The sequence below is a fragment of the Nocardioides sp. T2.26MG-1 genome, from assembly GCF_950101795.1.
GTDB lineage: Bacteria > Actinomycetota > Actinomycetes > Propionibacteriales > Nocardioidaceae > Nocardioides.
In genome coordinates this window covers 1-111376 of the sequence record NZ_CATNLZ010000037.1, presented here as the reverse complement: position 1 = coordinate 111376, position 111376 = coordinate 1, and the positions used below count along the sequence as shown (strand labels likewise).

106 protein-coding genes (1 of these 106 cut by a window edge) are annotated in these 111376 nt (G+C 71.7%); 44 read left to right on the top strand and 62 right to left on the bottom strand.

All coding sequences use genetic code 11. The annotated features are described in order from the left end of the window. A protein-coding gene (locus QQZ14_RS24520) for a GNAT family N-acetyltransferase (protein WP_284537061.1) crosses the window boundary here: on the top strand, positions 1-276 show its final stretch. 618 nt of this gene lie to the left of the window's left edge; 276 of the gene's 894 nt are visible here — the last part of the coding sequence; its start codon lies beyond the left edge, outside the window; its stop codon occupies positions 274-276. 35 nt (positions 277-311) lie between these two features. Next, on the top strand, positions 312-1496 hold the full coding sequence (nadA, locus tag QQZ14_RS24515; RefSeq protein WP_284537060.1) for a quinolinate synthase NadA: 1185 nt from the start codon (positions 312-314) through the stop codon (positions 1494-1496). Between the two features lie 9 nt (positions 1497-1505). On the opposite strand, the gene QQZ14_RS24510 is transcribed toward nadA, so the two are convergent. The 6 genes from QQZ14_RS24510 to QQZ14_RS24485 form a co-directional block, all read right to left on the bottom strand. Further along, positions 1506-2669: a sensor histidine kinase gene (locus QQZ14_RS24510; protein WP_284537059.1), complete on the bottom strand. Its 1164-nt coding sequence runs from the start codon at positions 2667-2669 to the stop codon at positions 1506-1508. A gap of 86 nt (positions 2670-2755) precedes the next feature. Continuing rightward, positions 2756-4522, bottom strand: coding sequence for an efflux RND transporter periplasmic adaptor subunit (locus tag QQZ14_RS24505; RefSeq protein WP_284537058.1), 1767 nt, complete (start codon positions 4520-4522; stop codon positions 2756-2758). After that, on the bottom strand, positions 4519-5385 hold the full coding sequence (locus QQZ14_RS24500) for a DUF5666 domain-containing protein (RefSeq protein ID WP_284537057.1): 867 nt from the start codon (positions 5383-5385) through the stop codon (positions 4519-4521). Before QQZ14_RS24500 ends, QQZ14_RS24505 begins: the two co-directional genes overlap by 4 nt. A gap of 20 nt (positions 5386-5405) precedes the next feature. Then, the gene (locus QQZ14_RS24495; protein ID WP_284537056.1) at positions 5406-6632 is read right to left on the bottom strand and encodes an ABC transporter permease; all 1227 of its coding nucleotides are present in this window, start codon (positions 6630-6632) and stop codon (positions 5406-5408) included. Next, a complete protein-coding gene (locus QQZ14_RS24490) occupies positions 6629-7321 on the bottom strand; it encodes an ABC transporter ATP-binding protein (RefSeq protein WP_284537055.1) in 693 nt (230 codons plus the stop codon). The genes QQZ14_RS24495 and QQZ14_RS24490 overlap by 4 nt, the downstream gene beginning before the upstream one ends. Next, positions 7318-8487 (bottom strand): efflux RND transporter periplasmic adaptor subunit, encoded by a 1170-nt coding sequence (locus QQZ14_RS24485; RefSeq protein WP_284537054.1) that lies wholly within the window; start codon positions 8485-8487, stop codon positions 7318-7320. The genes QQZ14_RS24490 and QQZ14_RS24485 overlap by 4 nt, the downstream gene beginning before the upstream one ends. Positions 8488-8785: 298 nt before the next feature. Here QQZ14_RS24485 and QQZ14_RS24480 point away from each other — a divergent pair, with 298 nt between their 5' ends. Continuing rightward, positions 8786-9358, top strand: a complete 573-nt coding sequence (locus tag QQZ14_RS24480; RefSeq protein ID WP_284537053.1) for a DUF6461 domain-containing protein — start codon at positions 8786-8788, stop codon at positions 9356-9358. Positions 9359-9530: 172 nt separating this feature from the next. Here the strand turns inward: QQZ14_RS24480 and QQZ14_RS24475 are convergent, their stop codons facing one another. Beyond that, the gene (locus QQZ14_RS24475) at positions 9531-9887 is read right to left on the bottom strand and encodes a hypothetical protein (RefSeq protein ID WP_284537052.1); all 357 of its coding nucleotides are present in this window, start codon (positions 9885-9887) and stop codon (positions 9531-9533) included. On the opposite strand from QQZ14_RS24475, the gene QQZ14_RS24470 reads away from it, so the two are divergent. Further along, the gene (locus QQZ14_RS24470) at positions 9868-10812 is read left to right on the top strand and encodes a hypothetical protein (protein WP_284537051.1); all 945 of its coding nucleotides are present in this window, start codon (positions 9868-9870) and stop codon (positions 10810-10812) included. The two genes, QQZ14_RS24475 and QQZ14_RS24470, sit on opposite strands and share 20 nt — an antisense overlap. Next, positions 10784-11404 (top strand): hypothetical protein, encoded by a 621-nt coding sequence (locus QQZ14_RS24465; RefSeq protein ID WP_284537050.1) that lies wholly within the window; start codon positions 10784-10786, stop codon positions 11402-11404. The genes QQZ14_RS24470 and QQZ14_RS24465 overlap by 29 nt, the downstream gene beginning before the upstream one ends. Positions 11405-11538: 134 nt before the next feature. On the opposite strand, the gene QQZ14_RS24460 is transcribed toward QQZ14_RS24465, so the two are convergent. After that, complete coding sequence (locus QQZ14_RS24460; protein ID WP_284537049.1) at positions 11539-12108, bottom strand: AAA family ATPase; 570 nt, start codon at positions 12106-12108, stop codon at positions 11539-11541. 115 nt (positions 12109-12223) lie between these two features. On the opposite strand from QQZ14_RS24460, the gene QQZ14_RS24455 reads away from it, so the two are divergent. Beyond that, entirely contained in the window at positions 12224-12505 is a 282-nt protein-coding gene (locus QQZ14_RS24455) for a hypothetical protein (protein ID WP_284537048.1), read from the top strand. Between the two features lie 170 nt (positions 12506-12675). Here QQZ14_RS24455 and QQZ14_RS24450 read toward each other — a convergent pair whose 3' ends face one another. The 4 genes from QQZ14_RS24450 to QQZ14_RS24435 form a co-directional block, all read right to left on the bottom strand. Then, on the bottom strand, positions 12676-14043 hold the full coding sequence (locus tag QQZ14_RS24450) for a DUF222 domain-containing protein (protein WP_284537047.1): 1368 nt from the start codon (positions 14041-14043) through the stop codon (positions 12676-12678). A gap of 191 nt (positions 14044-14234) precedes the next feature. Then, a complete protein-coding gene (pspAB, locus tag QQZ14_RS24445) occupies positions 14235-14813 on the bottom strand; it encodes a PspA-associated protein PspAB (protein WP_284537046.1) in 579 nt (192 codons plus the stop codon). A gap of 5 nt (positions 14814-14818) precedes the next feature. Next, positions 14819-15742 carry a zinc metalloprotease HtpX gene (gene htpX / locus QQZ14_RS24440; RefSeq protein ID WP_284537045.1) on the bottom strand — a complete coding sequence of 308 codons (924 nt, stop codon included), beginning with the start codon at positions 15740-15742 and terminating at the stop codon, positions 14819-14821. 78 nt (positions 15743-15820) lie between these two features. Then, positions 15821-16606, bottom strand: a complete 786-nt coding sequence (locus QQZ14_RS24435; protein ID WP_284537044.1) for a PspA/IM30 family protein — start codon at positions 16604-16606, stop codon at positions 15821-15823. A gap of 138 nt (positions 16607-16744) precedes the next feature. Here QQZ14_RS24435 and QQZ14_RS24430 point away from each other — a divergent pair, with 138 nt between their 5' ends. Then, on the top strand, positions 16745-17356 hold the full coding sequence (locus tag QQZ14_RS24430; RefSeq protein ID WP_284537043.1) for a DUF3043 domain-containing protein: 612 nt from the start codon (positions 16745-16747) through the stop codon (positions 17354-17356). A gap of 15 nt (positions 17357-17371) precedes the next feature. On the opposite strand, the gene QQZ14_RS24425 is transcribed toward QQZ14_RS24430, so the two are convergent. Genes QQZ14_RS24425 through paaA form a run of 6 tightly spaced genes read right to left on the bottom strand, consistent with a single transcriptional unit; the run spans position 17372 to position 21908 of the window. Continuing rightward, a complete protein-coding gene (locus QQZ14_RS24425; RefSeq protein WP_284537042.1) occupies positions 17372-18379 on the bottom strand; it encodes an aldo/keto reductase family protein in 1008 nt (335 codons plus the stop codon). A 13-nt stretch (positions 18380-18392) separates the two neighbouring features. Beyond that, on the bottom strand, positions 18393-19466 hold the full coding sequence (gene paaE, locus QQZ14_RS24420; RefSeq protein ID WP_284537041.1) for a 1,2-phenylacetyl-CoA epoxidase subunit PaaE: 1074 nt from the start codon (positions 19464-19466) through the stop codon (positions 18393-18395). A 15-nt stretch (positions 19467-19481) separates the two neighbouring features. Then, complete coding sequence (gene paaD / locus QQZ14_RS24415; protein WP_284537040.1) at positions 19482-19952, bottom strand: 1,2-phenylacetyl-CoA epoxidase subunit PaaD; 471 nt, start codon at positions 19950-19952, stop codon at positions 19482-19484. Continuing rightward, positions 19949-20692, bottom strand: coding sequence for a 1,2-phenylacetyl-CoA epoxidase subunit PaaC (gene paaC / locus QQZ14_RS24410; protein ID WP_284537039.1), 744 nt, complete (start codon positions 20690-20692; stop codon positions 19949-19951). The genes paaD and paaC overlap by 4 nt, the downstream gene beginning before the upstream one ends. Further along, a complete protein-coding gene (paaB, locus tag QQZ14_RS24405; RefSeq protein ID WP_284537038.1) occupies positions 20689-20982 on the bottom strand; it encodes a 1,2-phenylacetyl-CoA epoxidase subunit PaaB in 294 nt (97 codons plus the stop codon). The genes paaC and paaB overlap by 4 nt, the downstream gene beginning before the upstream one ends. Continuing rightward, positions 20979-21908 (bottom strand): 1,2-phenylacetyl-CoA epoxidase subunit PaaA, encoded by a 930-nt coding sequence (gene paaA / locus QQZ14_RS24400; RefSeq protein WP_284537227.1) that lies wholly within the window; start codon positions 21906-21908, stop codon positions 20979-20981. Before paaA ends, paaB begins: the two co-directional genes overlap by 4 nt. Positions 21909-22003: 95 nt before the next feature. Between paaA and QQZ14_RS24395 the strand changes: the two genes are divergently transcribed. The 4 genes from QQZ14_RS24395 to QQZ14_RS24380 all read left to right on the top strand — a co-directional run bounded on the left by QQZ14_RS24395 (position 22004) and on the right by QQZ14_RS24380 (position 23897). Further along, a complete protein-coding gene (locus QQZ14_RS24395) occupies positions 22004-22564 on the top strand; it encodes a GNAT family N-acetyltransferase (RefSeq protein ID WP_284537037.1) in 561 nt (186 codons plus the stop codon). A gap of 97 nt (positions 22565-22661) precedes the next feature. Next, complete coding sequence (locus QQZ14_RS24390) at positions 22662-22850, top strand: hypothetical protein (protein ID WP_284537036.1); 189 nt, start codon at positions 22662-22664, stop codon at positions 22848-22850. Between the two features lie 43 nt (positions 22851-22893). After that, the gene (locus QQZ14_RS24385) at positions 22894-23595 is read left to right on the top strand and encodes an AzlC family ABC transporter permease (protein WP_284537035.1); all 702 of its coding nucleotides are present in this window, start codon (positions 22894-22896) and stop codon (positions 23593-23595) included. After that, a complete protein-coding gene (locus QQZ14_RS24380; protein WP_284537034.1) occupies positions 23592-23897 on the top strand; it encodes an AzlD domain-containing protein in 306 nt (101 codons plus the stop codon). The genes QQZ14_RS24385 and QQZ14_RS24380 overlap by 4 nt, the downstream gene beginning before the upstream one ends. A 29-nt stretch (positions 23898-23926) precedes the next feature. On the opposite strand, the gene QQZ14_RS24375 is transcribed toward QQZ14_RS24380, so the two are convergent. Further along, positions 23927-25936 (bottom strand): PTS mannitol transporter subunit IICBA, encoded by a 2010-nt coding sequence (locus QQZ14_RS24375; protein WP_284537033.1) that lies wholly within the window; start codon positions 25934-25936, stop codon positions 23927-23929. 218 nt (positions 25937-26154) lie between these two features. Between QQZ14_RS24375 and QQZ14_RS24370 the strand changes: the two genes are divergently transcribed. Continuing rightward, positions 26155-27213, top strand: coding sequence for a zinc-dependent dehydrogenase (locus tag QQZ14_RS24370; RefSeq protein WP_284537032.1), 1059 nt, complete (start codon positions 26155-26157; stop codon positions 27211-27213). Between the two features lie 72 nt (positions 27214-27285). Here the strand turns inward: QQZ14_RS24370 and QQZ14_RS24365 are convergent, their stop codons facing one another. Next, positions 27286-27678 carry a VOC family protein gene (locus tag QQZ14_RS24365; RefSeq protein ID WP_284537031.1) on the bottom strand — a complete coding sequence of 131 codons (393 nt, stop codon included), beginning with the start codon at positions 27676-27678 and terminating at the stop codon, positions 27286-27288. 79 nt (positions 27679-27757) lie between these two features. Between QQZ14_RS24365 and QQZ14_RS24360 the strand changes: the two genes are divergently transcribed. Continuing rightward, positions 27758-28474 carry a TetR/AcrR family transcriptional regulator gene (locus QQZ14_RS24360; RefSeq protein ID WP_284537030.1) on the top strand — a complete coding sequence of 239 codons (717 nt, stop codon included), beginning with the start codon at positions 27758-27760 and terminating at the stop codon, positions 28472-28474. Between the two features lie 60 nt (positions 28475-28534). Here the strand turns inward: QQZ14_RS24360 and QQZ14_RS24355 are convergent, their stop codons facing one another. Further along, positions 28535-30118 (bottom strand): M4 family metallopeptidase, encoded by a 1584-nt coding sequence (locus QQZ14_RS24355; protein ID WP_284537029.1) that lies wholly within the window; start codon positions 30116-30118, stop codon positions 28535-28537. Positions 30119-30251: 133 nt separating this feature from the next. After that, positions 30252-30998: a 4-hydroxy-tetrahydrodipicolinate reductase gene (dapB, locus tag QQZ14_RS24350; RefSeq protein ID WP_284537028.1), complete on the bottom strand. Its 747-nt coding sequence runs from the start codon at positions 30996-30998 to the stop codon at positions 30252-30254. A 67-nt stretch (positions 30999-31065) separates the two neighbouring features. Here dapB and QQZ14_RS24345 point away from each other — a divergent pair, with 67 nt between their 5' ends. The 5 genes from QQZ14_RS24345 to QQZ14_RS24325 all read left to right on the top strand — a co-directional run bounded on the left by QQZ14_RS24345 (position 31066) and on the right by QQZ14_RS24325 (position 34754). After that, entirely contained in the window at positions 31066-31581 is a 516-nt protein-coding gene (locus QQZ14_RS24345) for a class I SAM-dependent methyltransferase (RefSeq protein WP_284537027.1), read from the top strand. 70 nt (positions 31582-31651) lie between these two features. Then, positions 31652-32248 carry a transposase gene (locus QQZ14_RS24340; RefSeq protein ID WP_284537026.1) on the top strand — a complete coding sequence of 199 codons (597 nt, stop codon included), beginning with the start codon at positions 31652-31654 and terminating at the stop codon, positions 32246-32248. Beyond that, positions 32245-32796, top strand: coding sequence for a hypothetical protein (locus tag QQZ14_RS24335; RefSeq protein ID WP_284537025.1), 552 nt, complete (start codon positions 32245-32247; stop codon positions 32794-32796). The genes QQZ14_RS24340 and QQZ14_RS24335 overlap by 4 nt, the downstream gene beginning before the upstream one ends. 115 nt (positions 32797-32911) lie before the next feature. Continuing rightward, positions 32912-34297 carry an NAD-dependent malic enzyme gene (locus QQZ14_RS24330; RefSeq protein WP_284537024.1) on the top strand — a complete coding sequence of 462 codons (1386 nt, stop codon included), beginning with the start codon at positions 32912-32914 and terminating at the stop codon, positions 34295-34297. A 64-nt stretch (positions 34298-34361) separates the two neighbouring features. Next, positions 34362-34754: a VOC family protein gene (locus QQZ14_RS24325; RefSeq protein WP_284537023.1), complete on the top strand. Its 393-nt coding sequence runs from the start codon at positions 34362-34364 to the stop codon at positions 34752-34754. Between the two features lie 22 nt (positions 34755-34776). Here QQZ14_RS24325 and QQZ14_RS24320 read toward each other — a convergent pair whose 3' ends face one another. The 4 genes from QQZ14_RS24320 to rpsO all read right to left on the bottom strand — a co-directional run bounded on the left by QQZ14_RS24320 (position 34777) and on the right by rpsO (position 39393). Further along, positions 34777-35028 (bottom strand): hypothetical protein, encoded by a 252-nt coding sequence (locus QQZ14_RS24320; RefSeq protein WP_284537022.1) that lies wholly within the window; start codon positions 35026-35028, stop codon positions 34777-34779. Between the two features lie 52 nt (positions 35029-35080). Continuing rightward, on the bottom strand, positions 35081-36325 hold the full coding sequence (locus QQZ14_RS24315; protein ID WP_284537021.1) for a M16 family metallopeptidase: 1245 nt from the start codon (positions 36323-36325) through the stop codon (positions 35081-35083). A gap of 104 nt (positions 36326-36429) precedes the next feature. After that, positions 36430-38673, bottom strand: a complete 2244-nt coding sequence (locus QQZ14_RS24310) for a polyribonucleotide nucleotidyltransferase (protein ID WP_284537020.1) — start codon at positions 38671-38673, stop codon at positions 36430-36432. 444 nt (positions 38674-39117) lie between these two features. Next, entirely contained in the window at positions 39118-39393 is a 276-nt protein-coding gene (gene rpsO, locus QQZ14_RS24305; RefSeq protein ID WP_090852529.1) for a 30S ribosomal protein S15, read from the bottom strand. A 237-nt stretch (positions 39394-39630) separates the two neighbouring features. Between rpsO and QQZ14_RS24300 the strand changes: the two genes are divergently transcribed. Then, the gene (locus QQZ14_RS24300) at positions 39631-40260 is read left to right on the top strand and encodes a L,D-transpeptidase family protein (protein ID WP_284537019.1); all 630 of its coding nucleotides are present in this window, start codon (positions 39631-39633) and stop codon (positions 40258-40260) included. Between the two features lie 37 nt (positions 40261-40297). Here QQZ14_RS24300 and QQZ14_RS24295 read toward each other — a convergent pair whose 3' ends face one another. After that, a complete protein-coding gene (locus QQZ14_RS24295) occupies positions 40298-40543 on the bottom strand; it encodes a DUF6458 family protein (protein ID WP_284537018.1) in 246 nt (81 codons plus the stop codon). A gap of 117 nt (positions 40544-40660) precedes the next feature. Here QQZ14_RS24295 and QQZ14_RS24290 point away from each other — a divergent pair, with 117 nt between their 5' ends. Then, positions 40661-42832, top strand: a complete 2172-nt coding sequence (locus tag QQZ14_RS24290; RefSeq protein ID WP_284537017.1) for a molybdopterin-dependent oxidoreductase — start codon at positions 40661-40663, stop codon at positions 42830-42832. Here QQZ14_RS24290 and QQZ14_RS24285 read toward each other — a convergent pair. Next, positions 42792-44966, bottom strand: coding sequence for an MMPL family transporter (locus QQZ14_RS24285; RefSeq protein WP_284537016.1), 2175 nt, complete (start codon positions 44964-44966; stop codon positions 42792-42794). The two genes, QQZ14_RS24290 and QQZ14_RS24285, sit on opposite strands and share 41 nt — an antisense overlap. Positions 44967-45102: 136 nt before the next feature. Here QQZ14_RS24285 and QQZ14_RS24280 point away from each other — a divergent pair, with 136 nt between their 5' ends. Then, positions 45103-46263 carry a sensor histidine kinase gene (locus QQZ14_RS24280; protein WP_284537015.1) on the top strand — a complete coding sequence of 387 codons (1161 nt, stop codon included), beginning with the start codon at positions 45103-45105 and terminating at the stop codon, positions 46261-46263. After that, positions 46191-46856, top strand: a complete 666-nt coding sequence (locus QQZ14_RS24275; protein ID WP_284537014.1) for a LuxR C-terminal-related transcriptional regulator — start codon at positions 46191-46193, stop codon at positions 46854-46856. The genes QQZ14_RS24280 and QQZ14_RS24275 overlap by 73 nt, the downstream gene beginning before the upstream one ends. Here QQZ14_RS24275 and ptsP read toward each other — a convergent pair. After that, on the bottom strand, positions 46853-48538 hold the full coding sequence (ptsP, locus tag QQZ14_RS24270; RefSeq protein ID WP_284537013.1) for a phosphoenolpyruvate--protein phosphotransferase: 1686 nt from the start codon (positions 48536-48538) through the stop codon (positions 46853-46855). The genes QQZ14_RS24275 and ptsP overlap by 4 nt on opposite strands. A gap of 88 nt (positions 48539-48626) precedes the next feature. On the opposite strand from ptsP, the gene QQZ14_RS24265 reads away from it, so the two are divergent. Genes QQZ14_RS24265 through QQZ14_RS24250 form a run of 4 tightly spaced genes read left to right on the top strand, consistent with a single transcriptional unit; the run spans position 48627 to position 52744 of the window. Then, on the top strand, positions 48627-49394 hold the full coding sequence (locus QQZ14_RS24265) for a DeoR/GlpR family DNA-binding transcription regulator (RefSeq protein ID WP_284537012.1): 768 nt from the start codon (positions 48627-48629) through the stop codon (positions 49392-49394). Continuing rightward, positions 49391-50347 (top strand): 1-phosphofructokinase, encoded by a 957-nt coding sequence (pfkB, locus tag QQZ14_RS24260; protein WP_284537011.1) that lies wholly within the window; start codon positions 49391-49393, stop codon positions 50345-50347. Before QQZ14_RS24265 ends, pfkB begins: the two co-directional genes overlap by 4 nt. A 4-nt stretch (positions 50348-50351) precedes the next feature. Continuing rightward, positions 50352-52442, top strand: a complete 2091-nt coding sequence (locus tag QQZ14_RS24255; RefSeq protein WP_284537010.1) for a PTS fructose transporter subunit IIABC — start codon at positions 50352-50354, stop codon at positions 52440-52442. Positions 52443-52483: 41 nt separating this feature from the next. Next, positions 52484-52744, top strand: a complete 261-nt coding sequence (locus QQZ14_RS24250) for an HPr family phosphocarrier protein (RefSeq protein WP_284537009.1) — start codon at positions 52484-52486, stop codon at positions 52742-52744. A gap of 7 nt (positions 52745-52751) precedes the next feature. Here the strand turns inward: QQZ14_RS24250 and QQZ14_RS24245 are convergent, their stop codons facing one another. The 8 genes from QQZ14_RS24245 to rimP form a co-directional block, all read right to left on the bottom strand. Further along, positions 52752-53726, bottom strand: coding sequence for a hypothetical protein (locus QQZ14_RS24245; RefSeq protein ID WP_284537008.1), 975 nt, complete (start codon positions 53724-53726; stop codon positions 52752-52754). After that, on the bottom strand, positions 53723-54655 hold the full coding sequence (locus QQZ14_RS24240) for a bifunctional riboflavin kinase/FAD synthetase (protein WP_284537007.1): 933 nt from the start codon (positions 54653-54655) through the stop codon (positions 53723-53725). The genes QQZ14_RS24245 and QQZ14_RS24240 overlap by 4 nt, the downstream gene beginning before the upstream one ends. Before the next feature lie 20 nt (positions 54656-54675). Then, on the bottom strand, positions 54676-55545 hold the full coding sequence (truB, locus tag QQZ14_RS24235; protein ID WP_284537006.1) for a tRNA pseudouridine(55) synthase TruB: 870 nt from the start codon (positions 55543-55545) through the stop codon (positions 54676-54678). Further along, on the bottom strand, positions 55532-56023 hold the full coding sequence (rbfA, locus tag QQZ14_RS24230; protein ID WP_284537005.1) for a 30S ribosome-binding factor RbfA: 492 nt from the start codon (positions 56021-56023) through the stop codon (positions 55532-55534). The genes truB and rbfA overlap by 14 nt, the downstream gene beginning before the upstream one ends. 69 nt (positions 56024-56092) lie before the next feature. Next, the gene (infB, locus tag QQZ14_RS24225) at positions 56093-58948 is read right to left on the bottom strand and encodes a translation initiation factor IF-2 (RefSeq protein WP_284537004.1); all 2856 of its coding nucleotides are present in this window, start codon (positions 58946-58948) and stop codon (positions 56093-56095) included. A 135-nt stretch (positions 58949-59083) separates the two neighbouring features. Further along, a complete protein-coding gene (locus QQZ14_RS24220; protein ID WP_284537003.1) occupies positions 59084-59533 on the bottom strand; it encodes a YlxR family protein in 450 nt (149 codons plus the stop codon). Beyond that, positions 59508-60488, bottom strand: a complete 981-nt coding sequence (gene nusA, locus QQZ14_RS24215; RefSeq protein WP_284537002.1) for a transcription termination factor NusA — start codon at positions 60486-60488, stop codon at positions 59508-59510. The genes QQZ14_RS24220 and nusA overlap by 26 nt, the downstream gene beginning before the upstream one ends. Then, complete coding sequence (rimP, locus tag QQZ14_RS24210; protein WP_284537001.1) at positions 60488-61003, bottom strand: ribosome maturation factor RimP; 516 nt, start codon at positions 61001-61003, stop codon at positions 60488-60490. The genes nusA and rimP overlap by 1 nt, the downstream gene beginning before the upstream one ends. 73 nt (positions 61004-61076) lie before the next feature. Here rimP and QQZ14_RS24205 point away from each other — a divergent pair, with 73 nt between their 5' ends. Then, complete coding sequence (locus tag QQZ14_RS24205) at positions 61077-61505, top strand: hypothetical protein (protein WP_284537000.1); 429 nt, start codon at positions 61077-61079, stop codon at positions 61503-61505. Next, positions 61502-61933 carry a ferritin-like domain-containing protein gene (locus QQZ14_RS24200; protein ID WP_284536999.1) on the top strand — a complete coding sequence of 144 codons (432 nt, stop codon included), beginning with the start codon at positions 61502-61504 and terminating at the stop codon, positions 61931-61933. Before QQZ14_RS24205 ends, QQZ14_RS24200 begins: the two co-directional genes overlap by 4 nt. Positions 61934-62096: 163 nt before the next feature. Here QQZ14_RS24200 and QQZ14_RS24195 read toward each other — a convergent pair whose 3' ends face one another. Both QQZ14_RS24195 and QQZ14_RS24190 read right to left on the bottom strand, forming a co-directional pair. Then, positions 62097-62801 (bottom strand): HAD family hydrolase, encoded by a 705-nt coding sequence (locus QQZ14_RS24195; RefSeq protein ID WP_284536998.1) that lies wholly within the window; start codon positions 62799-62801, stop codon positions 62097-62099. Positions 62802-62810: 9 nt separating this feature from the next. Further along, complete coding sequence (locus tag QQZ14_RS24190) at positions 62811-63665, bottom strand: alpha/beta fold hydrolase (protein WP_284536997.1); 855 nt, start codon at positions 63663-63665, stop codon at positions 62811-62813. A 55-nt stretch (positions 63666-63720) separates the two neighbouring features. Between QQZ14_RS24190 and QQZ14_RS24185 the strand changes: the two genes are divergently transcribed. Beyond that, the gene (locus QQZ14_RS24185; RefSeq protein ID WP_284536996.1) at positions 63721-64323 is read left to right on the top strand and encodes a TetR/AcrR family transcriptional regulator; all 603 of its coding nucleotides are present in this window, start codon (positions 63721-63723) and stop codon (positions 64321-64323) included. A gap of 7 nt (positions 64324-64330) precedes the next feature. On the opposite strand, the gene QQZ14_RS24180 is transcribed toward QQZ14_RS24185, so the two are convergent. Next, positions 64331-66097 (bottom strand): proline--tRNA ligase, encoded by a 1767-nt coding sequence (locus tag QQZ14_RS24180; RefSeq protein WP_284536995.1) that lies wholly within the window; start codon positions 66095-66097, stop codon positions 64331-64333. A 116-nt stretch (positions 66098-66213) separates the two neighbouring features. Between QQZ14_RS24180 and QQZ14_RS24175 the strand changes: the two genes are divergently transcribed. After that, positions 66214-67173 (top strand): hypothetical protein, encoded by a 960-nt coding sequence (locus QQZ14_RS24175; RefSeq protein ID WP_284536994.1) that lies wholly within the window; start codon positions 66214-66216, stop codon positions 67171-67173. 45 nt (positions 67174-67218) lie between these two features. On the opposite strand, the gene QQZ14_RS24170 is transcribed toward QQZ14_RS24175, so the two are convergent. The 4 genes from QQZ14_RS24170 to dxr all read right to left on the bottom strand — a co-directional run bounded on the left by QQZ14_RS24170 (position 67219) and on the right by dxr (position 71869). Then, positions 67219-68064, bottom strand: a complete 846-nt coding sequence (locus tag QQZ14_RS24170) for a GNAT family N-acetyltransferase (protein WP_284536993.1) — start codon at positions 68062-68064, stop codon at positions 67219-67221. A 161-nt stretch (positions 68065-68225) separates the two neighbouring features. Further along, positions 68226-69377: a flavodoxin-dependent (E)-4-hydroxy-3-methylbut-2-enyl-diphosphate synthase gene (gene ispG, locus QQZ14_RS24165; RefSeq protein ID WP_284536992.1), complete on the bottom strand. Its 1152-nt coding sequence runs from the start codon at positions 69375-69377 to the stop codon at positions 68226-68228. A 24-nt stretch (positions 69378-69401) separates the two neighbouring features. Further along, entirely contained in the window at positions 69402-70763 is a 1362-nt protein-coding gene (locus QQZ14_RS24160; protein WP_284536991.1) for a M50 family metallopeptidase, read from the bottom strand. After that, positions 70760-71869: a 1-deoxy-D-xylulose-5-phosphate reductoisomerase gene (gene dxr, locus QQZ14_RS24155; RefSeq protein WP_284536990.1), complete on the bottom strand. Its 1110-nt coding sequence runs from the start codon at positions 71867-71869 to the stop codon at positions 70760-70762. Before dxr ends, QQZ14_RS24160 begins: the two co-directional genes overlap by 4 nt. A 113-nt stretch (positions 71870-71982) precedes the next feature. Between dxr and gabT the strand changes: the two genes are divergently transcribed. After that, on the top strand, positions 71983-73335 hold the full coding sequence (gene gabT, locus QQZ14_RS24150) for a 4-aminobutyrate--2-oxoglutarate transaminase (protein ID WP_284536989.1): 1353 nt from the start codon (positions 71983-71985) through the stop codon (positions 73333-73335). 16 nt (positions 73336-73351) lie between these two features. Here the strand turns inward: gabT and QQZ14_RS24145 are convergent, their stop codons facing one another. Beyond that, positions 73352-73915, bottom strand: coding sequence for a TetR/AcrR family transcriptional regulator (locus QQZ14_RS24145; protein ID WP_284536988.1), 564 nt, complete (start codon positions 73913-73915; stop codon positions 73352-73354). A gap of 88 nt (positions 73916-74003) precedes the next feature. Between QQZ14_RS24145 and QQZ14_RS24140 the strand changes: the two genes are divergently transcribed. Continuing rightward, complete coding sequence (locus QQZ14_RS24140; protein ID WP_284536987.1) at positions 74004-74900, top strand: SDR family oxidoreductase; 897 nt, start codon at positions 74004-74006, stop codon at positions 74898-74900. 39 nt (positions 74901-74939) lie between these two features. Beyond that, positions 74940-76745 (top strand): N-acyl-D-amino-acid deacylase family protein, encoded by a 1806-nt coding sequence (locus QQZ14_RS24135; protein ID WP_284536986.1) that lies wholly within the window; start codon positions 74940-74942, stop codon positions 76743-76745. Positions 76746-76838: 93 nt separating this feature from the next. Here QQZ14_RS24135 and QQZ14_RS24130 read toward each other — a convergent pair whose 3' ends face one another. After that, positions 76839-77120, bottom strand: a complete 282-nt coding sequence (locus QQZ14_RS24130) for a rhodanese-like domain-containing protein (RefSeq protein ID WP_284536985.1) — start codon at positions 77118-77120, stop codon at positions 76839-76841. Positions 77121-77630: 510 nt separating this feature from the next. Here QQZ14_RS24130 and QQZ14_RS24125 point away from each other — a divergent pair. Further along, positions 77631-79364, top strand: a complete 1734-nt coding sequence (locus tag QQZ14_RS24125; protein WP_284536984.1) for a helicase — start codon at positions 77631-77633, stop codon at positions 79362-79364. A gap of 61 nt (positions 79365-79425) precedes the next feature. Continuing rightward, positions 79426-79818, top strand: a complete 393-nt coding sequence (locus QQZ14_RS24120; protein WP_284536983.1) for a DUF2510 domain-containing protein — start codon at positions 79426-79428, stop codon at positions 79816-79818. Positions 79819-79975: 157 nt separating this feature from the next. Here QQZ14_RS24120 and QQZ14_RS24115 read toward each other — a convergent pair whose 3' ends face one another. From QQZ14_RS24115 to QQZ14_RS24100, 4 genes are read right to left on the bottom strand one after another with little or no spacing between them, the layout of a single operon-like run. Continuing rightward, positions 79976-80800: an ABC transporter permease gene (locus QQZ14_RS24115; RefSeq protein WP_284536982.1), complete on the bottom strand. Its 825-nt coding sequence runs from the start codon at positions 80798-80800 to the stop codon at positions 79976-79978. Beyond that, positions 80800-81648: an ABC transporter permease gene (locus QQZ14_RS24110; protein ID WP_284536981.1), complete on the bottom strand. Its 849-nt coding sequence runs from the start codon at positions 81646-81648 to the stop codon at positions 80800-80802. Before QQZ14_RS24110 ends, QQZ14_RS24115 begins: the two co-directional genes overlap by 1 nt. A 4-nt stretch (positions 81649-81652) precedes the next feature. Continuing rightward, positions 81653-82870: an ABC transporter substrate-binding protein gene (locus QQZ14_RS24105; RefSeq protein WP_284536980.1), complete on the bottom strand. Its 1218-nt coding sequence runs from the start codon at positions 82868-82870 to the stop codon at positions 81653-81655. Continuing rightward, the gene (locus QQZ14_RS24100; protein WP_284536979.1) at positions 82867-83925 is read right to left on the bottom strand and encodes an ABC transporter ATP-binding protein; all 1059 of its coding nucleotides are present in this window, start codon (positions 83923-83925) and stop codon (positions 82867-82869) included. The genes QQZ14_RS24105 and QQZ14_RS24100 overlap by 4 nt, the downstream gene beginning before the upstream one ends. Positions 83926-84080: 155 nt before the next feature. Between QQZ14_RS24100 and QQZ14_RS24095 the strand changes: the two genes are divergently transcribed. From QQZ14_RS24095 to QQZ14_RS24085, 3 genes are all read left to right on the top strand, one after another. Continuing rightward, on the top strand, positions 84081-85451 hold the full coding sequence (locus QQZ14_RS24095) for a polysaccharide deacetylase family protein (protein ID WP_284536978.1): 1371 nt from the start codon (positions 84081-84083) through the stop codon (positions 85449-85451). A 41-nt stretch (positions 85452-85492) separates the two neighbouring features. Continuing rightward, positions 85493-85744: a GlsB/YeaQ/YmgE family stress response membrane protein gene (locus tag QQZ14_RS24090; protein ID WP_284536977.1), complete on the top strand. Its 252-nt coding sequence runs from the start codon at positions 85493-85495 to the stop codon at positions 85742-85744. 203 nt (positions 85745-85947) lie between these two features. Then, positions 85948-89136, top strand: coding sequence for a S8 family serine peptidase (locus QQZ14_RS24085; protein WP_284536976.1), 3189 nt, complete (start codon positions 85948-85950; stop codon positions 89134-89136). 69 nt (positions 89137-89205) lie between these two features. Here QQZ14_RS24085 and QQZ14_RS24080 read toward each other — a convergent pair whose 3' ends face one another. The 4 genes from QQZ14_RS24080 to QQZ14_RS24065 all read right to left on the bottom strand — a co-directional run bounded on the left by QQZ14_RS24080 (position 89206) and on the right by QQZ14_RS24065 (position 95091). Then, the gene (locus tag QQZ14_RS24080; protein ID WP_284536975.1) at positions 89206-90504 is read right to left on the bottom strand and encodes a multidrug effflux MFS transporter; all 1299 of its coding nucleotides are present in this window, start codon (positions 90502-90504) and stop codon (positions 89206-89208) included. 107 nt (positions 90505-90611) lie between these two features. Beyond that, positions 90612-91832 carry a saccharopine dehydrogenase family protein gene (locus tag QQZ14_RS24075; protein ID WP_284536974.1) on the bottom strand — a complete coding sequence of 407 codons (1221 nt, stop codon included), beginning with the start codon at positions 91830-91832 and terminating at the stop codon, positions 90612-90614. 123 nt (positions 91833-91955) lie between these two features. Beyond that, positions 91956-93389, bottom strand: coding sequence for a gamma-aminobutyraldehyde dehydrogenase (locus QQZ14_RS24070; RefSeq protein WP_284536973.1), 1434 nt, complete (start codon positions 93387-93389; stop codon positions 91956-91958). Positions 93390-93468: 79 nt separating this feature from the next. Further along, a complete protein-coding gene (locus QQZ14_RS24065) occupies positions 93469-95091 on the bottom strand; it encodes an amidohydrolase (protein WP_284536972.1) in 1623 nt (540 codons plus the stop codon). A gap of 104 nt (positions 95092-95195) precedes the next feature. Here QQZ14_RS24065 and QQZ14_RS24060 point away from each other — a divergent pair, with 104 nt between their 5' ends. After that, positions 95196-96584 (top strand): aspartate aminotransferase family protein, encoded by a 1389-nt coding sequence (locus tag QQZ14_RS24060; protein WP_284536971.1) that lies wholly within the window; start codon positions 95196-95198, stop codon positions 96582-96584. Positions 96585-96631: 47 nt separating this feature from the next. Here the strand turns inward: QQZ14_RS24060 and QQZ14_RS24055 are convergent, their stop codons facing one another. Genes QQZ14_RS24055 through QQZ14_RS24040 form a run of 4 tightly spaced genes read right to left on the bottom strand, consistent with a single transcriptional unit; the run spans position 96632 to position 100764 of the window. Then, on the bottom strand, positions 96632-97504 hold the full coding sequence (locus QQZ14_RS24055) for an ABC transporter permease (RefSeq protein WP_284536970.1): 873 nt from the start codon (positions 97502-97504) through the stop codon (positions 96632-96634). After that, entirely contained in the window at positions 97504-98403 is a 900-nt protein-coding gene (locus tag QQZ14_RS24050) for an ABC transporter permease (RefSeq protein ID WP_284536969.1), read from the bottom strand. Before QQZ14_RS24050 ends, QQZ14_RS24055 begins: the two co-directional genes overlap by 1 nt. Next, positions 98400-99545, bottom strand: coding sequence for an ABC transporter ATP-binding protein (locus QQZ14_RS24045; protein WP_284536968.1), 1146 nt, complete (start codon positions 99543-99545; stop codon positions 98400-98402). Before QQZ14_RS24045 ends, QQZ14_RS24050 begins: the two co-directional genes overlap by 4 nt. Beyond that, positions 99538-100764, bottom strand: coding sequence for an ABC transporter substrate-binding protein (locus QQZ14_RS24040; protein WP_284536967.1), 1227 nt, complete (start codon positions 100762-100764; stop codon positions 99538-99540). The genes QQZ14_RS24045 and QQZ14_RS24040 overlap by 8 nt, the downstream gene beginning before the upstream one ends. 160 nt (positions 100765-100924) lie before the next feature. On the opposite strand from QQZ14_RS24040, the gene QQZ14_RS24035 reads away from it, so the two are divergent. Together QQZ14_RS24035 and QQZ14_RS24030 are read left to right on the top strand one after the other, a co-directional pair. Then, positions 100925-101404, top strand: a complete 480-nt coding sequence (locus QQZ14_RS24035; protein ID WP_284536966.1) for an Lrp/AsnC family transcriptional regulator — start codon at positions 100925-100927, stop codon at positions 101402-101404. Between the two features lie 92 nt (positions 101405-101496). Continuing rightward, entirely contained in the window at positions 101497-102789 is a 1293-nt protein-coding gene (locus QQZ14_RS24030; RefSeq protein WP_284536965.1) for an NAD(P)/FAD-dependent oxidoreductase, read from the top strand. 10 nt (positions 102790-102799) lie between these two features. Here the strand turns inward: QQZ14_RS24030 and QQZ14_RS24025 are convergent, their stop codons facing one another. Beyond that, complete coding sequence (locus tag QQZ14_RS24025; protein WP_284536964.1) at positions 102800-104254, bottom strand: M1 family metallopeptidase; 1455 nt, start codon at positions 104252-104254, stop codon at positions 102800-102802. A 217-nt stretch (positions 104255-104471) separates the two neighbouring features. Here QQZ14_RS24025 and QQZ14_RS24020 point away from each other — a divergent pair, with 217 nt between their 5' ends. The 3 genes from QQZ14_RS24020 to QQZ14_RS24010 are packed head-to-tail and all read left to right on the top strand — an operon-like array spanning position 104472 to position 108140. Beyond that, positions 104472-105368, top strand: coding sequence for a serine protein kinase RIO (locus tag QQZ14_RS24020; RefSeq protein ID WP_284536963.1), 897 nt, complete (start codon positions 104472-104474; stop codon positions 105366-105368). Between the two features lie 54 nt (positions 105369-105422). After that, positions 105423-106517, top strand: coding sequence for an LOG family protein (locus QQZ14_RS24015; protein ID WP_284536962.1), 1095 nt, complete (start codon positions 105423-105425; stop codon positions 106515-106517). Positions 106518-106544: 27 nt separating this feature from the next. Continuing rightward, a complete protein-coding gene (locus tag QQZ14_RS24010) occupies positions 106545-108140 on the top strand; it encodes a metallophosphoesterase (RefSeq protein WP_284536961.1) in 1596 nt (531 codons plus the stop codon). Positions 108141-108143: 3 nt separating this feature from the next. Here the strand turns inward: QQZ14_RS24010 and QQZ14_RS24005 are convergent, their stop codons facing one another. From QQZ14_RS24005 to rlmN, 3 genes are all read right to left on the bottom strand, one after another. Further along, a complete protein-coding gene (locus QQZ14_RS24005) occupies positions 108144-109325 on the bottom strand; it encodes a glycosyltransferase family 4 protein (protein ID WP_284536960.1) in 1182 nt (393 codons plus the stop codon). A gap of 104 nt (positions 109326-109429) precedes the next feature. Next, on the bottom strand, positions 109430-110218 hold the full coding sequence (locus QQZ14_RS24000; RefSeq protein WP_284536959.1) for a GNAT family N-acetyltransferase: 789 nt from the start codon (positions 110216-110218) through the stop codon (positions 109430-109432). Then, positions 110215-111345, bottom strand: coding sequence for a 23S rRNA (adenine(2503)-C(2))-methyltransferase RlmN (gene rlmN / locus QQZ14_RS23995; RefSeq protein WP_284536958.1), 1131 nt, complete (start codon positions 111343-111345; stop codon positions 110215-110217). The genes QQZ14_RS24000 and rlmN overlap by 4 nt, the downstream gene beginning before the upstream one ends. Between the last annotated feature and the right edge of the window lie 31 nt (positions 111346-111376).

Here is a 111376-nt window from a genome sequence, read left to right as displayed (position 1 = left end):
TCGGACACGACGACCGGGTCGGGCTACGCCTACCTCAACGAGCGCGGGATGCCCGCGCTGCTGGCCGCCTCCAACCGGCGTACGGCGACCCGGCTGCTGTGGGCCGCCCTGGCGGAGGGCCCGGAGCGGACCACGCTGGGCCACCTCACGCCCGCGAACCGGTGGGCGCTCGACGTCGGGTTCGCGAGCCGGCTCGAGCTCCAGCAGGAGGGATATCTCGGCCTCCGCGGGATGAAGCCGCCCGCGCCGTACGTTCACAGTGGTGCCCTGCTCTGACGGGCCGGCACCCTCGCGAGAATAGGATCGAGCCCATGACGACCGTCGACCTCCCGCTGCTCCCCCTCGGCCGCGGCACCGATCTCACCAGCGAGCGTGGCGTGGAGTGCCCGGGCGACCTGCCTCCGGCGTCCGACCCGAGCCTCGTGGCGCGGGCCCGCGCGGCCAAGGACGCGCTGGGCGACAAGGTCTTCATCCTCGGCCACCACTACCAGCGCGACGAGGTCATCCAGTTCGCCGACGTCACCGGTGACTCCTTCAAACTGGCCCGGGACGCCGCCGGCCGGCCCGACGCCGAGTACATCGTGTTCTGCGGCGTGCACTTCATGGCCGAGTCGGCCGACATCCTGACCGGCCCCGGCCAGCAGGTGATCCTGCCCGACCTGGCCGCGGGCTGCTCGATGGCCGACATGGCCCGGCTCACCCAGGTCGAGATGGCGTGGGAGGCGATGACCGAGGCCGGGATCGCCGACTCCGTCGTGCCGGTCACCTACATGAACTCCTCGGCCGACATCAAGGCGTTCTGCGGCCGCAACGGCGGCGTCGTGTGCACGTCGAGCAACGCCGAGGTCGCGCTCGAGTGGGCGTTCGCACAGAAGGCCGACGCCCCGGGCGGCGCGAAGGTGCTCTTCCTGCCCGACGAGCACCTGGGCCGCAACACCGCGGTGCAGAAGATGGGCCTCACCGTCGACGACTGCGTGGTCTGGGACCCGCACCTGCCCGGCGGCGGCCTGACCGCCGAGCAGCTGCGCGACGCGACGATGATCCTCTGGAAGGGCCACTGCTCCGTGCACGGCCGCTTCTCCCCCGAGGTCGTCGACGAGCTGCGCGCGACGATCCCCGACGTGCAGATCCTGGTGCACCCCGAGTGCCGCCACGAGGTCGTCCTCAAGGCCGACCTGGTCGGGTCCACGGAGTTCATCATCCAGACGATCGAGGCCGCCCCGGCCGGGTCGAGCTGGGCGATCGGCACGGAGCTCAACCTCGTCAAGCGGCTCGCCACCGCCCACCCGGACAAGAACATCTCGTTCCTCGACAAGACCGTCTGCTACTGCTCCACGATGAACCGCATCGACCTCCCTCACCTGGTGTGGGCGCTCGAGTCGCTCGTCGCCGGCACGGTCGTCAACCGGATCGAGGTCGACCCGGACACCGAGAAGTGGGCGCTGGTGGCGCTGGAGCGGATGCTGGCGCTGCCCGGCAAGACCCACAAGGACTGACCGGGCGCGCTACGCCGGCAGCTCGAACCACGCGCAGGTGCCGCCGTACGCCGCGTCCGTGAGCCCGATGCGGCCGCCGTGCGCCTCGACGATGCGCCGGCAGGTCGACAGCCCGATCCCGGAACCCTCCACGCTCTCGTCGATGCGCGCCAGCGGCGCGAACACCCGGTCCCGCTGGTCCTCCGCGATCCCCGGGCCGCGGTCGCACACCTCGACCCGCCACCGGTCCCGGATCAGCACGGAGTCGACCTCGACGTGCGCCGGCTCTCCCGGCCGGGTGAACTTCAGCGCGTTGGCCACCAGGTTCTGCAGCACGGCCCGGAGCTGCACGGGGTCGCCCACCACCGTGGGCAGCTCTCCCACGACGAGCGTGGTCCCCACGAGCGCGGTGGCCAGGTCGGCGTGGACGTCCGCGAGCACGGCCGCGAGATCGACCGGCACCCGCTGCAGCTCGGCCCCGACGCGGGCGTAGGCCAGCAGGCCGTCGATCAGGCCCTGCATCCGCTCGGCGCCGCCGAGCGCCCGCTGCAGCAGGTACGCCATCGCGCCGTCCTCGCTCGGACGCTTGTCGAGCTCCTCACCGATCAGCCGCAGCGACAGCGACACCGCGGCGAGTGGGTTGCGCAGGTCGTGGGCCACCTGGCCGGCGAAGGCGGCCAGCTGCTCGTTGGAGCGCTTCAGCTCACGGGTCCGCAGCTCGAGCTCGAGCAGGTCGACGACGCGGTCGGCGAGGCCGGCCAGTGCGCGCTCCTGCTCGTCGCTCAGCTCGCGCGGGACGGTGTCGAACACGCAGAGGGACCCGATCACCACGTCCTCGGGCGTCACCAGCTGGTGGGTCGCGTAGAACCGCACGTCACCGAGCACGCCCGTCACGAACGGGTTGTCGCGGAACCGGTCGTCCCGGCTGGCGTCCGGCACCACCACCGGCGCACCCTCGTGCAGCACCAGGTTGCACATCGAGTCCTCGCGCGCGCAGATCGAGGCCTCGAACCCGTGCGTCGCGATCTGGTGCTGGGCGGTGTCGGTGATCAGGTTGATCGTCGCCATCGGCACCCGCGCCACCTGGGCGGCGATCTCGACGAGCGCGAGCAGGTCGGCCCGGGGCGGCTCGGTCAGGACGTGGTACTTGCCGATCTCGGCGACGCGCGGCAGGTCGAGGTCGGTGGTCGTCACGTGCTCAGCCCCCCACCAGGTCCCGTCGGTCCCCCCGACCTGGCCAATCTAGTACGCCGTGGGGCATCCCGGCGCCGGATGACCGGTCACCGCTGGAATGTCACCGGCCCACCGCCCGGGCCGGCCGGACCGGTGCCGAACTGCGGACCGCCGCCGAGGTCGGAGCCGAACCCGCCCAGGCCCGTATCGCCGGTGTCGCCCGTCGGGACCGCGGCCCCCAGGTCGGCGACCACGACCTCGTCACCGGCCGACAGGCCCTCGCTGACCTCGATCCGGGTCGCCCCGACGAGCCCCGTCGTCACCGGCGTCGCCGTCGCCGTGCCGTCGCGCAGCACCGTGACCACACCGTCGCGCACCGCGGAGGCGGGCACCGTCACGACGTCGTCCGCGGCGCCGACCACCACGTCGGCCGTCGCGGTCGCGCCCGTCGGGAGCACCACGCCCCGCCTGTCCAGCGTGATCGTCACCGGGTACGTCGTGCTCCCCGACGACGTGTCGGGCAGGGCGCCGATCGCGGTGACGCTCGCCGGGTAGGAGCGGGATGCGCCCGCCGCGGTGACCTCCGCGCGCTGGCCCACCTCGAGCTGCCGCACCTGGGTGTCGGTGACCGCCACCTCGACGGTCGTGGTCCCGGGGGCGACGACCGTCGCCACCACGTCGCCGGCCGCGACCGTGTCCCCGGCCGCGACGTCGAGCGCCGCCACCCGCCCCGCGTGCGGGGCCCGGACCGTGGCCGCCGCCAGTGACTGCCGGGCGGTGACCAGGTCGGCCCGCGCCTGGTCGATCGTCGCCTGGTCGCGGGCGAGCGTCGCGGCGGTGACGGTCACCGTCGCGCTCTGGTCGGTCGGGGTGTCCTGGATCGGGGTGTCCTGAGCGGGCGTGCCCTGGCTCGGGGTGTCCTGGGTGGGGGTGTCCTGGGTGGGGGTGTCCTGGGCGGGCTGCTCGGTCGGGTCCGCACCGCTGCTGGAGCCGAGGGACTCGATCGCGGCCGTGAGCGTGTCCGTCAGCTGCCCCAGGGCGGCCTGGAGCGCGTCCTGGGCGGTCGCGACCGTGTCCTGGGTGGCCTGCACCGTCGCGAGCGCGGTCGCGCAGGCCTCGTCGGCCGGGTCCGGGTCGGGTGCGTCGCTGGGGTCGTCGCTGGGGTCGGCGCTGGGGTCGTCGCTGGGGTCGGTGCCGGGGTCGCTCTCGTAGGCGTTCGCGCAGGCGTCGGTCTGGGCGGTGAGTGCGACCTTCGCGTCCGCGATCGCGGCAGAGGCGGCCGACTGCGCCGTCACCACCGCCTGCTGCTGGGTGGCGAGCTCGGCCAAGGGGTCCGGTGCCCCGGGGTCATCGGTCGGGTCCTGGCTCGGGTCGGCGGACGGCTCGGTCGTCGGGTCCGCGCTCGGCGAGGACTGCTGGCCCGAGGAGCCCGACGATCCCGAGGAGGTGCTGGCGGAGTCGCTGGAGGAGTCGCTGGAGGAGGCGGCGCTCACCGTGTCGGCCTGGGCCTCCTCGTCCGCCTCCAGCTGCGCCCGGGCGGCGGCGAGGTCGGCGCGGGCCCGGTCGACCGCGGTGCGCAGGCTGTGTCGGTCCAGGCGGGCCAGCACGTCCCCGGCCCGGACCCGCTCGCCGACCTCCACCGGCACCGCGGCGATCGTGCCGTCGGCGCCGACCTGGAGGTCGGCGGTCCCCGACGGGGTCAGCGTGCCCGCGAGGGCCAGGGTCTGCTCGACGTCCGCGACCTCCGCGACCGCCGTGCGGTACGCCGCGTCCGCGTCTCCGGCCGCGTACGCGGCGTACCCCCCGCCCACGAGCCCGACCACCGCGACGACCGCGAGGCCGCGACGGAGGCGTCGCCCACGCGGCGACGTCACTGGTCCTCCCCCGGACGCACCGAGAGGACCCGGATCCCGCACTCGCCGTCGACGGGGTCGGTGACGCTGACCCGGTCGGCGGTGACCGCTCCGGTCGAGTCGGTGTCGCCGGTGGCGCTCACGCAGCGGCCGACCTCGAGCGCAGTGGCGTCGGCGTCGGCCATCCGGCTGTAGGTCGTGGCCTCGGCCACCGTCACCTCGACCGACGTCGCGTCGTCCTCCCCCGGGAGCGTCGAGGACACGGTGAACCCGTCGGCCGACACCGCCACCACCTCGCCCGCGGTGCCCCCCATCCGTGCCTGCATGTCCGACGGCATGTCGCTGGGCATGTCCGACGGCATGTCCGACGGTATGTCGGATGGCATGTCCGACGGCATGTCGGAGGGCCCGCCCGACCCCATCCGGGGGCCGCCGCCGAACCCGGCGCCGCACCCGTCGTCGGTGGCCTCGGTGATCCGCACCGCGGTGGCCGCGACCGGCTCGCCGTCCTCTGCTCCCGTGTCGGCTCCCGTGTCGGACTCGACCATCACGCACGAGCCGACCGTGACGTCCGCCAGCGTGGCCCTCACCTGCTGGGTGAAGGCCGTCTTCGCGGTCCAGGAGACCGCGACCTGGCCGGAGGTGTCGCTCTGCACCTGCATGGTCCTCCCGCTGATCGCCGCGACCTCGCCGGAGGCGCCGGGCAGCGTCCCGGGCCCGGCCTGGTCGGCACTCGGCGCGGCACCCTGCTGGTCGGTCGTGGCACCGGAGTCGTCGGTGGCGGTCGCGTCGTCTCCGCCACAGGCGGTGAGCGAGGCGGCCAGCAGCACCGCCGAGGCGGTCACGAGGAGGGAGGTGCGGACCCGGTGGATGGCGGGGTTCATGGTGGTGACCTTTCGGGACGTCATTCGCTGCGCAGGGCGTCGATCGGGGTGAGCCGGGCGGCCCGGCTCGCGGGGTAGACACCGAAGCCGATGCCGAGGGCGAGAGCGGTGCCGATCGCGCCGAGGGTGGCGACGACCGAGACCGCGACGGGCTGGTCGATGAGGCCGGGCAGCACCTGCGCGCCGAGCACGCCGAGGCCGACCCCGAGCACCCCGCCGGCCAGGCCGAGCACGGAGGCCTCGACGAGGAACTGGCGGCGGATCACCCGAGGGGTGGCGCCGAGGGCCTTGCGGAGCCCGATCTCGCGGACCCGCTCGGTGACCGAGACCAGCATGATGTTCATGACGCCGATGCCGCCGACGAGCAGCGAGATCGCGGCGATCCCGCCGAGCAGCACGGTGAGCGTCCGGTTGGTGGAGTTCGCGGTCTCGACGAGCGAGTCCTGGGTGGCGATGCTGAAGTCCGCGTCGCTCTCGGCCACTCCGTGGAGGTTGAGCAGCAGCGCCTGCACCTCCTGGTACGCCGCACCCAGGGTCTCGGCGGACGCCGCCTCGACGTAGATCGTCGAGACCGACGACCCGCTCGCGCCGGTGACCAGCTTGGCGGTGCCGATCGGCATCACGGCGACGTCGTCCTCGCTGCTGCCGCTCGAGGACGAGCCGGTCGAGGCGAGCACGCCGATCACGGTCAGCTCGGTCCCGTCGACGATGACCGTCTGGCCGACCGGGCTGCCGAAGGAGAACAGCTCGCTCGCCGTGTCCGGACCCAGCACGACGACGTTCGCGGTCTGCTCGACCTCCGCGTCGGTGAAGAACCGGCCCGATGACAGCTCGCGGGCGCGCACGCCGAGCCAGGAGGTCGTCGTCCCGGCCACCGAGGTGGTCCAGTTGGTCTCCCCCGCGGTGAGCGAGACGGAGCCGGAGGTGGTCGGCGCGACCGCCGCCGCGTCCGGCACGACGCTGTCGTCGCCGATCGCGGCCGCGTCCTGGAGCGTGAGGGTCGAGGCCGAGCCGAACCCGCCGCGCAGGCCCGAGGAGTCGGTGCTGCTCCCCGGCGAGACGATCAGCAGGTTGCTGCCGAGCGCGCTGATCTGGTCCTTGACCTGGTTCTGGGCGCCCTGGCCGAGCCCGACGGTGAGGATCACCGAGGAGATCCCGATGACGATGCCGAGCATCGTGAGCGCCGAGCGCAGCCGGTGCGCGCGCACCGCCTCCACGCCGGCGCGGAACGTCTCCAGCCAGCTCACCGGACCACCTCGCGGCGCTCGTCGGAGGTGATCCGCCCGTCGCTGATCACCAGGCGCCGCCCGGCGCGGGCGGCGACGTCGTGCTCGTGGGTGATCAGCACGATCGTGCGGCCGGCACCGTGCAGCTCGTCGAGCAGGTCGAGCACATCGGCGGTCGACGAGGAGTCGAGGTTGCCGGTGGGCTCGTCGGCCAGGATGATCGCCGGCTCGGTCACGAGCGCCCGGGCGACGGCGACCCGCTGCTGCTGGCCTCCGGAGAGCTCACCGGGGCGGTTCTCCGTCCGGTCGGCCAGCCCGACCCGGGCCAGCGCCGCGTGCGCCCGCTCCCGGCGCTCGGCGCGCCCGAGCCCGGCGTACACGAGCGGCAGCTCGACGTTGCGCCACGCCGGCAGCATCGCGAGCAGGTTGAACTGCTGGAAGACGAACCCGATCCGCCGGTTGCGCACCTCCGCGAGCTGCGCCTCGGACATCACCGACACGTCCTCGCCGGCGAGCAGGTAGGTGCCCTCGGTCGGCACGTCGAGGCAGCCGAGCACGTTCATCAGCGTCGACTTGCCGGAGCCGGACGGTCCGAGCACGGCAACGTACTCCCCCGACCCGATCCGGATGTCGATCCCGCACAGCGCCTCGAACTCGATGCTGCCCGAGCGGTAGGTCTTGCGGACCCCGTCGAGCTCGATCGTGCTCACTGGCCGGGGCCGATCACGATGGGGCCGCCCTGCTGACCGCCGGGCAGCTGGCTCATGTCGGGCAGGCCGCCCTCGCCGAACCGCTCCTCCAGCGAGCCGCCGTCGTCGCCGCCGCTGCTGCCACCCGGGACGAACGACGGGATCTCGACCACGTTCCCCTCCTCGAGGCCGGAGGTGATCTCGGTGGACATGCCGTACGCCGTCCCGACCTCGACCGGGGTCCTCACCTCGTCGCCGTCGACGATCCTCGTGACGTAGGTGCCGCCGTCCTCGTCGGTCTCCAGCGCGCGGCTGGGCACCGTGAGGACGTCGGCGTGCTGCTCGACCACGATCGAGGCGTCGGCGGAGGTGCCGGCGTACAGGTCCGTGCGCTTGCCGGTGACCTCGATCGTCACCGGGAAGACCGCGGCCCCGCTGCTGCTCGTCTCGGCGACCAGCCCGACCGACGACACCGTGCCGTAGACGGTCTCGGTCACCCCGGTCGGCGTGATCTCGGCCTGGAGCCCCTTCTTCAGCCGCTCCACGTCGCTGCTGGCGACGGTCGCGTCCACGACGTAGTGGCCGGTCGAGACGAGTGTGACGGCGCTGGTGCTCGTGCTGGCGTCCGCGGTCGGGTCGGTGCCCGAGGACCCGCCGACCACGTCGCCGACCGCCAGGTCGAGGGAGACCACGGTGCCGGCGATCGTGGCCCGCAGGGTCGCGTCGGCCACCGCCTGCTTGGCCTCCACCAGTGACGCCCGGGCGGCCACGATCGCGGCCTGGTCGGCGGCGAGCTGGGTGTCGGAGGCGTCGGCGTCCTCGTCGTCGTCGAGCTGGGAGTACGCCGCCGCCAGGCTGGCCGCGGCCGCGGTCCGGTTGGCGACCAGGGCGTCGTCGTCGACCCGGGCCAGCGCCTGCCCCTTGGTCACCCGGTCGCCCTCCTCGACGTACACGTCCGTGACCGTCCCCGAGACCTCGAAGTCGAGGTCCGCGCTGTGCCGGGGCTCGATGGTCCCCGAGGCGGTCACCGTGTCCTTCATGGTCGTGGCGGTGACCGTGTACGTCGTCGGCTCGGTCGCCGCCGACGAGTCCCGGGTCATCAGCCAGGCGCCACCTCCCCCGGCCACGACGAGGGCGAGGGGGACGACGAGCCAGGAGCGGCGCCGGCCGCGCAGCGGATTCCACACGGGCAGGACTCTCGTGGTCCGGCCTGTGCCGGACGTGGGGTCTCCCTGTGGGACACCTGTGCCTCGGCGGCCCGCGTCACCTTCGGCGCCAGATCGCACCTAGGGTGCAGCAGTCGGGCCTCTACTCGCCCACCACCTTCGATTGGCGGGCGTCCTGGGGCATCCCGCCGCGTCGGACGCACGGATCTGCCGATGAGCGAGCACAGCTCGTGATGGAGGTTCCGCGCATGGCGAACCCGTCCACTGCCGCTTACCGGTGGCTGGAGGATGACACGACCGCGTACTCGATACCGGGTGTTTGACGGTCGCGTGTGGCATCGGAACAGAGAGCGCGCTGATCGCCATGGGCGCCGGTCCGCACCAGGCAACGCCCGTCGCCAAGGCACAGCTCGCCGACGGGGTCGCTTGGGTATCGACGGCAGGTCCCAGCGCTGGACTGCCCAAGGACACCGTTGTGCTGGTTGAGGACAACGGATGGCAAGGCGTGCGACCCGAAGTCCTTTCACGACTGTCGAAGCCCAGCAAGGCGGCATCGGTCTCTTGGAACGTCAACGGCCTGTTGATGTTTTCGTGCGCTCGCCGAGGCGAGATCGTCTCAACCGTTGATCTCTGGGACCCGGATGCCGCCGGAGAACTGCCTGCGGCACTTCGACACCTCTGGGAGCGCGGTCCTGACACCGATGAGCCACTGGCCGCAGCCATGACTCTCGTTGAGAAGTACACCGGGGTCGCGGTTCCACCAGCGCCTGAGGTCATTCAGCCCACGATCGCCTTCCCTATCACCTCACCGGTTCTTGGCCACCCGGTCACCAGGGACGAACTCCTCGCTCTCAAGTACCCAGGAGCGGCGGAGGGGCCCCGCCGCGGGTGAGCGCGCAGCCTTGAAGGTGCTGCTGCGTCAAGACGCCGGGGCCTGCCGGTCGATCCCGCCAAGGTGAAGACCAGGTTTAGATAGAGCCCTCGGCGGGAAGGTCGTGCGCATCAACAGGTCCGGTCACCTGCGGCGGCCGGCTTTCAGATCTCGGGGGATTCACCATGCTTCTTCACCGCAGAGTTCGGCGCGCCCACCGGTACACGGCTGCGGGCGCGGCCACCCTTCTCACGCTCTCGTTGGCCGCGACGGCTGCGCTGCCATCGAGCGCGACGGCAGCGGCCGCGGCGTGCGCGCGGGACGCGTCCGCCGTGTCCGGGTTCGTCGGCAACGGTTCGAATCCGCTCTCCGGGGCGGCGATCGAGCTGTACGTCGACCCGGACGTGTCAAGAATGAAGGTTGGCCAGTCGGCGAGCGCGACCCGCCTCGGCACCGCCACGACCGACGACAACGGCTGCTTCCAGATCCCGGCGTCCACCACCTGGGCATCGTCTGCGACAGGCGATGTCATGGACATCCGGGCGTTCATCCACCGACCCGACCAGCTCGAGCTGCGCCTCATCCACGTCTCGCTCGGGAAGTCGGCGGCCGGCGACCCGACCGTCTCCCCTCTCGACGACGCGTCCGGCTCCTCGGCTGCCGCCCGCAAGAACGTGTTCGAGACCTTCACCGGCTCCGAGACCACCAGCTCGCCCACCCCGGCAGCATCCGCGGGGAGCTCGACCGCTGACGCACGGCTTGTGCCGGCACGGGCCACGACCTCGCCCGCATCGGCGTTCGTTGACGACCCGGTCCTGGCGCGCGGTGGCGGCGGTGTCCGTTGGACGATGGTGAACGACTTCGGGAAGCGCCCGGTCTTGGTGGGCCAGTGGTGGAGCACCAACCCGGGGACGATGCAGCGATGGGTCTACAGCAAGGGTGCAACGAGCGCGCTGGAGGCCGCGTTCACCCTGGCTGGCGACAACGGCGAGTACAAGCACAGCGAGACCAACACAAGCTCGTCAACCGGCTCCGTGGGGTTCCCGAAGGTGAACGGGAAGGCTGGGAAGTTCTTCTACTCGTTCTTCAAGTACGGACGCTTCAAGGCCGAGGAGTACGACTACGCGACCGGGAAGTGGTACTACATCGGCCACTGGGTCAGGCGCACCCACTGGGCGAAGGGCCAGGATGACGCCAGCGGCATCAAGGTCCCGGCCACCAAGCCGAAGAACTGCGCGCCCTACCTGCCCGGCGGCGACGACACGACCGAGAAGAGCACGGCGGTCACCTGGACCAACGGCGTCAACCTGTCCGGCACGATGAAGGGCATCCTCGGATCGGTGTCCCTGTCCTCCCGGACCGGCTTCAGCACCACCGCAACCAACTACGTGCTGTTCCACAAGAGAGGTCGACTCTGTGGCGTCTTCGGCGACTTGCACAAGCCGGGTGCGCTCGTGGCCCGGCTCCCGAGCTAACAAGCCCGTGGGACTTGGTCGGGTCGCGGCGGCCATCACGGCCGCCGTGGCCCTCGCCTGCAGCACGGCTGCCTGCGACGATTCCCAAGGGGCCGACCCCCAGGCGTCCGACGCGCTCTACCCGGTTGGTGACAAACACCAGCTGTGTGCCCCGTCGAAGCGTTGGACCACGTTCACCGAAGGGTTCGACGCGTTCGGGAACCGCGGACCGGCGCCGGTCACCATCGAGAAGGTCGACTGGCCAACCACCGGGGACGTGAAGGCTGACTCGATCCAGGTGTTCCAGCGTCAGCCTCAAGACCGGTTCTCAGCCCTGGGCCTGGTCGAGGGCCTCCCGGAGAAGCTCACCGGCAGTCCCGGCCGGGCCTGGCAGCGCTCTCAACCCGCCGACGGCGCCGCCCTCGAACTCGCCGACCCCGACACCGGCGGCTACCTGCTGTTCGCGATCGGCGTCCGCGGCACTGAGGGGACCGGCGGGCCGCTCACCATCCACTACACCGACGGTGACGGTCACGCTGGAACCGCAACGTCACTCATCACGTTGAGCATCACCAACGACTGCCAAGCTGCCCACAGCGACTCCGACGGCTGAGCTAGACAAACAATGCGCTTCTTGGGCGCACGTTTCCCACGTCTGAGTGCCCTGAGCCGATGGAGCGGCGATCCGCCCCGGACGTCCGGACATGCCGAGGACGGTGAGTGTTGCGAACTGCCGGTGAGTGCGCATCACCTCGGATGGGGACTCGCCACGTACCTGAGACAGTGTGCAAGGGTGACGTCGACCACGGAGGTGTCGACGAGCAGTCGGGGCCCGTCGACCGCGTCGCTCCAATCGTCGTACTCCATCTCCAGGATCTGCTCCCAAGTGGGACCCACATACCCGTTGGCTTGACGGTACTCAACCCGGAGACGGTGCTCCTCCTGATCGGACAGCGTCATCTCCAACTGAACCAGGTGGGCCTGGTTCGCCTCGGCGACACCGCGCCACAAGGCTCTCCGTTCGTGCGTCGCGTGCACCCCGTCGACCACCACAGGAACGCCCACGCCTAAGTTCTCGGCCGCGACCTCGCGGGCAATGCCGTACGCCACACGCCCGGCTTCGGCGCTGTCCTCAGTGAGACCTTCGAGAAGCATCGGAGCAGCGATCGCATCGGCGCGCAGATATGCAGCCCGCAGCCGACCAGCAAGCGCCCTTCCAATCGTGGTCTTGCCTGTGCCGGGTAGGCCCGCCAACACGACAAGCACGCCGCGGAAGTTCGGTCCCGGAGGAGTGCTCTGGTCGCTGATCCCGTTCACCGCGGCATTCTCGACGATCCTTCGTGGGAACGCACGGACATGCCGCTGTCCGGTTAGTCGCAAAGTTGCCGTCGACGCCTGCGATCGCGGGTGACACGGAAGTAACGTCGCCCTTATGCCCCAGCAGTCGACGCGCCAAGCTGCTCGCGAGAGGGTCGCGGCCTACCACGAGTCCCAGCTCGGCCAGCTCATCGAACACGTCGCCAAGTCTGCCGACCGCTTCAGGGCCGGCGAGCTCGACGCCTTTGAGACCGACGAGGTCATCTTCCAGTACACCCGAGCCGCGAAGGAGCTATGGAAGTTCTGCAACCAGTCCGACGTCGAGTTCACCGCCTCGCTGATTGACGGAGACGCGCCGATCGACTGGTGGGAACGAGGAGCTCCACGCCGACGATGAGCCGCACCGACACGAGAGCTGATGGCGGGCCGTCCGATTACTGCAAGGACTATTAGAGACCCGCAATGACTCACGATCCAGGGCCGTGACACCAGCGTCTTATCGCCGCCAAGGACACGACCACGAGCATCGACGCTGCCTTCGGAGATGCGGCCCCGATCCCCGTGGGATCAGGCGGCGTGGTGGTGTTCGGGTGGGGGTGGGTAGTCGAGCTCGATGTCGATGGGTGAGTGCCACAGCTCGACGACGACCGGTCGGCGGGCGCGGGGACCGGCAGTGCCGGGGAGCCGGCGGGTGCCGGTGTGATCGACGAGGTAGAACGCGCCGTGAGGGTCGCGCCAGACGTAGATCCCGGGGAACGGCTGCCGGACGTCCCAGCCAGGCGCATGGGTCTTGACCCGGTGATGTCGCCTGGACATCGGGCCGTAGTTGCCGACACCGCTGACCCCGCCGCGTGCGTGCGGGGTGGTGTGGTCGATCTCCATCGACCGGGAGGTGCAGGAGGCGAAGGGGAAGGTGTCGGCCGGCGTCATCAGATGCACGGCCCGACGATGTCGATCCGGGATCTCGTAGGCATCCACCGGCGCCTGCCCGGCAAGATCCAACACCGGCCGGACCGTGAACCGCGCCCGTGGCCCGAGCACCTCTCGCAGCCAGGTCTCGGTGAGCGGGCCATGCCCCTCGACCCGCACGACGGGTTCGCGGTCGGGGCCGGCGTAGGTGTGCACGAACAGCTGCACCCCCGGCAACAGATCGGCCAGGTCGGTCTCGTCGGGCTTCCCGGAGACGAGGAGCAAGAACGCGTGCACCCGCCGCTCGTCGTCGGTCTGCAGGTGCGGGGCGTCCGGCATGGTCTCCGCGAGCCGGCGGGCGCGGGTGGTGACGTAGTCGTCGATGGCCTCGATGGTCGCGATGTCGGCGCGGACCAGGAACGACCCCATGCCATGCGCGTCGTCCACCCGGGTGTGAGTCTTCTTCGCGAACCGCGCCTTCGCCGCCCGCTCCTCCTTCTCCCGCGCCAGGTCGGGGGCGGCCTGGGCGACCTTCGCCGCCACCAGCACCTCGAACCGCGACCACGGAATCCGTCCGTCCGCGGACTCGGTCACCCCGGCGTCCACGTGGGCGGCCTGCTCCAGGGACAGCTCGCGAGACCTCGTCGCCACGAACCGGGCGTAGGAGGCGCGGACCTCGCCGGCCTGGACCCGGGCCCACAGCTGCGGGAGCCGGTGCTGCAGATCCAACGCGTCCCCGATCAACGACGCCGCCGCCGCAGGTGATCGGCCGATCCGCGCGCCGAACTCCGCCGCCGCGAACTCACTGACGTCCGGTGTCCCGTCCCCGCCCCAGTGCTTCGCGCGCTCCCGGCCGGGCTTGTGCGCGTCCGCGGGGTCCAACGCGATGCCGGGGTGCGCAATCGCCCACTGGTAGGCCAAGCGGAGCAGGTCGGTCTCCGCACGCTGCAGGCTCAGCGCGCACGCGCCTGCGGCGTCGAGGATCTGCTCCTCCGACATCTCCGTCCAGGCGTCCGCTGTGACCATGACCACAGTCAAACAGAGGGCACCGACAGTGCCCCGGGGCGACGTCTGCCCAGGTCAGAGCCCACAGACCGAGGCGGCCGGACGGTGGTTTCGAGGCTCGCTTCGCTCGCACCTCAACCACCGGCATCGCTTCGCTCGCACCTCAACCACCGGCATCGCTTCGCTCGCACCTCAACCACCGGGATCGAGCGCTACAGCCCTGGAGCACCCCAGACCGCCAGCCACCGGCCGAGGTCCTGCTCCATCGGCAGCTCGCCGGCGAGCGTGTCGCGCACCTGGATCTCGAGCAGGTTGTCGCGCTGCCGGTCCGCGCCGGGCTTGGGCGCGAACGCGTAGAACGTGCCCTGCTTGTAGAGGTAGACCAGCCCGAGCCGGCGGCCGGACACGTCGGCGAACGGCACCAGCGAGCACAGCAGCCCGGTGCCGAAGCCCTGGGCCTCGAGCGCGGTGTTGACCGCGTGCAGGTCGGTGCACAGCCCGGCGGTGTCGGACGGATCCCGGTGGGCGACGAGCCAGGTGAAGCCGTACTCGTCGCGCGAGACCTGTACGGCGGGGGCGTCCGGGTCGGCATCGAGCAGCGCGACGACGTCGTCCTGGGTCTCCTGGAAGGCGGCCCCGGCGGCGGCGCGGTAGCAGACCGACCCCTCGCCCGTGGGCGTGAGACCGATCGTCGTCTGCAGAGTGATCGCCGCGCTCGGCACGAGGAACAGCGAGTCGAGGTTCGCTGCCTTGGGCCGGCTGCGCCCGGCGATGACGTCCCAGAAGCCCATCGGCGCTAGGCCGCGGGGCGGCCGAGCTCGGCCTGGATCTTGGCGAGCTGCTCGAGGCGCTGCTCGAGGGTGGGGTGGGTCGAGGTCAGCGTGCGCAGCGAGACGCCCTGGACGGCCGGGGCGATGAAGAACGCGTTCATCGCGCTCGCCTGACGCAGGTCGCGCTGCGGGATCTGGTTGATCTCGCCGGTGATCTTCTGCAGTGCGGACGCCAGGGCGTGGGGCTTCATCGTGAGGTAGGCGCCGGCCCGGTCCGCCGACAGCTCGCGGTAGCGCGAGAGCAGCTTGAGCAGCAGGAAGCTGATCGCGTAGGTGACCAGGCTGACCACCAGAACGACGAGCCAGACCGGCAGGCCGTTGTTGTTGTTGTCGCGGCGCCCGCCGCCGAAGAACGCGCCGTACTGCGCGCCGCGGGTGAGCATCCCCGCGACGATGCCGGCGCTCGAGGCTGCGGTCATGACCAGCACGTCGCGGTGGGCGACGTGGGAGAGCTCGTGGGCGAGGACGCCCTCGAGCTCCTCGGCCTCGAGCCGGCGCAGGATGCCGGTGGTGACCACCACGACGGAGCGCTGCGGGGACCGGCCGGTGGCGAACGCGTTGGGGAGGTCGGTGTCGGCGACGCCGACACGGGGCTTGGGCATGTCGGCGAGCGCGCAGAGCCGCTCGATCATGTCGTGCAGCTCGGGCGCCTGCTCCCGGCTGACCTCGCGGGCCCGCATCGCCTTCATCGCGACGGTGTCGGACTTGTACCACTGGAACCAGACGACGCCGAGCCCGATGACTCCGATGAGGACCACGATGCCTGGAGAGCTCCAGAACACGCCCATCAGGATCGCGATCAGCCCGACGAACAGGGCGCCGAGCAGGAACATCACCAGCGTCATCCGGGCGGTCAGCCCGGCGTCACCGACGAAACGAGTGCGTGCCATGTCGTCCATTCTCCCCGATGTCACCAAGGGGTCAGCGGCACCCGCGAATCGGGTGTCACCTGTGAGAACGGACCGCGGTCAGCCCTGGTTCCCCTCGGTGGACTCCTTCTCCGGCTCGGCCTGGAGGATCGCGCCACCGGTCTCGGCGGGCTCGATCGCCTGCGGGCCGCTGCCGGCCTTGAGTGCCGCCAGCTCGGCCTCGACGTCGGCCTGCGAGCTCATCGCGTCGAGCTCGCGGGCGATGTCGTCGCCCGCCCCGACCGCGCTGACGTCGTCGAGCGCACCGGAGGCGATCAGCTCGTCGATCGCGCCGGCCCGGGCCTGCATCTGCGCGGTCTTGTCCTCGGCGCGCTGGATGGCCGCGCCGACGTCGCCCATCTCGTCGCCGATGCCGGACATCGCCTCGTTGATGCGGGTCTGCGCCTCGGCCGCGGTGTAGGTGGCCTTGATCGTCTCCTTGCGGGTGCGGAAGGCCTCGACCTTCGCCTGCAGCCGCTGCTGCGCGAGGGTGAGCTTCTCCTCCTCGCCCTGCAGCTGGGCGTGCTGCGTGCGCAGGTCGTTGATCTGCGTGGTGAGCCCGGACTTGCGGGTCAGCGCCTCGCGCGCCAGGTCCTCGCGGTTCATCGAGATGGCCTTCTGGGCCTGGTCCTGGAGCTTGCCGGACTGCTGCTCGAGCTGGTTGATCTGGAGCTCGACGCGCTTGCGGCTGGTCGCGACGTCCGCGACGCCCCGACGCACCTTGGAGAGCAGCTCGACCTGGCGCTGATAGCTGTAGTCGAGGGTCTCGCGCGGGTCCTCGGCGCGGTCGAGAGCCTTGTTGGCCTTCGAGCGGAAGATCAGGCTGATGCGCTGCCACATACCCATGAGGACGGATCCCTCTCCAGTGATGCTGAGTCGTTCGGGGTCGTTCGCCGGCGGTGCGCCGGTCTGAGGCAACAGCCTAGGCTCAAACGCAAGCACGTGCGACGCCGCCGGTAGTCTGGTGCCGATCTGCACCCACCCATGTCCGACCCCGTGTTAGGCCGCCCGTTGTTCCGTCGCAGCAAGTCCGAGACCACCACCCCCGAGACCACCGCCACCAAGGTCGGGGGCAAGGGGCGTCCGACCCCCACCCGGCGCGAGGCCGAGGCGGCCGCCAAGGCTCGCGCCAAGGTGCCACGCACCCGCAAGGAGCAGGTCCGCGCCCAGCGCGCGGCCCGATCGCAGTCGAGCCAGTCGGTCCGCCAGGCGATGAAGTCCGGCGACGAGCGCTACTACCCCGACCGCGACCGCGGCCCGGAGCGGCGCTTCATCCGCGACTACGTCGACAGCCGGTTCTCGCTGATCGAGCTGGTCATCCCGCTGCTGCTGGTGACGATGATCCTGGGCTACTCCGGCAACCGCGCACTCGCCAACGTCGGCAACACCGTGCTGCTCGTGACCGTGCTGCTGGTGCTGCTCGACATGGTGGTGCTGCGCTTCCGGCTGCGTCGCGAGATCACGCGTCGCTTCCCCGACAGCCCGACCAAGGGCCTCACCTACTACGCGATCACCCGGGCGCTGCAGATGAAGTTCATGCGGCTGCCCAAGTCCCGGGTCAAGATCGGCCAGCAGCTCCCCGACGACTACCGCTGAGCCGCGGCCGCGCTCTCAGGCGAGGTCGCGGCGGCGCGGCGTCCGCGTCTGGGCGGGGTCGCGCTCCACGATCGGCCCGACCGCCTCGTCGATGGCCTTCAAGGTGGCCTCGTCGAGGCGTACGCCGGCGGCCTTGACGTTGTCGGTGACCTGCTCGGGCCGGCTGGCGCCGATGATCGCCGCGGACACGTTGCTGTTCTGCAGCACCCACGCGACGGCCAGCTGCGCCATCGTGAGACCGGCCTCCTCGGCGACCGGCCGCAGCAGCTGGACCCGCTCGAGGACGTCGTCCTGCATCCAGCGGCCGATCATGTTCGCGCCGCCCTTCTCGTCGGTGGCGCGCGAGCCCTCCGGCGGCGCCTGGCCGGGCAGGTACTTGCCGGTCAGCACGCCCTGGGCGATCGGCGACCAGACGATCTGCCCGATGCCGAGCTCCTCGCACCTCGGGACGACCTCGGACTCGATGACCCGCCAGAGCATGGAGTACTGCGGCTGGTTGGAGACCAGGGAGATCTTCAGCTCCCGGGCCAGCTCGTGCGCCGCCCGGATGTCCTCGGCGCGCCACTCCGAGACGCCGATGTAGAGCGCCTTGCCCTGGCGCACGACGTCGGCGAAGGCCTCCATCGTCTCCTCGAGCGGCGTCTCGTCGTCGTAGCGGTGCGCCTGGTAGAGGTCGACGTAGTCGGTGCCGAGCCGGGTGAGCGAGGCGTTGATCGACTCCATGATGTGCTTGCGCGACAGGCCGTGGTCGTTGTGCTTGCCGGGCCCGGTCGGCCAGTAGACCTTGGTGAAGATCTCCAGGCCCTCACGGCGCTCGCCCGTCAGCGCGCGCCCGAGCACCGACTCGGCCGCGGTGTTGGCGTAGACGTCGGCGGTGTCGAAGGTCGTGATGCCCTCGTCGAGAGCCTGCCGGACGCAGGCGGTCGCGGCGTCCTCCTCGACCTGCGACCCGTGGGTCAGCCAGTTGCCGTACGCGATCGCCGAGATCTTGAGCCCACTGCTGCCGAGGTTGCGAATCTCCATGCTCCGACACTAGTCAGGCGTCGAAGTCGACCACCACGCGGTCCGACGTCGGGTGCGACTGGCAGGTGAGGACGTAGCCGCGCTCGATCTCGTCGGGCTCGAGCGCGTAGTTGACGTCCATCGCCACGCTGCCCTCGACGACCCGCGCGCGGCAGGTCCCGCAGACGCCGCCCTTGCACGCGAACGGCAGGTCGGAGCGCACCCGCAGCGCCGCCTCGAGGACCGGGACGTCGTCCGGCCTCAGGTCGAGCTCGGAGGAGCGCCCGCCGAGCCGGATCGTCACCCGGGCGGCGCCCTCCGGAGCACCCTCGAGGACCGCGACCGGAGCCCGCTCGACCGGGTCGGCGTGGAACAGCTCGCTGTGCACGTGCCCGGCGTCGACCCCCAGCCGGTCGAGCGTCGCGCGCAGCTCGGTCACCAGCTGCTGCGGCCCGCAGAGGTACCACTGGTCGACGTCCGCCGGCGGCATCAGCGCGGCCAGGATCCGCTCGAGCCGGGCGCCGTCGAGCCGGCCGGAGAACAGCTCCACGTCCTGGGCCTCCCGCGAGAGCACGTGCACGACCTGGAGCCGGGTCGGATAGGCGTCCTTGAGGTCGTGCACCTCGTCGAGGAACATCACCGAGCGGTGGGTGCGGTTGGCGTAGATCAGCAGCACCGACGACTCCGGCTCGCCCTCGAGGATCGCCGAGACGATCGAGAGCACCGGCGTGATGCCGGAGCCGGCCGCGATCGCGACGTGGGTACGCCGGGCCGTGGGGTCGAGCGCGACCGTGAACCGCCCCGCCGGCGTCATCACCTCCAGGTGGTCCCCGACCCGGAGCCCGCCGAGCACGCCCTCGCTGAACGCCCCGCCGGGCAGCCGCTTCACCCCGATCCGCAGCACCCGCGACGACGGGGCCGTGCAGATCGAGTAGGACCGGCGCACGTCGCCCACGTCACCGGCGCCGCCCCGGATCGAGACGTGCTGGCCGGGCTCGAAGACGAACTCACCGGCCAGCGCCTCGGGCACCTCGAAGGTCAGCGCGACCGCGTCGTCGGTCAGCTCGTCGATCGCCGCGACCCGCAGCGAATGGAGGGCCGCCGGCACCTCAGATCCACCCCATCAGAGGGCCTTGAAGTGGTCGAACGGCTCCCGGCAGCTGCGGCAGACCCACAGCGACTTGCAGGCGGTGGAGCCGAACCGGCTCGACTCCCGGGTGTCCAGCGACCCGCACTGCGGGCACCGCACGGCGAGCGGGAGGCCGACCGGACCCGTGCCCGGCGGCGCGACGCCGTACGCCCGCAGCTTCTCCTTCGCCTCGTCGGTCATCCAGTCGGTGGTCCAGGCGGGCGCGAGCACGAACTCCACGTCGACCCGCTGGTAGCCGGCCCCGGTGAGCGCGTCGACCAGGTCCGTGCGGATCGTCTCCATCGCCGGGCATCCGGAGTACGTCGGCGTGATCTGCACGTGCACGCGGCCCTGGTCGTCCTCGGTGACGTCGCGCAGGATGCCGAGGTCGGCGATCGTCACCACCGGCAGCTCGGGGTCGGGCACGTCGGCGGCGATCTTCCAGGCGCCGGTCTCCCGCGTCACCACGTCGCCCCCGGGTGCGACCGGTGCAGGTGCTGCATCTCCGCCAGGAGGTAGCCCAGCTCCTCGGTGTGCAGCCCGTGGCGGCCACCGCCACGGGCGCGGGCCACCTGCGGGACGCTCAGCGTGGCCTCGGCGAGGACCGCCTCCACCGTCGTGAGCACGGCGGGCCGGAGCACGGCCGGGTCGACCACGGCACCCTCGACCGGGCCGAACAGCTCGTCGACGTAGGGCCACTCCGTCTCGAGCGCGGCCTGCATCCGGGCGTGCGACTCCTCGGTGCCGTCGCCGAGCCGCACCACCCAGTGGGCCGCGTGGTCGAGGTGGTAGGCCACCTCCTTGACGGCCTTGCCGGCGATCGCGGCCAGCGTCGGGTCGCTGCCGGCCGCGAGCGCGGCGTACAGCTCCGACTGCCAGGCCGAGAACAGCAGCAGGCGGGCCATCGCGACGCCGAAGTCGGTCTGCGCGCGCTCGACGAGCCACACGTTGCGGAACTCGCGCTCGTCACGCAGGTAGGCGAGGTCGTCCTCGGTCCGGCCGGCGCCCTCGACCTCACCGGCGTACGTCAGCAGGGTGCGGGCCTGGCCGAGCTGGTCGAGGCCGATGTTGGCGAGCGCGAGGTCCTCCTCCAGCTGGGGGGCGCGGCTGATCCACCAGCCCAGCCGTTGGGCGGAGACCAGCGCGTCGTCGGCGAGGCCGAGGACGTAGGAGAAGAGACCAGCAGAACTGGGTGGGGTGATCACAGGTGCTCGACCCCCTCGGGGACGTCGTAGAACGTCGGGTGGCGATAGACCTTGTCGGCCGCGGGGTCGAAGAACGACTCACGCTGGCCGGCCTCGGAGGCCACGATCTGTGCCGACGGCACGACCCACAGCGAGACGCCCTCCTGGCGTCGGGTGTAGACGTCGCGGGCGTTGCGCAGCGCCATCTCGGCGTCCGGCGCGTGCAGCGAGCCGACGTGCACGTGGGACAGCCCGCGGCGCGAGCGCACGAACACCTCCCAGAGCGGCCAGTCCTTGACGCTGTTCGTCACGCTGCCCCCTCCCTGGTCCGCGCAGCGTGCTTCGCCGCGTAGGCGGAGGCCGCCTCGCGCACCCAGGCGCCGTCCTCGTGGGCGCGCACCCGGTGCGCCATCCGCTGGGCGTTGCACGGGCCGTTGCCCTTGATCACCTCGAACAGCTCGGTGAAGTCGATCGGACCGGAGTCGTAGTGGCCGCGGTCGGCGTTCCAGCGCAGCTCCGGGTCGGGCAGGGTCAGCCCGAGGGCCTCGGCCTGGGGGACGGTCATGTCGATGAACCGCTGCCGGAGCTCGTCGTTGGAGAACCGCTTGATCCCCCATGCCATCGACTGCTCGGAGTGCGGCGAGTCGGCATCCGGCGGCCCGAACATCATCAGCGCCGGCCACCAGTAGCGGTCGACGGCGTCCTGGGCCATCGCCCTCTGGGCGGGCGTCCCGTGCGAGAGCGTGTGCAGGATCTCGAAGCCCTGCCGCTGGTGGAACGACTCCTCCTTGCAGACCCGGATCATCGCCCGGGCGTAGGGCCCGTAGGAGCAGCGGCACAGCGGCACCTGGTTGACGATCGCGGCGCCGTCGACGAGCCAGCCGATCGCGCCGACGTCGGCCCAGGTGAGCGTCGGGTAGTTGAAGATCGAGGAGTACTTCTGCCGGCCGGTGTGCAGCTGGTCGAGCAGGTCCTCGCGGTCCACGCCGAGCGTCTCGGCGGCGGCGTACAGGTAGAGGCCGTGCCCCGCCTCGTCCTGCACCTTTGCCATCAGGATCGCCTTGCGGCGCAGGCTGGGCGCCCGGCTGATCCAGTTGCCCTCGGGCTGCATGCCGATGATCTCGGAGTGCGCGTGCTGGGCGATCTGGCGCACGAGCGTGCGCCGGTAGTCGTCCGGCATCTCGTCGCGCGGCTCGACCCGGCCGTCGTCGGCCAGCAGGTCCTCGAAGCTCGACATGGGGGTCACGCGGGCACGCTACCACCGCGTGTTACAGATCACAGTACGCCGGGCGCGACGATGTAACACGACGGGTCGGCTGTCAGGATGGCGGCATGAGCAGCTCCCCCGGGCCCACCGCCGACGTCTCCGTGCGGGTCGCGTGGGCCGACGACGCCCCGGCGATCGCCGAGCTGCAGCTGCGCACCTGGCGCGAGACGTACGCCGGCGTGCTGCCGGCCGACGCCCTCCCGGGGCCCGACCAGGTCGAGGCGGCCGCCGCCGCGTGGCGGGCGTCGCTCGCTGCGCCGAAGGACGCCCGCAACCGCGTGCTGGTCGCGCTCGAGCGCAACCGCGTGGTCGGGTTCGCGATCACCACGCCCGCGAGCGACCCCGACTGCGACCCGGTCGCCGACGCCGAGCTGCGCGAGCTGGCCGTCGACCCCGGCGAGCGCGGCCGCGGCCACGGCTCGCGGCTCCTGCAGGCTGCCGTGGACACCATGCAGGCCGACCGCTTCACCCGGGCCGTGACCTGGTCGATCGCCACCGACGACGCGCTGCGGGGCTTCCTCACCGAGGCCGGCTGGGCGCCCGACACCGCGCACCGCGAGCTCGACCTGGACGGCGAGGGCACCACCCGGGTCAAGCAGGTCCGGCTGCACACAGCACTCTCTTAGGAACTCCCTCTTGAAATCCTGGGCTGCGGGTGCACGATGGAACTCCACTCCAGAACGGGGGCCTCTCGTGTTCGGTCCACTCCCGCCGCTGTATCGCATGCTCGTCATCGCCACCGTCCTCGCGGTCGGCATCGTGTCCGGGATCTGGATCGCACAGTTCGCCACGGCGTCGGCGGCCGCCGTAGCCGGCGCACTCTGGGGTGGCCTCGCCGGCGCGCTCCTGGGCTTCGTGCTGCTGCACGACTTCCACCACCGGCCGCGCCCCGTGCGCGTGCGTCGCCACTGATATCCGACCCCGGTCCTTCGACCGGCCCACTACCGTCGGGCTCGTGACCGACGCGCCACTCGAGCCCACCCTGGATGCGGCGGAGCGGTCCTCGATCATCCGCGACAGCCTCGGCGTCGGCGTAGCCACGGGCGCGTACGGCGTCGGCTTCGGAGCGGTGTCGGTGGCCGCCGGCCTGTCGGTCGCGCAGACCTGCGTCCTCTCGCTGCTGGTGTTCACCGGCGCCAGCCAGTTCGCGCTGGTGGGGGTCGTGGCCGCCGGCGGCGCTCCCCTGTCCGGGGCGATGACCGCGCTGCTCCTCGGCACCCGCAACACCCTCTACGGCCTGCGGATGGCGCCACTGCTCGCCTGGACCGGCTGGCGGCGGGTGCTGGGCGCCCACGTCCTCATCGACGAGTCGACCGCGATGGCGGTGACCCGGGAGTCGGTGCCCGCCGCGCGGCTGGCGTTCACCTGGACCGGGGCCTCGATCTTCGTGCTCTGGAACCTCGCGACCGCGGCGGGAGCCGTAGCCGGCAACGCGCTCGGGGATCCACGCACCTACGGGCTGGACGCCGCCGTGGGCGCGGCCTTCCTCGCCCTGCTCTGGCCGCGGCTCCACTCGCGCACCAACCAGGTGGTCGGGGTGGCGGCCGCGGCGGTCGCGCTCGGCGTCGTACCCCTGGTGCCGGCCGGCGTGCCGGTGCTCGCCGCGGCGGCCGTGGCGCTGATCGCCGGCGTCCTGACCCGGGGTGCGCGTCCGTGACCGCGACGTGGGTCGCGGTCCTGGTGACGGCGGCCGGCTGCTACCTGCTCAAGCTCGGCGGCCTCTCGGTGCCGCCCCGGGTCCTCGAGCACCCGGTGGCCGAGCGGATCGCCGACCTCATCCCGGTCGCGCTGCTCTCCGCGCTCGTGGCCGTGCAGGTGGTGGCCCGAGGGCACGAGATCGTGCTGGACGCTCGCGCCCTCGGGCTGATCGTGGCGGTGCTGCTGTTGCTGGTGCGGGCGCCGTTCCTCGTGGTGGTGTTCGGCGCCGCGCTCGTCGCGGCGCTGGCCCGGATGGTGTGAACCCTCCGGGCCAGCGTCGTGTGTCCCCCTCAGACCGGCTGAACCTCGCCGAGGACAGCGCGGACGTCGGCGGCCGAGGTGGCCGTCTCGAGCCGGCGGACCTGCTCGGGATCGACGAACACCTCAGCGATCCGGCCGAGCATCTTCAGGTGCTCGTTGCCGGTCGCGGCGATGCCGACCACGTAGCGCACCGGCTTGCCGTTCCAGTCGATCGGCTCCGGGTAGCGGACGAACGACAGGGCGGTCCGGCTGACCGCGGTCTTCGCCTCGTTGGTGCCGTGCGGGATCGCCAGCAGGTTGCCCATCGCCGTCGAGACCGAGGACTCCCGGGTGTGCATCGCCGCGACGTACTCGGCGGTGACGGCACCCGTGGTGCGGAGCAGCTCACCCGCGCGGGTGATGGCCTGGTCGCGCGACTCCCCCGCGGGGGCGTCGAGGACGATCGCGTCGTCGGTCAGGAGTCCACCCGCTAGAGCAGGCTCCTCTCCGTCGGCGGCACCCACGGTTGCCCGCGCGCCACCGTTGCGCTCGCGGACCAGCTCGACAATCTCGTCGTACCGCGGGCTGCCCATGAAGTTCTCGACCGACACGTGGATCGCCGAGCCGGTCTTCTGGCGGGCTCGGGCGGTCAGGTCCTGGTGGGTGACCACCAGGTCGTAGGTGTCGGTCAGGTTGGCGATCGCCTTGTTGACCACGGTGACGTCGGTGAAGCCGGCGTCGTGGACCTTCTTGCGCAGCACCGAGGCGCCCATGGCGGAGGAGCCCATGCCGGCGTCGCAGGCGAAGACGATGCTGCTGATCGGGCCGGCGTGGCCGGCCGCCGACGAGCCGGCGACCAGCGACGAGGCCACCGACTTCCTGCCCTTCATCGCCTCCATGCTCTCGGTGGCGGTGACGAGCTCGTCCTCGGCCTCGATGGTCCTGTCGGTCTTCAGCAGGATCGCCGCGACGAAGAACGACGCCGCTGCGCCGCCGAGGATCGAGAGCGTGATGCCCGTGAGGTTCTTCAGGTCGGTGGGCGCGGAGATGTAGACCGCGAACACCGAGCCGGGAGCCGCCGGGGACCGCAGGCCGCTGGAGAAGATGACGTTGATCAGGATCTGGGTGAAGCCGCCGGCGAACATCGCGAGGATCAGCTTGGGCTTCATCAGCACGTAGGGGAAGTAGACCTCGTGGATGCCACCGAAGAAGTGGATGATCGCGGCACCGGGGGCCGACGCCTTCGCCAGGCCCTTGCCGAAGATGCTGTAGGCGAGCAGCAGACCGAGACCGGCGGCCGGGTTGGCCTCGAGGAGGAACAGGATCGACTTGCCGCTGTCGGCCGACTCGGCGAGACCGAGCGGCGTCAGCACGCCGTGGTTGAGGGCGTTGTTGAGGAACAGCACCTTGGCGGGCTCGATCACGAAGGCCGCGAACGGCAGCAGGTCGTGGTTGACGAGGAACTCCACGCCGTCGCCGAGCCGGTCGGCGACCCAGGTGAGCACGTCGCTGAGGGCGAAGAACCCGAAGGTCGCCAGGATGCCGCCCCAGATGCCGGCGGAGAAGTTGTCGACGAGCATCTCGAAGCCGGGCTTGATCTTGCCGAGCCACATGCTGTCGATGTGCTTCATGCTCCAGCCGCCGAGCGGGCCCATGATCATGGCGCCCATGAACATCGGGATCTCGGTGCCCGCGATGACACCGAACGTCGCGATCGCGCCGACGACGCCGCCGCGGGTCAGGTCGTTGTAGGCCATCTTGCCGCCGGTGTAGCCGATCAGGACCGGCAGCAGGAACTTGATCATCGGGCCGACGATGCCGCCGCCCGCGTAGTCACCCCAGCCGCCGATGTGGGCGACCCAGCTGTCCGCGCTGAGCCAGCCGTGGTCGCCGCCGCCGAGGTTCAACCACCCGACCTCGATGAACATCGCGGTGATGAGGCCCCACGCGATGAACGCGCCGATGTTGGGCATCACCATGTTCGACAGGAACGTGCCGAAGCGTTGGACGTGGACGCGGGCGGAGGTTCGTTCCGCCGGCGTCTGCGTGGCTGTGGCCATGCTGCTCTTCCTCCTGAGGCGCCAGCCTGCGCAGGCTGGTCGGGCCTTGTCGCCAGCGACCGGCACGGGATGTGACGAGCGCCATTGCGAATCTGTGATTGCCTGTATATCTCCGCGAAAAACACCCCGTCAAGGGTCTAGAGCAACATGTTCGCAGATAAACACAGATAAACGGTGCTACCGTGGGTGCACCACTGGACCCCCGACGAGGAGAGAACATGAAGGCCCTGCGCTTCTACGCACCCGAGGACGTGCGACTCGAGGAGGTGCCGGAGCCCACGTGCGGCCCCGACGAGATCAAGCTGCGAGTGCGCAACTGCTCCACCTGCGGCACCGACGTGAAGATCCTCCACAACGGCCACCAGAACCTCACTCCCCCGCGGACCATCGGCCACGAGATCGCCGGCGAGGTCGTCGAGGTCGGCGCGGACGTGAACGCGACGTACGGCTCGAGCTGGCAGGCCGGGGACCGTGTGCAGGTCATCGCGGCCGTGCCGTGCGGTGAGTGCTACGAGTGCCAGAAGGGCTGGATGGCGGTCTGCCAGAACCAGACCTCGATGGGCTACCAGTACGACGGCGGGTTCGCCGAGTTCATGATCGTCCCGAAGCAGGTCCTCAAGGTCGACGGGCTCAACCGGATCCCCGACAACGTCGGGTACGACGAGGCCTCGGCCGCCGAGCCGTTCGCCTGCGCGATCAACGCCCAGGAGCTGCTCGGCATCGAGCCCGGCGACACCGTCGTGGTCTTCGGCGCCGGCCCGATCGGCTGCATGCACATCCGGATCGCCCGCGGCGTCCACCAGGCCGGACCGGTCTACCTCGTCGACGTCAACCCCGACCGGCTGAAGATGTCGGCCGACGCCGTCCAGCCCGAGGAGACCATCAACGCCGCCGAGGTCGACGTGGTCGAGAGGGTCATGGAGCTCACCGGCGGCCGCGGCGCGGACGTCGTGATCACGGCGACCGCCGCGAACATCACCCAGGAGCAGGCGATCGCGATGGCCGCCCGCAACGGCCGGATCTCGTTCTTCGGCGGGCTGCCGAAGACGAACCCGACGATCACCTGCGACTCCAACATCGTGCACTACCGCCAGCTGCACATCCACGGCGCCAACGGCTCGGCCCCCGAGCACAACAAGCGGGCCCTCGAGTACATCTCCACCGGCCAGGTGCCGGTCAAGGACCTCATCACCCGCCACATCCCGCTGGACGAGGTCCTCGACGCGTTCTCGATCGTCCAGAACGGCGAGGCGATCAAGGTCACCGTCGAGCCGTAGGACGACTCCGTCTTCCTCGACTCGATGACAGCGGGGCGGTGACCACCAGGTCACCGCCCCGCTGCGTCCCGGCTACTCCCCCGGGGCCGCGACCCACTGCACCAACTGCCAGACGATCCCGTTGTCGTCGGCGAACTGGCAGTAGCGCTCGCCCCACGGCTCGGTCTCCGGCGGCGTGACCACGCGGGCGCCCGCCCCGGAGATCCGGGCGAACTCGGTGTCGAGGTCGTCCACCTCCAGGGCGAGCAGGAGGCCCTGCCCGGCCGGGCCGGCGATCCCCTCCGGCTTGAACGTCGACAGACCGGTGCGCAGGAAGACGACGTTGACCCCGGCGCTCGGGTGCGCGAGCGAGACGAACCCGTCCGCGGCCATGGCCTGGGTGAAGCCGAGGTGCGTCGTCGCGAACGAGGCCGACGCGTCGACGTCGGCGACGTTGAGCGAGATGGCGGTGGCGTTGACCTTCACATGTTTCCCTTCGTCGTGATGAACTCTGTACGCCGTACAACGTATCGGAGTCTAGGATGATTCCCGACATGGAGAAGACGTGCCTCGGCCGCTGATCGACCTCCTCTGGAGGGACCACCCGGACGCCCCTGCCGGCGGCAGCCGGGGCCCTCGGGCCAGCGTGTCGACCGGCACCGTGGTCGCGGCTGCGATCCGGCTCGCCGACGCCGACGGGCTGGGCGCGGTCACGGTGCGCAGGCTCGCGGGCGAGCTCGGCGTCTCGACGATGTCCGTCTACACGCACGTCAACAGCCGCGACGACCTCCTCGTCCTCATGGCCGACGCCGTCCACGGGCAGCTGGACCGGCCGTCGTACGGCCGCCTCGGCTGGCGCGCACGCGTACGCCGACTCGCGGAGGCCAACCTCGCGCTGCTGCAGGCGCACCCGTGGCTGCACGAGGTCCGCGACGACCGGACCGCCCTTGGCCCCGGGACGATCGCGAAGTACGACCACGAGCTCCGGGCGCTGACGCCGCTCGGGCTCGACCCCGTGACGTGTGATGCCGCGCTCACGTTCGTCCTGGACTTCGTGCGGGCCGGCGCCCGCTCGCTGGCCCCCCGCCCGCACGCCGCCGAGCTCGCGGAGCACTGGCCCGAGTGGGGACCGCGGCTGGCGGCCTACCTCGGCGAGGACCACCCTCTCGCGCAGGAGGTCGGCGCGGCCGCGGGCGCGGCCCACGACGGCGCGACCGACCCGTCGTTCGCCTGGGACTTCGGTCTGGCCCGGGTCCTCGACGCCCTCGCCGCCCTCACCTGAGACGAGGCAGGGCGGTGACCACCCCGGTCACCGCCCTGCGCTCGTCGATGGATCAGCAGATCAGCTGACGCTCACCGCGCTCCACGCGGCGGCCACCGCGCTCTGCTGGGCGCTGCCGGCGCCGTACAGGTCGCGAGCGGCGTTCATCGTGGCGGTGCGGGCACCGGCGTAGTTGGTGCTGGAGGTCATGTAGACCGTCAGCGCGCGGTACCAGATCGCGCTCGCGGCATCGCGGCCGATGCCGGTGACGCTCGACCCGTTGCAGGTCGGGCTGTTGTGCGCGACACCGCCGATCGTCTTGGCGCCCGAGCCCTCGGCGAGCAGGTAGAAGAAGTGGTTGCCCACGCCCGAGGAGTAGTGCACGTCGGCGCTGCCGACGGTGGACGACCAGCAGTTGAACGACGAGCCGTCGGACGCCGGGTTGTCCATGCGGCGGAAGCCGACGTGGTTCTTGAGGTCGAACTCCTCGCCGATCAGGTAGTCGCCGGCGTCGTTGGCGTTGGCGGCGTAGAACTCCACCATCGTGCCGAAGATGTCCGAGGTGGCCTCGTTGAGGCCGCCGGACTCACCGGAGTAGTTCAGGCCCGCGGTGTTCTCGGTGACGCCGTGCGACATCTCGTGCCCGGCCACGTCGAGGGACACCAGCGGGCCGTAGTTGACGCCGTCACCGTCGCCGTACGTCATCTTGGTGCCGTCCCAGAAGGCGTTGACGTAGTTCTTGCCGTAGTGGGTGCGGTTGTACGAGCCTGTGCCGTTGCCGAAGATGCCGTTGCGGCCGTACGTGGACTTGTAGAAGTCCCACGTCATGTTCGTGCCGTACTGCGCGTCCACGCCGGCCGACTCGCGGCTGCTGGTGGAGCCGTTGCCGAACAGGTTGTCCGGGCTGGTGTAGATCGTGCCGGCCTTGCAGTTGAAGCCGAAGTACTGGCAGCCCAGCGAGTCGGTCGCGTTGTTGAGGTCGGTCGTGTAGGTGTTGCCGCGGGTCGGGTCCTTGAGCTGGTACGTCGACCCCGAGAGCGTCAGCTGCAGCGGGACCGTGCCGGAGTAGAGCGACTGGCCCGACCCGTCCGCGGTCTGGATCTGCTGCTCGCGCCGGATCACCTTGCCGGTCTTGGCGTCGACGTAGGTCGCGAGCCGGCTGGGCGTGCCGTCCTTCTGGGTGCCGCCGGTGACGACCTCCCACGCGAGCCGGGCGGTGCCGGTCGTGGCGTCCACGACCAGGCGGCTCGACTCGGCCTTGGCCCCGGTGATGCCGCGGGTCGCCTTGGCCGGCGCCGTGGCGCGACTCGCGGCCGCGCTCTTGCCGACCGCGGGCGTCGTGGCGACGTGCACCTCGTTCTCGAGGGTCTGGGTCACGCCGTTCCAGGCGTCCGCGGCACCGCGGTGCACCACGAGGTCGCCACCCAGGACGGGAAGGCCACGGTAGGTGCGGTCCATGCGGACGTGGGTGCTGCCGTCGGCGTCGGTGACCCTGTCGGTGACCTTGAACGCCGTGCCGTCGCTGGCCAGGGCCGCGCCCGGGTGGGCGAGGAGGGCCTGGACGGCGTTCGGCCGGTGCGGAGCGGCCTGGCTGCTGCCGGACTGGATGCCGACGACCGTGAGGGCGAGAACCGCCGCCGTGGCGACGCCCGAGATTCTGCGCATGTGTGGGTCCTTCTCGTGGGGGTGGGTGGACTTCGGACACGAAGCCTCGCCCGGGACAACGAGAAGTGGAACGGCCCGGTACGTGCGGATTCCTGCAATGCAGGAACGTGCAGAACGGCGATCTTGCGGCAGATCAGGCCAGGTCGAGGAAGTGCTCCAGCCCGACGGTGAGCCCCGGGTGGCCGGCGATCGCGCGGAGCCCGGTGAGCACGCCGGGCGTGAACGACGCCCGGTCGAGCGAGTCGTGTCGGATCGTGAGCGTCTCCCCCACCCCGCCGAGGATCACCTCCTGGTGAGCGACCAGGCCGCGGATCCGCAGCCCGTGCACCCGGATCCCGTCGACGTCCGCGCCCCGCGCGCCGTCCAGGGCGGTGGAGGTCGCGTCCGGCACCGGCCCCAGGCCGGCCTCGCGGCGGGCCGCGGCGATCAGCTCCGCCGTACGCCGCGCGGTCCCCGACGGCGCGTCGGCCTTCGTCGGGTGGTGGAGCTCCACGACCTCGACCGACTCGAAGAACGGCGCCGCGACCGCGGCGAACCGCATCATCAGGATCGCGCCGATCGAGAAGTTCGGGGCGACCAGCACGCCGGTCCTCGGGGAGTCGGCCAGCCAGCCGCGCAGCTGGTCGAGGCGAGCGTCGTCGAAGCCGGTCGTGCCGACCACCACGTGGATGCCGTGGTCGATGCAGAACTCGAGGTTGTCCATCACCACGTCGGGATGGGTGAAGTCGACGACCGCCTCGGCGCCCGAGGTCACCAGGGCCTCGATGTCGTCGTCGGCGTCGACCTGCGCGACCAGCTCGAGGTCCTCGGCGGCCTCGACCGCCCGGCAGACCTCGGCTCCGACCTTGCCCCGCGCTCCGAGCACACCCACCTTCATCACGCCCGACAACCTACTAGCCGAGCGAGGCATCCTCCCGGGCCCTGCCCACGTCTGGCAGGCTGACCCCATGGCAGTGCAGACGATCCCGCCTCGGATCCGGTGGGCGGTGGACATCATGGACGTCCAGCCGTCCGACCACGTCCTGGAGATCGGCTGTGGTCCCGGCGCCGGAGCCGAGCTGATCTGCGAGCGGCTCGAGACCGGCAAGCTGTTCGCGATCGACCGCTCCGAGTCCGGCGTCGACCGCACGAAGCGCCGCTGTGCCCGGTTCGTGGAGTCGGGGCGGCTCACGGTCCGGCAGATCGACCTGGCCACCCTGCGCGTCCCGGTGAAGCGGCTGAACAAGGTGTTCTCGTTCAACGTCAACCTGTTCTGGGTGCGCTCCTGCACCGAGGAGGTCGCACTGCTGCACGAGCGGGTCGTCCCCGGTGGCGAGGTGTTCCTGTTCTACGAGGCCAACCGCCCCGAGCTCGTGCCGACGATCGTGAAGAAGGCGTCGGCGGCGCTGACCGAGGGCGGTTTCCGCGTCTCGGTGGTCGACCAGAAGGCCCCGCCGGTCATCGGCATCATCGGACGTCGATGAGGTTATTTCCTTATCTGGTGCTTGCATTAGGTTATTTCCTAATCTAGGCTCATCTGCAGGAAGGAGCCTGATGACCGTCGCCCTCGTGCTCACCGTCGACCAGCGCGACAGCAGCCACACGCCGGACCGAATCCCCGAGACCCTCGAACGGCTGGCGCCGGTCCCGACGCTGCTGGCCTTCGAGCGCACCGCGGGTGACGAGCTCCAGGGGGTCCTGGACGACGCCGACGCGGCGATGGCCGCGGTCGGCGAGCTGCTGCGCGCCGACCAGTGGTACGTCGGCGTCGGCGTCGGCGTCGTGGAGGAGCCGCTCCCCGACCACGCCCGGGCCGGCCGCGGCCCGGCGTACCTGCGCGCCCGCACCGCCGTCACCGACGCCAAGACCAGCCCGTGGCACGTCCGGGTCGTCGCCGACCACTGGGCAGGCCGCGCGCTCGAGAGCACGCTCTGGCTCTGGGCGGCGGTGCTGGCCCGGCGCAGCCCCCGCGGGTGGGAGGTCGCCGACCTGGTCGCCGAGGGCCTGTCGTACGCCGAGGCCGGCAAGCGCCTCGGCATCAGCCAGTCCGCGGTGAGCCAGCGCGCCCAGGCCGCCGGCATCGTCGAGGCCCGGCGGGCCGAGGAGCTCGCCGGCGTCCTCGCCCGGATCCTGCTGGAGGAGGCGTCATGACCGCCGACAACTGGGGCGCCCTGGTGATGGTGCTGCTCGCCTGCGCGCTCGTCTGCGCCCTCGGGGCCTGGGCCCGGACCGCCCGCCGCATCTGGGCACCCGCCTCCCTCCTGGTCCTGCTCGCGGCCGGCGTCGTCGCCGCCGCCCCGCCCGACGTGGCCGTCGACGGGCGAGGACTGACCGCACTCCTCGCGCTGCTCGCCGGCGCCGTGGCCGTCGCCGGCGGTGGGCCGGTGACCGCCCTGGTCTTCGACCTCGTCGACCGGCGCGAGGCCCCGGCCGACTCGATGCAGACCGCGGGCCGGGTGCTGCGCGGAGGAGCATGGATCGGCGCGCTCGAGCGCGGCGCGATCCTCGCCACCCTCGTCGCCGGCTGGCCCGAGGGGCTCGCCGTGGTGCTCGCCGTGAAGGGGCTCGGCCGCTACCCCGAGCTCCGCGCCGCGGAGGACGGCGTCCGCACCGGCGCCGCCGAGCGGTTCATCATCGGCACGTTCGTCAGCGTGCTGTGGGCGTGCGCGTGCGCCGCCGTCGTGGTGCTGGTGCGTTAGGCGCCCTCAGCCGACCTCAGCGGGCGGCGCTACGCTCGGCCGGCACCTGTATGACAACAGCGCCGGCATCTCGGTGTCGGGGCGATACCTCCAGCCACCTGTCCGAAGGAGCGTCATGGCAACTCCCAGTCCCGGCTACTCGATCACGGTCCGGATGGAGGTGCCCTCGTCCGCACGGGCCACCGGAGACGTGGTCGCCGCAGTCACCGGGGCCGGAGGCTCGGTCACCGCACTCGACGTGGCCGAGTCCCTCGCGGACCGCCTCGTCGTCGACGTCAGCTGCGACGCCTCGGACATGGACCACGCGGACCTGATCACGGAGGCGCTCAACCGCGTGGACGGTGCGACGGTCCGCAAGGTCAGCGACCGCACCTTCCTCCTGCACCTCGGGGGCAAGCTCGAGGTCGTGCCGAAGGTGCCGCTCAAGCACCGCGACGACCTCTCGCGCGCCTACACGCCGGGAGTGGCGAGGGTGTGCCTGGCCATCGCGCAGAACCCCGAGGACGCCCGTCGGCTCACCATCAAGCGCAACACGGTCGCCGTGGTGACCGACGGCTCCGCGGTCCTGGGACTGGGCAACCTGGGCCCGGCGGCGGCCCTGCCGGTGATGGAGGGCAAGGCCGCACTCTTCAAGCAGTTCGCCGGGGTCGACGCGTGGCCGGTCTGCCTCGACACCCAGGACACCGAGAAGATCATCGAGATCGTGAAGGCGATCGCGCCGGTGTACGGCGGCATCAACCTCGAGGACATCGCCGCGCCGCGGTGCTTCGAGATCGAGCGGCGGCTCCGCGCGGAGCTCGACATCCCCGTGTTCCATGACGACCAGCACGGTACGGCGATCGTGGTGCTCGCCGCCCTCACCAACGCCCTGCGGGTCGTGGGCAAGCAGCTGAGCGAGGTCCGCATCGTCGTCAGCGGCGTGGGAGCGGCCGGTCACGCGATCATCGAGCTGCTGCACGCCCAGGGCGCGACCGACATCGTGGCCTGCGGCCGGAACGGCTCGGTGCACGACGGACAGGAGAACCTCGACCCGGCGCGCCAGTGGATCGCCGACCACACCAACCGCGGCCACTTCGCCGGCTCGCTCGAGCAGGCCTTGCCCGGGGCCGACGTCTTCATCGGTGTCTCGGCGCCGAACCTGCTCTCCGGCGACGACATCGCGACGATGGCCGATGACGCGATCGTCTTCGCGCTCGCGAACCCCGATCCCGAGGTCGACCCGGTCGCCGCAGGACAGCACGCGGCAGTGGTCGCCACCGGTCGCTCCGACTACCCCAACCAGATCAACAACGTGCTGGCCTTCCCGGGGTTCTTCCGCGGGATGCTCGACGCGGGCACCCACGACATCACCCAGGAGGTGATGCTCGCGGCCGCCTCCGCGATCGCGAACGCCGTCTCGCCGTCGGAGCTCAACCCCAGCTACATCGTGCCCTCGGTCTTCGACCCCCGTGTCGCGCCTGCGGTGGCCGACGCCGTACGCGAGGCCGCGACCTCGGCCTGACGCACCGCAGCGAGTCACCCCGCGCGATCTGGTGCGGGCGCCACCATCTGACAGGCTCTGGCCCATGGCCACGTTCCGTACGCCCCAGATCGTGCTGTTCAGCCGCGACCCAGCTCGTACCGCCGACTTCTACACCGCGCTCGGGTTCGACGAGGTGTTCCGTACGCCGACCGAGGGCGACCCGATCCACGTCGACCTGGTGCTCGACGGCTACCGGCTCGGCGTCGCGAGCGTGACGTCCACCCGCCAGGACCACGGACTCGAGCCCGTCGCCGACGGCCAACGCGCCGCGGTGGTCTTGTGGACCGATGACGTGCCAGCCGCGTACGAGCGCCTCCAGACACTCGGTGCCACCCCGGTCAAGGAGCCCGCGCCGTGGCTCGACCGGCTGCTGATCGCATGGGTCCTGGATCCGGACGGGCACCTCGTCCAGATCGTGCAGCCACACCGCGTATGACGATCTGGACCGCAGCGACGGGTCAGGACGGGGTGCCGTCCTCGTCGGGTGGCACGTAACCGGGCAGGATGCGCGCGTCGAGCTCCTTGATCAGGCGCCACGACAGGAACACGACGGCGATACCCAAGCCACCGGCGACGACTCCGAGGACCTTGGCCGCCGCGTGGTCGGCGGGGGTACCCGTGCCGTCGTCGACCCACGCGGCCATGATCAGGAAGTACAGGGCCAACGTGGCGGTCAGGGCGAGTGCGGGTCCCGAGGAGGTCTTGTCCATGGGAGGAGCCTCCCTGGCCGCATACCGCTGTGTCGAGCCGCGCGGGGTGCTGTCAGCCCGGACCGACCACCGCGAGGATCTCGGGCCGCGAGAAGACCTCGGCCGCGATCTCGCGGACCTCGTCGAGCGTGACCGCGTCGATGCGGTCGATCACCTCGTCGATGCTGAGCAGCCGGTCGTGGACCAGCTCCGCCTTGCCGATCCGCGACATCCGCGAGGCGGAGTCCTCGAGGCCGAGCACCAGTCCCCCGCGCAGCTGGCCCTTGCCCCGGGCCAGCTCCTCGGCGGTGATCCCGGACTCGGCGACCTTCGCGAGCTCCTCGCGGACCACGGCGAGCACGTCGTCGAGCTTGCTCGGCAGGCAGCCGACGGACACGCCGACCAGGCCCGAGTCGGCGTGGTGGCTGGCGAAGGAGAACACCGAGTAGGCCAGGCCCCGGCGCTCGCGGACCTCCTGGAAGAGCCGCGACGACGTCCCGCCGCCCAGGGCGGTGTTGAGGACACCGAGGGCGAACCGGCGCTCGTCGTCTCGCCGCAGCCCCTCCATGCCGAGCACCACGTTGACCTGCTCGAAGGGGCGGGTCGTCACGAGCTGCCCGGGCCGGATCCGCTTGCGCGACCCGTGCCGCGCCTCGACCGGAGTGTCGAGGCCGTCGAGCCAGCCGTTGCGGCCGAAGGCCTGCCGCACCTGGCGCACCAAGGCGGCGTGGTCGACGTTGCCGGCGGCGGCGACCACGATGTTGGCGGGACGGTAGTGGCGCCGGTAGAAGCGGCGTACCTGGTCACGGGTCAGCGACCGGATCGAGGCGACGGTGCCCGCGATCGGGCGGCCGAGCGGGGTGTCGCCCCACGCCTGCTCCGCGAACAGGTTGTGCACGACGTCGTCGGGGTCGTCGTCGTGCATGGCGATCTCGTCGAGGATCACCTCGCGCTCCGCCTCGACGTCCTCGGCATCGAGGGTCGAGGCGGTGATCATGTCGCCGAGCACGTCCACCGCCAGCGGCAGATCCTCGTCGAGGACCCGCGCGTGGAAGCAGGTGTACTCCTTGGCGGTGAACGCGTTGAACTCCCCGCCGACCGCGTCGAGCGCCACCGAGATGTCCAGGGCCGTCCGCTCCGCGGTGCCCTTGAACAGCAGGTGCTCGAGGAAGTGCGAGCAGCCGTGCAGCGCGGGGCTCTCGTCACGCGAGCCGACACCGACCCACACACCGATGGCGGCGGACCGCACCCCGGTCTGGTGCTCGCTGATCACACGCAACCCGGAGGGCAGCACGGTACGCCGCACCCGCGACGTCACCTGGCCCCCTGCGTCGGTGGTCGTCTGCAGCGTGCGCGTCGTACCCCGGGAAGACGGCGACCCGCCAGAGATGCTCTGGCGGGTCACCGGTGTTGAAGCGTTGGTCACTCGGAGTCGTCCGCACCCTCGGCGTCGTCCGCCGGCGCGTCCTCACCCTCGACGACCGGGATCAGCGACAGCTTGCCGCGGTCGTCGATCTCGGCGATCTGGACCTGGATCTTCTGGCCGACCGAGACGACGTCCTCGACCGCGTCGACCCGCTTGCCGCCGGCGAGGGAGCGCAGCTTGCTGATGTGCAGCAGGCCGTCCTTGCCGGGCATCAGCGAGACGAACGCACCGAAGTTCGTCGTCTTGACGACGGTGCCGATGTAGCGCTCGCCGATCTCGGGCATCGTCGGGTTGGCGATCGCGTTGACGGCGTTCTTCGCTGCCTCGGCGGCCTCACCGTTGGTGGCACCGATGTAGATGGTGCCGTCGTCCTCGATCGTGAGCTGGGCGCCCGTGTCGTCCTGGATCTGGTTGATGATCTTGCCCTTCGGACCGATCACCTCGCCGATCTTGTCCACCGGGATCCGGATGGTGATGATGCGCGGCGCGTAGACCGACATCTCCTCGGGCTCGTCGATGGCCTCGGCCATCACGTCGAGGATCGTCATGCGGGCGTCGCGCGCCTGCTGGAGCGCCTGGCCCAGGACCTCGGCGGGGATGCCGTCGAGCTTGGTGTCCAGCTGCAGCGCGGTCACGAACTCGCGGGTGCCGGCGACCTTGAAGTCCATGTCGCCGAACGCGTCCTCGGCACCCAGGATGTCGGTGATCGCGACGTACTGGAGCTGGCCGTCGACCTCACCGGAGATCAGGCCCATCGCGATGCCCGCGACGGGTGCCCGCAGCGGGACACCGGCCTGGAGCAGCGACAGGGTCGAGGCGCAGACCGAGCCCATCGAGGTGGAGCCGTTGGAGCCCATGGCCTCGGAGAGCTGGCGGATCGCGTAGGGGAACTCCTCGCGCGTGGGCAGCACCGGCAGCAGCGCGCGGCGGGCCAGCGCACCGTGGCCGACCTCGCGACGCTTCGGGGAGCCGACGCGGCCGGTCTCACCGGTGGAGAACGGCGGGAAGACGTACTTGTGCATGTAGCGGCGCGACTTCTCCGGGGAGAGCGTGTCGAGCTTCTGCTCCATGGTGAGCATGTTCAGCGTGGTGACGCCCAGGATCTGGGTCTCGCCACGCTCGAACAGCGCGGAGCCGTGGACCCGCGGGATCACCGCGACCTCGGCGTGCAGCGGCCGGATGTCGGCCAGCCCGCGGCCGTCGATGCGGACCTTGTCGCGCAGCACCCGCTCGCGGACGACCTGCTTGTTGACCGAGCGGAACGCCGCGCCGATCTCCTTCTCGCGACCCTCGAACTGGGCGGCGAGCTGGTCGAGCAGCGCAGCCTTGAGCTCGTCGGTCTTGGCCTCGCGCTCCTGCTTGTCGGCGATCGTCATCGCGGCCGAGAGGTCGGCCTTGGTGGCGGCCTCGACGGCGGCGTAGACGTCGTCCTCGTAGTCGAGGAAGACCGGGAAGTCGACGACCGGCTTGGCGGCCTCCTTGGCCAGCTGGGCCTGCGCCTCGCAGAGCTGCTTGATGAACGGCTTGGCGGCGTCGAGACCGCTGGCGACGACCGACTCGGTCGGGGCCTGCGTGCCGGACTGCACCAGCTCCCAGGTCTGCTCGGTGGCCTCGGCCTCGACCATCATGATCGCGACGTCACCGGTCTCGGTGACCCGACCGGCGACGACCATGTCGAAGACGGCGTTCTCGAGCTGGCTGTGCGACGGGAAGGCGACCCACTGGCCCTCGATCAGGGCGACGCGGACGCCGCCGACCGGGCCGGAGAACGGCAGGCCGGAGATCTGGGTGGAGAGCGACGCGGCGTTGATCGCGAGCACGTCGTAGGGCATGTCGGGGTCGAGCGCCATCACCGTGATGACGACCTGGACCTCGTTGCGCAGGCCCTTCTTGAACGTCGGTCGCAGCGGGCGGTCGATCAGGCGGCAGGTGAGGATCGCGTCCTCGCCCGGCCGGCCCTCGGACCGGAAGAACGAGCCGGGGATCTGCCCCACGGCGTACATCCGCTCCTCGACGTCGATCGTGAGGGGGAAGAAGTCGAAGTGGTCCTTGGGGTGCTTGCCCGCCGTCGTGGCCGACAGCAGCATGGTCTCGTCATCGAGGTAGGCGGTGACGGAGCCGGCGGCCTGGCGCGCGAGGAGTCCGGTCTCGAACTTCACGGTGCGCTGGCCGAACTTGCCGTTGTCGAGAACCGTCTCGACGGCGGAGATCACGGGCTCGGTGGAATGGGCTTCAGTCAAGGGTTCGTCCCTTTGCTTCGCGGAGCGATCCGCGGCGTCCCGCTCGGGGCGGGAGTTCTCTCCGGTGTCCGGAGGAAGAGCCGCCATGAGGGGCCGGTCTTCGATCGAGGCCCGCAGATCCGTGCGCCTGGGTGAGGCGCGGATCGTGAGAGCCACTACCGAGGACCGGGCCAGAACGTGCGGGTCGCTCCTGGGTTGCTGTTCTTCAGTTGTCTTCAGTGGTGAAGTCTGGTGCGTCCGACACTATCGGGATTGCCCGGATATGCAGAACCGCGCCGGACACCGCTACGGATGAGCGGCGTCCAGCGCGTGCGTTCTCAGGGCGTCGCGTTCCTCGGTGCTCCTGCGCGTGCGGCCGCAAGGCGGAGGCCCGAAGGCGGCCTTGGAGCGAAGCGGGCCGTCGAGGGCCGACAACGCGGCGGACGCTCCGCAGGAGCGGCGAGGTCAGCGACGCAGGCCCAGGCGCTCGACAATAGAGCGGTAGCGGGCGATCTCGGTCTTCTGCAGGTAGTTCAGCAGCCGGCGGCGCTGACCGACGAGCAGCAGCAGACCACGACGGCTGTGGTGGTCGTGCTTGTGGGTCTTGAGGTGCTCGGTGAGGTGGCTGATGCGGTGGCTGAGCAGCGCGATCTGGACCTCCGGCGAGCCGGTGTCGCCCTCGGTCGTGGCGTACTCGGCGATGATCTTCTTCTTGGTCTCCGCGTCGGTACCGATCGACATGCGGGCTCCTTCCGGCCCTCTCGGGCACAATCGCTGCGCGGCGCGCCGGGGCCTGTTCACCCGGGCACTCTGGTTCCGCGGCCGTTGGACGGCGTGTCGCCCCTGGAGGCAACCTGAGAACTCTAGCGCGAGGGCCGTCCGGGCACCCAATCCCAGGCGCTCCCGTGTGATCATCGAGCGGTGGTACGCCGACTCGGAGCACTCCTCGCCCTCCTCCTCGCAGCCACGGTGCCGGCCGTGTTGCCCGCACCCGCGCAGGCGGCAGCTCCGCCCTGGGCGGAGCTGGTGCCGGCGGGGACGACCCAGGTGGTCCGCACCGTGTCGAGCCACGACTACTGCCGTCGGGTCTGGTGCACGCTCACCCAGGCCTGGGAGCGGGATGCGGAGGGCCGCTGGGAGAAGGTCCGCGAGTTCCGCTCCACCATCGGGAGCCGGGGCTGGGGCAAGCAGCGGGAGGGGGACAACCGCTCCCCGGTCGGGGTCTACCGGATCAAGGTGACGTTCACGACCGGGTCCGAGAACCCCGGCGAGATGCCGTGGCGTCGCCGGCGCGCGACCTCGGTGGTCTCGGGGGCCGCCGGGCCGAACTACAACACGTGGGTCGAGGTCCCCGGCGTCACCAGCGGCAACCGGCCGTCCATGCGGTCGGGCTGGGTGGTCGACTACAACCACGTCCGGCTGCGGCCCGGGGCCGGGCCGCGCCCGGTGCCCGGCAAGGGCAGCGGGATCTTCTACCACACCTCGAAGCCCGGGCACCGCTGGGCGCCGACGGCCGGCTGCACCCAGGTCGGCAACCCCCGGCAGATGCGCTGGCTGCTCACCTGGCTGCGACCGGACGCCCGGCCGCGGATCGTCCAGGGCCGCTGAGCAGAGCCGGCCCCCGAGGGCCGGCGCAGGCTCGGGCTCAGATGGCCGGGGGTGCCTCGTCGCGGCGCTGCGCCACGGTCTGCGTGCCGTCCGCGTGGGTGGTGACCGCCGTCGAGCGGCGGGCGCGGTTGGTGGAGATCGCGGTCAGGACCACGGCAAGCAGGCCGACCGCCGCGAGGATCCATCCCACCATCGTGAGATCCACGCCCGAGATGCTGTCGGTCACCGCCAGCGCCAGGATCAGACCGAGAGCGAGCAGGAAGATACCGAGTCCGTATCCCATGGAGGTTCCTTTCACCGGGCCCCTTGATGGGCCGTTCTCTAGGCGGTGTCCATTCGGCGGTATGCGGAAACCCTCGAGGGACGCCTCCCCCGGGTGGGTCGTGTCACGATGAGGCGCATGCCGGTCGAGAAGAAGCTGGGCGTCTGCAACCTGTGCGAGGCCATCTGCGGCCTGGAGCTGACCCTCGAGGACGGTCGAGTCACGGGGATCCGCGGCAACCCCGACGACCCGCTCTCGCGCGGGCACATCTGTCCCAAGGGCACCGCGCTCGCGGACGTCCACGCCGACCCCGACCGGCTCCGGCGGCCCGTCCGGCGGGTCTCGACAGGCTCGACCACCGAAGACCGCTGGGAGGAGATCGGCTGGGACGAGGCGCTCGACCTGGTCGCCGACGGGCTGGCGCGAGCGGTCAACGAGCACGGCCGTGACGCGCTGGCGATCTACCTCGGCAACCCCAACGCACACAGCCTCGGGTCACTGACCCACGGCAGCGCGCTGCTGAAGTCCTTCCGCACGCGGAACAAGTACAGCGCCACCTCGGTCGACCAGCTCCCGCACCAGCTCGTGGCCCACGTGATGTACGGCCACCAGCTGTTCCTCCCGATCCCGGACATCGACCGCACGTCGTACTTCCTGGTGCTGGGCGCCAACCCGATGGCGTCCAACGGCTCGCTGATGACCGTCCCCGACTTCCCGGCCCGGCTGCGCGAGCTCGACGCGCGCGGCGGCCGGATGGTCGTGATCGACCCGCGCCGCACCGAGACCGCGAAGGCCGCCCACGAGCACCACTTCGTGCGGCCCGGCACCGACGCGCACCTGCTGCTCGCGATGCTGCACATCCTGTACGACGAGGGGCTGACCCGCCCGCCGGGCTACGTCGACGGCCTCGAGCTGGTGGAGGACGTGGTGCGGCCGTTCACGCCCGAGGCCGCGGCCGAGGTGACGGGGGTGCCCGCCGACGAGATCCGGCGGATCACCCGGGAGTTCGCGGCCGCCGACGGGGCCGCGGCGTACGGACGGGTCGGCGTCTCCACCCACGCGTTCGGCACCGTGTGCCAGTGGGCGATCCAGCTGCTCAACCTGCTCACCGGCAACCTCGACCGTCAGGGCGGGGTCTGCTTCACCAGCCCTGCGATCGACGCGGTCGGCACCGGGCTGATCGGGCGCGGCCACCACGACCTGTGGCGCAGCCGGGTGCGCGGCCTGCCGGAGTCGGGCGGCGAGCTGCCGGTGTCGGTGCTGCGCGAGGAGATCGAGACGCCGGGCGAGGGTCAGGTGCGCGCGCTGCTCGCCCTGGCCGGCAACCCGGTGTCGTCGACGCCGGACGGCAACGCGCTCGACCGGGCGCTGGCCGGGCTGGACTTCATGGCGGCCGTCGACATCTACGTCAACGAGACCACCCGGCACGCCGACGTGATCCTGCCGCCGACCACGGCGCTCGAGCGCGACCACTACGACCTGGTCTTCCACCTGCTCGCGGTGCGCAACACCGCCCGGTTCACCCCGGCCGTGCTCCCCGCCGAGGACGGCGCGATGCACGACTGGCAGATCTACCGCGAGATCGCGCGGCGCACGCAGCAGCGGCTGGCCGCCAAGCTGCCGCTGTCGAAGCGGCTCGTGCTCCGGGCCCGGCTCACCGTCAGCCCGACCCGGCAGATCGCGCTGCTGCTGCGGCGCGGGTCGTCCGGGGTCACCATGCGCGACCTGCGCAAGCACCCCGAGGGCGTCGACCTCGGTCCGCTGCGCGCCGGCCAGCTCCCCCGGCGGCTGCCGCACCGCAGCGGCCGCATCGACGCCGCCCCGGCGCTGGTGCTCGCCGACGTGGCCCGGCTCGCCGCCGTACCGCCCCTCGAGCCGGGCGCGCTGCGGCTGATCGGCCGGCGCCACCAGCGCGACTGCAACTCGTGGATGCACAACACGACCCGGCTGACCAAGGGCCGGGCGCGCCATCAGCTGCTGATGCACCCCGACGACCTCGCCGAGCGCGGCATCGCGGACGGCTCGGTCGTCGAGGTGAGCTCCCGGGTCGGCACCGTGGACGTCGAGGTCCTCGCGACCGCGGACATCATGCGCGGCGTCGTCAGCCTCCCCCACGGCTACGGACACCGCCGGGAGGGCGTCCGCCTGGAGCAGGCGGTCGACCTCCCGGGGGTGTCCATCAACGACCTCACCGACCCCGAGCTGCTGGACGTCTCGGGCAACGCCGCCTTCAACGGCATGCCGGTGCAGGTCCGGGTCAGCAGCAGCGTCAGCGACCGGACAGGGCGTACGCCGGATCCGGTTCGCTGATCTCCACGCCGCGCGGGCGCTGGGGCCGGCGCGGCCACCAGGCCCGCTCGCCGAGCAGCACCAGGATCGCCGGCAGCATCACCAGCCGGATCAGCGTCGCGTCCAGCAGGATCGACGCCGAGAGCCCGACGCCCATCATCTTCATCTCGACCATGCTGAGCGTCGCGAAGATCGCGAACACCGAGACCATCACCGCCGCGGCGCTGGTGACCACGCCGGCCGTGTCGGCGATGCCGCGCTCGACGGCGAGCCGCGTCGGCAGACCCCGGTCGACGTGCTCGCGGATCCGGCTCAGCACGAACACGTGGTAGTCCATCGAGAGCCCGACGAGCACCACCAGCACGAACAGCGGCAGCCAGTCGATCACGAAGCCGGGAGTGGTGAAGTCGAGTGCGCCGCTCCCCCAGCCGTGCTGGAAGACCAGCGTCAGCACGCCGAACGCCGCGCCGACCGAGGCCAGGTTGAGGATCGTGGACACGATCGCGAGCGCGACGCTGCGGAACGTCGTCACCATGATCAGCATCGTCAGCAGCAGCACGAAGCCGATCACCAGCAGCAGCCGGCCGTCCTGGTGGTCGGCGAAGTCCAGGTCCTCTGCGGCCCAGCCACCCACGGCGTGCTCGCCGTCGACGTCGCCCAGCGCGGCGGGCACCAGCTCGTCGCGCAGCTCGCGCACGGCGCCGTTCACCCGGTCGTCGGTCTCGACATAGGGCATGCCGAGCACGACCATCGACGTGGTGCCGTCGGCCGAGGTCTGCACGCCACGGCCCGAGGCCACGAAGTGCCCGGTCGCCACCGCGCGGTCGGTGAGGTCGCGGAGCGCCTCCTCGACGTCGCCCTGTGACGCGGCGTCGGCTTTGACCACGACGTTCGCGCTGGCGCCCTCGTCGGCGGGGAAGACCTTGCTGATGTCCTTGACGGTCTGCACCTGCGGGATCGAGGCGGGCAGGGTGTCGAGCGTTCCCGAGTGGGTCTTCATGCCGAGAGCAGGTACGGCGAGCCCGAGGACCACGACGCCCGAGAGGACGAGTGCGATCGCGGGGTGCCGGACGACCGGCCGGAGCAGCCGGCTGCTGATGCCACCGCGCCCGATCCGACGGTTCAGCCGCCAGAGGAGCGGGACCCGCGGCCGGTCGACGAAGCGTCCGAGCTTGACGAGCAGCGCGGGCAGCACGGTGATCGAGCCGAGGACGGCGACCGCGACGACCAGGATCGAGCCGATCGCGAGCGAGTTGAAGGTCGCGTCGCCGACCACGAAGAGGCCGGCCATGGACGCGATCACCGCGCCGCCGGACACCAGGATCGAGTGGCCCGACGTACGCGCCGCGATCTCGACGGCGTCGAGCGTGGTCCGGCCGTTCGCCCGTTCCTCGCGCTCGCGCTTGAGGTAGAACAACGAGTAGTCGACGCCGACCGCCATGCCGATCAGCACGATCATGCTGGAGACGGTGAGCTCGGCCGGCACCAGGTGCGAGAGCGGCGCCAGGAGCCCGATGGTCGCGGCGACGCTGCTGGCGGCCAGGAGCACGGGGATGCCCGCAGCGATCAGGGCGCCGAACGCGAGCGCCATCAGGAGCAGGGTGATCGGGAGGCTGATCGTCTCCGCGGAGCCGAGGTCGTCCGCCACCCGGTCGTTGATGGCCGCGTCGATCGTCAGGTCCCCGGCCTCGCGCACCTGCAGGCCGGAGTAGCTCGCCTGCACGTCGTCGGTCACCGCCTGCACGGCGTCGGCGTCGTCGGCCCCCGCTGCGAGCTCGACCGAGACGAGCAGCGCGGTGTGGTCCTGGTCCCACTGGGGCTCGGCGACCCGGGTGACGCCGTCCGCGGTCCGGGCCCCGCTGACCAGCTCGGCGGCGGCCCGGTCCGCCTGGTCGGCGTCGAGGGCGCCCGAGCGGGCGGTGATCAGGATGTTCTCCGTGTCGGGCTGCGTGAGGTGGGCGTCGGTGACCATCGCGTCCGCACGGCCCGACTCGCCGATGCGGTAGTCGGCGTCGGTGGTCTCGTGGGTGGGGATCGCGACGGCGCAGCCGACGGCGACCGCGACGAACGCGATCCAGCCGAGGATCGCCCGCCAGGGATGCTCGGCGCTCCATCTCGCCGCCTTCATCGGTGCTGCTGTCAGTGGGTTGCCCATGGCAGTCTCTCCTGGGTTGTCGTTTGGTGCTTCCAGCCTCGGGTCGCGCGACCTGCGCGTCAGGGGCGCAGGGACCCGGCCCCAGGTGGTGCCAGCACCACTGCGCGGAGTCGGGCGGACCCGAGAGGATGAGGGCGTGAGTCGCCTTCGTCTGACCGGGTACGCCGTGGCCCAGTTCTTCCTCTCCATCGCGATGCTGGTGCTCGCGGCGCTGTGGGTGGTGGGCGGCGTGCTCGTGGTGGTCTGGGTGGGACTGGCCCTGCTCGCGGGCACCCTCGCCGCGACCCGGGCCATCGCCAACGCGCACCGGACGATGGCCGCCCGGACCCTGGGGCAGCCGGTGCCGGTGCCCTACCGGCCCCTGCCCGACGGGTCCTTCTTCGACAAGGCGCGGGTCGTGCTCGCCGACCCGATGACGTGGCGCGACCTCGCCTGGCTGTTCGTCGCGCCGGCGGTCGGGCTCGTGGTGTCGCTGCTCGTGATCGTGCTGATGCTCGGCGTCGTCACCGGCTTCATCTGGTGGTTCGCGACCCCGCCGCTGATGACCGCTCGCGCCTACTTCGACCGGTTCTTCCTGGCCTACAGCCGCACCGAGCGCCTCGAGCAGCGCGTGCAGGTGCTGACCGAGAGCCGCGCCGACGTGGTCGACCACTCGGCCGCCGAGCTGCGCCGGCTCGAGCGGGACCTGCACGATGGCGCGCAGGCCCGGCTGGTGGCGCTCTCGATGAGCCTCGGCATGGCGGACGCGGCGTTCGAGGAGGACCCCGACAAGGCCCGGCAGCTCGTGCAGGACGCCCGCAGCACCACGGCCGCCGCGATCGGCGACCTGCGCTCGGTGGTGCGCGGCATCCACCCGCCGGTGCTCGCGGACCGCGGTCTGGCCGGCGCGGTGGCAGCGCTGGCGCTGGACATGGCGATCCCCGTGCAGGTCGACGTACGCCTCCACGGCCGGCCGCCGGCGCCGGTCGAGGCCTGCGTCTACTTCGGGGTCGCGGAGTGCCTGGCCAACATCGGCAAGCACGCGGGCGCCCACAACGCCTGGATCACCATCGGTCACGAGGGCGGACTGCTGCGCACCGTGGTCGGTGACGACGGGCGCGGCGGCGCCGACCCGGGATCCGGCACCGGCATGCTGGGGGTGATGCGCCGGCTCGCGGCCTTCGACGGCACGATGTCGGTGTCGAGCCCGGCCGGCGGCCCGACCCTGGTGACCTTGGAGGTTCCGTGCACGCTGCAGGCGACCGTGGACTCAGGCTCGTCCTCGCCGAGGACCACGCCCTCCTCCGGGCCGGCCTGATCCAGCTGCTCGAGGGCAACGGGTTCACGATCCTGCACGCGGTCGACAACGCCCCCGCCCTCGCGCAGGCGCTGCTCGACCCGGACGCCGACGCCGCCGTCCTCGACGTACGCCTGCCGCCGACGCAGACCGACGAGGGCCTGCGCGCCGCGATCGAGGTGCGCGCGGCGCGGCCGGGCTTCCCGGTGATGGTGCTCTCGCAGTACGTCGAGCAGCTCTACGCCCGCGAGCTGCTGGCCAGCGGGGTGGGCGCGGTCGGCTACCTGCTCAAGGACCGGGTCTCCGACGTGGCGGAGTTCGTCGACGGCGTACGCCGCGTCGCCGCGGGCGCGACCGTCCTCGACCCCGAGGTCGTGGCGACGGTGATGGCGCGGCGCCGCGACGAGCCGCTGGACCGGCTCTCCCCGCGCGAGCGGGAGGTGCTCGGGCTGATGGCCGAGGGCCGCTCCAACGCCGCGATCGGCGCCCACCTCTCGGTCACCGAGAAGGCCGTGGCCAAGCACATCAACAGCATCTTCACCAAGCTCGACCTGCCGATCGACGAGGACGACCACCGGCGGGTGCGGGCCGTGCTCGCCTGGCTGCGGGTCTAGCCCAGCAGCAGCGCCCGCACGGCGTCGCGGGCGGCGGCCGGGTCCGTGGCGGACAGCGCCACCTCGGCGGCGTCCTCGCACACGTCCATCGGCACGGTCGCGAGCCGCGCCCCGACGGGACGGACGGCGGCGGCCGCCATCGAGAGCGACGTGACGCCCATGCCGACCAGCACGCAGGCCAGCAGCGGGTCGGCGGCGGCCTCGCCGCAGACGCCGACCGGCTTGCCGGCGTGGAAGCCGGCCTCGGCGGTGATCGCGATCAGCTGCAGCACCGCCGGCTGCCACGGGTCGGTGAGGTGGGCGAGGTCGGTCGCCATCCGGTCGGCGGCCATCGTGTACTGGGTCAGGTCGTTGGTGCCGATCGAGAGGAAGTCGACGACCTCGAGGATCCGGTGGGCGAGCAGCGCCGCGCTCGGGACCTCGATCATCACCCCGGCCTTGAGGCCGAGTGCGTGGACCTTCGCGGCGAAGTCGCCGGCCTCGGCGACCGTCGCGACCATCGGCGCCATCACCCACGCCTCGGTGCCGGTCGCGTTCGCGGCCTTGGCGATCGCCTCGAGCTGCCGGTCGAGCAGGCCCGGGTTGTCGAACGACAGCCGCAGGCCGCGCACACCGAGGGCCGGGTTCTCCTCCCCGGCGTGGGTCGCGAACGCCACCGGCTTGTCGGACCCGGCGTCCAGCGTGCGGACCACGACGTACCGGTCCTGGCCGAAGGGCCCCAGCACCTCGCCGTAGATGCTGGCCTGCTCCTCGACGGACGGCTCGTCCTGGCGGTTGAGGAAGCACAGCTCGGTGCGGAACAGGCCCACGCCCTGCACCGGCGCGGCGCTCGCGGAGCGGGCGGAGTCGGCGTCGGCGACGTTGGCGAGGATCTTGATCGACACCCCGTCGGCCGTGGCCCCCGGCCCTTCCCAGGACGCGAGAGAGGCGCGCTGCGCCACGTCGGCCGCCACCCGCTCCTCGGCCTCGGCCGGGTCGGGGTGCAGCTCCACGACGCCGGTGGTGCCGTCGACGAGCAGCGGCGTGCCGGCCGGGATCGTCATCGCACCGGCCACGCCGACCACGCAGGGGATGCCGAGCTGGCGGGCGATGATCGCCGTGTGGCTGGTCGGGCCACCGCGCTCGGTCACCAGTCCGAGGACCACGGCCGGGTCGAGCCCGGCGGTGTCGGAGGGAGCAAGGTCCTCGGCGACCAGCACGGACGGCGTGTCGGGCACGACCACACCCGGCTCGGGCTCGCCGACCAGGTGGGCCACGATCCGGCGTTCGATGTCGTGCAGGTCGGTCACCCGCTCGGCCATCAGGCCGCCCATGCCGGTGAAGACCGTGACGAACTGCTCGACGCCGGAGTGGACGGCGGTCAGCAGGTCCTCACCCGCAGCCAGGTGCTTGCGCACCGCGGCGCGCAGGCCCTTGTCCCGGGCCAGGCCGGCGCTCGCGGTGAGCACCTCGGCGGCGGCGCCGGAGGCCTTGTCGGCCTTGCGCGCGAAGCCCTCGGAGACCGCCTGGGCCGCCTCGACGTACGCCGCCAGAGCGGCATCCGCGTCGGCGAACGACGGCTCGAAGGCGGCGATCGCCTCGGGGGAGACCGCGGACCGCACGAGCACGGCAGGACCGTGGGCGAGGGCGGGGACGACCGGCGTGCCGCGCAGGGTAGAACGGACCTCGGAGCTGGTGACCATGCTCACCAGTAAACGACCGCCGCCCTTGACAGTCAACACGTTCGGGCGTAAAACCACAGATACAAAGATCGGGAGGAGTGTCATCGCAATGTACGCCGAAGAGCGGCAACAGGCTATGGCCCAGCTCGTCACCGAGCACGGCCGCCTGTCGGTCGCGGCGATCGCCGAGCAGTTCGACGTCACCACCGAGACCGTACGGCGCGACCTCTCCACCCTCGAGCGGATGGGGCTCGTCCGCCGGGTCCACGGCGGCGCGGTGCCGGCGAGCTCGCTCGCGGTGATCGAGTCCGGGCTCGGCGAGCGCGACCAGGCCAACACCACCCAGAAGGAGCTGATCGCCAAGGCGGCCCTCGACCAGCTCCCCCCGCCGGGAGGCACCGTCCTCCTCGACGCGGGCACCACCACCAGCCGCTTCGCGATCATGCTGCCCCGCGACCACCGGCTCACCGTGATCACCCACGCCGTGCCCGTCGCGGCCCGGCTGGCCGGCCTGCCCCAGATCGACCTGCACCTGCTGCCCGGCCGGGTGCGCTCGACCACGCAGGCCGCCGTCGGCGCCGACACCGTCACCGCGATCAACCGGCTCAGGGTCGACGTCGCGTTCCTCGGCACCAACGGCATCTCGGTCGAGCACGGGCTCTCGACGCCCGACCCCGACGAGGCCGCGGTCAAGCGCGCGATCGTCGGTGCGGCCCGCCGGGTGGTCTGCCTGACCGACTCCAGCAAGGCCGGCACCGACGCCTCGGTGCGCTTCGCGGCCCTGGACGAGATCGACGTGGTCGTCACCGACGACCACCTCCCCGTTGGCGACCGCGTCGCGTTCGAGGTCGCCGGACTCGAGGTCGTGACCGCATGATCCTCACCCTGACCGCCAACCCCAGCGTGGACCGCACCGTCGTCCTGGCCGGGCGGCTCAAGCGCGGCAAGGTGATCCGGGCCGACTCCGTCATCTCCCAGGCCGGCGGCAAGGGCGTCAACATCGCCCGGGCCTGCATCGCGGCCGGCGTCCCGGCGATCGCCGTGCTGCCCGCGGCCAAGGACGACCCCTTCGTGCTCGAGCTGCTCTCCGCCGGCATCGACTGCCGCCCGGTCCCCCACGACGGCGCCCTGCGCGTGAACATCACCATCACCGAGCCCGACGGGACCACCACCAAGCTCAACAGCCCCGGCCCGGCGCTGACCGACGCGGTCCGCCGCGAGCTCGCCGAGGCGCTCCGACGGCGGGCCGCGGACGCCGACTGGGTCGTGCTCGCCGGCTCGCTGCCGCCGGGCACCCCGCCCGAGTGGTACGCCGAGCTCGTGGTGCTGCTGCGCGAGAACGGCGCCCGGGTCGCCGTCGACACCAGCGACGCGCCCCTGCGCGCCCTCGTCGACCGGCTCCCCGCCTCGGCCCCGCACCTGATGAAGCCCAACGGCGAGGAGCTCGCGTCCTTCACCGGCGACGACCCCGAGCTGCTCGAGTCCGACCCGTACGCCGCGGCCAAGGCCGCGCGCACCCTCGTCGAGGCGGGCGTGGAGAGCGTGCTCGCCACCCTGGGCGCCCGCGGTGCCGTGCTGGTGAACGCCGACGGCGCCTGGCACGCGACGCCTCCCCCGACCACCGTGGTCAGCACGGTCGGAGCGGGTGATTCGAGCCTGTTCGGGTACCTCCTGGGTGATCTCCGCGGCAACCCCCCGGAGGAACGACTCGCACTAGCAGTGGCCTACGGCAGCGCGGCCGCAGGACTACCTGGCACGACCATGCCTCATCCCCAGCAGGTGCGCCCCGATCTCGTCTCGGTGCGGGACCTGGACCTTCGCGAAGGGTGACCCGATGTCAGACCTGATCACCGCCGAGCTGATCCGCCTGGACGCGGACCTCGGCGGGGACAAGCACGCCGTGATCCGCTCGATGGCCCGGATCGTCGGCGCCGCCGGCCGGGCGGTCGACGTCGACCAGCTCGTCGAGGACGCGTTCGCCCGCGAGGCGACGTCCGGGACCGGGCTGCCCGGCGGCATCGCGATCCCCCACTGCCGCACCGCCGGCGTCGAGGAGCCGGTGCTGGCCTTCGCCCGCCTGGAGCCGAAGGTCGACTTCGGCGCCAAGGACGGCCCGGCCGACCTGGTGTTCCTCATCTCGGCGCCCGCCGGGGGCGACAACACCCACCTCCAGCTGCTCACCAAGCTCGCCCGGGCCCTGGTCAAGCCGGCGTTCACCGATGCCCTGCGGGCCGCGGAGACTCCCGACGAGGTCGCCGAGGTCGTCGGCGATATCGTCGGTGCGGCGCCCGCCGCCGCGAAGCCCGCCACTCCCCCGGTGGCCTCGGCGACCCCGGCGGCCGCGCCGGCGCCCGCCACGCCCGCCGTACGCCGCCTGGTCGCGGTCACCGCCTGTCCGACCGGCATCGCCCACACCTACATGGCCGCGGAGGCGCTCGAGGCCGCCGCGTCCCGCGCGGGCGTGGACCTCCAGGTCGAGACCCAGGGGTCGGCCGGCGCGAAGCCGCTCGACCCCGCCACGATCGCCGCCGCCGAGGCGGTGATCTTCGCCGTCGACGTCGGGGTGCGCGACCGGCACCGGTTCGCCGGCAAGCCCCTGGTCTCCTCCGGGGTGAAGCGTCCGTTCGACCAGGCCGACGCGATGATCGCGGAGGCCCTGCAGCACGCCGACGACCCGAACGCGCCCCGTGTCGAGGGCACCTCGGGCGGCGGCGGGACGGCCGCTCCCTCGACCGCTGGCGAGAGCTGGGGCGGGCGGACCCGCCGGGTGCTGATGACCGGTGTGTCCTACATGATCCCGTTCGTCGCCGCGGGCGGTCTGCTCATCGCCCTCTCGTTCCTGCTCGGCGGCTACGAGATCGCCAAGGACAACAACTATGGGCAGATCGCGGTCGACAACACGATCTTCGACCTGCCCAGCCCGGGCGCGCTCGGCCTCGACCACGCGCTGTTCGGGTCCGGCCTCGCGGCCTACATCGGCGCCCTGTTCTTCGTGATCGGCAAGACGGCGTTCATGCTGTTCATCCCGGCGCTCGCGGGCTACATCGCCTACGCGATCGCCGACCGGCCCGGCATCGCCCCGGGCTTCGTGATGGGCGGCCTCGCGGCCAACCTCTTCGCCGTTCAGAACTCCGCCGACAGCCCCGTGTCGATCCCGGCCACCGGGTTCCTCGGCGCGATCGTCGGCGGCGTGCTCGCCGGCCTGATCGCACATTGGGTCGGCGGCTGGAGCGTCCCGGTCTGGATGCGCGGCCTGATGCCGGTCCTGATCATCCCGCTGGTCACCTCGGTCGTCGCCGGCCTGCTGATGATCGTGGTGTTCGGCAAGCCGATCGGCTGGCTGATGGACCAGCTCAACGACGGGCTCAACTCCCTCAGCGGCAGCAGTGCCGTCCTGCTCGGGATCATCCTCGGCCTGATGATGGCCTTCGACATGGGCGGCCCGCTCAACAAGGTCGCCTACAGCTTCGCGGCGGCCGGCGTCGGCGGTGCGTCCCTGGCGAGCGGCGCACCGGAGCTGAAGATCATGGCCGCGGTGATGCTGGCCGGCATGGTGCCGCCGCTGGCGCTGGCGCTGGCGACCGTCGTCCGCCCCGGCCTCTTCAACCAGGCCGAGCGCGAGAACGGCAAGGCCGCCTGGGCCCTCGGGGCGAGCTTCATCACCGAGGGCGCGATCCCGTTCGCCGCCGCGGACCCGCTGCGCGTGATCCCCGCGATCATGGCCGGCAGCGCGGTCACCGGCGGGCTCTCGATGGCGCTCGACGTCGGTGTCCGGGCACCCCATGGCGGCATCTTCGTGCTGTTCGCCGTCAGCAACATCCTCGGCTACCTGATCGCGCTCGTGGCCGGCACCATCGCCGGCGCCGCCGCCGTCGTCGCCCTGAAGTCGCTCGGCAGCCCCGACCCCGACCTCGTCATCAGCTGAGCACCGACCCAACCCGCCCGACCCATCAAGGAGAACACCACATGCCCACCAAGACCGTCACCGTCGGCTCCTCCGTCGGCCTGCACGCCCGCCCCGCCCAGCTGATCGCGGAGGCCGCCGAGGCGCTCGACGCGGAGGTGCTCATCGGGCTCCCGGGCGACGACGGCGTCGACGCGAGCTCGTCGCTGATGATTATGACCCTGGGCGCCGGTCCCGGCGACGAGGTCGTGGTCTCCAGCGACGACCAGGCCGCGCTGGACACGATCGCGGCGCTGGTCGAGAAGGACCTCGACGCCTCCTAGGACCTGGTCAGGGGCGGTCGCGCAGCGTGAGGTAGACCGCGCGCATGCCGACCGCCCGCTCCAGCTCCCGGGTCACCCCGGAGAAGAACTGCGCGCGGTAGCCCTCGTCGGTGATCGTCGAGACCGTCAGGTAGAGGCCCGAGAACGCCGACAGGAACACCGAGACCTGGATCAGCGCCCGGGACTCGTTGAAGGCCGGGCCGGTCCGCCAGGCCCCGATCACCGGGTCGGTCATGATCAGCGCGCCGAAGAGCATGAGGAACGCGAACACCGCCACCGAGAGCAACAGCACCTGCACGACCTGCACCACGAGCAGCACCAGGATCAGGTTCCACCGCTCGTAGCCGGTGACCTCGGCGTGCGCGGCTGGGTCCGCGTCGGCGTCCTCCACCAGCGCCCGGCAGGGCTGCTCCAGCGGCGTGCCCGCGCAGGCCCGGAGCAGCAGCGCGTCGTCGACGTCGTCGTCGGCGCGGTCGACCTCCTCGGGGAGCCGCACGAGCAGGAACGCGACCGCGAGGAGCGCGAACAGCAGGACCACGAGCCACAGTGACCCGACCGTGAGGTTGCCGCCGACCTGCCACATCTCGGTGTTGATGAACAGGAACGTGATCGCCAGGAGCAGCAGCGGCAGCGCGCGGGTGGTCATCGGCAGCACTCGGCGCAGGCTGCCGAAGGTGCGCTTGAGGCCCCAGCCCACGATCGCCGTGCCGTGCAGCGCGGTCAGGGCGTACCAGACGGCGGCGGCCAGCCCCAGCGAGACGAGGGTGGCCGGAGCGGCGCTGAACTGCCCCGACACCCACGCGAGCGCGGCTCCCGCGGCGGCCGCGAGCAGCGCCACCAGCAGCACGAGCGGGACGGTACGCCGCAGCCGCAGGGCGTTGCGCACGTCGGCCCGGCGCTCGGGCACGAAGTAGGTCAGGCCGTGCCCGAGGAACCACGCGTCCGCGGCCGCGATCGGGTCATCGGGGACGGCGGCCGTCACGTGAGCAGCCCGCGGGCGTGGTCGACGTCGTCGGTCATCTGGTCGATGAGCTTGTCCACCGACTCGAACGCGACCATGCCGCGCAGCCGGTCGACGAAGCTCACCTCGACCTCGACGCCGTAGAGCTCGAGATCGGTGCGGTCGAGCACGTAGCTCTCGACCCGCCGGTCTCGGACGCCGTCGAAGGTCGGGTTGGTGCCGACGCTGATCGCGGCGGGGTACCTCTCGCCGGTGTCGAGCCGGCGCAGCCAGCCGGCGTACACGCCGTCGGGGGGCACCGCGGTCAGCGCGTCGGTCGGCACGTTGGCGGTGGGAAACCCGAGCTCGCGGCCACGCTGGTCGCCGCGCACGACCACGCCGCGCACGGCGTACGGGCGGCCCAGCGCCTCGGCGGCACCGGCGACGTCGCCGGCCGCGAGGCTCATCCGGACGTACGTCGAGGACCACACCTGCGGGCCGCCGTCGAGCGGGATGCCCTCGGCGGTGAAGCCGTAGCGCTCGCCGGTCTCGCGCAGCGTCGCGACGTCGCCGGCCGCGCGGTGCCCGAACCGGAAGTTGGCGCCGACCACGACCGCGGCTGCGTGCAGGACGTCGACCAGCACCCGCTGCACGAACTCCTCGGGCGTCCAGGAGGCCACGTCCCGGTCGAACGGCAGCGCCAGCACCGCGTCCGCCCCGGCGTCGGCCAGCAGCTCGGCCCGCACGTCGAGCGAGGTGAGGGTGGTCGGCGCGTGCTCGGGTCGCAGCACCGCCATCGGGTGCGGCTCGAAGGTCACGGCGACGACGGTCAGCGATCGGTCGGCCGCGGTCTCGCGGGTCCGGTTGACCACGTGCCGGTGCCCGAGGTGGACGCCGTCGAAGTTGCCGATGGTGACGGCGGTCGGTCCGAGGTCGGAGGGGACCTCCTCCAGAGAGCGCCAGATCTGCACCTCGGAAGCCTATCGAGCGATCAGACGAAGACGGCGACGGCCTTGGCGATGTCGCCGCGCGGCTCGTACAGCGCGAGGAACTCGCCCTCCGGGGAGAACACCGCGGTCAGCCCCGCGAGGTCGAGGTCGAGGGCCCGGCCGACGCGCACGTCGGCGGCCTGGGCCTCGTCGAGGTCACGGCTCGTGAACGCGGCGCGGACGGCCTCGGCGATCGGCATCATCGTGAAGTCGTCGGCGAGCTCGTCGAGCGTGTGGGCGGCGTCGAGGCCGTACGGCCCGACGGCGGTACGCCGCAGCGCGGTCAGGTGCCCGCCGACGCCGAGCCGGGCGCCGAGGTCGCGGGCGATCGCGCGCACGTAGGTGCCGCTCGTGCAGCGCAGGGACACGTCCAGGTCGACGGTCTCCGCGCCGGGGCGGACGTCGTGGACCGCGAGCTCGTGCACGGTCACCGGACGGGCCTTCAGCTCCACGTCCTCGCCGTCGCGGACCCGCTGGTAGGCGCGCTTGCCGTCGACCTTGATCGCCGACACCGCAGTCGGCACCTGCTGGAGGTCGCCGACGAACTCCGCGGCGGCCGCCCGGATCGTGGCCTCGTCGAGGCCACCCGCCGAGACCGAGGCGGTCACCTCGCCCTCCGCGTCGTCGGTGGTCGTGGCGACGCCGAGCCGGATGGTGGCGTCGTACGCCTTCTCGGTCAGCATCAGGTGGCCGAGCAGCCGAGTGGCGCGGTTGACGCCGAGCACCAGCACCCCGGTCGCCATCGGGTCGAGCGTGCCGGCGTGGCCGACCTTGCGGGTGCCGGCGAGCCGGCGCACCCGGGACACGACGTCGTGCGAGGTCATCCCGCCCGGCTTGTCGACGACGACCAGGCCGGCGTCACTCGTCGTCATCGACCCCGTCGGTCTCGGGGCCGGACTCGTCGCCCTCGGAGTCGTCGCCGGCCTCGCGGGGCTTCTTGTACGGGTCCTCGCCGCCGGCGTACGCCGTGCCGCGGCGGGCCGCGACCTCCTCGTCGAGCGCCTTGGCGCGGGCGAGCACCTCGTCGAGGTGCCGGGCGCTCTCGGGCAGCGCGTCGGCGATGAACGTCAGCGTCGGCGCGGTGCGCATGCCGAGCTGCTTGGCGACCTCGGAGCGGAGCAGGCCCTTGGCCGACTCCAGCGCCGCGGCGGTGCTCGCCAACGCCGCCTCGTCGTCACCGGACGCGTCGAGAACGGTGTAGAAGATCGTCGCCTGCTGCGAGTCGCCGGTGAGGCGCACGTCGGTCACGGTCACGAACCCGAGGCGCGGGTCCTTGATCCGGCGCTCGAGCATCTCCGCGACGATCACCTGGATCCGGTCGGCGATCTTGCGGACGCGTGGGCTGGCCATGGTTCCTACTCTCTCAAATGGTCGAGTCGGGGCAGCCATACGCGGAGGCTGCGCCGACTCGGCAGTGCATCAGCTGCGCGCGATCTCGCGCATCTCGAACGCCTCGATGACGTCGCCTTCCTTGATGTCCTGGAAGTTGCGCAGAACCAGACCGCACTCGAAGCCCTCGCGGACCTCGGACGCGTCGTCCTTCTCACGCTTGAGCGACGCGAGGTCGAGGTTGTCGGCCACCACGCTGCCGTCCCGGATGACCCGGACCTTGGCGTTGCGGCGGATCAGGCCGTTCGTGACCATGCAGCCGGCGATGTTGCCGATCTTGGACGAGCGGAAGATCGCTCGGATCTCCGCCTGACCGAGCACCGACTCCTCGTAGACCGGCTTGAGCATGCCCTTGAGCGCTGCCTCGATCTCCTCGATGGCCTGGTAGATCACCGTGTAGTAGCGGATCTCCACGCCCTCGCGGTCGGCCAGCTCCGTCGCCTTGCCCTGCGGGCGGACGTTGAAGCCGATGATGATCGCGTCGGACGCGGCCGCCAGGTCGACGTTGGTCTCGGTGATCGCACCGACACCGCGGTCGATGACCCGCAGGCTGACCTCGTCGCCGACGTCGATCTTGGCCAGCGCATCCTCGAGGGCCTCGACCGAACCGGACACGTCGCCCTTGAGGATGAGGTTGAGCTCCTGGCTCTCGCCCTTCTCCATGGAGGCCATGAAGTCCTCGAGGGTACGGCGCACGCGGCGCTTGGCCTGCATGGCCGCCCGCTCGCGGGCCTCGCGCTTCTCGGCGATCTGGCGCGCCATCCGGTCGTCCTCGACCACGATGAAGTTCTGCCCGGCGCCGGGGACGGCGGACAAACCCAGCACCATGGCGGGGCGCGACGGGTAGGCCTCGGTGAGCTCGTTGCCGAACTCGTCGAGCATCGCCCGGACTCGGCCGTGGGCCGGACCGGCGACGATCGAGTCGCCGACGCGAAGCGTGCCGCGCTGGACCAGGATCGTGGCCACCGGGCCACGACCACGGTCGAGGTGCGCCTCGATGACCAGACCCTGGGCGTCCCGGTCGGGGTTGGCCCGCAGGTCCAGCGAGGCGTCGGCGGTCAGGATGACCGCCTCCAGCAGCTTGTCGAGGTTGAGCTCGGACTTGGCCGAGACGTCGACGAACATCGTGTCGCCGCCGTACTCCTCGGGGATCAGGCCGTACTCGGTCAGCTGGCCGCGGACCTTGGTCGGGTCGGCGTCCGGCTTGTCGATCTTGTTGACCGCGACCACGATCGGGACACCGGCCGCCTTGGCGTGGTTGAGCGCCTCGACGGTCTGCGGCATCACGCCGTCGTCGGCCGCGACCACGAGGATCGCGATGTCCGAGGACTGCGAGCCGCGAGCACGCATGGCGGTGAACGCCTCGTGGCCCGGGGTGTCGATGAACGTGATGCGGCGGTCCTCGCCGTCGACGTCGGTGTGCACCTGGTAGGCACCGATGTGCTGGGTGATGCCGCCGGCCTCGCCCGCCACCACGTTGGCGTGGCGGAGCGCGTCGAGGAGCTTGGTCTTGCCGTGGTCGACGTGACCCATGACCGTGACGACCGGCGGGCGGATCTGGAAGTGCGCCGCGTCGCCCTCGTCGTCGGCGAACTCGAGGTCGAAGGACTCGAGCAGCTCGCGGTCCTCGTCCTCGGGGGACACGACCTCGACGACGTAGTTGAGCTCGTCGCCGAGCAGCTCGAGCGTCTCGTCGTTGACCGACTCGGTCGCGGTGACCATCTCACCGAGGCTGAACAGCATCTGCACCAGCTGGGCGGCGTCGACGTTGATCCGCTCGGCGAAGTCGGTCAGGGACGCGCCACGGGGCAGCCGGACGGTCTCGCCGTTGCCCTTGCGGACGCGGATGCCGCCGATCGTCGGGGCCTCCATGGCCTCGAACTCCTGGCGACGCGCCCGCTTGGACTTGCGTCCACGGCGCGACGGACCGCCGGGGCGGCCGAAGGCGCCCTGCGTCTGGCCACGCTGTCCGGGGCGTCCGCCACCGGGGCGGCCGCCGCCGCTGGGGCCGAAGCCGCCACCACCGGGACGGCCGGGGGCACCGGCACCCGCACCGGGGCCACCGCGGCCCGGAGCGCCACCGCGAGCGGGGGCACCGCCGCGGCCGGGGGCGCCACCGGGGCGACCCGGGCCGCCGGGGCCACGGCCACCGGGACCGGCACCGAACGCGGACGGGGACTTGGGCATCATCGCCGGGTTGGGGCGCGGCATGCCCGGGCGACCGGGCGCGCCACCCTCACGGGCTGCCGGCGGACGCGGCGGGCGGTTGTCGCCCGCACCGGCACCGGGACCGGCACCAGGCGCGGCGGGGCCGGCACCGGGCGCGGGCGCGGGCCGACGGCCCATGCCCTGGCTGGACGCGAACGGGTTGTTGCCCGGACGCGGGGTGCCGCCGGGCTTGCCGACGGGACGGGGGGCCGGAGCCTTGGGCGCGGGAGCGGCCGGAGCCGCCGGGGACGCCGACGCGGCCGGGGCCTGCGGGGCCTCGGGCTCGGCCGGGGGCTGCTCGGCCACCGGGGCCGGCTTGGGGCCGGGCTTCGGGGCGGAAGCCTTGGCGGCGGGCGCCTCGGCCGGGGCCTCGGCAGGGGTCTCGGGGGCGACCGGGGCCTCGGCGGCGGGCGCCTCGGGCTCCGGGGCGGCAGCGGCCTTCTTGGCCGGCGCCTTCTTGGCGGGGGACGGCTTCGCCGCGGGCGCCTCGGCGGGAGCCGCCGGCGCCTCGGTCTTCAGCTTCTCGCCGTACTCCTTGCGGAAACGCATCTCCGCGGGCAGCTCGACAGTGGAGCTCGCCGACTTGACGAACTCCCCCATCTCCTTGAACTTCTCGAGAACGAACTTGCTCTCGACGCCGAACTCCTTGGCGAGTTCGTGAACTCGGGTCTTAGCCACGCTTCTCCTTCTGGCCGCAGACCCGGGTCCAGTTCTTGTGCTGGGGGGTGATTGCGACCGTTAGTGGTTGTGCAAACTCATCGGGAAGTACTCATCGAGTGCTCATGAGCTGCTGCTCCAGTTTCTGTCGGTCGATCAGGGCGGTGGTGCTGTGCTGCGGGGGTTGCTGGGTGAGGCGAGGTACTCCCCCACCGGTGCGCTGGAGAGCCCGGTCGAGACCCGGAGGGCCCGGCCGAACGCCTTCCGGCGCACCGCGAGGTCGTAGCACTCGACGGTGGGGTGCAGATGCGCGCCCCGGCCGGGTGCGGTGCCCTGCGGATCGGGGGCGACGACCGGCTGGCCGTGCGTCTCCGAGCCGACGGTCACCCGTAACAACTCACTCTTCGCGGCCCGCTTGCGGCATCCCACGCAGGTCCGGACCGGGCCGATGAGGGCTGAGGGTTCGGGGCATGCAGAAGGAATGCGTTCACGCGCCACTGGCGACAACCCTACCGCTACCGGGCCGGGGATTCGAACCGGGGCGCGGCGCTCGCCTCGGGTCGGAGGCCGCCTTCGTCCCTCAGGCGTCGTCGCTCGCCTCGTCATCGCTGCGGATGTCGATCCGCCACCCGGTGAGGCGGGCGGCGAGGCGGGCGTTCTGGCCCTCCTTGCCGATCGCCAGCGACAGCTGGAAGTCGGGCACCACGACCCGCGCGGACCGGGCGGCCAGGTCGACGATCTCGACCGAGCTCACCCGGGCCGGCGACAACGCGTGCGCGACCATCTCGGCCGGGTCCTCGGACCAGTCGACGATGTCGATCTTCTCGCCGTGCAGCTCCGACATCACGGCGCGCACCCGCGAGCCCATCGGCCCGATGCAGGCGCCCTTGGCGTTGACCCCGGGCACGGTCGAGCGGACGGCGAGCTTGGTGCGGTGGCCGGCCTCCCGCGCGATCGCGGTGATCTCGACGGTGCCGTCGGCGATCTCGGGGACCTCGAGGGCGAACAGCTTCTTCACCAGGTTGGGGTGCGAGCGCGACAGCGTGACCTGGGGTCCGCGCATGCCCTTGCGGACCGACACGACCAGGCACTTGATCCGGGTCCCGTGGGAGTAGCGCTCCCCCGGCACCCGCTCGCCGACGGGCAGCAGCGCCTCGAGCTTGCCGAGGTCGACCATGACGTCGTCGGGGTTGCGGCCCTGCTGGATGATGCCCGAGATGATGTCGCCCTCCTTGCCGGAGAACTCCCCGAACCGGACGTCATCCTCGGCGTCGCGCAGCCGCTGCAGCATGATCTGCTTCGCGGTCGTCGCGGCGATCCGGCCGAAGTCGGCCGGGGTGTCGTCGAACTCGCCGACCGGGTTGCCCTCGTCGTCGACCTCGGTGGCGAACACGGTCACGTGACCGGACTTGCGGTCCAACACGACACGCGCCTGCTCCTGGGCGCCCGGCGACTTGTGGTACGCCGTCAACAGGGCCTGCTCGATCGCCTCGACGAGCACGTCGAAGGAGATCTCCTTCTCCCGCTCGAGCATGCGCAGGATGCTCATGTCGATGTCCATCAGGCCTCCCCCGCCTCGTCGTCAGTGTCGTGGTCCTGCTCGCTCTTGGGCCGGTTGAACTCGACCTGCACCAGCGCCTTCTTCACCTCGGCGTAGGCGACGTCCTTCCGCACGCCGCTGACGTCGAGCGCGACCCGCTCGTCGTCGCTCTCGAGCACCCGGCCCGTCGCCGAGCTGCCGTCGGTGAAGGTGACCTTCACCAGCCGGCCGGCGTTGCGCCGCCAGTGGCGGGGCAGGGTCAGCGGGCGGTCGACGCCGCGCGAGGTGACCTCGAGCGTGTAGGGCTGCTCGCCCATCACCGCGGAGCCGTCGAGCACGCGGTTGACCTCACGGGTCGCCTCCGCGACCTCGTCCAGCGTCACCCCGCCGTCCTTGTCGACGGCGACGCGCAGGATCCGCCGCTTGCCGGCCGGGGTGATCTCGACGGCCTCGATGTCGAGGCCCAGGGCACGCAGGGGGTCGTCGAGCTCTGCCTCGATCTGGTCCCGGGTGGCGTCCTGGTTGGCACTGCTCACGAGTGGGCGACCTCCTTGTGCTGTTGTTGAACGACCACGATAGCGGCTGGCCGGGCTCGGTAGGGTCGTCGCCGTGCCCGCCGGTCCTGCTCTCTCCCGCCGTACCACGCTGGCCCTGGCCGCCGGCGTGGTGGCCCTGGCCGGCTGCGACGACGGCGACGGCGGTCCGGACTCCGCACCCACCGGGTCCCCGGGTTCAGCCGACCCCGACGTGGCACTGGTCGACGGCGTCCTCGCCGAGCTGGCTCGTGCCCAGCGCGTCGCCTCGTCGGCCGGCGACACCGACCTCGTGGCTCTGCACGGGGCGCACATCGAGGCGCTGAACGGGACGCCGGCGCCCACCCCGGCCCGCGGCCGGTTCGGGGCGGCCGACGTCCAGCAGCGCGAGCGCCGCCTGCAGTCCCACCTGGTCGCCGCCGCCGTGGACGCGCAGAGCGGCGCCTTGGCGGCGCTGCTCGCGTCGATGAGCGCGGCCGTGTCGCAGCGGCTGGCGTCGCGATGACCGAGGTCGACGCGTTGCAGGTGGCGCTGGCCGCGGAGCACGCGGCCGTCTACGTGTACGGCGCCATCGGCGGCCGGACGTCGCGCTCGGCGACGCCCGCGCTTGCTACGGCCGTCACGGCGGCGTACGACGCCCACCGGGCCCGGCGCGACCAGCTCACCGCCGCGGTGCTCGACCTGGACGCGGAGCCGGTCGCCGCGGAGCCGGCGTACGAGCTGCCCCGCCTGGACAACCCCGACCAGCTGGCCAGGGGTGCGCTGCACGTCGAGCGCGCCTGCGCCCGCACCTACGTGTACCTGGTGGCGAGCACCACGGACGAGCGGCGCCGCAGCGCGATCGGGGCGCTGAACGAAGCAGCGGTCCGCGAACTCGTCTTCCGGGGAACTCCCGAGATATTCCCCGGAAGAGACGAGTACGCGGACCGCTGAGGCCTGGACATGGCCCGTTGAGCGGCCCCCGCGAGGATGTGGGGGGACTGGCGGGGGAACCGCTCTTGCAAAAGCATGCAACAGAGCCGCCGAGAGCGCGACCGGACCCGAACCTCACGTTTTCGCATTGCACAAACGTGCAGAACTGCAGGTCAGAGCCCTGTCACAACCACTGCGCGACGAGGTCGCCGACCTCGACCAACCGGTGCGCGACGCCGTCCGGCTCGCCCTCGGAGTGGCCGAGCTGGTCGGCGGGGATCGCGCTGAGCGGGATGTGGATGGCACGCATCCCCGCGTTGTGGGCGCCCCACACGTCGTCGAAGAGCCGGTCGCCGACGTACACGCAGCGCCCGGGATCGGGGGCGCCGACCGCGTCCAGCGCCGCGCGGAAGGCATGCGGGGACGGCTTGGTCCACGGGATCTCGCTGGTGTAGACGTCGCCGTCGATGAGGTGGTCGACGCCGTCGCGGCGGAAGAAGCCCTCGTGCCAATCCCGCGGCCAGATCGTGTTGGACAGCACCCCGACCTTCAGCCCGAGCTCGTGCAGGCGCTCGAAGAGCGGCCCGGCCTCCGGGTCGGTCAGGGTGTGCGGCTCCCAGAACTCGTAGTATGCCGTGAGCAGCGCGGGGTCGTGGTCGAGGCCGGCCTCCTTGAAGAGGTCGGCGACCGTCGCGCTCTGCTGGTGGCCGCGGGAGCGGCCCCAGATCCGCTGGTTGGCCTCGTGCAGGCGGGCCTGGGAGACGTCGACGGGGTGGTCGACGTCGATCACAGCCTGGGCGAGCGCCAGCGACTCGGCGTGGAAGTCGATGTCGTGCCAGCGCGTGAGGGTGCCGCCCCAGTCGAAGATGACGGCGTCGATCGCAGACATGGCGTCAACCTAGGACCCGGCACCGACGCCGACGAAACCGGCGATCTCGTCGGCGAGCCGGGCCGGCTGGTCGAGCGCCACGAACGCCCGCGCGTCGGGGATCTCGACCAGCCGCGCATCCGGGAGGGTCTCCGCGAGCCGGTGCGCGAGCCCGATCCGGAAGAACCTGTCCTCTGGAGCCCAGCACAGCAGCACCGGGCTCGTGAACCGCGGCAGCCAGGTGTCCGCCTCGGCCAGGTCCGAGGCTCGCCAAGCGCGGGCGAACGCGGCGACGTCGCGGCGTACCCCGGCGTCGGAGAGGTACGGCGCCAGCCAGCCACGGGTCTCGGCGGCGGTGAGCGGCCGCTTGACCAGCCACCCGAACCCGAGCGGGCTGTTGCGCAGTGCGGCCGGCCGCATCGTCTGGAGGACCGCCCGGGCCGCCCACGGGTGGCGAGCAAGACGGAAGAGCAGGTTGAAGGGGAACGGCGGGAAGGTGTCGAACGCGTCGCAGTTGGTGAGCACCACGCGGGCGACCCGGGAGGGGTCCTCGTCGAGGACGAGCTGGCTCACCGCTCCCCCGGTGTCGTTGCCGACCAGGGTCACGTCGGTGAGCCCGAGCCGATCGAGGAACGACACCACGATGCGCGCGATGCCGCGGGGCGAGAGATCGGCACCTGCGGACATCGCCGTCCGGTGCGCCCCGAGCGGCCAGGTCGGCGCGAGCGTGTGGAGGCCCCGGTCGGCCAGCCGCTCCGGAATGTCGGCCCAGAGGGTGTCGTCGACCAGGAAGCCGTGCACGAGGACCACCACCGGCCCGTCCGCCGGCCCGGCCTCGCGATAGTGGAGAGTGCCGGTGGGAAGGTCGATCGTGTGCTGGGGCATGCCATCCTCCACTACGGTTTGCAATCAGGTTGTATGTAACTTACGGACAGGTTGTATGGAAAGCAAGAGGACCCAGGCGGGGCGCTCCGCCGCGACGCGGGCGGCGCTCATCGGCGCCGCGCGCCCGCTCTTCGCGGAGCACGGGTACGCCGCGGTCTCGACCGACCAGATCGCCCGGGCCGCTGGTGTCACCCGTGGGGCGCTCTACCACCAGTTCGACGGGAAGGAAGAGCTGTTCGCGGCCGTCTTCGAGCAGGTGGAGGCCGAGCTGGTCGCCCAGCTGGGCGCGGGGATCGCGGCCGCGGACCCCACCGACGCCGTGGCGATGCTCCGGGCCGACATCGCCGGCTGGCTGGCTGCTTGCGCCGAGCCCGAGGTGCACCGCATCGTGCTGATCGAGGCACCTGCCGCCCTCGGCTGGGAGCGCTGGCGCGAGATCGGCCGGCACTACGGGGTCGGCCTGGTCGAGGAGGCGGTCCAGTCGCTCGTCGACGCGGGCGCCGTGCCCCCACAGCCGGTGCGACCGCTCGCCCACGTGCTGGTGGGCGCGCTCGAGGAGGCGGCGCTGTACGCCGCCCGGGCGGAGGACCGTCAGGCCGCGACCGAGGAGGTCCGCGAGGCGTTGGTCGCGCTGGTGACCGGGCTGCTGGTGCGCTGAGGTTCCGTCAGACGCGCACCACTCGCACCACGCGGTCGACGACGTGGTCGGCGGGCACGTCCTCGCGCTCGCCGCTGTGCCGGTCCTTGACCTCGATCGTGCCCTCGGCGAGTCCCTTGCCGACCACGACGATCGTCGGGACGCCGATCAGCTCGGCGTCCTTGAACTTCACGCCGGGGCTGACCTTGGGGCGGTCGTCGTAGAGCACCTCGATGCCCTGGGCGTCGAGCTCGTGGGCGATCCGCTCGGCGGCGGCGAAGATGTGCTCGTCCTTGCCGGTGGCGACGATGTGCACGTCGGCGGGCGCGACCTCGCGCGGCCAGGAGAGGCCGAGCTCGTCGTGGGTGCCCTCCGCGATCGCGGCCACGGCGCGTGAGGGCCCGATGCCGTAGGAGCCCATGGTCACCGTGACCAGCTTGCCGAACTCGTCGAGGACCTTGAGGTCGAGCGCGTCGGCGTACTTGCGACCGAGCTGGAAGATGTGGCCCATCTCGATGCCGCGGGCGGTCTCGAGGACGCCCTCGTCGCAGTTGGGGCACGGGTCGCCGTCGCGGACCTCGGCGGCCTCGATGGTGCCGTCGGGAGTGAAGTCGCGGCCGGCGACCAGGTCGAGGACGTGGCTGCCGTCGACGTCCGCTCCGGTCACCCAGCGGGTGCCCTCGACCACCCGGGGGTCGACGAGGTAGCGGATGCCGGACTCGTTCTTCTCCCCCAGGACGCCGGGGCCGATGTAGCCCTTGACCAGCGCCGGGTGGTTCTTGAAGTCTGCCTCGTCGAAGGCCTCGACCTCGATCGGCTCGAGCTGGCCCTCCAGGCGCTTCTGGTCGACCTCGCGGTCGCCGGGCAGGCCGATCGCGACCGGCTCGCGGGTGCCGTCGGGGTGCTTGAGGACGACCAGCACGTTCTTGAGCGTGTCGCCGGCGTGCCAGGGCCGGTCGCCGCGGGGGAACCGCTCGTTGAGGTGGTCGACCAGGGTGTCGATCGTCGGCGTCCCGGGTGTGGCCTCGGCGTGGGCCTCGGGCGCGTCGTCGTACGCCACGGGCAGGGGCGCGCGCACCTGGACCGCCTCGACGTTCGCGGCGTAGTCGCACGTGGTGCAGCGGACGTAGGTGTCCTCGCCGACGCTGGCCTTGGCGAGGAACTCCTCGGACTTCGAGCCGCCCATCGCGCCGGAGGTGGCCTTGACGATGACGTAGTCGAACCCGAGCCGGTCGAAGATCCGGATGTAGGCGTCGCGGTGCTTCTGGTAGCTGACGTCGAGGCCGGCGTCGTCGATGTCGAAGGAGTAGGAGTCCTTCATCACGAACTCGCGGCCGCGCAGCACCCCGGCGCGGGGGCGCGCCTCGTCGCGGTACTTGTTCTGGATCTGGTAGATCGAGAGCGGCAGGTCCTTGTACGACGAGTAGAGGTCCTTCACGACGAGCGTGAACATCTCCTCGTGGGTGGGGCCGAGGAGGTAGTCGCCGCCCTTGCGGTCCTTGACCCGGAAGAGGCTGTCGCCGTACTCCGTCCACCGGCCGGTGGCCTCGTAGGGCTCGCGGGGCAGCAGCGCCGGGAACAGCATCTCCTGGGCGCCGATCGCGTTCATCTCCTCGCGGATGATGTCCTCGATCTTGCGCAGGACCTTCAGGCCGAGCGGGAGCCAGGTGTACATGCCGGGGGCGGCGCGGCGGATGTAGCCGGCGCGGACGAGCAGCCGGTGCGACGGCACCTCGGCGTCCGCCGGGTCCTCTCGCAGGGTCCGCACGAACAGGCTCGACATCCGCATGATCATCTCGGGGCCCCCGCGGAGGCGTGAGCGCAGCGAGCGGCTTCGTGGGGTGAGATCATGCGGAGAAGGCTACTTGTTCGAGACTGCAACCCTCGCCTGGGTTATCGCGTCAGGAGGGTATGAAGAAGTCTCTCCTGCTCGCCGGTGTCGCGTTGCTGCTCGCGGCCGCACCCGCCTCCGCCTCCGTCCCGACCACCGAGATCAACCCCGGGGATCTCCCCCGCGGCGAGGACATCGCGATCCCCCACCTCGAGGGGCGCGTCATCGTCGACGGCGACACCCGCATCCGGGTCTCCGCCCCACGGGTGGCACTGCTGGGCAAGTCGGGGACGTCGTACGTCGTGCACACCACCGGCGCGGACGGGTCCACGAACGGTCGCACCTACCGGGTGCACCCGGACGGGACCAAGACGCTCCTGGGCCGGGCCCAGGACGCCTCCGAGCTGCTGCTCAGCGACGAGGGCGACCACCTGGTCCGCACCCACATGCTCTCGCACGAGCGCACCGCCCTCCGGGTGACCGACGTCGACACCGGCGACGTCGTCGCGACCCGGACGTTCCGCGGCTGGATCTTCTCGCTGGACGCGGCGAACGGCCGGGTGCTGCTCTCCAGCTGGTCGCCGGCCCGGACCACGTGGTGGAACTTCGTCTCGGACAAGACCCGCCGGGTCGTCGGCCGGACCGGCGGGGTCGCCGACATCGCCGCCGACCGCCTCGGCAGCTACACCGGCGACCCGTACGACGGCGGCTGCTACGTGATCAGCTCGCTGAAGCACCCGACCGACGTGCTGTGGCGCACCTGCGGCGAGCGCGCAATCGCCTTCTCCCCCGACGGGCGCCGGGTCGCCACGGTCGGCATCGTCGACGACGGCATCGGCCCCGCCCAGGTCACCGTCCGTCGCGTCGCGCGCGGCGCCGCCCTCGCCCGCTACGCGACGAAGTGGTTCGGCGCGGTCCGCTGGGAGTCCGCCACCGCCCTCCTCCTCGACGCCAACGGCGCGCGCAAGGCCGCCACGGTCCGCTGCGTGCTCGCCGACTGCGAGCGCGCCTCCGACCTGACGCCCGTGCCGGAGTACTGAGCCGTCGGCGGTCCACTCCCGGGTCCGGCTCAGGCCGAGCGGGGCTCAGAACATCACGGTGGCGAACCGCGCGGTCTCCCGGAAGCCGACCTTCTCGTAGACCGCGCGGGCCGAGGCGTTCCAGTCGTTGACGTAGAGCGACACCGAGGGGGCGATCTCGCGGCGGACGAGCTCGACGACGGCGGCCATGCCCGCGGTGGCGAGCCCCTGGCCACGGCGGTCGGGCGGGACGAAGACGCCCTGGATCTGCGCGGCGTACGGCGTGGCACAGGCGACCTCGGCCTTGAACACCAGGCGCCCCTGGTCGAAGCGGGCGAACGACCAGCCCCGGTTGACGAGCTGGATCACGCGGGCGCGGTAGAGCTCGGCGCCCCCGCCGTGCTCCGGGGAGACGCCGACCTCCTCGGTGTACATCGCCACGCAGGCCGGGTAGAGCTCCGTCAGGTCGGCACGGACGGTACGCCGCACCTGCGGATCGGGGGCGACCAGCGGCGGACCGCCGATCTCCAGGTGCGGCTGCTCCCAGCGGGTGTCGCGGGGGCGGCCCCAGCTCGACGCGACGGCGTTCCAGAACCCGCGGACGGCGTCCTGCGGGCCGACGATCGTCGAGACGGTGCGGCTGCGCGCCAGCGCGCGCTCGGCGAACGCCGCCGCGTCGTCGGGCGTGGCCTCGACCGGCACCAGGTTGGCGCCCACGTGGCAGGCGGCGACGAGCGCCCCGCCGCCGAAGCGGCCCCACATCTCCCCGCCGAGCCAGCGCGGCTCGAGGTTGGTCGTCGTGGCCCGGTAGTCGACGAACGCGTTCACCACGGGGCGACGGCGAGCGAGCGCCAAGAAGTCGTCGAGGTCCGCCGGCCCGAGCGGACGGACGCCGTGGCGGGTCGTGAGCACGGGCGAAGCCTACGTCGCAGGCACCCCCGTCTGCTCGTGCAGCGCGCCGAGTGGCGGGGACGCTCAGATGCCGCTACCGCTCCCAGCCGGAGTTGTAGACGTCCAGCCCGACGCTGTCGACGCCGAGGCCGCGGGCGGCAGCAGGCGGTCGCGGCCGGCGTTCAGGAGACGCTGACCTGGGCGGCGGCACCGTCGACGGACTCCATGCCCTCGGCGATCCGCATGGCCTCCTCGATCAGGGTCTCGACGATCTGGGACTCGGGCACGGTCTTGATCACCTCGCCCTTCACGAAGATCTGGCCCTTGCCGTTGCCGGAGGCGACGCCGAGGTCGGCCTCACGGGCCTCGCCCGGCCCGTTGACGACGCAGCCCATCACCGCGACCCGCAGCGGCACCTCCATGCCCTCGAGGCCGGCAGTCACCTGCTCGGCGAGCGTGTAGACGTCGACCTGGGCGCGGCCGCACGAGGGGCAGGAGACGATCTCGAGCTTGCGGGGCCGCAGGTTCAGCGACTGCAGGATCTGGATGCCGACCTTGACCTCCTCGACCGGAGGCGCGGACAGCGAGACGCGGATGGTGTCGCCGATCCCCTGCGAGAGCAGCGCACCGAACGCGGTCGCGGACTTGATCGTGCCCTGGAACGCCGGGCCGGCCTCGGTGACGCCGAGGTGCAGCGGCCAGTCGCCGCGCTCGGCGAGCATCTCGTAGGCGCGCACCATCACGACCGGGTCGTTGTGCTTGACGGAGATCTTGAAGTCGTGGAAGTCGTGCTCCTCGAAGAGGCTGGCCTCCCACACCGCGGACTCGACCAGCGCCTCCGGCGTGGCCTTGCCGTACTTCTCCAGCAGCCGCTTGTCGAGCGACCCGGCGTTGACGCCGATCCGGATCGAGGTGCCGCGGTCCTTGGCGGCGCGCGCGATCTCCTTGATCTGGTCGTCGAACTTGCGGATGTTGCCGGGGTTGACCCGCACCGCCGCGCAGCCCGCGTCGATCGCCGCGAAGACGTACTTGGGTTGGAAGTGGATGTCGGCGATCACCGGGATCTGCGACTTCTGGGCGATCGCGGGCAGCGCGTCGGCGTCGTCCTGGCTGGGACAGGCGACCCGGACGATGTCGCAGCCGGTCGCGGTGAGCTCGGCGATCTGCTGCAGCGTGGCGTTGATGTCGGAGGTGAGCGTGGTGGTCATCGACTGCACGGAGACCGGGTGGTCGCTGCCGACGCCGACCTTGCCGACCTGGATCTGGCGCGTCTTGCGGCGCGGGGCCAGCACCGGCGGGGGCGCTTCGGGCATGCCGAGGCTGATCGCAGTCATGTCCTCGATGGTATGGCCGGGAGCCTAGGACGCGAGGTGGAGGGGTACGACGAGGTCCCCGACGATCAGCACGACGCCCATGAGCATCAGGCACGCGGCGACGCCGTACGCGATCGGCAGGAGCTTCGCGACGTCGGCGTAGCCCGGGTCGGGGCGACCGCGCAGGCGGGCGAACCCGCGGCGCAGCGCCTCCCACAGCGCACCGGCGATGTGGCCACCATCGAGCGGCAGCAGCGGGACGAAGTTGAACATGCCGATGAAGAAGTTGAACCCCGCGATCAGGCCCAGCAGGTAGACGGTCTTCTCGACCACCGGGAAGTCCTGGTGCGACACGGTCTCACCCGCGATCCGGCCGCCCCCGACGATCGAGACGGGGCTGTCGATGGACCGCTCCTCGACTCCGACGATCGCCTTGGCGACCCCCCAGACCTTGACCGGGAGCGTGCCGAGAGCCTTGACGGTCGTCACCGTCATGTGGCCCATCTGCTCGGCCGTGTAGATCGGGCCGCCCTTGGTGACGACCTCGTGCGAGGTCGGCGTGACACCGAGGAACCCGACCTGACGCAGCGTCTGGTCGGTCTCGGAGGTGGGGCGTGCCTCGACGGTGGTGCTCGTGGTCCCGGTCAGCTGCTGACCGTCGCGCTCGTAGCCGATCACCGCCTGGCCGTCGTCGTTGCCGCGGATCAGCGTGCGCAGCTGGTCCCAGCCGGTGATCGGTGCGCCGTTGAACGAGGTGATCACGTCGCCGGGCCGCAGGCCGGCCGCCGCGGCCGGGCTGGGCGGGTCGGAGGCGGTGCAGTCGCGCCCCTCCTCGGCGTACGGCAGCACGCACTGCGAGACACCCTCGATCACCGGGGCGCCGGCGTCGGGCTCGACGGTGTGCTCGCCGTAGAGGCCGAAGATGCCCCAGAAGATCGCGAACGCGATGAGCAGGTTGACCGTGGGGCCGCCGGCCATCACGACGACCTTCTTCCACCAGGTCATCTTGTAGAAGAGGCGGTCACTGTCCTCGGGCTGGATCGTCTCCCACTCGGCCGCCCGGGCGTCGGAGATCAACTGGGTGAACATGCCGGTGTTGGACTTGCGGACCTTGACGACCTGGTTGCCCTCGGCGTCGACGGTGACCTCGTCGGCGAGCTGGTCCGCACCGGGCGGCAGCATCCCGACGATCTTCACGTAGCCGCCGAGCGGGATCGCCTTGACGCCGTACTCGGTCTCGCCGACCCGCTTGCTCCACACGGTCGGCCCGAAGCCGATGAAGTACTGCGTGACCTTGCCGCCGAACTTCTTCGCCGGGATCATGTGACCGAGCTCGTGCAGGCCGATCGAGGCCAGGATGGCGACCACGAAGATCACCACTCCGAGCAGGTAGAACAGGCCGGTCATCGGGTCCCTTCGATCAGCTCGCGGGCACAGGCTCGGCCCCACGCGTCGGCGGCGAGGATGTCCTCGATCCTCACCTCAGAGGGTACGTCGTGGCGGCTGAGAACGGTCTGAACCGTCGGGACGATCTCCGTGAACGCGAGCCGGCCGGCGCGGAAGGCCGCCACCGCGACCTCGTTGGCGGCGTTGTAGACGGCCGGCGCGGTGCCGCCGCGCTCCCCCGCCGCCCGGGCCAGCGACACCGCCGGGAACGCCTCGTCGTCGAGCGGGAAGAACTCCCAGGTCTCGGGCCGGCTCCAGTCGACGGGCGGGGCCGCGTCGGGCACCCGGTCGGGCCACGACAGCCCGAGCGCGATCGGGATCATCATCGTCGGCGGGCTGGCCTGCACCAGCGTGGAGCCGTCGACGAACTCGACCATCGAGTGCACCACGCTGGTGGGGTGCACGACGACCTCGATGCGGTCGAAGGGGATGCCGAAGAGCAGGTGCGCCTCGATCACCTCGAGGCCCTTGTTGACCAGCGTGGCGGAGTTGATCGTGATCACCGGGCCCATGTCCCAGGTCGGGTGGGCCATCGCCTGCTCGGGGGTGACCTCGGCGAGCTCCTCGCGGGTGCGGCCCCGGAACGGCCCGCCGCTCGCGGTGAGCACCAGCCGGCGTACCTCCGCGGCGGTCCCGCCCCGCAGGCACTGCGCGATCGCGCTGTGCTCGGAGTCGACCGGCACGATCTGGCCCGGCAACGCGTGCTCGAGCACGAGCGGGCCGCCCATGATCAGCGACTCCTTGTTGGCCAGGGCGAGCGTGGTGCCGGCGTCGAGCGCGGCCAGGGTAGGCCGCAGGCCGACGGCGCCGGTGATGCCGTTGAGCACCACGTCGCAGGGCCGCGACGCGGCCTCGACGGAGGCGTCCTCCCCCAGACCGGAGAACAGGCCGGGGTACGCCGGCGCGAACTCCGCCACCTGGCGCTCGAACAGCTCGGGGTGGGACCCGCCCGCGGTCAGTGCCACCACCCGGAACCGGTCGGGGTTGGCCCGGACCAGGTCGAGGGCCTGGGTGCCGATCGACCCGGTGCTGCCGAGGATCGCGACGTCTCTGACCGGGCCACTCACGCGCCCAGTCTCCCGCAGGGCAGCGCCGGTGACGGAATCCGCGGTGCGCTCCTTCGAAATCGATGCTGGAACCCCCTCCCGGGAACGGAACCAGTCGGACTAGCCTCGTCTCCATGACCGAATCTGCTGTCAGTGCCGTCGGTGGCCCCGCTCTCCCCCAGGAGCGCCGCCTCGTCACCGCGATCCCCGGCCCCGCGTCCCTGGAGCGGCTCGACCGCAAGAAGGCGCACGTCGCCGACGGCGTCGGCACGATGCTGCCGGTGTTCGTGGTCGCGGCCGGCGGCGGCGTGCTCGTCGACGTGGACGGCAACTCGCTGATCGACCTCGGGTCCGGCATCGCGGTGACGTCCGTCGGCAACGCCGCGGCCGCGGTCGCGCGCAACGTGCACGCCCAGGTCGACGCGTTCACGCACACCTGCTTCATGATCACGCCGTACGACGGCTACGTGGACGTCTGCGCCGCGCTCGCCGAGCTCACGCCGGGCGACCACGCCAAGAAGAGCGCGCTGTTCAACTCCGGCGCCGAGGCGGTCGAGAACGCGGTCAAGATCGCCCGGGCGGCGACCGGCAAGGACGCGGTCGTCGTCTTCGACCACGCCTACCACGGCCGCACCAACCTCACGATGGCGATGACCGCCAAGAACATGCCCTACAAGCACGGCTTCGGCCCGTTCGCGGGCGAGGTCTACCGCGCGCCGATGTCCTACCCGCTGCGCGACGGGCTGAGCGGCGCCGAGGCGGCCGCTCGGGCGATCGACGTCATCGACAAGCAGGTGGGCGCGGCCAACCTGGCCTGCATCGTGATCGAGCCGATCCAGGGCGAGGGCGGGTTCGTGGTGCCCGCGCCCGGCTTCCTGCCCGCGATCGCTGCGTGGGCGAAGGCCAACGACGTGGTGTTCGTGGCCGACGAGATCCAGTCCGGGTTCTGCCGCACCGGCGACTGGTTCGCCTGCGACGACGAGGGCGTCGTGCCCGACCTGGTCACGACCGCCAAGGGCATCGCCGGCGGCCTGCCGCTGGCCGGGGTCACCGGCCGCGCGGAGCTGATGGACGCCGTGCACGTCGGCGGCCTCGGCGGGACGTACGGCGGCAACCCGGTGGCCTGTGCGGCCGCGCTCGGTGCGATCGAGGAGATGCGCGAGGGCCGGCTCGACGCCCGCGCCCGCGGGATCGGCGACCTGATGCGGGCCCGGCTCGAGGCGCTGGCGGCCGAGCACGACGTGATCGCCGAGGTCCGCGGCCGCGGGGCGATGATGGCGATCGAGCTGTGCCACCCCGGCACGACCGACCCCGACCCGGTGCGCACCGCCGCGGTCTCGGCGTACTGCCACCAGCAGGGGGTCGTCACGCTGACCTGTGGGACATGGGGCAACGTGTTCCGCTTCCTGCCGCCGCTCTCGATCGGCGACGCGCTGCTCGAGGAGGGCTTCGACGTGGTGGCGGAGGCGTTCGCAGCGACCGCCTGAGCCCGCGGGCGCCTGGTCAGTCGGCGGCGGCGGCGCGCAACTGCGCGAAGGAGTCGGCGACGATCGCGCCCAGGTCCTGGTGGGCCGTGTCGGCGATCCAGGTCTCGAACGCGACCCGGAACACCGCCACCCCGGTCTGGGCGACGATCTCGGCGAGCCGCGGCTCGACGCCGCGCTCGCGCAGGGCGGTGGCGATCGCCGTACTCCAGGCCGCGAGCTTGCCGAGCTCGCGCTCGCGCAGCTCCGCGTGGGACTCGATGACCGCCTGGCGCCGCGGGGCGACGTCCGCGCGCTCACGCAGCACCGCGACGACCTGGTCGAGCGCGGCCTCGACGGCGGCGTAGGCCGAGGTGCCCTCGGGCGCCTCCTCGATCGCGTGGACGAGCAGCTCCTCGAGGGCGGCGCCCCCGGAGAACAGCACCTCGCGCTTGTCGGTGAAGTGGCGGTAGAAGGTGCGCTCGGTCAGCCCGGCCCGCTGGGCGATCTCGGCGACCGTGGTCTGGTCGTAGCCGCGCTCGGCGTACAGCTCGAGCGCTGCCTCCTCGAGGCGGCCCCGCGCGTTCGGCTCCCAGCGACCCATGGGGCGATCCTACGCTGACGACAGTCCCTGACATGCCGGTGCTACGCTGATGACAGACTCTGACATCAACTCTCTGTGGAGGTATCCCATGCGTGTGTTCGTCACCGGCGCGTCCGGCTTCATCGGCTCCGCCCTCGTCCGCGACCTGCTCGGCGCCGGCCACGAGGTGGTCGGCCTGGCGCGCTCCGACCAGGCGGCTGCGACCGTCGCCGGCCTCGGCGCCGAGGTGCTGCGCGGCACCGTCGACGACCTCGACGTCCTGCGGCGCGGCGCCGAGGAGTCCGACGGCGTCGCGCACCTCGCGTTCCGCCACGACATCGCGTTCGGCGGCGACTTCGAGACCGCCGCCGCGTCCGACCGCGCCGCGATCGAGACCCTCGGCACGGCGCTCGCCGGGTCCGGCCGGCCGCTCTCGATCGCGTCGGGCACCGGGCTGCTCGCGCCGGGCCGCCTCGCCACCGAGGACGACCAGCCCACCGGCGAGGGCCCGACCGGCGGCCGGGGCGCCAACGGCGCGGTCGCCCTCTCCTTCGCCGACCGGGGCGTCCGCTCCTCCGTCGTACGGCTGACCCCGACCGTCCACGACGCGGGCGACCAGGGCTTCATCCCGATGGTCGTCGGCATCGCGCGGGACAAGGGCGTCTCGGCGTACGTCGGCGACGGCTCGCAGCGCTGGCCGGCCGTGCACCGCGGCGACGCCGCGCGGCTGTTCCGGCTCGCCCTGGAGTCCGCGCCCGCGGGCGCCGTCCTGCACGCCGTCGGCGAGGAGGGCGTGGCGCTGCGCGACGTCGCCGAGGTCATCGGCGAGCACCTCGGCCTGCCCGTCACCTCCATCCCGGTCGAGCAGGCGACGGAGCACTTCGGGTTCCTCGGCACCTTCCTCGCCCAGGACATGCCGGCCTCCAGTGCGCGGACCCGGGAGCTGCTCGGCTGGGAGCCGACCGGTCCCGGCCTGCTCGCGGACCTCGCCCGGCACTACGTGTGACCATTGACACGCGTCAACTAGAACGGGTTCCATGCGCGCATGACCTTCGACGTGATCATCCGGAACGGGCGCTGGTTCGACGGCACCGGCGCCCGCTCCGCCATCCGTGACCTCGGCGTCCGCGACGGCCGCGTGGTCGCGGTCAGCGAGGAGCCGCTGGACACCACCGGGTGCCCCGAGGTCGTCGACGCGACCGGCACGTGGGTGATCCCCGGCCTGGTCGACATCCACACCCACTACGACGTCGAGGTGCTCGAGGGGCCCGGGTTGTCGGAGTCGGTGCGGCACGGCGTGACCACGCTGCTGCTCGGGTCGTGCTCGCTCTCGACGATTCACGTTGGCGGGGTCGACGCCGGCGACCTGTTCGGGCGGGTGGAGGCGATCCCCCGCCAGCACGTGATCAGCGCGGTCGAGAAGCACAAGACCTGGTCCTCGGCCGAGGAGTACGTCGCCGCGCTGGAGTCGCTGCCGCTCGGCCCCAACCTGGCGGCGTTCATCGGCCACTCCGACATGCGCACGGCGACGATGGGCCTGGACCGCGCCACCCGCAAGGAGGTCCGCCCGAGCCGGCGCGAGCAGGCGCGCATGGAGCGGATGCTCGACGAGGCGCTCGACGCGGGCTTCGTCGGCATGTCGGCCCAGCAGCTGCTCTTCGACAAGCTCGATGGTGATCTGTGCCGCTCGCGCACGCTGCCCTCGACGTACGCGAAGCGGCGCGAGATGCACGGCCTGCGCTCGATCCTGCGCCGCCGCCGGCGCGCGCTGCAGGCGGGTCCCGACGCCAGCCACCCGCACACGATCGTCACCCAGGCGCTCGGCTCGATCGGACTGTTCGGGCGGGCACCGCTGCGCACCAGCCTGCTGTCGGCGGCCGACATCAAGGCGATCCCGTTCGTGATCCACCTGATGCGCCCGCTGGCCTGGGTGGTCAACCGGCTCGGCGCGGACTTCCGGTGGCAGCACCTGCCGGTGCCGTTCGAGGTGTACGCCGACGGCATCGACCTGGTGATCTTCGAGGAGTTCGGCTCGGGCGCCGCCGCCCTGCACCTGCAGGAGAAGCTCGCCCGTGACGAGCTGATGCGCGACCCGGAGTACCGCAAGCGGTTCCGCAAGGACTACGAGAGCAAGTACGGCCCGAGGGTGTGGCACCGCGACTTCTTCGACGCCGAGATCGTCGAGTGCCCCGACGCCAGCGTCATCGGCAAGTCGTTCGGCCAGGTCGGCGTGGAGCGCGGCGGCAAGCACCCGGTCGACGCGTTCCTCGACCTCGTCCTCGAGCACGGCACCGCGATCCGGTGGCGCACCACGATCTCCAACCACCGCCCGGAGGTGTTGCGCAAGCTCGCAGCCGACTCCGGCATCCAGATCGGCTTCTCCGACGCGGGGGCGCACCTGCGGAACATGGCGTTCTACAACTTCGGCCTGCGCCTGCTCAAGCACGTCCGGGACGCCGAGCGCGCCGGCGCCCCGTTCATGACCGTCGAGCACGCCGTGCACCGCCTCACCGGCGAGCTCGCCGACTGGTACCGCATCGACGCCGGCCACCTGCGGATCGGCGACCGAGCCGATCTGGTGGTGATCGACCCCGCGCACCTCGACGACGACCTGGAGAGCTATCACGAGAGCCCGGTGGAGCAGTACGGCGGGCTCTCGCGGATGGTCAACCGCAACGACGCCGCCGTCCCCGCCGTGTTCATCGCCGGGCGCCGGGTGGTCGCCGACGGTGAGCCCACTCCCCTGCTGGGCCGCGAGCGGACGGGCAGCTTCCTGCGGGCGGAGCAGGCCGCGACCGTTGCTCGGGTGGCGACCTCGTCCGTCGACGTGGAGGTCGAGACCGCGTCCTGACCCGCTCGCCCGAGGACGATAGTTGCTGCTACGCGGCGGAACCTGGCAGGTGGGCGAGCACCACTGGGTGCCGCATCTCCTCTGGTCGGACGCTCAGTCAGCAGGCAGCCCGGATGCGGTGAGGTCCTCGAAGCCACCGCCGTTGGTGAGGTCGTCGAACCCTTGGTCGCTCATGATCTCGATGGCCGTACCGGCCCGGTTGCCGGAGGCGCAGTAGATGACGTAGCTGCCCGTCTTGTCGAGGGCGCCGACGCGCTCGTCGAAGTCGGGTGCTGACAAGTCGATGTTCTCAGCGCCACGCAGGTGGCCGGCATCGAACTCCTCCGGGGTGCGGACGTCGATGAGCTCGGCGCCGTCGGCGACGGCTTCCTGCACCGCCGAGGGGTCTGCGACCGCCGTCGCTGCCGCCGCCGGGGCTTGCGCCTTTGGGGCCTCGTCGGATGAGTCCGAACCAGCGCATCCGGACCCTGCCAGCAGTACGAGGGCGAGGGCCGCTGTCAGTCCGCGCCAGGTCGTCCTGCGGTTGTGGCTCGGTGTCGTGCCTCGCATGTAGTCGACGCTAGCCGGTGAGGCCCGGGCCCGCGCTCGGGGGGTGCGTCCCCGCCGCCAGCGGGGCCGCAACCGAGACGAGCCCGCAGGCCGACGAACATCCCACCGCCCTGCGCAGGCTGCGGTGGTCCCGACAACATCGACCACCGGTTCGCGCCGACCATCGGGTCCCGGGGTGGTTTCGAGGCTCGCTACGCTCGCACCTCAACCACCGTGATCGGGGTCAATCGACGCCAGCCCAGTCACCCCGCCGGCTGGCCCATCACGGCCTGAACCGTCATCGAGCATCGGGCGAGCCGCACCCGTGGAGGACGAGCCCGGCGATAGCGTCGTGCGATGCCCGGTCGACGCCCCTCCAGCACTCGTCGACGCAACGCGTCGCCGCGCCGCAAGGGGACGCGGCAGGCGCAGCGGCCCTTGCCGGCTGCCGGGCCGGGCGAGCGGCTGTGGGTGCTCGACGTCCCGTACGGGACCCAGGTCGACGGTGCCAGCTGGCACCCCGCGGTCAAGACCCACCTGTACGTCGGGCGCGCCCTGCCCGCGCACCTCGCGCCGTACGCTCCGGGACCGCACACGCTCGGCCGGTTCATCGAGAACACGCTCAACCCCGACAGCCCGACCCGCTCCCCCGAGCCGACCGACGACCTCGAGCCCCGACGCATCCAGTTCGAGGCGGCCGACGCGATCGCGGCGCGCGCCGCGGCGGGCGGGCGGCAGTTCCTGCTGGCCGACGAGCCCGGCGTGGGCAAGACGATCTCTGCGGTGCTCGGCGCGATCGCGGTGGGCGACCTGCGCGGCGCGCAGCGGGTGCTGGTCGTGGCCGACCGGCCGGCCGCGATCACCATCGGCCACTGGTGCCGCACGATCACGGCCCTGGGCGACGGGGGCCTGGAGTGGGTCGTGATCACCTGGGACCGCCTCGAGAAGGTCAAGGACCACACGTGGGACGTGATCATCGCGGACGAGGCCCATGCGCTGCGGCGTACGACGACGAAGCGGTGGAAGCACTGGGCGCGGATCTCGGGCCATGCCAAGCCGCACGACCAGGCGCCGTTCGTCATCGCGACGACCGCGACGCCCGGACACACCCCCCTCGAGCTGCCGTACCTCGCTCCCGCCTATGCACAGGTGCTCGGCGAGCCGATGCGGGAGTGGACCTCGGCGACGCAGCCCGGGGGCACGTTCGCCGCCGCGCTCGAACGCCACGGCGTCGTGGTGGAGCACGGCCGGTACGGCGCGACCTGGACCACCGATCCGGGGCAGCGCGCCGCGGACCTCAAGCTGGTGCGCGGCTGGCTGGCCGACGAGCGTCCCCCGGCGATGCTGCACCGCGCCGCACCGTGGGGGCCGGTGCCGATCTCCGGCATGCCGGTGACGCTCACGCCCGCGGAGCGGGCAGCCTACGAGAGCGAGTGGGGCGAGTTCTGTCGGGAGATGGACCTCGCGCGACGCGGCCGCAACAACGCCTTGGGGCGGGCCGCGCTGCTGCGCTTCCGGCAGAAGGCCGGGCTGATCCGGGTCGACTCGACGGTCGACTGGATCACCCAGCAGGTCGAGTCCGAGCGACAGGTGGCGTGCTCGGTCGAGTTCGTCGCGACCGCGGCCGACCCCATCGCCGACCGGCTGCGTGACGCAGGGCTGGAGGTGGCCACGATCTACGGCCGCGACCGATTCGACGTCGAGGCCGAGCGGCTCCGGTTCCAGACCGGGCAGGCGAAGGTCTGCGTCTTCACCACGGTCGCCTCGATCAGCCTGCACGCCGGCGAGACCCTCGCCGACGGCCGCCAGGCGAGCACCGAGCCGCGGGTCGGCGTCTTCCACCAGGCCCGCTTCTCCGGCATCGCCGGACGACAGGTGACCGGCCGCACCCACCGCGACCACCAGGTCTCGCCGTGGCACATCGTGTACGCCGAGGGCACGGTCGAGGAGCAGGTCGGCCGGGTCATGGTGGAGCGGATCGCCGCAGCCTCCGACACGGTCGGCAGCGACACCGCCGGCCTCGCCGACCTCGCCGAGCTCCTCGGAGCCGACTGGCTGCCGCCCACGACCCTGACCGAGAGCGGCACCTGAGCGGGCGGCTCGAGCAGCCTTAGCCTGACCGAGCACACGATCGCGGACAGAGGGGATGCACATGTCGAACACTCCAGCCGGCTGGTACGACGATGGTTCGGGATCGGGCAGGAAGCGCTGGTGGGACGGTGAAGTCTGGACCGACCGGTTCGAGGGCCCGGCCGACGGCGGTGGCATCGCTGGACTTGCCAACCGGATCCAGGAGAGCTCTGTCGCTGGCGCCCAGCCTCGGCCCGCTGCGCAGGGCGCGAGCTACGTGGTGCTCCAGGTCATCCTCAAGGAGAAGCTGTGGGGCACCGGCTCGGGCAACCTCACCGAGCTGGAAGGCGTCCTGAACCGTCAGGCCTCCCTCGGGTACCGGCTCCACACGATCACCACTGCAGCGTCCGGGAGCAAGGGCCTCGGCGGCGGCGACCGGATCCAGGCGACGATGGTGTTCGAGAAGGTCGTGTAGGCGCGCGTCGTCTCGTCGCGGGCCGGGCCCTCAACGCACCACCGGACTCAGGAGGCGCTGAGCGGCACCTTGCGGGCCCACCGGACCTCGCCGTCGGGGTTGATCTGGACTGCCGTGCCCACGGTCCGTCCCAGGAGATCTGGCCCGTGATCCGGGGCTACCTGGCGCCGGTCAGCCCCTCCGCGGTCGAGCCGGAGAGCCGCTGGGCGAGGTAGATCGGTACGGCGGACGCGACCACCAGCACCGCCGCGACCACGTTGACGACCGGCGCCTGGTTGGGCCGGAAGAGGTTCTGGAAGATCCAGATCGGCAGCGTCTGGTCGTGGCTGCTCGCGGTGAACGTGGTCACGACGATCTCGTCGAACGACAGCCCGAAGGACAGCAGGGCGCCCGCGAGCAGCGCGGAGCGCAGCATCGGGAACGTGACCAGCCTAAACGTCGTCCAGCGCCCTGCGCCGAGGTCCATCGACGCCTGCTCGAGGCTGCCGCCGAGCCGCTGGAACCGGGCCTGCACGTTGTTGAACACCGTGACGATGCAGAACGTCGCGTGCGCGATGACGATCGTCCACAGGCTCAGCTGGATCCCCAGGATCGTGCGGAAGCCGTTCTGGAACGCGAGGCCCGTGACGATGCCCGGCAACGCGATCGGCAGGATGATCAGCAGCGAGACCACGTTGCGCCCGAAGAAGCGGGTACGCCGCAGCCCCATCGCCGCGAGCGTGCCCAGCACCAGTGCGATCGCGGTCGCGGCGAGCGCGACCTGGATGCTCGTCCACAGCGCGTCGCGGGCGCCCTGGCTGTGCCAGGCCAGCTTCCACCAGCGCAGGGTCAGCGACTCCGGCGGCCAGCCGAACGTGTTGTCGGCGTTGAACGAGTTGACCAGCACCAGCGCCAGCGGCACGTAGATCACCACCAGCACGACCAGCGTCGTGGCGGCGAGCGAGCGGCGCAGCCCGGCCGAGAGGATCATCCGCTGCGACATCAGAGGTTCTCCAATGCGCCGGTACGGCGGGCCGCCGCGAGGTAGCCGAGCATCACGACGATCGGCACGGTCGCCACCGCGGCGGCGAACGGCAGGTTGTTGGCCGTGCTCGAGTTGTCGTAGACGACGTTGCCGAGCAGCTGCCCGGTGCCGCCGACGATCTTCACCGCGATGTAGTCGCCCATCGACAACGAGAACGTGAAGATCGACCCGGCCACGATGGCCGGGAACGCCATCGGCACCACCACGCGCCGGATCGTCGTCCACGCGCCGCCGCCGAGGTCGGCCGAGGCCTCGAACAACGAGTCGGGCACGCGCTCCAGGCCGGCGTACACCGGCAGGATCATGTACGGCAGCCACAGGTAGGCCAGCGTGATCGTCGTGGCGACCAGCCCGTAGCCCGGCGTCCCGAGCCCGAACGGCGACGCGATCCACGCGATCGGGCCGTCGGCGGAGAGCATGCCGCGCCACGCGTAGGCCTTGACCAGGTACGACGCCCACAGCGGCATCAGCACCGCGATCACCAACAGCCGCTGGAGCCTGGGCGAGGCGACCTTGGCCATGTACAGCGCGATCGGGAACGCCAGCACCACGTCGACGACCGTGACCAGGGCCGCGATGGCGATCGTGCGCACGGTGATCGTCCGGTAGACCTCGACCGTGAACAGGGTCCGGAAGTTCTCCAGCGTCCAGGCCCGCTGGATGGTGCCGGTGAAGTCGTCCTGGGTCCACAGCGAGGTGATGAGCAGGGCCGCCAACGCCCCCAGGTAGGCGACTCCCAGCCACAGCATCGGTGGCGTGAGGAGGACGCCCACCCGGAGGCCCGGGCGACGTTCGAGCAGGCTCAACAGATCAGCCCTTGATCTCGGTCCAGGCCGTCGTCCAGTCGCCGTAGTCGGTGCACTCGGTATCGGTCCGGCCGTCCAGACACTGGGAGATCGGCGTCGTCCAGTACCAGATCTGGTCGGCGTAGTCGGCGTCGGTCGCGTGGTAGGTCTCGCAGAAGGACGCGTCCGACGTCAGGCCGCAGGCCTTGGTGTTCGCAGGCGCCTCACCGAAGTACTCCGCGACCGCGGCCTGGGCCTTCGGGCTGGTGATGTAGTCCATCCACGCGTAGCCGCAGTTCGGGTTCGGCGCCTTCGCGCCGATCATCCAGGTGTCCGACCAGCCGGTCGAGCCCTCCTCCGGCAGGACCGCGTCGACCGAGTCGCCGATCGTGGAGGCGATGACCTGCCAGGTGGTGCCGATGACCGAGTCGCCGCTCTTGAAGGCCGCGACCTCCTTGAGGTAGTCCGACCAGTACTCCGACACGTTCGCCTTCTGCTTCTTCAGCAGGTCGACGGCCGCCGCGAGCTGGTCCTTGTCGAGGGCGTACGGGTTCTCGATCCCGACGTCCGGCTGGGTCTTCATCAGGTACAGCGCCGCGTCTGCGATGTAGATCGGCGAGTCGTACGCCGTCACCTTGCCCGCGTACTTCGAGGCGTCGTCGAAGACCGCGCCCCAGCTCGTCGGCGCGGGCTTGACCACGTCCTTGGTGTACATCAGCAGGTTAGCGCCCCAGCCGTGCGGGACGCCGTACATCTGGCCGTCGACGGAGTTCCAGTCCCGGTCCTTGAGGAAGTCCTCGATGTCGCCGTAGTTGGTCAGCAGGTCGGTGTTGACCGGCGCCGCGTCCCCGGACGCGATCAGCCGCAGCGACGCGTCGCCCGAGGCCGAGACCACGTCGTACTCGCCGGACTTCATCAGCTGGATCGCCTCGTCGGACGTCGCGAAGTACTTCACGTTCGCCTGGCAGCCGGTCTCCTTCTCGAACGGCGTCACCCAGTCGACCGACTTGTCCGTGGACCCGTCCTCGGCGTATCCCGGCCAGGCCAGGATGTTGACCTGTCCCTCCATGTCACCCAGCTTGTCCAGCATCGGCACGTCGGGGGCGGTGAACCCGCCCTGCTCCTCGCCGGCCTTGGGGCCGCCGTCGCCGTCACCCGAGCTCGTGCCGCAGGCGGTGGCGGCGAGGGCGAGCGCGCCGGCGCACGCGATCGCGGCCAGCCGCTTGGTGGGGATCCGTCTCATGCTGTCTCCTCCTCAGGGGACGCCGCTGGGTCGGGGGAACCCAGGGACACCAGGTGGTCGCGCCGCCACGTCACGACGACGCGCTGGTCGCGCCGCTCGAGGGCGGCGTCGATCGAGGTGTCGGTGTTCTGGTGCGACACCGTCACGGTGGGGCCGGCGTCGAGCTCGACGACCGACGTCGTGGAGGCGCCGAGGTAGACGACCTCCCGCACGACCCCCGGCGCCGACAGCCGGCCCGACTCGGTCGGGGCCTCGGAGACCAGCTGCAGCTTCTCGGGGCGGATCACGAAGCTGCCCTCGACACCCAGCAGGTCGCGCGCGGCCTCGCCCTGCAGGAGGTTGGAGCTGCCGACGAATCCCGCGACGAACGCGCTCGCGGGGCGGTCGTAGAGCTCCACCGGCGTCGCGAGCTGCTCGATGCGCCCCTCGTTGAAGACCGCGATGCGGTCGCTCATCGTGAGCGCCTCCTCCTGGTCGTGGGTCACGAACACGAACGTGATGCCGACCTCGCGCTGGATCTCCTTCAGCTCGATCTGCATCTCGCGGCGCAGCTGGAGGTCGAGGGCGCCCAGGGGCTCGTCGAGCAGCAGCACCTGGGGCCGGTTGACCAGGGCCCGGGCCAGCGCGACGCGCTGCCGCTGGCCGCCGGAGAGCTGGTGCGGCCGCCGGTCGGCGTAGCCCTCGAGCCGGACGGTCGCGAGCGCCTCCTCGGCGCGGCGGCGGCGCTCGGCCTTGCCGACCTTCTTGACCCGCAGCCCGTACTCGACGTTCTGCCGCACGCTCATGTGCGGGAAGATCGCGTAGTCCTGGAAGACCGTGTTGACGTCGCGGGCGAACGGCGGGCGGCGGGTCACGTCCTCCTCGCCGAGCAGGATCCGGCCCGCCGTCGGCTCCTCGAAGCCGGCGATCAGCCGCAGCACCGTGGTCTTGCCCGACCCCGACGGACCGAGCATCGAGAAGAACTCGCCGTCGGCGATGTCCAGGTCGAGATCGTCCACGGCACGCACGTCTCCGAAGTGCTTGCTGAGCCCGCGCACGGAGATCGCCGTCGACATAGGCGGCAAGGTAGCGGTAGTCGACGGCGCATATCCATCGTCTGGGACGACGAAGACGACGATTTAGCACGCCGTTACCCACTTGTGACTTCGGTTTACGTCGGACGACAACCCATCGCGCCTGCCTGGCGTCTCACCGGCAGGAGGTGGTCGAGGTGCGACGACGCACCACGCTGGTCAGCGTGCTCGCGGGGGCCCTGTCGGCGGCGCTGGTCCTCAGCGGCGCGCCGCAGGCGGCCGGCGCACCCGGACGCGACCACCCGGTGCGGCCCTGCTCGCGGGGCCTGGTCGCCCTCACCTTCGACGACGGCCCCTCCGCGACCGTCACGCCCCGGATGGTGCGGCTGCTGCGCCGTCGCGGCGTGCCCGCCACGTTCTTCATGGTCGGCAGCCGGGTCGCCGCGCATCCCGAGCTGGCGCGGCTGGTCGCCGGCGCCGGCCTCGCGATCGGCAACCACACCTGGGAGCACACCAACCTCACGGAGCAGTCCGGCAGCCAGATCCGGCACGCCCTCCAGCGGACCCGGCACGCGCTCGTCGAGGCGGGCGCCCCGGCCCCGACGCTCGTGCGCCCGCCGTACGGCGCCATCGACGACCGGGTCCGCGGGGTGCTCGACGCGGCGGGCTACACCCCGGCGGTCTGGACCATCGACTCCCGCGACTGGGCCGGCGGCACGCCCCGCGAGATCGCCGACCGCGTGCTCGCCGCAGTGCACCCGCACCGGACCAACGTGGTGCTCCAGCACGACGGCGTCACCCGCTCCCCGGTCACGCTGCGCGCGCTGCCGCGCGAGATCAGGACGCTGCGCGAACGGGGCTACTGCTTCGCCGACCTCGGCCCCGACGGGCAGCCGACCCCACCGGTGCCGGTCGCCACGGTCACCGCTGCCCGGGACCGGGTCGCCGAGGGTGGTCGGGTGCGGCTCACCGCGCACCTCGACCGGCCGACCACCCGCGCCACGACCGTGCGCACCACCGCGGGGACCGTGTCCATCCCCGCGGGAGAGCAGACGGCGCGACTGTGGCTGCGGATCCCCCAGGACCGCGCCGATGAGGTCCTGGAGGAGGTCACGACCAAGGTGTACGGCGGACGCGGCGTCCAGCCCGCGATGGTCGCCCAGGCGCTGGTCCGGGTCGTCGACGACGACCCCCCGCCGGTGGTCCGGCTGACGTCGCTCGAGCTGACCGCCTCGCCGCTGCTGACCACGACCGCGCAGGTGGGCGTGCGGCTCGACCGCCCCTCCGACCGTCCGGTGCGGGTCGTGGCGCGCGCCCCTCTCGGCCGGCTCGTGACGGTCGTGCCCGCCGGCGACGAGAGTGCGACGCTGACCGTGACCGTGCCGCCCGGGGCGCCGCGCGACGGCGACCGCCGGTTGCCCCTTCGGCTGGTGCGGGTCGTGCACGGCACCGCCGGACCGGACGCGACGCTGACCGTTCGGGCGCCCGAGCAGACCGCCGCCGAGGCCCGGCGCGCGGCCGTCGAGACGATCCGCTGGCCGGCGCCCGCCGTACCTCCCTTGTTCTAGGCCGGCGGTTGCCGGTCCGGGCCGGTGGGTACCGTCGAGGCATGATCGGATTCCTCGTAGCTGGCCTCATCATCGGAGCCCTCGCCCGGCTCATCAAGCCGGGACGGCAGAATCTCGGCATCCTGGCCACGCTCGGGCTCGGGCTGGTCGGCTCGCTCATCGGCGGCCTCATCGCCCAGTTCTTCGGCACCGGCAGCATCTGGGAACTCAACATCCTAGGCTTCGTGCTGGCAGTCATCGCCGCCGTGCTGCTGATCGGCGTCGCCGAGTCGGTGGCCGGCAAGCGCGACTGAGCCCGGTCCCAGGGCTGAGCCCACGAACCCACCTCGCCTCTCCGCACGTCGGAGCCCGCGGGGTCACGCACCCCAACCCGCCCGTCCGCGCAATCGCCCGATAGGGCAATTGCGCGGCGACGACCGGGGGGCCAGGGTGAGGCAGCCGCGCACCAGGTCACCACCATCTCGGGCGACCCGCGGCCTCAGGGAGGGCTCATACCTTGACTGGTAACACTCGACGGGGCCTGGCCGGCCTCGCTGCGGCGACCATGGTCGCCGCAGGTCTCGCGATCGCGACGGCTCCGGCCGACGCGGCCCCCTCCGGCTCCGGATCGGGGCTGGACAAGCACGACCGGGAGCTGCTCGCGCAGGCGCGCGCCGACGGCGACTCAGCGGTGACCCTGCTGATCGCCGCCCGGCCCGGTGCGAACCGGAGCGTCGTCCAGGGCATCACCGCGCTGGGCGGCACCGTCCAGAAGCGCGACGACGACGTCAGCTACCTCCGCGTCAGCGTCCCCACCAAGAGCGCCGAGCAGGCCGCCCGGGTCTCCGGGGTGCAGGCCGCCGACGTCGACGAGGTCATCGCACTCGACGACCCGGTGCCCGACGGCGCGCAGCCCGTCGCGCCCCAGACCCCGCCGGGTGCGGACACCCCGCAGGACAACCCCTACATGCCGATCGCCGACACCGGCGCCGTCGACTTCATGAAGGCCCACCCCGAGTGGGACGGGCGCGGCACCACGATCGCGATCGTCGACTCGGGCGTCGACCTGAGCCACCCGGCGCTGCGCACGACCACGACCGGTGAGCGCAAGATCGTCGACTGGGTGACCGCCACCGACCCGTTCACCGACGGCGACCCGACCTGGGTCAAGATGACCGACCAGGTCAGCGGAGCCACGTTCACCTACCAGGGCACGGCGTACACCGCCCCGGCCGCCGGCTCCTACCGCATCGGGCTGTTCGACGAGCGTGACCCGAACCTCGGCGGCGAGGTCGGCAACGACGTGAACCGGGACGGCAACCCGGCCGGCAGCAGCGGCGTCTTCGGCGTCCTCTGGAACACCTCGAGCAACGACGTGTGGGTCGACACCGACCAGGACCGGTCCTTCGCCGACGAGAAGGCGATGACCGACTACGCGAAGCGCTACGACGTCGGCACGTTCGGCCAGGACGACCCGGCCACCGACGTCCGCGAGGCCATGCCGTTCGTCGTGCAGACCGACGGCAAGGACAAGGTCGTCAACATCGGCATCGTCTCGGGCGCCCACGGCTCCCACGTCGCCGGCATCACTGCGGCCAACGGCATGTTCGGCGGTGCGATGACCGGCGCCGCGCCTGGCGCCAAGATCAAGTCCGTCCGGGTCTGCCTGTTCGTGGCCGGCTGCACCGCCCACGCCCTGATCGAGGGCATGACCTTCATCGCCAAGCAGGGCAACGTCGACGTGATCAACATGTCGATCGGCGGCCTGCCGGCCCTCAACGACGGCAACAACACGCGCGCGGTGCTCTACGACCGGCTCATCGAGCAGTACAAGGTGCAGATGTTCATCTCGGCCGGCAACAGCGGCTCGGGCCTGAACACCGTCGGCGACCCGTCGGTGGCGACCAACGTGATGAGCGTCGGCTCCTACATCACCGACAAGACCTGGCGCAGCAACTACGGGTCGGACTCGGCGTACGCCGACAACATCCACGGCTACTCCTCGCGCGGTCCCCGGGAGGACGGCGGCTTCAAGCCGCAGATCCTCGCCCCGGGATCGGCGATCTCCACCGTGCCGACCTGGCAGGAGGGCGGACCGGTCGGGGGCACCTACCCCCTGCCCGCCGGCTACGCCATGTTCAACGGCACCTCGATGGCCTCGCCCCAGGCGGCCGGCGCCGCGGCGCTGCTCGTCTCGGCGGCGAAGCAGGCCGGGGTCCAGTACCAGCCGGCGCAGCTGCGCCAGGCGATCAACTCCTCGTCGCGGTTCCTGCCGCGGTACGGCGCCTACGAGCAGGGCAACGGCCTGATGAACGTGCCCGCCGCGTGGGACGTGCTCGAGCGCACCGTCAAGCCGGTGGCGATCACCGCCACCGTGCCGGTCAACACGGTCCTGTCCGGATACCTGGCCAAGCCGGGCGTCGGCACGGGCATCTTCGACCGGGAGGGCGTCAAGGCCGGTGACACCTACACCCGCACCTACACCCTCACCCGCACCTCCGGCGGATCCAAGTCGATCAGCTACCAGGTCGGCTGGGTCGGCAACGACGGCACGTTCTCCTCGCCGGGCACGGTCGCGCTGCCGCTGAACAAGCCGGTGAGCCTGCCGGTCGAGGTCGAGGCCGGATCGGCCGGGATCCACTCGGCGATCCTCAACCTCGACGACCCCGCGACCCCGGGCATCGACGCCCAGACGCTCAACACCGTGGTCGCCGCGGAGCAGTTCACCGCGGGCAACAACTACACGGTCACGAAGAGCGGGACGATCGGCCGCAACCAGACCCGGTCGTACTTCTTCAAGGTCCCGGCCGGCACCCCGGCGTTCAAGGTGGACTTCAGCGGCCCGGACGGCACCCCCGGCACCGGCCAGGCCCGGTTCCTGCGGTTCCACCCGTACGGCGTGGGCGTCGACAACAACGCCACCACGAACTGCTACGCACCGCCGGTGGCGGGCTGCGCCGGTGGCACGCCGTACAGCCGCACCGCCAGCAACCCGCAGGCGGGCGTCTGGGAGGTCAGCGTCGAGGGCCGCCGCACGTCCGACATCGCGGAGGTGCCCTTCACGCTGACCGCCTCGATCCTCGGCGCCAAGGTCTCCCCCAACCCCGACACCATCGAGTCGGCGACGGCGGGCACCCCGGTCGAGCGCAGCTACGACATCACCAACCTGTTCGGCGCCTTCACCGGCCGGGCGGTCGGGACGACGCTGGGCTCGGCGAGGATCGACAAGCCGACGATCGCCAATCTCGCCCAGCAGGTGACGACCGTCCAGGTGAGCCCGGGCTCGACGAGCCTGCGGGCCACGATCGGCGGCACCTCGGACCTCGGGGCGGACCTCGACCTGTACGTCCTGCGTGACGGCCAGATCGTGGGACAGTCGGCGGACGGCGACTCCGAGGAGTCGGTGACGATCCCGAACCCGGCGGCCGGGGAGTACACCGTCCTGGTCGACGGCTACTCGGTCCCCGCGGGCTCCACGACGTACGACTACGTCGACGTCTTCGTCAACTCGGCGTTCGGCGCGGTCAGCCTCACCGACGCGAACGCGTCGCGGCCCGCCGGCAGCACGTGGACCGTGGCCGGCACGGTCACGGCCCGCCAGGCGCCGAGCGACGGTCGGGTCCTGGTCGGCAACGTCCAGGTCCGCACCGACGGCAACGTGCTCGTCGGCAGCGGTGACGTCGTGGTCCGCAACGTCACTCCGTAGCACCCGCTCCACCCGAGCACGTCCGGGCCCGCCGCCTCTCCCCCGGAGGCTGCGGGCCCGGTCGTCCTGCTAGCCGGCTGCAGGTAGCGCGACCGGCTCGGGGTCGGAGAGGTCGATGGCGTGCAGCACCCGCAGCCGCACCCCGAGCACGAGCACGGTGGCTGCGAGGCCGATGCTGCCGGCCATCACGGCGGCCATCGCGTGGCTGTCGTTGCCGAGCATGCCGACGACCGGGGCGGCGAGCGCGCCGAGCCCGAAGTTCAGCGAGCCGAACAGCGCGGCCGCCGTACCGGCCGACTCGCCGTGCAGCGAGAGCCCGAGCGCCGAGGCGTTCGGGCCGCTCTGCCCGATCGCCCCGAGCAGGACGAACAGCGGCACCAGCAGGCCGAGCACCCCACCCGCGCCGGTGACGGCGACGACCAGGAGCGCCAGGGACGCCACCACCGCGGTGGAGAGCGAGGCGACCAGGATCCGGGCCGGCTCGAACCACGTCAGCAGCACCACGTTGACCTGGCTGGCGCCGATGTTCGCGACCGAGTTGACCGCGAAGATCAGGCTGAACGTGTGCTCGCTGAGGCCGTACTGGTCCTGCATCACGAACGACGAGCCGGCGACGTACGCGAACAGCGCCGAGGCGTTCAGGCCCGACACGAGGACGAGGCAGACGAACGTGCGGTCGGTGAGCAGGCCGGCGTAGGTGCGCAGGGTGGCGGGCACCCCGCCAGTACGCCGGCGGGCGGGCGGCAGCGTCTCGGGCAGCGCGATCGCGGCCATCACGGTGACCGCCAGGCCGAGCACCGCGAGCGCGGCGAAGACGCCCCGCCAGTCGGTCCAGCGCAGCACCTCCCCGCCGACCGTGGGCGCAAGCACCGGCGAGGCGCCGATGACCAGCACCAGCCGCGAGATCATCCGCGCCGCCCGGACTCCGCTGAACAGGTCCCGGACCACCGCGATCGCGACGACCGACGCGGCGGCGGCCCCGAGCCCCTCCAGCACCCGCAGCGCACCGAGCACCCCGACGTTGGGGGCGACCGCACACAGCAAGGAGGCGACGACGTGGACCGTCGTGCCGGCGAGCAGCGGCCGGCGCCGGCCGAAGGTGTCCGAGAGCGGCCCGAGCACCAGCTGCCCGAGGCCGAGCCCCGCGAGGGTGCCGGTGAGTGTCAGCTGGACGGCGGTCGACGTGGTCTGCAGCTCGTCGGTGATCGTCGGCAGCGCGGGCAGGTACATGTCGATCGTGAACGGCCCCAGCGCGACCAGCACGCCGAGCATCAGCACCAATCGGAGCGACTCGCGCGGCGGTGCGGGACGGACGACGCCGGGGGTCGCCGAGGCCCCGGTCCCGCACCCGTCTGCGGTCGTCCTCATCGAACCGGGCCCCTGTGCTCGTCAGCTGTGCCGAGACCGGGCACGTCGCCCGTCTGTCGCGGTAAAGAATGCCAGCAACGAGTCCTCCCGGACGAAGCGGGTCCGGATCAGAGCTCCTGGATCCCCCACGGGCTGCCGTACTCGGTCAGCAGGTCGAGGAACGGCACCGCGTCGAAGGCCTCCGGGCCGAGCACGCCGGCGCCCGCCCAGGTGCCGCGGGCGAGCAGCTCGAGCGCGACGACCGGGTTGACCGCGGTCTGCCAGACCACGCACTGGTGGCCGTACTCGCGCATCGTCCACTCGTTGTCGACGACGTGGTAGAGGTACGTCGAGCGTGGCGCGCCGTCCTTGCCCGCGCCCGTGACCCACAGGCCGGCGCAGGTCTTGCCCTTCATCCGCGGTCCCACGGTGGCCGGGTCGGGCAGCACCGCCGCGACCACGTCGCGCGGGCTGACCTCGCTGAACCCATCCTTGGCCTTCACCCGGACCTTCTCGGTGCGGTCGAGGCCGAGAGTGTGCAGGACCTTGAGGATGTTGATGAACTCGTCGCCGAGGCCGTACTTGAACGTCGCGCGCCTGCAGTCGATCCAGCGCGGCATGAGGAGCACCTCCTCGTGCTCGACGTTCACGCACTCGACCGGCCCGATGCCCTCGGGGAAGTCGAAGACCTCCGGCTCGGAGAACGGCGCGGTCGTGTGCCACTGCCCGTCCTGCCAGACCACGGGCGGGTTGAGGCACTCCTCGATCGTGGTCCACATCGAGAACGACGGCGCGAAGATCTCGTTGCCGTCGTCGTCGGTGACCACGAGGTTGGCGCCGTCGCGGGTGCCGAGCTCGTCTACACGGGAGAAGAGGTGGTCGGCGGCGTACCGCGCGAACACGTCGGAGAGCCCGGGCTCGACGCCGATCCCGACCAGCGCGAGCCGGCCGGCGATCTCCCACTCGGACGCGACGGCGAACTGCTCGTCGCCGAGCTTCACCCCGGTCTTCTCGTACGGCGCCTCGGGGTGTGGCCGCGACAGCGACATCGCCATGTCGAGGTAGTCGGCGCCGGCCTCGAACGCCCCGTCGAAGATCGGCATGTCGAACACCGGGTCGACCGCGTTCATCACGTGGGTGATGCGGTGCTCGCGGCACAGCCCCGCGACGGCGGCCATCGAGGACGCGTCGACCTGCGCCGCGACGTACCGCTCGTCGGTCGCCGCGGCCCGCTCGGCCTTCGCGAGGTCGTAGTCGGCGACCACGATCGTCTCGAAGAAGTCGCGCCGCGCGGCGATCGCGGCGAACGCGGCACCAACTCCCCCGGCTCCGACCAGCAGGATCCTCATGAAGAACTCTTTCTAGGCGTCGTCAAACGTGGTGCATGGCAAGGCGGAGGAGCGAAGGCGGCCTTTGAGCGAAGCGGGCCGTCGAGCGACGACAACGCAGCCAGGCGCCGCGTTTCACGGCGCCTAGGACCCGATGTAGCTCATGACGTGCTTAATACGGGTGTAGTCCTCGAGCCCGTACATCGAGAGGTCCTTGCCGTAGCCGGAGTGCTTGAACCCGCCGTGCGGCATCTCGGAGATGAACGGGATGTGGGTGTTGATCCAGACCACACCGAAGTCGAGGCCCTTGGACATCCGCATGGCGCGGGCGTGGTCCTTGGTCCAGACGCTGGAGGACAGGCCGTACTCGACGCCGTTGGCCCAGCGCAGCGCCTCGGCCTCGTCGGTGAACCGCTGCACGGTCATCACCGGGCCGAAGATCTCGGTCTGGATCTGCTCGTCGTCCTGGCGCAGGCCGGAGACGACCGTGGGCTCGTAGAAGTAGCCGCACTCGCCCTTGCGGGCGCCACCGGTCTGGAGGTTCGCGTGGTCGGGGAGCCGGTCGACCATGCCGGTGACCCGCTCGAGCTGGCTCTGGTTGTTGAGCGGGCCGTAGTACGTCGCCTCGTCGTCGGGCATGCCGGTCGGCATCCCCTTCGCCGCCTCGGTGAGCGCGGCGACGAACTCGTCGTGGATCCCCGGCCCCGCGAGCACCCGGGTCGCGGCGGTGCAGTCCTGGCCCCCGTTGAACAGGCCGGCGCCGGCGATGCCCTCGGCCGCCTTCTCGATGTCGGCGTCGTCGAAGACGATCACCGGGGCCTTGCCGCCGAGCTCGAGGTGGACGCGCTTGAGGTCGTGCGAGGCCGACTCGGCGACCTCCATGCCGGCGCGGACGGAGCCGGTGATCGCGACCATCTGGGGCGTCTTGTGCGCGACGAGCGCGCGGCCGGTGTCGCGGTCGCCGGTGACGACGTTGAGCACGCCCGGCGGGAGGAACTCCTGGGCGATCTCGGCGAGCAGCGTCGAGCTGGCCGGGGTGGTGTCGCTGGGCTTGAGCACGATCGTGTTGCCGCCGGCCAGGGCCGGGGCGATCTTCCAGATCATCATCAGCAGCGGGTAGTTCCAGGGCGTCACCTGGCCGACGACGCCGACCGGCTCACGCCGGATCCACGAGGTGTGGTCGGCCATGTACTCCCCTGCCGAGCGCCCCTCGAGCACGCGCGCAGCGCCCGCGAAGAACCGGAAGTGGTCCGCTGCGTACGGCATCTCCTCGTCCATCGTGATCTGGAGCGGCTTGCCGGTGTCCCGGCACTCGACCGCGTTGATCTCCTCGACGCGCGCCTCGATGGCGTCCGCGATCTTGAGCAGCGCCTCGGAGCGCTCCTTGGGTGTGGTGGCGCCCCACGACTCGAAGGCCGTCGCGGCCGCGGCGTAGGCGCGGTCGACGTCCTCGGCGCCCGACCTGGGCGCCTGCGCGTACACCTCGCCGGTGGTCGGGTCGACGATGTCGTAGGTCTCCCCCGACGCGCTGTCGACGAGCTCTGCGTTGATGACGTTCTTGAAGGTTCGGTCGGCCATGCGGGGAGCCTAATGACCGATCTACGGAATCGGTAGGGCGAACCCGCGATGTAACACGGAATTAGTTGTCACGGGGTGTTCAGTCGGCGTGGACGGCCGCTCCGTCGATCCAGGTGGACACGACCCGCGCCTCGCCGATCTGGTCGGCCGGGCCCGCGAACGGGTCGCGGTCGAGCACCACGAGGTCCGCGACCGCCCCCGCTTGCAGCACGCCCGCGTCGTCGCGGCCGTTCGCCCATGCCGAGCCGGAGGTGTACGCCGCGAACGCCGCCTCGAGCGGCAGCGCCTGCTCGGGGAGGAACGGCTCGCGGTCGCTGCCGGGCTCCACCCGGGCGACCGCCACCTGGATCGCCTGGAGCGGGTCGGGGGCGCTCACCGGCCAGTCACTGCCGGCCACCAGCCGCGCCCCGGAGCGCAGCAGGTCGCCGAAGGGGTACTGCCAGGCCGCCCGCTCCGGGCCGAGGTGCGGCAGCGTGAGGTCGACCATCTGGTCGTCGAGGCACGCCCAGAGCATCTGCAGGTTCGCGGCGACGCCGAGCCCGGCGAAGCGGCGTACGTCGTCGGGGTGCACCACCTGGACGTGGGCGATCTGGTGGCGGCGCGCCGGGTCGGTGCCCTCGAACGCGTCGAGCGCCTCCCGGACGCCGCGGTCGCCGATCGCGTGCACGTGCACCTGGAAGCCGGCCGCGTCGAGGGCCGCAACCGCCTCGCGGAGCGCGTCCGCCTCGAGGAAGGAGTGCCCGCTGTTGTCGGTCGGGTGCCCGCACCGGTCGAGGTAGGGCGCGAGCATCGCGGCCGTGCCGTTCTCGGCGACGCCGTCCTGCATGATCTTCACGGTCGTGGCGCGGAACCGGCCACCCGTCATCGCCTCGCGCCGGCCGACCAGGTCGGCGACCTGCTCGGTGCCGAGCCGCCGCTCCCACCACAGCGCGCCGACGACGTGGGAGCGGAGGTCGCCGCTCGCGGCCGCCGTGACGTACGTCGACGCCGGGTCGTCCATGCCCGAGTAGGCGCCCACGATCGCGTCCTGCCAGGAGGTCACCCCCACCGAGTGCAGGTAGGCCTGGCCCGCCATCAGCGCCCGGCGGTAGTCCTCCCCGGTGGTGCGGGGCAGGTGCCGGGAGACCAGCGAGGTCGCCCCCTCGTGGAGGGTCCCGCTCGGCCGGCCGTCGGCGTCGCGCTCGACCCGGCCGTCGGGCGGGTCGGGCGCGTGCTCGTCCACGCCCGCGAGCTCGAGGGCGCGGCTGTTGACCCAGGCGCCGTGGTGGTCGCGGTTGGGCAGGTAGACCGGGCGGTCGGGCACCACGCGGTCGAGGTCGGCGGCGGTCGGGGTGCCGCCGGGGAACGCCGGCATCGCCCAGCCGCCGCCGAGGACCCAGGCGGCGTCCGGGTGCGCGGCGGCGTACGACGCGACCGCCTCGAGGTACTCCTCCCGCGTGGCGAGCCCGGACAGGTCGCAGCGCAGCCGCTCCAGCCCGCCCTGGATGGGGTGCACGTGCGCGTCGACGAAGCCCGGCGCCAGCAGACCGCCCTGCAGGTCGATCACGGTGGTTGAGGTGCGAGCGAAGCGAGCCTCGAAGGGCGCCTCGAAACCACCCGACTCGACCGAGACGATCCGGCCGCCCTCCACCAGCACGGAGCCGCGGCCGAGGTGGCGACGCCCGTCGAACAGGCCGCCGTTGGTGAACAGGACCTGCGTCATGCGGCAGTTCTACCACGCTCTCGACAACTGATTTCGCACGATTTCGCCCCCCCAAGCGACGGATTCACTTGCCTCCACGGGGTGTGACCGCGCACCATGGGGGCATGCACCCGGACTACGACCACCTGCAGCGGGCCGCGAAGGACCACCTGTGGATGCACTTCACGCGGCACTCGACGTACGACACGTCCGACGTGCCGATCATCGTGCGCGGTGAGGGTGCCTACATCTACGACGCCCAGGGCAAGCGCTACCTCGACGGTCTCGGCGGGCTGTTCGTCAGCCAGCTCGGCCACGGGCGCACCGAGCTCGCGGATGCGGCCGCGGCGCAGGCCAAGGAGCTCGCCTTCCACCCCCTGTGGTCCTACGCGCATCCCAACGCCATCCTGCTCGCCGAGCGGGTCGCCGGCTACGCACCGGGCGACCTCAACCGGGTCTTCTTCACCACCGGTGGCGGCGAGGCCGTCGAGTCGGCGTGGAAGCTCGCCAAGAACTACTTCAAGCTCACCGGCAAGCCGATGAAGCACAAGGTGATCAGCCGCTCGATCGCCTACCACGGCACCACCCAGGGCGCGCTCTCGATCACGGGCCTGCCCCCGCTCAAGCAGCAGTTCGAGCCGCTGGTGCCCTCGACGTTCCGGGTGCCCAACACCAACGTCTACCGCGCCGAGGAGACCACCGGCGGCCTCCTCGACGGCAGCGACCCCGAGGCCTTCGGCCGCTGGGCCGCCGACCAGATCGCGGTGGCGATCGAGAACGAGGGCCCCGACACCGTCGCCGCGGTCTTCCTCGAGCCGGTCCAGAACGCCGGCGGCTGCTTCCCGCCGCCCCCGGGCTACTTCCAGCGGGTGCGCGAGATCTGCGACGAGTACGACGTGCTGCTGGTCTCCGACGAGGTCATCTGCGCCTTCGGCCGGCTCGGCCACATGTTCGGCGCGGAGCGCTACGGCTACCAGCCCGACATCATCACCTGCGCCAAGGGCATCACCTCCGGCTACTCCCCGCTCGGCGCGATGGTCGCCACCGACCGGCTCATGGAGCCGTTCCTGCACGGCGCGGAGTCGTTCGCCCACGGCTTCACCTTCGGCGGCCACCCGGTCTCGACCGCGGTCGCGATGGCCAACCTCGACATCTTCGAGAACGAGCACGTCCTCGAGCACGTCCGCGACAACGAGGACGCGTTCCGCTCCACCCTGGAGCGCCTGCTCGACCTGCCGATCGTCGGCGACGTCCGCGGCGACGGCTACTTCTACGGCATCGAGCTGGTCAAGGACAAGGACACCAAGACGACCTTCGACGAGGCCGAGTCCGAGAAGCTGCTGCGCGGCTTCCTCTCCAAGGCGCTCTACGACGAGGGCCTCTACTGCCGCGCCGACGACCGCGGAGACCCGGTCATCCAGCTCTCTCCCCCGCTGATCTGCGACCAGACGCACTTCGACGAGATGGAGCAGATCCTGCGCACCGTCCTGGACAAGGCCGCCACCCTGCTCTGATGCGGCCCGCGTCCCCCTGCGGGACGCCGGGCGCCATGAGCATCACCTCAGCGGCTCCAGGTCGACCGGCGGCGTCGCCAGAGCTCTGCGGCGATCACGACCGCGAAGGAGACCAAGAACATCGCCGAGCCGACGACGAAGAGCTGCGGTGGGAAGTCCTTGAGCTTCGCGCCGTAGACGTAGAGCGGGAAGGTCACCGACTGTCCGGCGGTGAAGTTGGTGACGATGAAGTCGTCGAAGGACAAGGTGAAGGACAGTAGCGCCGCTGCGACGATGCCGGGCATCGCCAGCGGGAGCGTGACCAGCCGGAAGGTCTGCCACTCGTTCGCGTACAGGTCCATCGCCGCCTGCTCGAGCCGCGCGTCCATCCCGACGAGCCGCGCCTTGACGGTGACCACGACGAACGAGAGGCAGAACATCACGTGCGCGATCACGATCGTGACGAAGCCGAGCACGCCGTCGAAGCCCAGCGACACGAACATCGCGAGCAGCGAGGAGCCCATGACGACCTCGGGGGTGGCCATCGGCAGGAAGATCAGCAGGTTCGAGGCGGAGCGTCCGCGGAAGGAGTGCCGCACCAGCGCGAACGCCATGAGCGTGCCGAGCAGGGTGGCGAGCACGGTGGCGGTGAGGCTCACGGCGAAGCTCAGCTTGAGCGACTCGCACAGTCCCTCGGGCTCGCACACGGAGCCCCAGTTGCTCCAGGTGAACGACTCGAACTCCGCGGTGGCTCCGCGCCCGCTCGGCTGGTTGAACGACAGCGCGAAGATGTAGCCGATCGGCACGAACATGTAGACGAGGACCAGGATCCCCAGCAGCAGGACAAGGTGGTCCGCGAGCCAGCGCCCGGCAGGTCGGCGCGCCGGGGGCGGCGGGACTGCGGCGGTGGCGCGCTCCCGCGACGCGAGGCTGCCGGTCATCAGACGAGGTCCTCCGTGCCGGCCCTGCGGATGTAGAGCACCACCATGACCACGACCACGGCCATCAGGATCAATGACAGGCTCGCCGCCAGCGGGTAGTTGTGCTCGGTGAGGAACGCCGACTGGATGCGGTTGCCGACCATGTACTGCTTGGGCGTCCCCAGCAGCTCGGCGTTGATGTAGTCGCCGCACGCCGGGATGAAGGTCAGCAGCGTGCCGGACACCACGCCGGGCAGCGAGAGTGGGAAGGTGACCCGGCGGAACCCGGCGATCGGGCTGGAGTACAGATCGCCGGCTGCCTCGATCAGGCGGTGGTCCACCTTGTCGAGCGAGGCGTACAGCGGCAGGGTCATGAACGGCATGAAGTTGTAGACCAGCCCGGCGATCACCGCAACCGGCGTGGCCAGCAGCCGGCCGTCGTCCGGGAGCACCGCGATCGTCTGCAGGAAGCTCGTCACGGGTCCCTGGTCGGAGAGGATCGTCCGCCAGGCGAGGGTGCGCAGCAGGAAGCTGGTGAAGAACGGCGCGATCACGAGCACGAGCAGGAAGTTCTTCCAGCGGCCGGCCTTGAACGCGATCGCGTACGCCAACGGGTAGGACAAGGCCAGGCAGACGACGGTGGCGATGCCGGCGTACGCGAAGGACCTCACGAACAGGTTCCAGGTGTCCGTGACCGCGTCGACGTAGTTCATCACGTGCCACGTCATGGTGTAGCCCTGCTCGTACGAGCCGCTCGGGTCGTAGAGGGAGGTGAAGAAGAGCTGGATCGTCGGGAAGAGGAAGAACACCGCCAGCCAGAGCATGCCCGGCACCAGCAGCAGCCAGCCCAGCCCCCGGCGGCGGCTCGTCTCGCCGTCGACGGCGGCTCGGGGGGCGGGCGAGGGAGGCGCTGCGCTCACTCGCGGTCCTCCGGTCGCATCATGCCGGCGTGCGCGTCCTGGTCTGCGTCGAGCAGGAAGGCGTGGTCCGGGGCCCACATCAGGTCCACCTCGTCCCCGTTGCGGAACGAGGGCCGGCTCCCCGTGTTCTGCTCGAAGACCATCAGCTCCTGGCCCCACGGCATCGCGACGAGGTACTGCGTGCTCACGCCGATGAAGCTGACGTCGGTGACCCGGCCGCCGGTCAGAACGTCGGCGTCGGTGCGGTCCTCGACGCCGGCCACCGACGCGTAGATCTTCTCCGGTCGGACCCCGAGCCAGGCCGACCGGCCGTCGGCGTGGGAGCGCGCTGCGGCCACCGCGAGCTTCTGCCCGTGGCAGTCGAGCACGATCTCCCCGCCGGACGTCCCGATGACGTTGGTCTTGATCAGATTGGACTGGCCCAGGAAGTTCGCCACGAACGTCGTCACCGGGTTCTCGTAGAGGTCCGCGGGAGCGCCCATCTGCTCGATCACCCCGTGGTTCATCACCGCGATCGTGTCGGCCATGGTCATGGCCTCCTCCTGGTCGTGCGTGACGTGGACGAAGGTGACGTCGATCTCGGTCTGGATCCGCTTGAGCTCGATCTGCATCTGCCGGCGCAGCTTGAGGTCGAGCGCGCCGAGCGGCTCGTCGAGGAGGAGCACGCCGGGCTCGTTGATGAGCGCCCGACCGAGCGCCACGCGCTGTTGCTGCCCCCCGGAGAGCTGGGCCGGCTTGCGATCGCCGTAGGGTCCGAGCTGCACGAGCTCCAGCATGTCGCGGGTCTTCTGCTGGTAGTCCTTGACGCCGCGCCTCCGCAGGCCGAAGGCGACGTTCTCGAAGATGGAGAGGTGGGGGAACAGCGCGTAGGACTGGAACACCGTGTTGACCGGTCGCTTGTACGGCCGCAGGTGGGTGATGTCCTGGTCGCCGATGAGCACGCGGCCGGCACTCGGATCCTCCAGGCCCGCCACCATTCGCAGGGTCGTGGTCTTGCCGCAGCCGGAGGGACCCAGGAGCGCGAAGAACGATCCGCGCGGCACCGTCAGGGTCAGGTCGTCCACGGCGACGAAGTCGCCGAAGCGCTTCGTGAGGCGCTCCAGGCGCAGGTCCTTGCCCGCGTCCGCTTCGTTCTCAGCCACCCATGACCTCGTTGAACTGGCGCTGGAAGTCCCGCTCCTGGTCACCGCTGAGCGGCATGAACTGGTGGCCGGCGGCCAGCGTCTCGGCCGAGGGGAAGATGAAGTCGCTCTTGGCAGCGGACTTGTCGAACTGGGCGATCTCCTGCTGAGCACCCTCGACCGGGCAGAGGTAGTAGTTCCAGGCGGCCAGTTTCGCCGCGTTGACCGGGTCGTAGTAGAAGTTCATCAGCTCCTCGACGTTCGCCTTGTGCTCCGCCTTGTTGGGGACCAGCATGTTGTCGGTCCAGATCGCGAAGCCCTCCGAGGGCGGCACCCACTTGTACTTGCCGCCACCCAGCAGGTTGATGACATCCCCGCTCCAGGCCTCGCAGGCCACGATGTCGCCCGACTTCATGTCGTCGACGTAGTCGTTGCCCGCGAACCGGCGCACCTGGCCGGAGTCGACGTAGCCTTGCAGCCGGTCGATCGCAGCAGAGAACTCGTCGTCGGTGAAGTCCGCGGGGTCGCTGCCCTCGAGCAGGAGCATGAAGAGCATCGTGTCCCGCATCTCGGTGAGCAGCTCGACCTTGCCCTTGAGGTCGGGCCGGGTCAGCAGGTCCTCGAAGCTGGTGACCGGGTCGGTCAGCTCGGAGTTGTAGCAGATGCCGGTCATGCCGCTCTGCCACGGGACGCTGTAGTCGCGGTTCGGGTCCCAGCTCGGCGACCTCAGCGACTCGAGCAGGTTCGCGTCCACGTTCGGGATCTTGTCGTGGTCCAGCTTCTGGACCCAGTTCAGCTCGATCATCCGGGCGGCCATGTAGTCGGTCACCACGAAGACGTCCCGTCCCGTCGAGCGACAGTCGCCCAGCTGGGGCGAGACCTTGGCGAAGAACTGCTCGTTGTCGTTGACGTCACCGTTCTTGTAGTCGACGGTGATGCCGGTCTCCTGCTGGAACTTCTCGAGGGTGGAGGTGTCCTTCGCCTTCACCGGATCGACATAGCCGATCCAGTTCGAGAAGACGATCGACTTCTCCTTCGCACTGAGATCGGTGCTCGTGCACGTGTCCGCCTCCACCTTGGCCCCTCCGGTGCCGCAGGCCGAGAGCAGGCCGGGCACCCCGACCGCCATCGCGGCCAACGAGGCGCCCCGGAGGAACGAACGGCGGCCCACCCCTGCGGAAGCCCCGGCGAGCACCCCTCCGCCCCGACCCATCCGCACCATGCTCGCCGGTTCCGACATGCAACTACCTCCTGCAGGTTGAAGGGCCCCTAGGCGTGGATAGTTGCAGAGCAACGGCCCCCCGACAAGGGAAACCGTTGATCGGAAACACACTTGCAACGAAATCCCATGTGGACCCCGGACCTTGGCGCCGACCGCCGTCGCCTGTCAGTATCGGCCGGTGACCAGGAGCTCCCGCGACACCCAGACCGTCTTCCACCTCGACCAGGTGTCCAAGGCCATCATCGAGCAGCTCCAGCAGGACGGGCGACGCTCCTATGCGGCCATCGGCAAGGTCGTCGGGCTGTCCGAGGCAGCCGTCCGACAGCGAGTCCAGCGCCTGATCGAGGCGGGGGTCATGCAGGTGGTCGCGGTCACGGACCCACTCCAGATGGGCTTCGCCCGCCAGGCGATGGTCGGGGTCCGGGTGGCCGGCCAGCTCGAGTCGGTGGCGGACGCGATCGCCGCGCTCGACGAGGTCGACTACGTCGTCGTCACCGCCGGCTCCTACGACCTGCTCGTGGAGGTGGTGTGCGAGAGCGACGAGCACCTGCTCGAGCTGATCTCCGGCCGGATCCGCGCGATCGACGGCGTCGCGATGACCGAGACGTTCATGTACCTGCAGCTGCGCAAGCAGACCTACTCCTGGGGTGTGCGCTGAAGCACCGCACCGATCCCCACTGGGAGCGCCTCTCGCTCTGGCACGACACCGTCGACACCGACTGGACGCCACGACCCGCGCTCGGCTCCGACGTGGACGCCGACGTCGCGATCGTCGGCGCGGGCTTCACCGGGCTCTGGACGGCGTACTACCTGGCCGAGGCCGACCCGAGCCTGCGGATCGTGGTGCTGGAGGCCGAGACCGCGGGCTTCGGCGCCTCGGGACGCAACGGGGGCTGGTGCTCGGCGCTGTTCCCGGCGTCGCTGTCCACGCTCGCCGGGCTCGCCGACCGCGAGCGCGCGCTCGCCCAGCACCGGGCGATGCGCGAGACCGTCGACGAGGTGGTCAGGGTCGCGGCCGCGGAGGGCATCGACGCGCACATCGCCAAGGGCGGGACGATCGCTCTGGCCCGCAGCCGGGCCCAGTGGCGCCGGGCGCGCGCCGAGGTCGCCGAGGCGCGGCGCTGGGACCGCGGCGAGGACGACCTGCGGCTGCTCGACCGGGCGGAGGCGACATCGGTGCTGCGCGGCAGCCGGACCGTCGGCGCGACGTACACCCCCGACTGCGCGGCGCTGCACCCCGCGCGCCTCGTGCGGGGCCTCGCCGAGGCCGTCGAGCGCCGCGGCGTCACCATCCACGAGCAGACCCGGGTGCGGGCGATCGCGCCGGGCCGGGCGCACACCACCGACGGCGACGTGCGGGCGGCGACCGTGGTGCGCGCGACCGAGGGCTACACGCCCGGCCTGCGCGGCGAGGAGCGGACGCTGGTGCCGGTCTACTCCCTCATCATCGCCACCGAGCCGCTCCCGCCCGCCGTCTGGGACGAGATCGGGCTCGCCCGGCGCGAGACGTTCACCGACCACCGGCACCTGATCGTCTACGGGCAGCGCACCGCCGACGACCGGCTGGTCTTCGGCGGCCGCGGAGCGCCGTACCACCTCGGCTCGCGGATCCGGCCGGAGTACGACCGCGACGAGGCCGTGTTCGCGCGGCTCTACGCGACGCTCGTCGACCTGTTCCCGGTGCTCGCCGGCACCCGCGTGACGCACGCGTGGGGTGGCGCGCTCGGCATCCCGCGGGACTGGTGCGCCTCCGTGGGGCTGGACCGCCAGACCGGGCTCGCCTGGGCCGGCGGGTACGTCGGCGACGGGGTGAGCACGACCAACCTGGCCGGCCGCACGCTGCGCGACCTCGTGCTCGGCCACGACACCGAGCTGACCCGGCTGCCGTGGGTCGGGCACCGCTCCCCCGCCTGGGAGCCGGAGCCGCTGCGCTGGCTGGGGATCAACCTCGGCCTGCGGGCGATGACGCTCGCGGACGCGGAGGAGTCGGTGACGCGGCTGCCCAGCGTGGTGGGCAGGATCGTCTCGCCGCTCGTGCACTGACGGCGGGTCGCTACCCGAGCCCGTTGGCGACCGTGTCGGCGGGCTTGCTCGGCGACCGCACCCAGGCGTCGAAGAACGAGCCGAGGTCCTGGCCGCTGACCTTCTCGGCGAGGGCCTGGAACTGGTCGGTGTTGCCGTTGCCGCCGGCCCGGTCGGCGGCCCACCGGCGCAGCAGCGTCGAGAAGTCGCGGTCGCCGATCCGGTTGCGCAGTGCCGAGAGCGCCATGCCGCCGCGGTCGTAGACGAAGTCGGCGAAGATCGGCCCCACGCACGCATCGTGGTCGGGACACGGGTCCGCGACCTCGTGGTTCCAGAACGAGTCGCCGGCGGGGATGTCGCCGTACGCGTCGCGCATCAGCTCGTCGGTCATCGGACCGCCGTGGGTCTCGGTGTAGTAGTCCTCGAGGTAGGTCGCCCAGCCCTCGTTGAGCCAGATGTCCCGCCAGCCCTCGATCGCCACCGAGTCGCCGAACCACTGGTGCGCGAGCTCGTGGACGACCGTCCGCACCGCGCCCGGGCTGTCGCCCATGAAGGGGTACGTCGGCCGAGTCTGGTTCTCCAGCGCGAAGCCGACCGGCAGGCTCGTCGTGAGGCCGCCGACCTGGCGGAACGGGTAGGTCCCGATGACGCCCTCCAGCCAGTGGACCAGCGCCGGGGTCTGCCTCATCAGTCCCATCGCGACGCGCTGCGACGCCGTACCGAGACCCTTCGAGACCGCGACGACCCAGCGACGTCCGTCGGCCCGGCCCCTCGCGATCTCGAACGACCCGGCCGCGAAGAACGCCAGGTAGGGCACCATCGGCTCGTCCGCCTGCCACGTCGTCGTGGCGAGCCCGCCCCGGACGGTGCGCTGGACGCGGCGCCCGTTGGCCACCACCTGCCTGTCGCTCGGCACCGTGATCGAGATCCGCATCAGCGACCTGTCGAGCGGGTGGTCGTTGGCGGGGAACCACCACGGCGCCATGTGCGGCTGGTTCATCGCGACGACCTCGTGGTCGTCGGCGAGCCAGTTACTCTCCCCGGCGTAGGAGTAGCGCCCCGGCAGCCCGGAGTACCGCACCACCACCCGCGCCGACTCGCCGTCCGCGAGGGGCGCGTCGATCGAGAGCTCGTGGTGGCGCTGGTCGAAGTGCACCCGCCGACCGTCGACCTCGACCCGTGACACCGGCAGCAGGAAGTCCAGGTTGAACCCCGAGATCGCCTTGGTCGCGGTCAGCCGCACCGCGGTCCACCCGGACAGCCGTCCCTCGGAGAAGCGGTAGCGGTCGTGGACGTCGTAGGCGCGGACGTCGATGCCGCCGTTGCCGTCCAGCGGGAAGTAGGGGTCGCCGACGCCGGCGGATCCGTGCGGCGCCTCGGCCCGGCCCGCGGACGCGGACGAGGACTCGGACGCGGCCGCGGACGAGACGAGCGGGACGGCGAGCGCGACGACGGCGGTCAGCGCGGCCAGGCGACGGAGGGGCACGGCTGCAACCTACCGAGCGCCGCACGAGGGGCGACACGGCACTGCCGAGCGAGACGTCGCCGTTATTCGGTTGCGGGCGGCAGGGCGCGGCCCGGAGACTCGTTCCAGCCGTCCGGCAGCTGCCGGGTGCCCGAGCGAGAGGAGCGTGACATGTCGACGACTGTCCTTGGCCTGTCCGCAGACCATGTCCTCTCGAACTCCTGGAGCACCCACCGCGATGTCTCACGACCTCACGCAGCACACCTCGCAGTACCCGCCTGACCTCGACCCCTCCTTCGTCTTCGACTTCACGGCGTACGACGACCTCGACGACGACACCCAACGCTGGTCGACCTGGCTCAGCGTCGAGCCGCTCTGCCGCGGCCCGGAGCCGCGTCCGGACTGGGTGGTGACCTCGCAGGCCGCGGTCGACACCGAGCTCGGCATCCTCAAGACCGGCAAGGAGGCCGACGCGTTCCTGCTCGAGCGCGCCGTCCCCGGCAGCGAGGACCTCGACGACCCCACCGGCCAGTCCGTCGTGATGGTGGCCAAGCGCTACCGCGGCGACGACCACCGCACGTTCCACCGGTCCACGGCCTACACCGAGGGCCGCAAGACCCGCAACACGCGCGACGCCCGCGCGCTGGCCAAGAAGTCCGCCCACGGTCGCGCCGTGGCCGCGGGCCAGTGGGCGTGGGCCGAGTGGGAGGCGCTGGTGCGCTGCCACAGGCTCGGGCTGCCGGTCCCCTACCCGGTCCAGCTCGACGGCACCGAGCTGCTCATGGAGTGGATCACCGTCGAGGGCGAGGACGGCGTCGAGACCGCGCCCCGGCTCGCCCAGACCCGGCCGGACCGGCCGCTGCTCGAGTCGTACTACGAGCAGCTGCGCGAGGCGATGTCCGAGCTCGCGCGGCACGGGGTGGTGCACGGCGACCTGTCGCCGTACAACATCCTCGCGGCCGGCGACCGGCTCGTGATCATCGACCTTCCCCAGGTCGTGGACCTGGTCGGCAACCCGGCCGGCACGGACTTCCTGATGCGCGACTGCACGAACGTCGTCGGGTGGTTCCGGGCCCGCGGGCTCGGGGTCGACGAGCACGACCTGTTCGGCGAGCTCCTCGCCCACGCCTTCTAGCGATCCACGTCGACCCGCCTGAGATTCTCGGGCGGGTCGACGTAGATTCGGCCCGTGAAACGCACCCGCGGCCGCGTCGTCCACGTCGAGACCCTCGCGGAGCTCGACCACCGCCTGGCCGCCGGGGCGACCTCGCTGCGCGGGTGGCGGGTCCGCGGCGTGGACCTCTCGGACCGGCACGCCGAGCTGGCCGGCGTCCGGCTGGCGGGGGCGACGTTCCTCGGCTGCACGTTCGCACCGGGCGACGAGACGATGGTGCGCGCCGCCGGCGGCCTCGTGCTGCCGGCCACGGCGGCGGCGCCGGTGGACACGGCGCGCACCACGCTCTACACCCCCGACGAGCTGTACGACGTCCCCGACTACGCCGACTCGCTCGACGCGCGGGCCTACGCCTGGTCGCAGCGGCCGTCGACCCGCGACAAGGCCCTGGCCAGGGCGCTGCACGACCACGCCGTGGACGTGGCCCTGGAGTCGTGGATCGAGGGGCGCCGGCTGGTCGGCGTGATGGGCCGGCACACGGCCGACCGCGACGCACCCGGATTCGCGGACGCGGCCCGGCTGGGCGCGGCCCTCGGCCGCTCGCTCACGGTCGCGACCGGCGGTGGTCCCGGCGCCATGGAGGCCGCGAACCTCGGCGCGTGGCTCGCCCGCCAGGCCGACCCGACCGCCGCGCTCGACGACGCGCTGGCGCTCCTGTCCGCGGTCCCGTCGTACCGGCCCTCGATCGGAGCCTGGGCGGACCAGGCGTTCGCGGTCCTCGACCGGTTCCCGGGCGGCAGCGAGTCGCTGGGCATCCCGACCTGGCACTACGGCCACGAGCCGCCCAACGTGTTCGCGACGGCGATCGCGAAGTACTTCCGCAACTCCACGCGCGAGGCGACGCTGCTGGAGGTCTGCGACGCCGGCATCGTGTTCCTGCCGGGCTTCGGAGGGACCGTCCAGGAGATCTTCCAGGACGCCTGCGAGAACTTCTACGCCGACGAGTCCTCGGTCGCGCCGATGGTCCTGGTCGGCGTGCACTACTGGACCGAGGAGCTCCCGGCCTGGCCGCTGCTCAGGGCGCTCGCGCTCGGCCGCCCCATGGAGCACCACGTGCACCTCGTCGACACGTGGGAGGCGGCGGCGAACCTGCTTGTTTCGGGGACGTGAACGCGGCCGGGAGCCTAGATTGACGCGATGCAGATCTCCCGTCGCGACCTCTTCCGCTCAGCCGCCGCCGTCGGCGGCGCCGCTGCCCTCGGCGGTCTCGGTGGCCTCTCGGCCGACGCCGTCGCCGGCACCGGGCCGGCCGCCCGGGCCGCCCGTGCCACCACCACCCGCGCCACCGTGCTCCTGCGCGGCACCCCCGACCCCACGACCGGGTGGCGCCCGGTCGTCACCGGCCCCGGGGAGAAGCACCTCGTCCGCGCCGGGCTCGGCGCCGCCGCCCAGAAGGGACGCGCTCGCCGGCGCCGGCCGCTGCTCGCGTTCGCCCAGCTGAGCGACGTCCACATCATCGACGCCCAGTCACCGATCCGCCTGGAGCTCGGCGAGAAGGTCAGCAGCAGCGCCTACCGGCCGCAGGAGATCCTCAGCGGTCACGTGGCCGACGCGATGGCCCGCGAGATCAACGCGATCGGTGCGGGCCCGGTCACCGGCCGCAAGCTGGCGTTCGCGATCCAGACCGGCGACAACTCGGACTCGACGCAGTACAACGAGATCCGCTGGAACATCGACATCCTGGACGGCGGGACCGTCACCGTCGACTCCGGCGACCCCTCCAAGTACGAGGGCGTCATGGATCAGGACCCCGACTTCTATGACGTCGTCTTCTGGCACCCGGACGGCACCCCGGCGGGCAAGGTCGACGACGACCCCCGGGCCAAGCACGGGTTCCCGACGATCCCGGGCCTCCTCGACGCGGCCCGGCAGCCGTTCGAGGCGGCCGGCCTCGACATGCCGTGGTACGCCGCGATGGGCAACCACGACGGGCTCGTGCAGGGCAACTGGCCCGTCGACGAGAGCTACAAAGCGGTCGCCATCGGCACCGTCAAGAAGACCACCAAGGGCCCCCGTACCGTCACCGCCGACCCCAACCGGCGGCTGCTCGAGCGGGTGGAGTGGGTCCAGGAGCACTTCACGACGACAGGTCTGCCCGAGGGGCACGGCTTCACCGCCGAGAACGTCGCCAAGAAGACCGCGTACTACACGTTCGACCAGGGCAAGGTCCGCTTCGTCGTCCTCGACACCGTCTCCCGGTTCGGCGACAAGGGCGCCCTGGGCACCGTGCAGTTCCAGTGGCTGAAGAAGGTCCTCGACCAGAGCCGCCGCAAGCTCGTCGTCGTCGCCAGCCACCACCCGCTGGCGTCGTTCGAGGACACCTCGCTCGCGGGCCGGATCGCCCGCACGCTCGCGGCGTCCCCGAACGTGATCGCGTGGGTCAACGGCCACACCCACACCAACCACATCTGGGCCCACCCCCGCAAGGAGAAGGGCAAGGTCGTGGGCGGGTTCTGGGAGATCAACACCGCCTCGCACATCGACTGGCCGCAGCAGTCCCGGCTGCTGGAGATCACCGACAACAGGGACGGTACCGTCTCCATCTTCGCCACGATGGTCGACCACGGCGGCTCGCTCGCGTTCAACGGCGACCTCACCGACCCGGTGCAGCTCGCCGGCCTGTCCCGCGAGCTCGGCGCGAACGACTGGCAGGAGCAGAGCAACCAGCGGCGCGGGGCCCGCAAGTCCCGCAACGTCGAGCTGGTCGTGAAGGCGCCCCGGTTCCTCCGGTAGTGATCAGGCCACGCGACGTTGGACGGCCCGCACCGCGACCACGTCGCGGTAGTGGGCCACCAGGGCCTCGTTGACGCCCTGCCACGAGCGGGTCGCGACACTGCGGCGCGCGGCCAGGCCGGTCCGGCGCCGGAACAGCCGGTCGGAGGCGAGGGCGTCGACGTACGCCATCAACTCGGCGCGGCTGCCGGGCTCGTAGAGGAAGCCGGCCACCCCGTCGGCGACCACGTCCACCGGTCCGCCGGCCCGCGGCGCGACCACCGGGACCCCGGAGGCGAGCGCCTCCTGGGCCGACTGGCAGTAGGTCTCGTGGCGACCCGTGTGCACGAACACGTCGAGCGAGGCGTAGACCCGGCCCAGCTCCTCGCCGTGCAGCACCCCCAGGAACGTGGCCCCGGGGAGCAGCTCCCGCAGCCGCCGCTCCTCGGGGCCCCCGCCGACCAGCACCAGCGCGTAGCGGGGGTCGTCGGCGAGGCAGGTGAGCAGGTCGAGCTCCTTCTCGGGTGCGAGCCGGCCGACGTACCCGACCAACAGGCGGCCGTCGGGGGCGATCCGGCGCCGGAGCTCCGGCGACCGGTGCACCGGGTGGAACTGCTGGAGGTCGACGCCGCGGGGCCACAGCGCGGTGGCGTGGATGCCGAGGGAGGCCAGCTGCGCGAGGCTGGTCGACGACGGGGCGAGGGTGCGGTCGACCCCGAGGTGGATCCTGCGGGTGAGGTAGGCCATCGCCCGCACCCCGCCGGCGATGTCGTAGCGCTCGGCGAAGCCCACGAGGTCGGTCTGGTAGATCGCGACCGTCGGGATGCCGAGCTCCTCGGCGGCGCGCACCGCCTGGTGGCCGAGCGTGGCCGGCGAGGCCACGTGCACGATGTCGGGACGGAACCGCAGCATCACCGCACGCAGCCGCGCCCTGGTCTCCAGGCCGATGCGGAAGTCACGGTAGAACGGCAGGCTGGCGCCACGGGCCCGGGTGACGGGGAACCCGGCGTACGTCGGGGGTCCGGTGGGTGCGACCAGCTCGGCGTGGTGGCCCTCGGCGGCGAGGTGCTCGAGCACCCGGCGCACCGAGTTGGTCACGCCGTTGACCTGCGGGAGGAACGACTCAGCGACCACCAGCACCCGGAGCCGGTCGGTGGGGGTCTGGGGAAGCTCGACGAGCGCGGAGCGGTGCTGACGGAGTCGCATGGCGCAACCTTTCCAACACGGTGTCCTGCCGTCTCGGACGATGCCGACCCGCCCGGAACAGGCGAGGATGCCGACACGAACGTCACGTGAATGCCGTGTGGCGGTCAGCCTTGGTGGTTCGGGAGCCGCAGGCGGTAGCCACGCTCCTGGCCGTACGCCGTGAACCCCGCCCGGCGCAGGATCGGACCGGAGGTCGCCGCGCGCCCCTTGACCAGGGCCAGCTCCGCTCCACCCTCCGCGCTCCAGGCGAGCCGGTGGTCGAGCAGCGTGCGGTAGATGCCCCTCCCCCGGTGCCGCTCGAGCACGGCCCCACCCCAGAGGCGGGCCACGCCGTCGACGAGCGAGACGCCGGCCGCGGCGACGGGGCCGCCGTCGACGTAGGCGACCAGCCGGGCCGCGGCGCCGGTCGCGAACGCGAGGGCGGCGCGAGCGGCCTCCTGCTCGAGGTGGCCGGGCGGGGGCAGGGCTCCTCCGAACACCTCGACGCCGACCGCCTCGAAGTCGCGGAGCGTCGCGAGGTCCGCCACCCAGCGCAGCTCGACCCCAGGAGCCGCCGGCGCCGGGGGCTCCGCACCGAGGCCCCGGGCGAGCACGTCGACGGTCTCCGCCAGGGTGCCGCGAGCGGCGAGCAGCGGCTCGAGGTCGGCGACCGAGTCGGGCCGCACCCAGCACACGACCTCCGGCGGACCGAGCTCGGCGGCGCGGGCGAGCGCCTCGTCGAGTACCTGCGCCGTCGGGCGGCGCGGACGCACCCGGGTGAGCACCAGCGGCTCGTCGTACCAGTCGGGGTAGCGCACGAGCAGGTACTCGTCGGCCTCGACCGTGATCGCCACGTCCGGGATCCACACCCAGGCCTCGCTCGCGGCGGCGACGGCCGCCGCGGACGGGGTCATGCCTCCGTGGCCGCCAGCTGGCCGCAGGCCCCGTCGATCTCGCGGCCGCGGGTGTCGCGGACCGTGGTCGGGATGCCCTTGGCCTCGAGGCGGCGGACGAACTCGCGCTCGTCGGCCGGGTCGGAGGCGGTCCACTTCGAGCCGGGCGTGGGGTTGAGCGGGATCAGGTTGACGTGCACCCAGCCCCAGTCGCCGCGCTCCTGCAGCACGTCGCCGAGCAGGTCGGCGCGCCAGGCCTGGTCGTTGATGCCGCGCATCATGGCGTACTCGATCGAGACCCGGCGCTTGGTGGTGCGCGCGTAGTTCCAGGCGGCGTCGACGGTCTCGGCGACCGAGTAGCGCGTGTTGATCGGGACCAGCTCGTTGCGGAGCTCGTCGTCGGGCGCGTGCAGCGACAGCGCCAGCGTGACCGGGATGCCCTCCTCGGCCAGCTGCAGCATCCGCGGCACCAGCCCGACCGTGGACACCGTGACCCCGCGCGCACTCATGCCGAGCCCGTCGGGCGTCGGCTCGGTGAGCCGGCGTACGGCGCCGATCACGGCCTTGTAGTTGGCCAGCGGCTCGCCCATGCCCATGAACACGACGTTGGAGACGCGCCCCGGCCCGCCGGGCACCTCGTCGCGGGCCAGCGCCCGTGCGCCGGCCACGACCTGCTCGACGATCTCCGCGGTCGACATGTTGCGCTGGAGACCGCCCTGGCCCGTGGCGCAGAACGGGCAGGCCATGCCGCAGCCGGCCTGGCTCGACACGCACATCGTGGCCCGGTCGGGGTAGCGCATCAGCACCGACTCGACCAGGGCGCCGTCGAAGAGGCGCCACAGCGTCTTGCGGGTGGTGCCGCGGTCGGCCTCCATGGTGCGCAGCGGCGTCATCAGCGTCGGCAGCAGCCCGGCGACCAGGTCCTCGCGCTGCCCGGCCGGGAGGTCGGTCATCTCCGCGGGGTCGTCGACGAGCCGGGCGAAGTAGTGCGTCGCGAGCTGCTTGGCGCGGAAGCCGGGCAGGCCGAGCTCCTTGGCGTACGCCGTCCGCTCGTCGGGAGCGAGGTCGGCGAGGTGCCGCGGGGGCTTCTTGCGGCCACGCGGCTCGTCGAAGACCAGGGGCAGGGGGGTGCGCTCGGAGTCGGACATCAGGCCTCGATCATCCCATCCGGGTGGGTGG

What these genes read in the sequence shown, in the direction of transcription:
- nadA (WP_284537060.1), top strand. Translation starts at nt 312, where the DNA reads ATGACGACCGTCGACCTCCCGCTGCTCCCCCTCGGCCGCGGCACCGAT.
- QQZ14_RS24500 (WP_284537057.1), bottom strand. Translation starts at nt 5,385, where the DNA reads ATGAACCCCGCCATCCACCGGGTCCGCACCTCCCTCCTCGTGACCGCC.
- QQZ14_RS24470 (WP_284537051.1), top strand. Translation starts at nt 9,868, where the DNA reads ATGGACATCCGGGCGTTCATCCACCGACCCGACCAGCTCGAGCTGCGC.
- QQZ14_RS24475 (WP_284537052.1), bottom strand. Translation starts at nt 9,887, where the DNA reads ATGAACGCCCGGATGTCCATGACATCGCCTGTCGCAGACGATGCCCAG.
- QQZ14_RS24455 (WP_284537048.1), top strand. Translation starts at nt 12,224, where the DNA reads ATGCCCCAGCAGTCGACGCGCCAAGCTGCTCGCGAGAGGGTCGCGGCC.
- QQZ14_RS24450 (WP_284537047.1), bottom strand. Translation starts at nt 14,043, where the DNA reads ATGGTCACAGCGGACGCCTGGACGGAGATGTCGGAGGAGCAGATCCTC.
- pspAB (WP_284537046.1), bottom strand. Translation starts at nt 14,813, where the DNA reads ATGGGCTTCTGGGACGTCATCGCCGGGCGCAGCCGGCCCAAGGCAGCG.
- htpX (WP_284537045.1), bottom strand. Translation starts at nt 15,742, where the DNA reads ATGGCACGCACTCGTTTCGTCGGTGACGCCGGGCTGACCGCCCGGATG.
- QQZ14_RS24435 (WP_284537044.1), bottom strand. Translation starts at nt 16,606, where the DNA reads ATGGGTATGTGGCAGCGCATCAGCCTGATCTTCCGCTCGAAGGCCAAC.
- QQZ14_RS24430 (WP_284537043.1), top strand. Translation starts at nt 16,745, where the DNA reads ATGTCCGACCCCGTGTTAGGCCGCCCGTTGTTCCGTCGCAGCAAGTCC.
- QQZ14_RS24425 (WP_284537042.1), bottom strand. Translation starts at nt 18,379, where the DNA reads ATGGAGATTCGCAACCTCGGCAGCAGTGGGCTCAAGATCTCGGCGATC.
- paaA (WP_284537227.1), bottom strand. Translation starts at nt 21,908, where the DNA reads ATGTCGAGCTTCGAGGACCTGCTGGCCGACGACGGCCGGGTCGAGCCG.
- QQZ14_RS24395 (WP_284537037.1), top strand. Translation starts at nt 22,004, where the DNA reads ATGAGCAGCTCCCCCGGGCCCACCGCCGACGTCTCCGTGCGGGTCGCG.
- QQZ14_RS24390 (WP_284537036.1), top strand. Translation starts at nt 22,662, where the DNA reads ATGCTCGTCATCGCCACCGTCCTCGCGGTCGGCATCGTGTCCGGGATC.
- QQZ14_RS24375 (WP_284537033.1), bottom strand. Translation starts at nt 25,936, where the DNA reads ATGGCCACAGCCACGCAGACGCCGGCGGAACGAACCTCCGCCCGCGTC.
- QQZ14_RS24370 (WP_284537032.1), top strand. Translation starts at nt 26,155, where the DNA reads ATGAAGGCCCTGCGCTTCTACGCACCCGAGGACGTGCGACTCGAGGAG.
- QQZ14_RS24355 (WP_284537029.1), bottom strand. Translation starts at nt 30,118, where the DNA reads ATGCGCAGAATCTCGGGCGTCGCCACGGCGGCGGTTCTCGCCCTCACG.
- QQZ14_RS24345 (WP_284537027.1), top strand. Translation starts at nt 31,066, where the DNA reads ATGGCAGTGCAGACGATCCCGCCTCGGATCCGGTGGGCGGTGGACATC.
- QQZ14_RS24340 (WP_284537026.1), top strand. Translation starts at nt 31,652, where the DNA reads ATGACCGTCGCCCTCGTGCTCACCGTCGACCAGCGCGACAGCAGCCAC.
- QQZ14_RS24335 (WP_284537025.1), top strand. Translation starts at nt 32,245, where the DNA reads ATGACCGCCGACAACTGGGGCGCCCTGGTGATGGTGCTGCTCGCCTGC.
- QQZ14_RS24330 (WP_284537024.1), top strand. Translation starts at nt 32,912, where the DNA reads ATGGCAACTCCCAGTCCCGGCTACTCGATCACGGTCCGGATGGAGGTG.
- QQZ14_RS24325 (WP_284537023.1), top strand. Translation starts at nt 34,362, where the DNA reads ATGGCCACGTTCCGTACGCCCCAGATCGTGCTGTTCAGCCGCGACCCA.
- QQZ14_RS24320 (WP_284537022.1), bottom strand. Translation starts at nt 35,028, where the DNA reads ATGGACAAGACCTCCTCGGGACCCGCACTCGCCCTGACCGCCACGTTG.
- rpsO (WP_090852529.1), bottom strand. Translation starts at nt 39,393, where the DNA reads ATGTCGATCGGTACCGACGCGGAGACCAAGAAGAAGATCATCGCCGAG.
- QQZ14_RS24295 (WP_284537018.1), bottom strand. Translation starts at nt 40,543, where the DNA reads ATGGGATACGGACTCGGTATCTTCCTGCTCGCTCTCGGTCTGATCCTG.
- QQZ14_RS24290 (WP_284537017.1), top strand. Translation starts at nt 40,661, where the DNA reads ATGCCGGTCGAGAAGAAGCTGGGCGTCTGCAACCTGTGCGAGGCCATC.
- QQZ14_RS24285 (WP_284537016.1), bottom strand. Translation starts at nt 44,966, where the DNA reads ATGGGCAACCCACTGACAGCAGCACCGATGAAGGCGGCGAGATGGAGC.
- ptsP (WP_284537013.1), bottom strand. Translation starts at nt 48,538, where the DNA reads ATGGTCACCAGCTCCGAGGTCCGTTCTACCCTGCGCGGCACGCCGGTC.
- QQZ14_RS24265 (WP_284537012.1), top strand. Translation starts at nt 48,627, where the DNA reads ATGTACGCCGAAGAGCGGCAACAGGCTATGGCCCAGCTCGTCACCGAG.
- pfkB (WP_284537011.1), top strand. Translation starts at nt 49,391, where the DNA reads ATGATCCTCACCCTGACCGCCAACCCCAGCGTGGACCGCACCGTCGTC.
- QQZ14_RS24255 (WP_284537010.1), top strand. Translation starts at nt 50,352, where the DNA reads ATGTCAGACCTGATCACCGCCGAGCTGATCCGCCTGGACGCGGACCTC.
- QQZ14_RS24250 (WP_284537009.1), top strand. Translation starts at nt 52,484, where the DNA reads ATGCCCACCAAGACCGTCACCGTCGGCTCCTCCGTCGGCCTGCACGCC.
- truB (WP_284537006.1), bottom strand. Translation starts at nt 55,545, where the DNA reads ATGACGACGAGTGACGCCGGCCTGGTCGTCGTCGACAAGCCGGGCGGG.
- rbfA (WP_284537005.1), bottom strand. Translation starts at nt 56,023, where the DNA reads ATGGCCAGCCCACGCGTCCGCAAGATCGCCGACCGGATCCAGGTGATC.
- QQZ14_RS24220 (WP_284537003.1), bottom strand. Translation starts at nt 59,533, where the DNA reads ATGACGAGGCGAGCGACGACGCCTGAGGGACGAAGGCGGCCTCCGACC.
- nusA (WP_284537002.1), bottom strand. Translation starts at nt 60,488, where the DNA reads ATGGACATCGACATGAGCATCCTGCGCATGCTCGAGCGGGAGAAGGAG.
- QQZ14_RS24200 (WP_284536999.1), top strand. Translation starts at nt 61,502, where the DNA reads ATGACCGAGGTCGACGCGTTGCAGGTGGCGCTGGCCGCGGAGCACGCG.
- QQZ14_RS24195 (WP_284536998.1), bottom strand. Translation starts at nt 62,801, where the DNA reads ATGTCTGCGATCGACGCCGTCATCTTCGACTGGGGCGGCACCCTCACG.
- QQZ14_RS24190 (WP_284536997.1), bottom strand. Translation starts at nt 63,665, where the DNA reads ATGCCCCAGCACACGATCGACCTTCCCACCGGCACTCTCCACTATCGC.
- QQZ14_RS24185 (WP_284536996.1), top strand. Translation starts at nt 63,721, where the DNA reads ATGGAAAGCAAGAGGACCCAGGCGGGGCGCTCCGCCGCGACGCGGGCG.
- QQZ14_RS24180 (WP_284536995.1), bottom strand. Translation starts at nt 66,097, where the DNA reads ATGATCATGCGGATGTCGAGCCTGTTCGTGCGGACCCTGCGAGAGGAC.
- QQZ14_RS24175 (WP_284536994.1), top strand. Translation starts at nt 66,214, where the DNA reads ATGAAGAAGTCTCTCCTGCTCGCCGGTGTCGCGTTGCTGCTCGCGGCC.
- ispG (WP_284536992.1), bottom strand. Translation starts at nt 69,377, where the DNA reads ATGACTGCGATCAGCCTCGGCATGCCCGAAGCGCCCCCGCCGGTGCTG.
- QQZ14_RS24160 (WP_284536991.1), bottom strand. Translation starts at nt 70,763, where the DNA reads ATGACCGGCCTGTTCTACCTGCTCGGAGTGGTGATCTTCGTGGTCGCC.
- gabT (WP_284536989.1), top strand. Translation starts at nt 71,983, where the DNA reads ATGACCGAATCTGCTGTCAGTGCCGTCGGTGGCCCCGCTCTCCCCCAG.
- QQZ14_RS24145 (WP_284536988.1), bottom strand. Translation starts at nt 73,915, where the DNA reads ATGGGTCGCTGGGAGCCGAACGCGCGGGGCCGCCTCGAGGAGGCAGCG.
- QQZ14_RS24140 (WP_284536987.1), top strand. Translation starts at nt 74,004, where the DNA reads ATGCGTGTGTTCGTCACCGGCGCGTCCGGCTTCATCGGCTCCGCCCTC.
- QQZ14_RS24135 (WP_284536986.1), top strand. Translation starts at nt 74,940, where the DNA reads ATGACCTTCGACGTGATCATCCGGAACGGGCGCTGGTTCGACGGCACC.
- QQZ14_RS24125 (WP_284536984.1), top strand. Translation starts at nt 77,631, where the DNA reads ATGCCCGGTCGACGCCCCTCCAGCACTCGTCGACGCAACGCGTCGCCG.
- QQZ14_RS24120 (WP_284536983.1), top strand. Translation starts at nt 79,426, where the DNA reads ATGTCGAACACTCCAGCCGGCTGGTACGACGATGGTTCGGGATCGGGC.
- QQZ14_RS24115 (WP_284536982.1), bottom strand. Translation starts at nt 80,800, where the DNA reads ATGTCGCAGCGGATGATCCTCTCGGCCGGGCTGCGCCGCTCGCTCGCC.
- QQZ14_RS24105 (WP_284536980.1), bottom strand. Translation starts at nt 82,870, where the DNA reads ATGAGACGGATCCCCACCAAGCGGCTGGCCGCGATCGCGTGCGCCGGC.
- QQZ14_RS24100 (WP_284536979.1), bottom strand. Translation starts at nt 83,925, where the DNA reads ATGTCGACGGCGATCTCCGTGCGCGGGCTCAGCAAGCACTTCGGAGAC.
- QQZ14_RS24090 (WP_284536977.1), top strand. Translation starts at nt 85,493, where the DNA reads ATGATCGGATTCCTCGTAGCTGGCCTCATCATCGGAGCCCTCGCCCGG.
- QQZ14_RS24080 (WP_284536975.1), bottom strand. Translation starts at nt 90,504, where the DNA reads ATGAGGACGACCGCAGACGGGTGCGGGACCGGGGCCTCGGCGACCCCC.
- QQZ14_RS24075 (WP_284536974.1), bottom strand. Translation starts at nt 91,832, where the DNA reads ATGAGGATCCTGCTGGTCGGAGCCGGGGGAGTTGGTGCCGCGTTCGCC.
- QQZ14_RS24070 (WP_284536973.1), bottom strand. Translation starts at nt 93,389, where the DNA reads ATGGCCGACCGAACCTTCAAGAACGTCATCAACGCAGAGCTCGTCGAC.
- QQZ14_RS24065 (WP_284536972.1), bottom strand. Translation starts at nt 95,091, where the DNA reads ATGACGCAGGTCCTGTTCACCAACGGCGGCCTGTTCGACGGGCGTCGC.
- QQZ14_RS24060 (WP_284536971.1), top strand. Translation starts at nt 95,196, where the DNA reads ATGCACCCGGACTACGACCACCTGCAGCGGGCCGCGAAGGACCACCTG.
- QQZ14_RS24055 (WP_284536970.1), bottom strand. Translation starts at nt 97,504, where the DNA reads ATGACCGGCAGCCTCGCGTCGCGGGAGCGCGCCACCGCCGCAGTCCCG.
- QQZ14_RS24040 (WP_284536967.1), bottom strand. Translation starts at nt 100,764, where the DNA reads ATGTCGGAACCGGCGAGCATGGTGCGGATGGGTCGGGGCGGAGGGGTG.
- QQZ14_RS24020 (WP_284536963.1), top strand. Translation starts at nt 104,472, where the DNA reads ATGTCTCACGACCTCACGCAGCACACCTCGCAGTACCCGCCTGACCTC.
- QQZ14_RS24010 (WP_284536961.1), top strand. Translation starts at nt 106,545, where the DNA reads ATGCAGATCTCCCGTCGCGACCTCTTCCGCTCAGCCGCCGCCGTCGGC.
- QQZ14_RS24005 (WP_284536960.1), bottom strand. Translation starts at nt 109,325, where the DNA reads ATGCGACTCCGTCAGCACCGCTCCGCGCTCGTCGAGCTTCCCCAGACC.
- QQZ14_RS24000 (WP_284536959.1), bottom strand. Translation starts at nt 110,218, where the DNA reads ATGACCCCGTCCGCGGCGGCCGTCGCCGCCGCGAGCGAGGCCTGGGTG.
- rlmN (WP_284536958.1), bottom strand. Translation starts at nt 111,345, where the DNA reads ATGTCCGACTCCGAGCGCACCCCCCTGCCCCTGGTCTTCGACGAGCCG.